The organism is Streptomyces sp. enrichment culture (genome assembly GCF_964273255.1).
Classification (GTDB): Bacteria; Actinomycetota; Actinomycetes; order Streptomycetales; family Streptomycetaceae; genus Streptomyces.
Genome location: NZ_OZ186835.1, coordinates 1,944,069 through 2,059,411, shown reverse-complemented (window position 1 = coordinate 2,059,411; position 115,343 = coordinate 1,944,069). Strand labels below are relative to the sequence as shown.

The window sequence follows — 115,343 nt, the reverse complement described above, 5'->3', positions numbered from 1 at the left end:
TGATCGCCGGCCACGACCCGAGGGACTCCACGTCCATCGACGCGCCGGTCCCGCCGGTCGTGGAGGCCGCCCGCAACGGCAGCGTCCAGGGCATGCGCGTGGGTGTCGTCAAGCAGTTCCGCGGCGAGGGCTACCAGGCCGGTGTCGTCCAGCGGTTCGACGAGGCCGTGGACCTGCTCAAGGACCTCGGCGCCGAGATCGTCGAGCTGGACTGCCCGTCCTTCGACCTCGCGCTGTCGGCGTACTACCTGATCGCGCCCTCGGAGTGCTCCTCCAACCTCGCCCGCTTCGACGGCCTGCGCTACGGCCTGCGGACCGGCGACGACGGCACGCACTCCGCCGAGGAGGTCACCTCGCTGACCCGCGAGGCGGGCTTCGGCGACGAGGTCAAGCGCCGCATCATGCTCGGCACCTACGCGCTCAGCTCCGGCTACTACGACGCGTACTACGGCAGCGCCCAGAAGGTCCGCACGCTCATCAAGCGGGACTTCGACCAGGCCTTCGAGCAGGTCGACGTGATCGTCTCCCCGACGACCCCGACCACCGCCTTCCCGATCGGCGAGCGCGCCGACGACCCGATGGCGATGTACCTCGCCGACCTGTGCACCATCCCGACCAACCTGGCGGGCAACGCGGCCATGTCGCTGCCCTGCGGCCTCGCACCCGAGGACAACCTGCCGGTCGGACTGCAGATCATCGCCCCGGTCATGAAGGACGACCGCCTCTACAAGGTGGGTGCCGCCGTCGAGGCCGCCTTCGTGGAAAAGTGGGGCCACCCGCTGCTCGAGGAGGCTCCGTCGCTGTGAGTGCACTGACCAAGGCCAAGGGCTTCAAGAAGTCCCGGTCCGGTACGTACCTGTCCATGGCCGCCACCGCGTTCGGCGCGGTCGGCGTCGCCAAGCGCGTCAAGAAGGCCCGGCTGGAGAAGGACACCCTGGTCCTGATCGACGCCACCGTGTCCGCCGCCGCCATCGTCACCGGCCTCGCCATCCTCTACCGCGAGCTGAAGCGGCTGGGCGACGACGACGTCCTGCTGGGCTGAGAGGGAAGTTTCACCGTGACCACCACGACCGACCTGGTGTCGTACGAGGACGCGCTGGCGTCGTACGACCCCGTCATGGGCCTCGAGGTCCATGTCGAACTCGGCACCCGCACCAAGATGTTCTGCGGCTGCGCGACCGCGCTGGGCGCCGAGCCGAACACCCAGACCTGCCCGGTCTGCCTCGGCATGCCCGGCGCGCTCCCGGTCGTCAACGCGACCGGCGTCGAGTCGGCGATCCGGATCGGCCTCGCGCTGCACTGCGAGATCGCCGAATGGTGCCGCTTCGCCCGGAAGAACTACTTCTATCCGGACATGCCGAAGAACTTCCAGACCTCCCAGTACGACGAGCCGATCGCCTTCGACGGCTACCTCGACGTGCAGCTGGAGGACGGGGAGACCTTCCGCGTGGAGATCGAGCGCGCCCACATGGAGGAGGACACCGGCAAGTCGACCCACGTCGGCGGCGCCACCGGCCGCATCCACGGCGCGTCCCACTCCCTGCTCGACTACAACCGGGCCGGCATCCCGCTCATCGAGATCGTCACCAAGCCCATCACCGGCGCCGGTGAGCGCGCCCCCGAGGTCGCGCGGGCCTACGTCCGTGAGCTGCGCGAACTCATCAGGGCGCTCGGCGTGTCCGACGCCCGCATGGAGATGGGCCAGATGCGCTGCGACGTCAACCTGTCGCTGATGCCGAAGGGCGCCGAGACGTTCGGCACCCGCAGCGAGACCAAGAACGTCAACTCGCTGCGCTCCGTCGAGCGGGCCGCCCGCTTCGAGATCCAGCGCCACGCGGCCGTGCTGAACTCGGGCGGCACCATCGTCCAGGAGACCCGCCACTTCCACGAGGACACGGGGTCCACGACCTCCGGCCGCGTGAAGGAGGAGGCCGAGGACTACCGGTACTTCCCGGAGCCAGACCTGGTCCCCGTCGCCCCGTCCCGCGAGTGGGTCGAGAAGCTGCGCGCCGAGCTGCCCGAGCTGCCGCTGGTGCGCCGCAACCGGCTCCGCGAGGAGTGGGGGATCTCCGGCACCGACATGCAGGCGATCCTCAACGCCGGCGCGCTGGACCCGATCGTCGCCACCATCGACGCCGGGGCCGACGCGGCCTCCGCCCGCAAGTGGTGGATGGGCGAGCTGGCCCGCGCGGCCAACGAGTCGCAGAAGGCGCTGGACGAACTGGCGATCACCCCGGCGCAGGTGGCCCGCGTCACCGAGCTGGTGGCCAAGGGCGACCTGAACGACAAGCTGGCCCGCCAGGTCATCGAGGGCGTCCTGGCCGGTGAGGGCACGCCGGACGAGGTCGTGGAGAAGCGAGGCCTGAAGGTCGTCTCCGACGAGGGCGCGCTCACCACGGCCGTCGAGGAGGCCATCGCCGGCAACCAGGCCATCGCCGACAAGATCCGCGGCGGCAAGGTGGCCGCCGTCGGCGCGCTGGTCGGCGCCGTCATGAAGGCCACGCGCGGCCAGGCCGACGCGGCCAGGGTCAAGGAACTGATCCTGGAGAAGCTGGGCGTCTGAGCAGGCTGATCCGCGGGCGGTCCACAGACGGCCGTCGCGGCGGCCGCAGCAGGAGGACGAGGGGTGCACCGGTCGGGCCGGTGCACCCCTCGCTCGCTCCCTGGTGAACGCGGTGACCACAGCGCCCCGCGGCCGCCGGTCGCACGGGCTCGCCGCCGGCCGGCCGACGGCCCCGCCGGACCCCGCGGCCGGTGCCCCGACGTCGGCCGCTACGCTCCCTGGCCATGAGTGGACGCGCCGATTCCGACACGCACTCGGACACCCGTCCGGAGCCGGCCGAGACCCACCCGGCTGCCGTGATCCCGGACGACGACTCCTCCCTCGCCCCGGACGCCGACGGGGACGTCCCCGCGGACGCCGAGGCGGGTGATGAGGAGCACGAGGCGGACGACGACCCCGACCCGGACGACGATCCCGACCCCGACCCCGACCCCGACCCCGACCCGGACGGGTCGCGGGCACGCCGGGCCCGCTTCGTCGCGGCCGGCACCGGCGCCGTGCTGTCCATGGCGGGACTGGCCGCCGCGCTGCTCCGCCTCAACGGCCCCGCGCCCGCGCCGGTCCCGGGCGCGTACGCCGGCGGTGCGGTGATCTGCGTCGCCGCCGCCGTGCTGGGCTCCCGCGGCCGCACCCGGCGGGCGCTGTGGCTGCTGATCGCCGGGCTGATGGTGATGGCGCTGGGCGACCAGTTCGACTGACGCCCGGTGCCTGCCCGGGGGCCCGCGCCGTGGAGCCGTCGCGCCGGCCCGGGTTCCGTGCGGGCCGTTGCGCAGGGGGAGGCGGACGCACGCCTGTGAGCCGGCCCCCGGCAGGACGAGACGAGGCGGACCGCGTACGAGCCGGCCCCCGGCAGGACGAGGCGGCGTCCCCGGGCGAGCCGGCCCGGCAGGGCGGGCGGGGCGTCGTGGGCCGGCCCGGCAGGACGGGCGAGGCGCCGGGGGCCGTCCCGGCGCGGGGCGGGTGGCGTGTGAGGTGCCCCGCATCGCTGTGAAGAAGCCCACGAACACGACAAACGATCATTCGCAGGTGCAAGAGTGGCAGGGCATCGCTCATGCGTTCTTTGCGGGCAGTTCCTTCCATGAACGGCTGTTCCCGGTCAAAGATCCACACTCAGTCCCTCCGGGAGCACATTCGTGGCAGCCCTCGCACGCTGGTGTGTCCAACGACGTCTGGTCGTCGTCCTGCTGTGGCTCCTCGCCCTCGGCGGGGTCGCCGCGGGTGCCGCCGTCGCGGGTTCCACCTACTCCAACGACTACGACGTCCCCGGCACCGAGTCGGGCCGGGCCGTGGAACTGCTGCACGAGGGCTTCCCCCAGCTCGGCGGTGACAGCGACACCGTCGTCTGGCACACCGCCTCCGGCAGCGTCCGGGACACCGCGGTCGAACAGGCCATGACCCGCACCCTCGAACGCGTCGCCGAACTGCCCGGCGTCGCCGACGTCCGGGGGCCCTACGACGACACCGGCGGCGCCGGCCGGATCAGCGAGGACGGCCGCACCGCCTACGCCACGGTGTCCTTCGCCGACCAGGCCAAGGACATCGACGCCGGAGAGGCGGCGGCCGTCGTCGAGACGGCGAAGCAGGCCGAGACGGACGGGCTGCGGGTGGAACTGAGCGGGAGCGCCGTCGGCCTGACCCAGGCGCCGGAGGGGCACCTCGCGGAAGCGGTCGGCGTGCTCGTGGCCGCCGTCGTGCTGTTCCTCGCCTTCGGCTCCCTCGCCGCCTCCCTGCTGCCCATCGCCACCGCGCTGGTCGGGGTCGGCACCGCCTACGTGGGCATCTCCCTGCTCGGGCACGTGATGACGGTCGCGGACTTCGCGCCGATGCTCGGGCTGCTGATCGGGCTCGGCGTCGGCATCGACTACGCGCTGTTCATCGTGACCAGACACCGCCGCGGACTCAAACGGGGACTGACCGTCCCCGAGGCCGCCGCCGAGGCCGTCGCCACCACCGGCCGCGCGGTGGTCTTCGCGGGGGCCACCGTGTGCATCGCCCTGCTGGGCATGCTGATCCTCCGCCTCAACTTCCTCAACGGCGTCGCCGTCGCGGCCTCCCTCACCGTGGTGCTGACCGTCGCCGCCTCCGTCACCCTGCTGCCCGCCCTGCTGTCGCTCATCGGCATGCGGGCGCTCAGCCGCCGCGAACGCCGCGGGCTCGCCGAGCACGGACCCCAGCCCGAACTGCCGACCGGGTGGGCCGCGCGCTGGTCGGCGTTCGTGGAGCGTCACCCCAAGCTGCTCGGCGTGGTCGCGCTGGCCGTGATGGCGGTCCTCGCGCTGCCCACCCTCTCGCTGCACCTGGGCACCTCCGACCAGGGCAACCACCCCAGCACGTCCACCACGCGCCAGGCCTACGACCTCCTCGCCGACAGCTTCGGGCCCGGCGTGAACGGCCCCCTCACCGTCGTCACCGAGGTCGACGGGGCCGAGGACCGGCTGGCCCTCGGCGACCTCGACGCCACCCTGCGCGACACCGAGGGCGTCGCCTCCGTCTCACCGGTCACCTACGGCCCGTCCGGGGACACCGCGTTCCTCACCGTGGTGCCCGAGTCCTCCCCGCAGGACCAGGCCACCAGCGACCTCGTCGACCGGCTGCGCCACGACGTGCTGCCGCGCGCCGAGGCGGGCACCTCCCTCGACCTGCTGGTCGGCGGCACCACGGCCGGGTACGACGACTTCGCCGACGTCATCGTCGGCAAGCTGCCCGTCTTCGTCGGGGTCGTCGTCGGCCTGGGCTGCCTGCTGCTCCTGCTCGCGTTCCGCTCCATCGGCATCCCGGTCAAGGCCGCCGCGATGAACGTGGCCGCCGTCGCCGGCGCCTTCGGCGTCGTCGTGGCGATCTTCCAGTGGGGGTGGGGCAGCGAACTGCTCGGCCTGGGGCGGGCGGGGCCGATCGAACCCTTCCTCCCCGTGATCATGGTGTCCGTCCTCTTCGGCCTGTCCATGGACTACCAGGTCTTCCTGCTCAGCCGGATGTACGAGGAGTGGCTGGAGACCGGCGACAACCGGCGTGCCGTCCGGGTCGGCCTCGCCGAGACCAGCCGGGTGATCAACTCCGCCGCCGTCATCATGATCGCGGTGTTCCTCGCCTTCGTCCTCAGCGGGGACCGGGTGATCGCCATGTTCGGCATCGCGCTCGCCGCCGCCGTCGCCCTGGACGCCTTCGTACTGCGCACCCTCCTCGTCCCGGCCCTCATGCACCTGCTCGGGGGCGCCAACTGGTGGCTGCCGCGCGTGCTCGACCGGATCCTGCCGCGCATCAGCATCGAACCCCCCGAGGCCCGCCTCGCCCACGCCCGCCTGGCCGAGGCCACGGACGCCGAGGCGGCCCGGGTCCTCACCGGGGACGCGCGGCGGGCCGACGCCGGCGACGCGGCCGGGTGACCCCGCGCGGGGTGCGGGGGCGCGGGAACGGCCGGCCGTAGGCACCTTACGGACGTCCCGAGGCACCCCGTCCCCGTCTAAGGCCCCCGGTGCCGCCGAAGATGCGGCAGTCTCCCGATGTGCCGGACCCCCCTGGGGGACGAAGGTGGAGGCATCGCAGAGAGCGACGCCACACCGCATCGTCCCAGGGGGACCGTCATGCTCGAGTACGAGATCCACAAGCTCCGCCAGCAGGAACTCATCGACTCCGCCGAGGAGCAGCGCCGCGTCCGGGAGGCCGTCCGCGGGCGCCGCGCCGCCCGCCATGCCGACGCACGGGACGCCGAGCACGAGAGCCATACCCGCCGCCTCCGCCGGCCCCGGTTCGCCCGAGCGGCATGAACCCGGAGCCGGGGGCCGGCGACCGCACGGGGGTCGGCCGCCGTCCACCGCGCCCGGCCTCCGCGGACGCCCCGGCCCCCGGGCCGGACCCGCGCGCCGAGCCCGGCCACCCCGGCGGTCCCCGGAGCCCCGCCGCAGCCGCCCGCACCGCCCCGCCGACGACGGGCGCCCCGCCCGGCGGGCCGGTGCGGGCGGCTTCCGCCGTGGGGAAAACCGGTGCCGCGCCGTCGGTGACGCGTGCCATGCTCGGGGCCGTGGAGACCAGGTCCGTCAGTCCCGTGTTCGTCGGCCGCACGGAAGAACTGGGCGCCTTGCACGAGGCGTTCGGCAGTGCCGCCGCGGGCGAACCGCAGGCCCTGCTCATCGCCGGCGAGGCGGGCGTGGGCAAGACCCGCCTCGTCGAGGAGTTCACCACCGCCGCCCGGGAACGGGGGGCCGTCGTCGCGCTCGGCGGCTGCGTCGAGATAGGCGCCGACGGACTGCCCTTCGCCCCCTTCTCCACCGCGCTGCGCGGGCTCCGCCGCGAGCTGCCGGCCGAACTCGCCGAGGCCGCCGACGGCCAGGAGGAGGAACTGGCCCGGCTGCTGCCCGAACTCGGCACCGAGGCCGCCCGCGAGGCCCGCCGCGACGAACACGGCATGGCCCGCCTCTTCGAACTCACCGCCCGCCTGCTGGAGCGCGTCGCCGCCGAGCACACCGTGGTCCTCGCCCTGGAGGACCTGCACTGGGCCGACGCCTCCACCCGGCACCTGCTCGCCTACCTGCTGCGCACCCTGCGCACCGGACGCCTGGTCGTGCTGGCCACCTACCGCTCCGACGACATCCACCGCCGTCACCCGCTGCGCCCCCTCCTCGCCGAACTCGACCGGCTCCGTACCGTCCGGCGCCTCGAACTCGGCCGCTTCAGCCGCGAGGAGGTCGGCTGCCAGATGGCGGGCATCCTGGCCCGGGAACCCGAACCCGCCCAGGTGGACGAGGTCTTCGCACGCTCCGACGGCAACGCCTTCTTCGTCGAGGAACTCGCCGTCGCCGGTCCCGCCGGCCGCTGCACCGGGCTCACCGACTCGCTCCGCGACCTCCTGCTGGTGCGGGTGGAAGGACTGCCGGAGAGCGCCCAGCGGGTCGCCCGGATCGTCGCCGAGGGCGGGTCCACCGTCGAGTACCGGCTGCTGGCCGCCGTCGCCCGGCTCGCCGAGGACGACCTGCTGGCGGCCCTGCGCGCCGCGGTGCACAGCAGCATCCTCCTCCCCGCCCCCGACCGCGACGGCTACCGCTTCCGCCACTCCCTGGTCCGCGAGGCGGTCAGCGACGACCTGCTGCCGGGTGAACGCTCCCGCCTCAACCGGCAGTACGCCGAGGCACTGGAGCACGACCCCACGCTGGTGCCCGCCGACGAGCGGGTCACCCGGCTGGCCAGCTACTGGTACCAGGCACGGGACGCCGCCAAGGCCCTCCCCGCCGTGCTCGACGCCTCCGTCGAGGCCCGCCGCCGGCACGCCCACTCCGAACAACTGCGGCTTTTGGAACGGGCGATGGAACTGTGGGACTCCGCCCCCGCCGCCGTCCGCGCCACCCTGCGCCCCGCCGACTACACCGAGGTCTACCCGCCCTGCGGCTGCGACCCGGAGACGACGCCCCTGCGCTACCTCGACCTGATGGCCGAGGCCGCCGTCGCCGGCCGGCTCTGCAGCGAACGCGAGCGGGCCCTGAAGATCACCAAGCGCGCCCTGCGCCTGCTGGACGAGGACCCGGACCCGCTGCGCGCCGCCTGGTTCTGGGTCCAGCGCTCGCGCCTCACCCAGTCCCTCGCCCGCGGCGACGGCTGGAGCGAACTCGGCACCGCCCAGGAACTGGTACGCGGCCTGCCGCCGTCCGAGGTGCACGCCGAAGTGCTCGCCTCCGCCGCCGCCTGGTCGATGCTGCACCGCCCCGGCCCGGACGCCATGGCCGCCGCCGAGCGGGCCGTGGAGTACGCGCGCATGGTCGGCGCCCAGGACATCGAGCTGAACGCCCGGCTCACCCTCGGCGGCCTCATGGTCGACGCGGGCGACGTCGAGGCCGGCCTCGCGACGATGCACGAGGTCAAGGACCGGGCCGTCGCCCTGGGGGTGACCTCGGTGGTGGGGCGCAGCCACATCAACCTGCCGTCGGCCCTGGAGGGCGTCGGCCGCTCAGAGGAGGCGGTGGACCTCCTGCGCGACGGCGTGCGCGTCACCCGGGAACTCGGACTGCTGGAATCGGGGGACTGGGTGTGGGGCAACCTGGCCGAGTCCCTGCACTCCCTCGGGCGCTGGGACGAGGCCGCCGATGCGGCGGGCAACGCCCTGCGCGTGGAACGCGGCGCCAGACCCCGGGCCGGAGCCCTGATGCGCCTCGCCCACCTCGCACTGGACCGGGGCGACCTCGCCGAGGCGTCCCAGCACCTGACGGACGCCCGCACCTCCCTCGGCACCCACGACCCGATGCCCCAGTACGCCCTGCCGCTGCACCGCATCGCCCTGGGCATCGCCGCCGGGGAGGGCCGCCTGGCCGACGCCCGCTCCGAATTGCTCGACGCCCTCGACGGGGGTTTCCCGCCCGGCACCCAGCGCTACGGCTGGCCCCTGCTGCTCGCCGCCGCCACCGCCGAGGCCGACGCCCACGGATCACCCGCGACGGAGCCCGGACGCCCCGGCGTCCTGGACCGCCTGCGCGCTGCCGCCAGGACCCTCGCCACCGGCGCGCCCGTGTGGCAGGCGCACGACGCCTGGCTGCGCGCCGAGCTGCGGCGGGCCGAGGGCCGTGCGGCACCGGAGGACTGGAGCCCGGTCGTCGCCGCGCTGGAACACCTCCAGCGGCCCCACGACCTGGCCCGCGTCCGCTTCCGGCTCGCCGAGGCCCTGCTCGCCTCGGGCGCGGACGACGACGGGCGGGAACGGGCCACGGAGCTGCTCCGGCTCGCCGCCACCGTGGCCGAGCACCTCGGTGCCCGCCCCCTGGAGCGGTCCGTCACCCTGCTGGCCCAGCGCGCCCGCCTCGCGCTGCACCCCGTCCCCCGGCAACGCGGTGCCGTGCCCACCGGTCCCGCCGATCCCGCCGACGCCCTCGGCCTCACCGGCCGGGAGCGGGACGTGCTGCGGCTGGTGGCCGCCGGGCACACCAACCGCCGCATCGCCGAGGCCCTGTTCATCTCGCCCAAGACGGCGAGCGTGCACGTCTCCAACATCCTCGCCAAGCTGGGCGTCTCCGGCCGGGGCGAGGCCGCCGCGGTGGCCCACCGCCTGGGTCTGTTCCCGGTGGAGGCCGAGGCGGGATAATGGCGTCACGCCCACGCGGCCCTGGAAAGGGGAGCGATGTTCAACGCCCTCGAGGAACTGTTCGCCCCCGGCCGCAAGCACACCCGCGATGAACAGAAACGGCTGGAGCTCAGCCGGGTGGACGTCGGCGACGCCGATCCCGGACGCGGCCCGATAGACCTCGCCTCCGGCAAGGTCGTGGTGCGCCCGCCCGCCCAGGACGGCGGCCCGGACGCCCCTCCCGCACCCGGCCACGGCCCTCACGCCGACCGGAGCGCCGAGGACGCCGGGGACCCCCAGGGCGACACCGGGAGCGACGCCGGGGACGCCCCGAACGCCCCGGGCGCCCCCGCCCCGGACACCTCCGCGAGCGCCTGACCGGCCCGGCCCGCCGGCCGCTCGGCTCACGGGAGCGCAGACTCTCCCAGGTCCTGTCGTCACCTTCCCGTCTTCCGTGCGCCGCCATGCACGCACTCTCGCCGCACCGGGCCCTGACGCGAGTACATCCAGTACCAGGGCCAGGGCCCGGCACGCCGAGAGCACGCACCTGACGCCGCACGGCCGCCGTGCGGGCGGACGACGGGAAGGTGACGACAGGGCCTAACTCACCTCCAGCTCCAGGATCCGGTCGTCACCGTCCTTGGGCTGGATCCGCCCGTCGGTGTTGCTGGTGACCAGCCACAGCCGGTTCCCGCCCGCCGGCGCGACCGTGCGCAGCCGGCCGTACTCCTCCTCCAGGAAGGCCTGCGGCTCGGCCGACGTCCCGGTGCCGTCCAACGGGATGCGCCACAGCCGCTGACCGCGCAGGCCCGCCATCCAGACCGAGCCCTCCGCGTGGGCGATGCCGCTGGGGGACGCCTCGGCGGTGCCCCACTGGTGGACCGGGTCGTGGAAGTCCCCGCCGGACTCGCCCTCCGCCTCCGGCCAGCCGTAGTTGTCGCCCGGCTCGATGGCGTTGAGCTCGTCCCAGGTGTTCTGGCCGAACTCCGAGGCGAACAGGCGTTGTTTCCGGTCCCACGCCAGCCCCTGCACGTTGCGGTGGCCGTAGGAGTACACCGGGGAGTCCGGGAAGGGGTTGCCCGGTGCCGGTTCGCCCTCCGGGGTGACCCGCAGGATCTTGCCGCCCAGGGACTCCTTGTCCTGGGACAGACCGGTCTCGCCCCGTTCGCCCGTGCCCACGTACAGCATCCGGTCCGGGCCGAAGGCGATCCGGCCCCCGTTGTGCACCACGCCCTTGGGGATGCCGCGCAGGACCGTGTCGGGGGCGCCCAGCTGCTGACCGGCCGGCTTCTTCTCCTCGTACCGCAGGCGGACCACGCGGTTGTCGGACGCCGAGGTGAAGTAGGCGTAGATCATGCGGTCCGCGGCGAACTCGGGGGAGAGCGCGATGCCGAGCAGGCCGCCCTCGCCGGACGGGACCACCCCCGGCACCTCGCCCAGCCCGGTCTTCTTCCCCGAGTCCGCGTCGACCCGCGTGATCGTCGCCTCGTCCCGGGACGAGACCAGCAGGTCGCCGTCGTCGAGCGGGGCGAGCCCCCAGGGGGTGCTCAGTCCCGTGGTCACGGTGCGCAGCACCTTCACCGAGCCCTTCGCCGGCGGGGTCGAAGCGCCGGTGCCCTGCGCGGGGGGCGACTGCCCCGCCGTACGGCTCGGGGAGGCGCTGGTGCCGCCGTCCCCGTCGGGGGACCCTCCGCCGTCGGATGAGCAGCCGGCCGTCAGCAGGAGCGCGGCGGCGGCCAGTACGGCCGTCACGGCTCGTCGTTGCACGATCTCGTCCCTTCGACGCGGGCAGTTCCTAGTTGTCATACACCGCTCGCGCCTCCCAGGTTCCCGGTCCCACCGACACGAACCGCCGGACGGCCCCGCTTCCCGGCCGTCCGGCGGTACGGGCCGGCCGCGGAGGCGTCCCGCGGGTCAGTCCCAGGACCCCTGCGCCGCGGGCAGCCGTGCGATCTCCGCCAGGTCCCGTCCGGTCAGCCGCAGCCCGGCCGCCGCCGCGTTCTCGGTCACCCAGCGCTCCCGCTTGGTGCCCGGCACCGGGATCACCTGCCGTCCCCGCGACAGCACCCAGGCCAGCGCCACCTGGGCCGGGGTGACGTCCTCCCCGTGCCGCCGCGCGACGCGGCGCAGACCGGCCACGATCGGCTGGTTCGCGGCCATCATCTCGGCGGTGAACCGGGGGTGCCGGGCCCGCAGGTCGTCCGCCTCGAACCCGCCGCCCGGCGTCAGCGTGCCGGTGAGGAAGCCGTTGCCCAGCGGCATCGCGGCCAGGAAGCCCACCCCGCGCGTCTCGCACCACGGCAGCAGCGCGTGCAGCGCCTCCGTCGACCACACCGACAGCTCCGCCTGCACCGCGCTCACCGGGAACACCTGCTGCACCCGCTCCAACTGGCGGATCGTGCCGTCGTGCAGCCGGGCCCCCGGCCGCCGCCCGGAGCGCGCGCCCACCGCGCACAGCCCCAACGCCCGTACCTTCCCGGCCCGGACCAGCTCCGCCATCGCGCCCCAGGTCTCCTCCACCGGGACCTCCGGGTCCGCCCGGTGCAGCTGGTACAGGTCGATGACATCGGTCTGCAACCGCCGCAGCGACGCGTCGCAGGCACGTTTCACGTACCCGGGGCGGCCGTTGGCGACGATGTGCTGGTCGCCCACCAGCAGGCCCACCTTCGTCGACACGAACGCGTCGGCCCGCCGCTCCTTCAGCACCCGGCCCAGCAACAGCTCGTTGGTGAACGGGCCGTACATGTCCGCGGTGTCGAGCAGGGTGGCGCCGAGGTCGAGCGCCCGGTGCACCGCCCTGAGCGACTCCTGACCGTGCTGCCGCGACGTGCTGTAGGCCCAGCTCATCGGCATGCACCCGAGTCCGACGGCCCCCACCGCGAGCGCCCCCGCGCCGATCGTCCTGCGCTCCACCTGGTCGTGACCCTCCCTCTGCGAGCCACCAACCTAACCTCTGCCGGTCCGCCGCCCTGACATAGCCTCCGGGGCATGACTGCTGACGTGTGGCTCCCCCTTCCCCCGCAGGAGATCGACGGCCTTCCCGAGGGGCCGGACTACCACTTCTGGAACGGCGCCGAGGAGTTCCCCGCCGACCCGGCCGACTGCGCCTTCTACGTCGTGCCCTACCTGAAGCCCGCCGGTGTCGGCGTGCGGCCGATGCCGCTGATGCGCTCCGTCCAGGTCGTGCAGACGCTGTCCGCCGGCACCGACCACATCGAGCCGGGACTGAAGCACCTCGGGCCGGGGGTCCGTCTGTGCAACGCCCGCGGGGTGCACGAGGCCAGCACCGCGGAACTCGCCCTCGCCCTGATCCTCGCCTCGCTGCGCGGACTGCCCGACTACGTGCGGGCCCAGGACAAGGGGGAGTGGCTGGCCGGTTTCCGCCCCGCGCTCGCCGACCGGACGGTCCTCGTCGTGGGGTACGGCTCGATCGGCTCCGCCATCGAGGACCGGCTCGTTCCGTTCGAGGTCGCGCGGGTGGCGCGCGTCGCGCGCTCCGCACGCACCACGGCGCGCGGTCCGGTGCACCCGCTCACCGAACTGCCCTCCCTGCTCCCGGAGGCGGACGTCGTGGTCCTGTCCACACCGCTGACCGCCGGCACCCGTCACCTCGTGGACGCGGACTTCCTGGCCCGGATGAAGGACGGCGCCCTGCTCGTGAACATGGCCCGCGGCCCGGTCGTGCACACCGAGGCCCTGCTCAACGAGCTGCGGACGGGCCGGATCCGCGCCGCGCTCGACGTCACCGACCCCGAACCGCTGCCCGCCGGACACCCCTTGTGGCAGGCCCCGGGCGTGCTGATCAGCCCGCACGCCGGCGGGCCGACGTCCGCCTTCCGGCCGCGGGCGGAGCGGTTGCTCGTGGACCAGTTGCACCGTTTCCTGAACCGGGAGGAGTTGCGGAACGTGATCCTGGAGACAGGGGCGGAAACCGCGTAATCCGCTTCGGGTACCGTCCGCTTCCTCCCGGAAGCGCTGGGTACTCATACATCAGGTGATCGTCACGCAGAGTAGAGAAGCTATGTCCCTGAGTGACGAGACTGGTGTATCGTCCCGACAGGGGCTGCGCCACTGACCATCGGCGCGGGGGAACGGACTTGCAGACTGTGAGGGGGGCGACGGGCGATGCACGGCCTATGGACGAGCGATCCGACGCGGCGGAGCCGCCGACGGCGACCCTGGCGCGCGACCGCGCGCGACCGCTGTCAGCACAGCGGTCCCCCTCTCCCACCGGACCACCCGCCGGGGCGCCGGGAGCGCCGTCCGCGCGTCCCGCGCCGAGTCGGGAGCGGGTGGCGCACACCCCCGGTGCTCCGGGACCCGCGGGGTCCCGGAGCGGGGCGCACCGGGAGGGAGCGGTGAGCGCGCCGGCCGCCACCTCGACGCCGGAGGCGGCGGAGCGGCAGCAACCCGCCCCCGGGGTGCCGCCGCCGCGCCCCCCGGCCGCCGGGCAGCGGCCCGGCCTCGTCCCCCAGCTCGTCCTCGCCCTCGTGTGCGCGGCCTACGCCGTCGGTGCCGCGCTCGGCTGGGGATCGGACGAACTGGCACTGATCATGGGCGACTTCGGACTCAGCGCCGCTGCCGGAGCGGCGGCCGTGTCCTGCTTCGTGTACGCCCGGGGGCGGAACACCCGTTTCCGGCCCGCCTGGCTGCTGTTCGGGCTGTCGTCCACCATGGCCGCCCTGGGCAACTTCGTCTGGGGGTGGTACGAGGTGATCCTCGACCGGCCCGTGCCCAGCCCCAGTTACGCGGACCTGTTCTTCCTCTGCTTCGCCCCGCCCGCCATCGTGGGCCTGCTGGTGCTCGCCAAGCGGCCCGTGACCAAGGCCGGGTGGATCTGCCTCGCCCTGGACGCCTTCCTCATCGGGGGCTCCCTGCTCACCCTGGCATGGAGCCTGGCCCTCGCCCAGACCGCCCAGGCCGAGGGCGAGAGCGTGGCGCACACCGCGCTGTCCCTGGCGTACCCGCTGCTGGACATCGCCCTCGTCAGCATGGTGCTCGCGCTGCACTTCCGGCGCTCGGCGGTGAACCGCTCCGCCGTCAACACCGCGATCGGTGCGCTCGCCCTCACCGTGATGTGCGACGCCCTGTTCACCTCGCCGCTGCTGCACAACGACTACCGCTCGGGCCAGCTGCTCGACGCGGGCTGGTTCGCCGGGTCGCTGCTCCTCGTCTACGCCCCCTGGGCCGCGCGCCGCGGCGGGCGGCCCGAGGACGCCGGGCAGACGCGCGTGATCCGCGGACACCTGCCCGGACAGCGCGGGCCGGCCCCGCAGCCCGCCCCCGCGAGCGACGCCGGCCTGTTCCCGGCGGCCCGGCCCATCGCCGGTTCCCTCGCCGCCCTCACGCCCTACCTCGCCGCGGCCGTGTGCACCCTGGGCATCCTGTACCACGTGCTCAACGGGCGCAGCGTCGACCGCGTGGTGCTCTTCACCGGCGGCACCGTGGTGCTCGCGCTCGTGGTGCGCCAGGGCATCATGCTGCTCGACAACATCACCCTCACCCAGGAACTCGCGCAGGCCGAGAACCACTTCCGCTCCCTGGTGCAGGGCTCCAGCGACGTCATCATGATCGCCGCGCCGAGCGGCATCCTCCGCTACGTCTCCCCGGCCGCCGCAGGCGTCTACGGCCGCCCCGCGGAGGATCTGGTGGGCACCGAACTGGCCCACCTCATCCACCCCGAGGACCTGGGCTGCGTGGTGCACGAGATCCGCCGGTTCCTCGCCGCCGACCCCGCCGAGGAGCCCACCACCCGCATCGAGTGCCGGTTCCGCTCCGGCGGCGCGGGAGGCTGGCTCAACGTGGAGTCGACCGTCAACCGTCATCACGGCGGCCTCATCTTCAACAGCCGCGACGTGACCGAACGGGTACGGCTGCAGGCCCAGCTCCAGCACAACGCCGAGCACGACCCGCTCACCGACCTGCCCAACCGGGCGCTGTTCACCCGGCGCGTCCAGCAGGCGCTGTCCGGCCGCCGGGCCGCGGACCGGGACGCCGCCCTGCGCGGCACCGCCGTCCTGTTCATCGACCTGGACGGTTTCAAGGGCGTCAACGACACCATCGGCCACCAGGCCGGCGACGAACTGCTGGTCCAGGCCGCCAAGAGGCTCCACGACGCCGTCCGCAAGGGCGACACCGCGGCCCGGCTCGGCGGCGACGAGTTCGCGGCCCTCATCGTCGGGGACGGCGCCCGCGACCACCAGGCCCGCGAACGCCACCTCCTGGAGCTCGCCGACCGCCTCAGAAGCACCCTGTCGCAGCCCTACCTCATCGACGGCAACGATGTCCGGGTCAACGCCTCCATCGGCGTCGCCTTCGCCGAACCCGGCCTCGGAGCGGGCGAGCTGCTGCGCAACGCCGACCTGGCCATGTACCGGGCCAAGGCGGGGGGCAAGGGCCGCGTCGAGCTGTACCGGCCCCAGATGCAGCAGGACGTCGTGCGCCGCGCGGAACTGGCCGGGCGGCTGCGCGCCGCCCTCCACGACGGCGAGTTCTCGCTGCTGCACCAGCCGGTGGTGAGCCTGGAGGACGGCCGGATCACCGCCGTCTGCGCCCAGGCGCGCTGGCGTTCCTCGCAGGGCGTGCTCTTCACACCCGCGGAGTTCCTGCGGGTCGCCGAGGACGGCGAGAAGACCGCCGAGCTGGGCCGCTGGGTGCTCCAGGAGGCCATCGAGCGGGCCTCCGAGCGGCAGACCACCGGCCTCCGGGTGCCCGTCGCGGTCCGGCTGGGCGCCCACCGCCTGGTGGACCGCTCGGCGCCGCTCGGCCGGATCGAGACCCTGCTCACCCGGTACGGGCTGCCGTCCGGCTCGCTGATCGTCGAAGTGGCCGACACCGACCCCCGGGTGTGCCTGGACGAACTGGAGCGGCGGCTGACCGCGCTGAAGCGGGCCGGTGTCCGCATCGCCCTGGACGGCCTCGGCAGCGGCCAGGCCGCGATCGCCGCCCTCAGACGTCTCCCGGTCGACATACTCAGGCTCGACCGCACCCTGGTCGAGGGCGTCGTGGAGTCGGCGCGGCTGCACAAGATCACCAGCGGGCTGCTGCGCATCGCCGGGGACCTCGGCGTCGAGTCCGTGGCCGAGGGGGTGGACCGGCCCGAGCAGGTCACCGCCCTGCGCGCGATGGGCTGCACCCACGGACAGGGCATGGCCTTCGCCGGACCGCTGGACGAGTACCGGCTGCGCCGGGCGCTGACCGCCGGCCGCTGCCCGGTGCCGGGCGAGTCGGCCGAACCCGTGTTCGCCGGCGGCTCGAGTGGCGTGTTTCCGACGGGGATGGCCACCGTTCTCCGTGGTGGGACAGCCCTCCGCTCACATGATGAGACCCCGGTCCCACCCACTTGACAGTAGGCGCGTGCCGGGGGGAGGGTCAGTTCCATGCGCACCCGAATTCTCGTACTTGGACAGCGCGTCGGCTGACGCTGGGCCCTGAAGGCCCAGCTACCCGCACCGGCGCGCTCCCCTCGCTTGCCTTTTGGCACGAGGGGTTTTTTGTTGCACCAGAGTCGTCGCACAACCCGCGTACACCGCGCAAACCTCGCAAAAACCCTCAGCATCGAGAAGAGAATGCCGATGACCGAGCAGGCCACCGGGGCCCACCCGCAGCCGCGGCCCCGATCCGGACAGCCGTCCGCCCCCGAGCAGGTGACGGGCGCGCAGTCCCTCATCCGCTCTCTCGAGGAGGTCGGCGCCGACACGGTATTCGGCATTCCCGGCGGTGCGATCCTTCCGGCCTACGACCCGCTGATGGACTCGACCCGGGTGCGCCACGTCCTGGTCCGGCACGAGCAGGGCGCCGGCCACGCGGCCACCGGCTACGCGCAGGCCACCGGAAAGGTCGGCGTCTGCATGGCCACGTCCGGGCCCGGCGCCACCAACCTGGTCACCCCGATCGCCGACGCGCACATGGACTCGGTGCCCATGGTCGCGATCACCGGCCAGGTCGCCTCCAAGGCCATCGGCACGGACGCCTTCCAGGAGGCGGACATCGTCGGCATCACCATGCCGATCACCAAGCACAACTTCCTGGTCACCAAGGCCGAGGACATCCCGCGGGTCATCGCGCAGGCGTTCCACATCGCCGCCACCGGCCGTCCCGGCCCGGTGCTGGTCGACATCGCCAAGGACGCCCTCCAGGCCCGCACCACCTTCTCCTGGCCGCCCACCATGGACCTGCCCGGCTACCGGCCCGTCACCAAGCCGCACGCCAAGCAGATCCGGGAGGCCGCCAAGCTGATCACCTCCGCGAAGCGGCCGGTGCTCTACGTCGGCGGCGGGGTCATCAAGGCCCGTGCCACCGCCGAGCTGAAGGTCCTCGCGGAACTCACCGGAGCTCCCGTCACCACCACCCTGATGGGACTCGGCGCATTCCCCGACAGCCACGAGCTGCACGTGGGGATGCCGGGCATGCACGGTGCGGTCACCGCCGTCACCGCGCTGCAGAAGGCCGACCTGATCGTCGCCCTCGGAGCCCGCTTCGACGACCGTGTCACCGGCAAGCTGGACAGCTTCGCCCCGTACGCGAAGATCGTCCACGCCGACATCGACCCGGCGGAGATCGGCAAGAACCGCGCCGCCGACGTGCCGATCGTCGGTGACGCCCGCGAGGTCATCGCCGACCTCGTGCAGGCCGTCCAGAAGGAGCACGCCGACGGCCACCGGGGCGACTACACCGCCTGGTGGAACGACCTGAACCGCTGGCGCGACACCTACCCCCTCGGCTACGACCTGCCCGAGGACGGCTCGCTGTCCCCGCAGCAGGTCATCCAGCGCATCGGGCAGCTGGCCCCGGAGGGCACGGTGTTCGCGGCGGGCGTCGGCCAGCACCAGATGTGGGCCGCGCACTTCATCGAGTACGAGAAGCCCGCCACCTGGCTGAACTCCGGCGGCGCCGGGACCATGGGCTACGCGGTGCCGGCCGCCATGGGAGCCAAGGCCGGCGTCCCCGACCGCACGGTCTGGGCGATCGACGGCGACGGCTGCTTCCAGATGACCAACCAGGAGCTCACCACCTGCGCCCTGAACAACATCCCGATCAAGGTCGCCGTCATCAACAACGGCGCCCTCGGGATGGTCCGCCAGTGGCAGACCCTGTTCTACAACCAGCGGTACTCCAACACGGTGCTGCACTCCGGTCCCGACGACGTCAACCCCGAGGCCCGCGGGACCCGCGTCCCCGACTTCGTGAAGCTGTCGGAGGCCATGGGCTGCTACGCCATCCGCTGTGAGGACCCGGCCGACCTGGACAAGGTCATCGAGGAGGCCAACTCGATCAACGACCGCCCGGTCGTCGTGGACTTCGTGGTCCACGAGGACGCGATGGTGTGGCCGATGGTCGCCGCCGGCACCTCCAACGACGAGATCATGGCCGCCCGGGACGTCCGCCCCGACTTCGGTGACAACGAGGACGACTGAGAGCCGTCGGGACTCACAAGCAGAGGAAGCAGATCATGTCCAAGCACACGCTCTCCGTCCTGGTGGAGAACACCCCCGGCGTCCTGGCGCGGATCACCGCCCTGTTCTCCCGCCGCGGCTTCAACATCGACTCGCTCGCCGTCGGTGTCACCGAGCATCCCGACATCTCGCGCATCACCATCGTGGTGAGCGTCGAGGACTTCCCGCTGGAGCAGGTGACCAAGCAGCTCAACAAGCTGGTCAACGTGCTGAAGATCGTCGAGCTGGAGCCCGGCCAGGCCGTCCAGCGCGAACTCGTCCTGGTGAAGGTGCGCGCCGACAACGAGACGCGCTCCCAGATCGTCGAGATCGTCCAGCTGTTCCGCGCCAAGACCGTCGACGTCTCCCCGGACGCCGTCACCATCGAGGCCACCGGCAGCAGCGACAAGCTGTCCGCGATGCTGAAGATGCTGGAGCCCTTCGGCATCAAGGAACTCGTGCAGTCCGGCACGATCGCGATCGGGCGCGGTGCCCGTTCGATCACGGACCGGTCGCTGCGCGCTCTCGACCGGTCGGCCTGAGACCGGGAACGGGCGGCCGCCCGCGACACGGCCGCCCGTATTCCGAGACTCCGAACCGCCCCTTCCCCCCGCCGTCATACGGTGGGAGCAACACCTGCACTCAAGGAGAGAACCCAAAGTGGCCGAGCTGTTCTACGACGCCGACGCCGACCTGTCCATCATCCAGGGCCGCAAGGTCGCGGTCATCGGTTACGGCAGCCAGGGCCACGCCCACGCCCTGTCGCTGCGCGACTCCGGCGTCGACGTGCGCGTCGGTCTGCACGAGGGCTCCAAGTCCAAGGCCAAGGCCGAGGAGCAGGGCCTGCGCGTGGTGACGCCCTCCGAGGCCGCCGCCGAGGCCGACGTCATCATGATCCTCGTCCCGGACCCGATCCAGGCCAAGGTCTACGAGGAGACCATCGCCCCCAACCTGAAGGACGGCGACGCGCTGTTCTTCGGCCACGGCTTCAACATCCGCTTCGGCTTCATCAAGCCCCCGGCGGGCGTCGACGTCTGCATGGTCGCCCCCAAGGGCCCCGGCCACCTGGTGCGCCGCCAGTACGAGGAGGGCCGCGGCGTCCCGTGCATCGCGGCCGTCGAGCAGGACGCCTCGGGCAACGCCTTCCAGCTGGCCCTGTCCTACGCCAAGGGCATCGGCGGCACCCGCGCGGGCGTCATCAAGACGACCTTCACCGAGGAGACCGAGACCGACCTGTTCGGTGAGCAGGCCGTCCTGTGCGGTGGCACGGCCGCGCTGGTCAAGGCGGGCTTCGAGACCCTGACCGAGGCCGGCTACCAGCCGGAGATCGCCTACTTCGAGTGCCTGCACGAGCTGAAGCTGATCGTGGACCTCATGTACGAGGGCGGCCTGGAGAAGATGCGCTGGTCGATCTCCGAGACCGCCGAGTGGGGCGACTACGTCACCGGCCCGCGGATCATCACCGACGCCACCAAGGCCGAGATGAAGAAGGTCCTCGCCGAGATCCAGGACGGCACCTTCGCACAGCAGTGGATGGACGAGTACCACGGCGGTCTGAAGAAGTACAACGAGTACAAGGACCAGGACTCCGAGCACCTGCTGGAGACCACCGGCAAGGAGCTGCGCAAGCTCATGAGCTGGGTCGACGAGGAGGCGTGAGGCGCCCTGCCGGGACCGGGGCGCACCGCTCCGGTCCCGGCCGGCCGAACCCGGGGTAACGTCGGTGTACGGCGTTGTCCGTCCCGTCCTGCCACGGACGGGTGATCCTTCCGAAGCGGCGTAGGACGCGCCCTCGGCGCCACTACACTGCTGCATTAATACGCGTCAGGCCCACAGCGTCGTGCGTCTTCCACGCGGCTAGCACTTCTTCACCGCCTGCGGCCGTCGGGACGGCCGTCCGCACTGGGACTTGTGAGGACTCACGTGAGCTCGAAACCCGTCGTACTCATCGCTGAAGAGCTGTCGCCCGCCACCGTCGACGCCCTCGGTCCGGACTTCGAGATCCGGCACTGCAACGGCGCCGACCGCGCCGAGCTGCTGCCCGCCATCGCCGAGGTCGACGCGATCCTGATCCGCTCGGCCACCAAGGTCGACGCCGAGGCGATCGCCGCCGCGAACCGCCTCAAGGTCGTGGCCCGCGCCGGGGTCGGCCTGGACAACGTCGACGTCTCCGCCGCCACCAAGGCCGGCGTGATGGTCGTCAACGCCCCCACGTCGAACATCGTGACGGCCGCCGAGCTCGCCTGCGGTCTGATCGTCGCCACGGCGCGCAACATCCCGCAGGCCAACGCCGCCCTGAAGAACGGCGAGTGGAAGCGCAGCAAGTACACGGGCGTCGAACTCGCCGAGAAGACCCTCGGCGTCGTCGGTCTCGGCCGCATCGGCGCCCTCGTCGCGCAGCGGATGTCCGCCTTCGGCATGAAGGTCGTCGCCTACGACCCCTACGTGCAGCCGGCACGGGCCGCCCAGATGGGCGTCAAGGTACTGTCGCTGGACGAGCTGCTGGAGGTCTCCGACTTCATCACCGTCCACCTGCCGAAGACCCCCGAGACCCTCGGCCTGATCGGCGACGAGGCGCTGCGCAAGGTCAAGCCGAGCGTGCGCGTCATCAACGCCGCCCGCGGCGGCATCGTCGACGAGGAGGCGCTGTACTCGGCGCTCAAGGAGGGCCGGGTCGCCGGCGCGGGCCTGGACGTGTACGCGAAGGAGCCGTGCACGGACTCCCCGCTGTTCGAGTTCGACCAGGTCGTCTGCACCCCGCACCTCGGTGCCTCCACGGACGAGGCCCAGGAGAAGGCCGGCATCGCCGTGGCCCGCTCGGTGCGCCTCGCCCTCGCCGGTGAGCTGGTCCCGGACGCGGTGAACGTGCAGGGCGGGGTCATCGCCGAGGACGTCAAGCCGGGCCTGCCGCTCGCCGAGCGCCTCGGCCGCATCTTCACCGCGCTCGCCGGTGAGGTCGCCGTCCGCCTCGACGTCGAGGTGTACGGGGAGATCACCCAGCACGACGTGAAGGTGCTGGAGCTGTCGGCCCTCAAGGGCGTCTTCGAGGACGTGGTCGACGAGACGGTGTCCTACGTCAACGCGCCGCTGTTCGCCCAGGAGCGCGGGGTCGAGGTCCGCCTGACCACCAGCTCCGAGTCGGCCGACCACCGCAACGTGGTGACCGTGCGCGGCACCCTCGCCGACGGCGAGGAGGTGTCGGTCTCCGGCACCCTGGCCGGTCCCAAGCACGTCCAGAAGATCGTGGCCGTCGGCGAGTACGACGTCGACCTCGCGCTCGCCGACCACATGCTGGTGCTGCGCTACGAGGACCGTCCGGGGGTCGTCGGCACCGTCGGCCGCATCCTCGGCGAGGCAGGCCTGAACATCGCCGGCATGCAGGTCGCCCGTGCCACGGTCGGCGGCGAGGCCCTGGCCGTGCTGACGGTCGACGACACGGTCCCGGCCGGGGTGCTGGCCGAGGCCGCGGCCGAGATCGGTGCCACGTCGGCCCGTTCGGTCAACCTCGTCTGATCCCGCGGTGACGCGGGCGCGGACTTCGCGCCCGCGCCGTCCCGTTCCTCCCCGCGAGCGCCGGGCGGGCCGACCGAGTCGGCCCGCCCGGCGCTCGGCGTGTCCGGACATCCGGGCGCAGGCACGGGCATTCCCGGCCCACCGGCGCCGGTTCCCTCCGCCGGAGGCGCGGCGTCCGTGATGAGAGCCTCGCCACGTCACTCCGTTCGCACGTTCGTCCAACTTGTATGGTCAGTATGTTGGTAATTTCGTGTGCACTGTGATGTTCATGAAACGGGGGGAAGCGGGGGATGCGGCCGACGCCGCGGCTGTGATCCCCGGTTCTCGTATCTTCGTGCGGTTGCTGAGCCGTCCGCGCGATGTGCGGAGGGAGGGACGGGCATGGCCCGGGTCGGTCGGGGGGACGGACGGCAGGACGGGGAGCGGGGTGACGGCGAGTCGCTGCCGCCCCCGCCCGATGCCACGGTGCAGCTACGAGTCGACCAACTCCGTGCCGCCGCCGACGAGACCATGCAGCTGCGGGTGCCCGAGGGAGGCATACCCGAGGGCGGGATACCCGAACGGGTCCCGTCCGAGCCCCGTTCCTCGCGCCGGGCGGCCCGCAAGTCCGCTGCCTCCCGCGCGGGGGGTCTGCGTTCCGCCCTCCGTCCCGTCGCGGCCCGGCTGGAGCCGGTCCTCGCACCGGTGGTGGCCCTGCTCGGCCCCCACCTCCGCCGGCTGCGCCCGCACTACCCCCGGCCGGGGCGCACGGGGTGGCGCCGCTGGATCCCCTCCCGGCGGCAGTCCCTCGTGGGCTTCCTCGCCTCCTTCGGCCTGAGCACCCTGTTCATGGTGGTCGCCTACGCGGCCACCGACATCCCGGAGGACCTCAACACCCACGCCACCCAGCAGGACAACGTCTACTTCTGGTCCGACGGCACCCCGCTGGCCCGGACCGGGTGGGTGCAGCGGCAGGCCATGCCGCTGGAGGAGATCCCCGAGGACGTCCGCTGGGCCGTGCTCGCCGCGGAGAACGACAGCTTCTACAGCGACCCCGGCATCTCGGTGAAGGGCATCTCGCGTGCCTTCCTGCGCACCTTCGGGCAGGGCGACACCGAGGGCGGGTCCACCATCACCCAGCAGTACGTGAAGAACGTCTACCTCAACCAGGACCGCACCCTCGGACGCAAGTTCAAGGAGGCGATGATCGCGCTCAAGCTCGACAACGAGATGAGCAAGGACGAGATCCTGGAGGGGTATCTCAACACCAGCTGGTACGGCCGCGGCACCTACGGCATCCAGCGCGCCGCACAGGCCTACTACGGCAAGGAGGTCCAGGACCTCAACGCCAGCGAGGCCGCGCTCCTGGCCTCGCTGCTCAAGGGCGCGGGCCTGTACGACCCGACCCTCAGCTCGGCCAACCGCGACCGGGCGGTGGAACGCTGGACGTGGATCCTCGACCGGATGGTGACGATCGGCAAGCTGTCGCCCGAGGAACGCGACAAGTACCGCAAGTTCCCCGAACCGCTGAAGCGCAATCCGCTGTACGCGACCGGTGAGCAGAGCGACTACCTCGTCGAACTCGCCTCCCAGTACGTGAAGAAGACCGCCGGCATCTCCGAGCGGGACTTCGACCTCGGCGGCTACCAGATCTACACGACGTTCGACAAGAAGCGCGAGGACCAGCTCACCGACGCGGTGGTCGAGGCACGGAAGAAGGGCCGCAAGGACCACCCCAAGCCGGCCGCCGACGCCCACTACGGAGCCGCCACGGTGGCCGCCGACGGCAGGATCCTCGCCGTCCACGGTGGCCCGGACCACCGCAAGCAGGGCTACAACGAGTCCAACGCGACCACCGTGCCCGCGGGGTCGGCGTTCCACCCGTTCGTGTACGCGGCCGGCCTGGAACACGGGGTGCGCACCAGCCGGGACGGGGAGCCCACGCCGGTGAGCGGGGAGACGCTCTACAACGGCGACGACCGTGTCCCCGTCACCACGCCCGAGGGCCCGTACTGGGACCGCAGCGGCCGCAAGGTGGCCGCGCGCAACGACGGCGGCAAGTCCTACGGCCGGATCTCGCTGCACAAGGCCCTGGCGCTGTCGGTCAACACCCCGTTCATGCAACTGGGCATGGACACCGGGCTGGCGAAGGTGCGGTCCACCGCCGTGGCGGCGGGACTGCTGCCCTCCAGCATGGGCGCCCAGGTGCCCGCACTCGCGAACGGCAGCGCCACGCCCAGCGCCATCCGCATGGCCAGCGGCTACGCCACGTTCGTCGCCGACGGGGTGCACACCGAGCCGTACTCGGTGCGGAAGGTCACCCGCGGGGGCCACACCATCGGCCTCTCCCGGCCCGCCGTCCGCCGCGCGGTGAGCGCCGACACGGCACGTCAGGTCCAGGCGGCCCTGGCCGAGGGCCATCGCGTCGCGCACCCGGGCGGCCCCGCCGAGGCCGCCGGGAAGGTGGGGACGACCGAGGACGACACCGCCGCCTGGTACGTGGGCAACCTGGGCAAGGAGACGACCGCCGTCGTCGTGTACCGCATCGACCTGGCCGAGAGCCTCGAACCGCTGCCGCTCAAGGGGCTCGGGGGCAAGCCGTCCGGCAGCGTCCCGTACGGCATCTGGTCCAAGGCCCTCGGGATCGGTGACTGAGTCACCGGTGCGGCAGCACCGCACCCAGCCCTCCTGTCCGCCAGCCACCCGCCCTTCCGTCTCACAGAGGTCGTGCCACTGATGAAGCAGCCGTCGGGCCGCCGCCGCAAGGCCAGAGAACCCCGCCGCCCCGCCCGCCGACACCTTCTCGGGCTGACGGCGTTCCTCGTCGTCGCCTCCCTCGTGGTCGCCTATCTGACGCTCTCCGGCAACGACAGCACCGCCCCGACCGGGTCCGCCAAGGCCAAGGAACCGAGGAAGTCGGGCCAGGGTGCTCCCGAGGAGCCGGAGTGGGACGGCGAGGTCAAGGTGATCGGTGACGGGTCCACCTCCTACACGGGCCCGCAGAAGAACCACTTCAAGCCGAAACGGCTCAAGCCGGGCCAGAAACCGCCCCAGTTCGTGGTCTTCTCCTGGGACGGCGCGCTCCAGGGGGACGACGGCCTCTTCTCGCACTTCCGCAAGACGGCCAAGCAGTACGACGCGCGCATGACCTTCTTCCTCACGGGCATCTACCTCGTGCCCAAGAACAAGCGGCACCTGTACGACCCGCCGCAGCACCCGGCCGGCAGCGCCGCGATCAGCTTCCCCACCGACGAGCACATCCGCACCACCCTGCAGGAGCTCTCCGCCGCCTGGAAGGAGGGCCACGAGATAGGCACCCACTTCAACGGCCACTTCTGCGGGACCAAGGGCGGCGGCGACTGGAGCGTCGACGAGTGGCGCAGCGAGATCGACCAGTTCTTCGACTTCGTGAAGAAGTGGAAGACCAACACCGGCTTCACCGACCTCGATCCCCTGCCCTTCGACATCGAAAAGGAGGTCACCGGCGGCCGTGCCCCGTGCCTGGAGGGCCAGGCCAACCTGATGAAGGCGTCCAAGGACTACGGGTGGCGCTACGACGCCAGCTCCGCCGGTGACTTCCAGATCTGGCCGGTGAAGAAGGACGGCATCTGGGACTTCCCGCTGCAGATGCTCCCGTACGAGGGCGGCAAGTACCAGGGCCTGTCCATGGACTTCAACTTCCTCTACAACCAGTCCGACGGGGAGACCGACGGCGACCCGGCCATGTACCCGAAGTGGCAGCAGGAGACCGTCCAGACGTACATGGCGGGCTTCAACCGGGTCTACTTCGGCAGCCGCGCGCCGCTGTTCATCGGCAACCACTTCGAGGAGTGGAACGGCGGTATCTACATGAAGGCCGTCGAAGAGGTGATCAAGAACGTCTGCCCCAAGAAGGACGTCGAGTGCGTCACGTTCAAGGAGCTGGCGGACTGGATGGACATGCAGGATCCGGCCACCCTGCAGCGGCTGCGGAACCTGGATCCGGCGCAGTCCCCGGACTGGTCCACGGTCGTCAAGTGACCGGGGCGGACGGCGCCCGCGGCCGGAGGTGACGGTCGGGTAACTCCCGTACGGGCAAAGGCGCCACCCCCTTCACAGCAGCCACACATGACATGCGAGACTCCGCTTCACACCGGCATCTTCCGCCGGGAAGAGGGGAGTTTCAGTGAAGTCAAGAAAGCTGCGCCGCACGCGGCGTCGCGCGACCGTGATCACAGCGGCCGCCGTCTCGGCCGTCGCGGGAGCGGCGATGCTTCCCGTCTGGAGCGCCGGCGCCTCCACCCAGGCCGCCGAACCCGAGGTGGACGCCCGGACCAAGGCCACGTTCCAGCGGCTGGCGGACGCGGTCTTCACCGACCGCACCAACGCCCTGGTCGACCGGCCGGGCAAGAGGAAGAAGCAGATATCCGACGGCTTCTCCGGCCGGGTCGCGCTGTCCTCCGGGACGGCCCGGGCCGAGGGCAAGGCGCTGGACCGGCTCACCGACCGCCGCGCACGGCTCGCGCGGCACGGCGAGAAGTACAGCAAGGCCGACACCAAGGTCACCCTCGACCGCACCCGGGTGAACGGCCGCAAGGCCGTCGTCGCCGTCACCGAGACGACGACGCTGACGTACAAGAAGGTCCGGGGGGACGAGCCGAGGACCACCGGCTTCCAGTCCCAGCACGAGCTGACCTTCCAGGCCGACCGGCGGGGCCAGTGGCGCCTGACCGGCATCCATGAGGCGGCGGACGACCAGCTCGCCGTCAACCAGCCGGACGCACCGACGGTCGAGACCACGCCGAGCCCCACGCCGTCCACCAAGGCGGCCGCCAACACCACGCCGTCGTCGCCGCGCGCCGAGATCACCCGGCCCGCCCCGGCCGCCCCGAAGAACCTGACGGGCGGTGAGTACGACTACAAGGCCATGGCCGCCTACGCGGAGAAGCACTGGCGGGACTACAACCCGGACTACCCCAGCTTCGACGGACGGGGCGCGGGCGGCGACTGCACCAACTTCGTCAGCCAGGCCCTGAAGGCGGGCGGCTGGAAGCACGTGCCGGGCTATGTGTACGACTACACCCGCTGGTTCGGCAACAACGAGATCCAGTCACACTCGTTCGTGGGGGTCAACGAGTGGTCGTGGTTCGCCCTGAACTCCGAACGCGCCACCAGCCTCGCGAACGTGTACCAGATGGACGTCGGTGACGTGCTCCAGGTCGACTTCGACCGCGACGGGTCCAAGGACCACACGATGATCGTGACGCACCGCAGCGCCCAGGGCGTGCCGTACCTGACGTACCACTCGACCAACACGCTGCGCCGGTCGGTCGCGAGCATCATCGCCTCGTACCCGAACGCCGCGTACTACGCCTACCGCACCTGAGCGCGGCCGGCGGACACGTACGGAAGGAGGGTCACAGGCGGGCGGACTTGAGGACCATGTGCAGCAGCAGACGGTCCTCGCCGTCGTCCAGGTCCAGGCCGGTGAGGTGTTCCACGCGGGACAGCCGGTAGTACAGGGTCTGGCGGTGGATGCCCAGCTCGGCGGCGGTCCGCCCGGCCTGGCCCGCGAGGTCGAGGTAGGTCTCGGCGGTGCGGGCCAGCTCCCGGTGGGCGGGGGACAGCAGCCGTCCGGCCACCGGGTCGTGGGCCGCCCGCGCGGGCAGCGCGGTCAGGAGGCGGTACGGGCCGATCGCGTCCCACCGGGCGACCGGGCCGAGCCGGGGTTCGGCCAGCGCCGCCCGGGCCGCGGCCGAGGCCTCCCGCCAGGCCGTGCCCAGCTCCGCCAGGCCGGTGCGCGGACCGGCGATCCCGGCGGCCGCCGTTCCCCGGCCGCCGGGACCGGCCTCGCGGGCCCGCTCCAGCAGCCGGCCCGCGGCGGTCGCCGCCGGGGTCAGCGCGTCCGTGGCGCGCAGCCGCAGCAGCACGGCGAGGGCCAGGTCCCCGGTGCCCCGGGGCAGCGTGCACAGCGCCGTCGCCCCCGGCACGGTGCGCACCGACGGCGCGTCCTCGGCGGCGGCCGACGGCCAGGGCGCCACACAGACCAGGGTGTGCGGCCCGTCCGCCCGGGGCCCCAGGGCGGTGCGCAGTTCCGCGACGGCCATGTCGTGCTGCCAGTCGCGTTCCGCGGTGAGCACCGCCCGCAGTTCGCGGGTGAGGTCCGCGCCGTGCTGCGCCTCGTCGGCGAGCAGCGCCCCGATGCGCGCGGTCACCCGCATGGCCGCGTCCAGCTGACGGTCCGAGGGGCCCGGGTCGTCCTCCAGCAGCCACACGTACCCCAGGACCGCACCCCGATGGCGTACCGGCAGGCAGATGCGCCCGCGGTGCACCCCCGCCTCCGGGGTGCGCGGGATGCGGACCGGGCCGGTGGCGCGGGTGATGCCGAAGCCCTCGAACCAGGCGCGGACGGCGGCCGTGGAACGGCGGGTGAGGATCGAACGGGTGCGCACCGGGTCCAGCGCGGACGGATCGAGGTCGCCCTCGCTGTCGTACACGCCGAAGGCGATCAGCTCGAAGTCCCTGCTCTCCAGGGTCGCCGGGGCGCCGAGCAGCTCGGAGATCTCGTCCACGAGCTCCTGGTAGTCACCCCTGTGTCCCGACGTCGTCACCCGGGCATTGTCCCGCACCCCGGCCCGTCCTTCATACAGATGTCTGAGATCCCCGGCACGGATGCGTGACAGCTGTCGATGGCCGACGATCGGGGGACTCCATAGGTTTCACGGTGGTTCTCCGTGCCGTACCCGAAGGAACGGGTGACGGCCGTCAGGTGCAGGTGCTTGGAGGTGCCCCGTGCTGGGTCCCGTGATTCTCGCCGCGTCGCGCAGCGACCGGATGCGTCGGCTGATCTCGGCGGCGCCGGTGACCAAGCAGGTCGTCGACCGGTTCATCCCGGGGGAGACCGTCGACGCGGTCCTGCCCGTCGTGGAGGAGCTCACCGGCCGGGGCCTGGAACTCACCATGGACGTGGTCGGCGAGGACATCACCCGGCCCGAGCAGGCCGAGGCGGCCCGCGACGCCTACCTCGAACTGATCCGGAGACTGGCCCCGCTGGAGCTCGGCCCCCGCGCCGAGATGTCCGTCAAGCTGTCCATGTTCGGCCAGGCCCTCCCCGGCGGCCACGACCTGGCGCTGGCCAACGTCCGCCCGGTCGTCGAGGCCGCCGCCGCCATCGGCACCACCGTCACCCTGGACGCCGAGGACCACACCACCCTCGACTCGATGTTCGCCATCCACGAGGAGCTGCGCCGGGACGTCCCGCAGACCGGCTGCGTGATCCAGGCCTACCTCTTCCGCACCGAGGAGGACGCGCGCAGGCTCGCCGCGAACGGCAGTCGCGTACGGTTGGTGAAGGGCGCCTACAAGGAGCCCGCCGGGGTCGCCCTCCAGCGGAAGCACGAGATCGACAAGGCGTACGTGCGCATCCTGCGCACCCTGATGAACGGCGACGGGTATCCGATGATCGGGTCCCACGACCCGCGTCTGATCTCCATCGCCCAGGAGCTGGCCCGCGTCGCCGGGCGCAAGCCGGACGAGTACGAGTTCCAGATGCTGTACGGCATCCGCAGCGACGAGCACCTGCGGCTGGCCGCCGAGGGCCACCGCATGCGCGTCTACACCGCCTACGGCACCGACTGGTACGGCTACTTCATGAGGCGGCTCGCGGAGAAGCCCGCCAACCTGCGGTTCTTCGCACGCAGCATGATCACCAAGGGCTGACACACACCGCTCAAGTCAAGGAGTTACGGACACCATGGACGCTGTGACCCAGGTCCCCACCCCCGTCAACGAGCCGGTGCACGGCTACGCCCCCGGTTCTCCCGAGCGGGCCCGGCTGGAGGCGAAGCTGCGGGAGCTGGCGGACAACCCGGTCGACCTGCCCTGCACCATCGGCGGCGAGAAGCGCATGGGCGGCGGCGACCGGTTCGACGTCGTGCAGCCCCACAACCACAAGGCGCGCCTGGGCACCGCCGCCAACGCCACCCGGCAGGACGCCCAGGACGCCATCGACGCGGCCCTCGCCGCCGCGCCCGCCTGGCGCGCGATGTCCTTCGACGACCGCGCGGCGATCATCCTGCGCGCCGCCGAACTGCTCGCCGGCCCCTGGCGCGAGACCATCGCCGCCTCCACCATGCTGGGCCAGTCCAAGACCGCCCAGCAGGCCGAGATCGACAGCCCCTGCGAGCTGGTCGACTTCTGGCGCTTCAACGTCCACTACGCGCGCGGCATCCTCGCCGAGCAGCCGCCGGCGAACTCGCCGGGCGTGTGGAACCGCCTGGACCACCGCCCGCTGGAGGGCTTCGTCTACGCGATCACGCCGTTCAACTTCAGCGCCATCGCCGCCAACCTGCCCACCGCGCCCGCCCTGATGGGCAACGTCGTGGTCTGGAAGCCGTCCCCGACGCAGACGCACGCCGCCGTGCTGCTGATGCAGCTGCTGGAGGAGGCCGGTCTGCCCAAGGGCGTCATCAACCTCCTCACCGGTGACGGGCTGGAGGTCTCCGAGGTCGCCCTGGAGCACCGGGACCTGGCCGGCATCCACTTCACCGGCTCGACCAAGACGTTCCAGCACCTGTGGAAGACGGTCGGCAACAACATCGAGAAGTACCGCACCTACCCGCGCCTGGTCGGCGAGACCGGCGGCAAGGACTTCGTCGTCGCCCACCCGAGCGCCGACCCGGCGATCCTCAAGACCGCGCTGACCCGCGGCGCCTTCGAGTACCAGGGCCAGAAGTGCTCCGCGACCTCCCGCGCCTACGTTCCGGCGTCGATCTGGAACTCCGGCTTCAAGGAGGAGTTCGCGGCCGAGGTCGACGGCATCCGGATGGGTGACGTCACCGACCTGTCGAACTTCATCGGCGCCGTCATCGACGAGCGGTCCTTCGCCAAGAACAAGGCCGCCATCGACCGTGCCAAGGAGGACCCCTCCTGCACGATCGTCGCCGGCGGCTCCTACGACGACTCGGTCGGCTACTTCGTCCGCCCGACCGTCATCGAGTGCACCGACCCGGAGAACGAGGTGTTCCGCACCGAGTACTTCGGCCCGATCCTCGCCGTGCACGTCTACGACGACAGCACGCCCGAGAAGTACGACGCGATGCTGACCCAGATGGAGTCGGTGTCGGACTACGCCCTGACCGGCTCGGTCATCGCGAACGACCGCGCGGCGGCGGCGTACACGATGGAGAAGCTGCGCTACGCGGCCGGCAACTTCTACATCAACGACAAGTCGACCGGCGCCGTCGTCGGCCAGCAGCCCTTCGGCGGCGGCCGTGCCTCCGGCACCAACGACAAGGCCGGCGCGCCGCAGAACCTGATGCGCTGGACCCTGACCCGCGCCATCAAGGAGACGCTGGTCCCGCCGACCGACTACACGTACCCGCACATGGGCTGACGCCCCCTCCGATCGCGAACGGGCCAGGTCACCCCCCGACCTGGCCGTTCGTGTGCCCGCGGGCGGGACGGCCCGGCCGGTGGGCCGGCGGCGCGGTGCTCCCGGGGCCCCGCGGCCGGCGGCTCCGGTGCGGGGCGCGCGGCCCGCGGCCCGTGGGGACGGCCCGGCGGCGGCCCGGCGGCGGCCCGTGGGGACGGCCCGGCGGCGGACGGTGGCGTCCTCCACGTTCGCCCGCCGACCTCCAAGAACCGGTAAAAGCCCAGGTCAGTGCGGTGTGACGCAGTCCACCGTCTCAGATAGTAGGAAGCCCAAGTAATTGTGCAGACAGACGCGCGGCGCGCCCTTACTTTTGTAGGAGCCGAACGTCTCGCTCGATCCAGCGAACGGCGGTCGTGAGCCGGACCCTCGTGCAGGTCACCCCCTGCGGTCCCGGGCTCCCCGCCCCTTCCGGCGTCCCGTGACCCTCCGCGCGCTCCGGCGCGCGTTCCGAAGGAGCCGATGACCCATGCCCGAGACGACCGCCCGCCGCCGCGTCCGCCACACCTCCCGCACCGCCGAGTCCGACCGCAAGAACGCGGCCGCCGCCCTGCAGCGCGCCCTCGACCGCCGGGACAACGGCGGCTCGACCGGTCACTGAGCGGGGCCCGTCCGCCATGCGGGTGTCCGCATCCCGGACAGCTCATGTCAGTGCATGGGACGAGGAGTAGGGTGCCCGCATGTCTCGCAGCATCAATCTCGCAGTGATCCCCGGTGACGGCATCGGCCAGGAGGTCGTGACCGAAGGGCTCAAGGTCCTCTCGGCCGTCCTTCCGCAGGATGTGAAGCTGGAGACCAGGGAGTTCGACTTCGGCGCCCGGCGCTACCACGCCACCGGTGAGACCCTCACCGACGCCGATCTGGCCGAACTCCGCAAGCACGACGCCATCCTGCTGGGCGCCATCGGCGACCCCGGCGTCCCCTCCGGGGTCCTGGAGCGGGGCTTCCTGCTCAAGCTGCGCTTCGCCTTCGACCACCACGTCAACCTGCGGCCGAGCAAGCTCCTGCCCGGCGTGGCCACCCCGCTCGCGGGCCAGCCGGAGATCGACTTCGTCGTCGTCCGCGAGGGCACCGAGGGCCCCTACACGGGCAACGGCGGCTCCATCCGCACCGGCACGCCCCACGAGGTCGCCACCGAGGTCTCCGTCAACACGGCCTACGGCGTCGAGCGCGTGGTCCGCGACGCCTTCGCCCGCGCCCAGGCCCGCCCCCGCAAGAAGCTGACGCTGGTCCACAAGAACAACGTGCTGACCTTCGCCGGCCACCTGTGGACCAACATCTTCCACAAGGTGGCCGAGGAGTACCCCGAGGTCACCACCGAGTACATCCACGTCGACGCCGCGACGATCTACCTCGTCACCGACCCGGCCCGCTTCGACGTCATCGTCACCGACAACCTCTTCGGCGACATCATCACCGACCTCGCCGCGGCCGTCTCCGGCGGCATCGGCGTCGCCGCGAGCGGCAACATCAACCCTTCGGGTGAGTTCCCCTCCATGTTCGAGCCCGTGCACGGCTCGGCCCCCGACATCGCCGGCCAGGGCAAGGCCGACCCGACGGCCACCGTCCTGTCCGTCGCCCTCCTGCTGCGCCACCTCGGCCACGAGTCCGAGGCCGCCCGCATCGAGGACGCCGTCTCCGCCGACCTCGCTGAACGCGGTGACCTGCCCGCACGCAGCACGTCCGAGATCGGCGACGCGCTCGCCGTACGGGTAGCCGGCTGACCGGGCGCGCTCTCGACCACACACGAAGCCGCCGGGTCCCTTCCGCGCCCGGCGGCTTCCGCATGTCCCCGCCGGGTGCCACCATCGACCAACGGGCCGCATTCACCCCGTTTCTTCCGCAGCCGCCCCCGGGCGATAATCGAACGCGGAGCCGCGGAATGAGGGAATGCTCGGACGTCCTAGTAACGGCCACCGGCCGTACGGGAGTGTGCGCGGCTCGTCACTACAACCGGTGAAGGACAGACCACTCATGACGACGCCCACGATCGAGCTCAAGCCCTCCGCCCATCCGCTCTCGGACGCAGAGCGCGAGGCGATCCTGGCCAACCCCGGATTCGGCCGCCACTTCACCGATCACATGGTGACGATCAAGTGGACGGAAGGCCGCGGCTGGCACGACGGCCAGCTCGTCCCGTACGCGCCGATCCCGCTCGACCCCGCCACCACCGTCCTGCACTACGCGCAGGAGATCTTCGAGGGACTGAAGGCCTACCGGCACCCCGACGGCTCCGTCGCCACCTTCCGGCCGGAGAAGAACGCCGAGCGCTTCCGGCGTTCCGCCCGCCGCCTGGCCATGCCGGAGCTGCCCGTCGAGACGTTCCTCGAGGCGTGCGACGCGCTGGTCCGCCAGGACAAGGCGTGGGTCCCGGCGCACGGCGGCGAGGAGTCGCTCTACCTGCGCCCGTTCATGATCGCCACGGAGGTCGGGCTGGGGGTCAAGCCCGCCAACGAGTACCTGTTCCTGGTCATCGCCTCCCCGGCCGGCGCCTACTTCCCGGGCGGCGTGAAGCCGGTCTCCATCTGGGTCTCCGAGGACCGCGTCCGCGCCGTCCCCGGCGGCATGGGCGACGCCAAGACCGGCGGCAACTACGCCGCCTCCCTGCTCGCCCAGGCCGAGGCCGCCGCCGAGGGCTGCGACCAGGTCTGCTACCTCGACGCCACGGAGCACACCTGGGTCGAGGAACTGGGCGGCATGAACCTCTACTTCGTGTACGGCGACCGGATCGTCACGCCCACCCTCACCGGTTCCATCCTGGAGGGCGTCACCCGCGACTCCCTGCTGACCGTCGCCCGCGACCTGGGGTACGAGGCCGTGGAGGAGCGCGTCTCCGTCGACCAGTGGCAGCGCGACTCCGAGAACGGCACCCTCACCGAGGTCTTCGCCTGCGGCACCGCCGCCGTCATCACCCCGGTCGGCACCGTCAAGCGGGCCGGCGCCGAGTGGCAGCAGAGCGGCGGCGAGCCCGGCGAGGTCACGCAGCGGCTGCGCCAGGCCCTGCTCGACATCCAGCGCGGCACCGCCGAGGACAAGCACGGCTGGATGCACCGGCTGGGCTGACCGGCCGGGCTGACCGGCCGGGCCAGAGGCGTCATGGGCCGGCCGGTCCGCGTCGCTCGCGGACCGGCCGGGCGACCGGTTCCGGCCGGTGCGACGCCACCGGACACCGGGGGCCGTCTCGGGACATCACGTTCCGGGGCGGCCCCCGAGCCGTGCCCCGCGGCAGCGGGCGGTCCCGTCAGCTCCACGGAGGGGGCGGGGGAGCGTCAGGGGGGCGGGGAGTTCGTCCCTGGGCCCATGGCCGGGACGCCTCCGCCCGCATCCTGAGACGGCCGCCGGACGCGGGGGCGGAATGTGCCAGACTGCCCCCGTGCTCTCGTTCGCCACGATTATTGGCAGCAGGCGCGCCGGTCCGCAGTGACCGCACGTACGACACGGTACGGGCGGACACCGTCGTCCTCGACCCGCGCGCAGACCTCTCGCACCCGCGAGGGGTTTTTCTGTTTCCTGGCCCATCCGCAGCCGGGGGACGGGCGCGAGGGACCATGGAGAGACGGTGGAACCGGTCATTCCGGTAGACCGAGATCAATATCAGGAGCCTTCAGACCATGACCGCAACCAGCGAGCCCGACGACTCGTTCCACGTCTTCGACACCACCCTGCGCGACGGCGCCCAGCGCGAGGGCATCAACCTCACGGTCGCCGACAAGCTGGCCATCGCACGGCACCTGGACGAGTTCGGCGTGGGCTTCATCGAGGGCGGCTGGCCCGGCGCCAACCCGCGTGACACCGAGTTCTTCGCCCGCGCGCGGCAGGAGATCGACTTCACCCACGCCCAGCTGGTCGCCTTCGGCTCCACCCGGCGCGCCGGTACCACCGCGGACAAGGACCCCCAGGTCAGGGCGCTCCTGGAGTCCGGCGCACCCGTGATCACCCTGGTCGCCAAGTCCCACGACCGCCACGTCGAACTCGCCCTGCGCACCACGCTCGACGAGAACGTGGAGATGGTCCGCGACACCGTCGCCCACCTGAAGGCCCAGGGCCGCCGCGTCTTCGTCGACTGCGAGCACTTCTTCGACGGCTACCGCGCCAACCCCGGCTACGCCAAGGCCGTGGTCCGCGCCGCCTCCGAGGCCGGTGCCGACGTCGTCGTCCTGTGCGACACCAACGGCGGCATGCTCCCCGCGCAGATCCAGGCCGTGGTCGCCACCGTGCTCGCCGACACCGGGGCCCGGCTCGGCATCCACGCCCAGGACGACACCGGCTGCGCGGTCGCCAACACCCTCGCCGCCGTCGACGCGGGCGCGACCCACGTGCAGTGCACGGCCAACGGGTACGGCGAGCGGGTCGGCAACGCCAACCTCTTCCCGGTCGTGGCGGCGCTGGAGCTGAAGTACGGCAAGAAGGTGCTGCCCGAGGGGCGGCTGCGCGAGATGACCCGCATCTCGCACGCCATCGCCGAGGTCGTCAACCTCACGCCGTCCACCCACCAGCCCTACGTCGGCGTCTCGGCCTTCGCGCACAAGGCGGGCCTGCACGCCTCCGCCATCAAGGTCGACCCGGACCTGTACCAGCACATCGACCCCGAGCAGGTCGGCAACACCATGCGGATGCTGGTGTCCGACATGGCCGGCCGCGCCTCCATCGAGCTCAAGGGCAAGGAACTCGGCATCGACCTCGGCGACGACCGCGACCTGGTCGCCCGGGTCGTGGAGCGGGTCAAGGAGCGCGAACTGGCGGGCTACACCTACGAGGCGGCCGACGCCAGCTTCGAACTCCTGCTGCGGGCGGAGACCGAGGGCCGCCCGGTGAAGTACTTCGCCGTCGAGTCCTGGCGCGCGATCGTCGAGAACCGTCCCGACGGCAGCCACGCCAACGAGGCCACCGTCAAACTCTGGGCCAAGAGCGAGCGGATCGTCGCCACGGCGGAGGGCAACGGCCCGGTCAACGCCCTGGACCGGGCGCTGCGCGTAGCCCTGGAGAGGATCTACCCCCAGCTCGCCAAGCTGGAGCTGGTCGACTACAAGGTCCGCATCCTGGAGGGCAAGCACGGCACCCAGTCCACGACCCGGGTGCTCATCTCCACGTCCGACGGTGCGGCGGAGTGGTCCACGGTCGGCGTCGCGGACAACGTCATCGCCGCGTCCTGGCAGGCACTGGAGGACGCGTACGCGTACGGACTGCTGCGCGCGGGCGTCGAACCGGTCGCGTAGGACCGGGGCCGGGCGGCCGGGCCGGGCGCGTCCGGGCCGGCCGCCCGGCGTCCAACCCGGCCGCCCGGCGGGCCTGACCGTGGCGTGGCTAGTGGCCAGTGGCTCGTGGCTGGGGTCGTGGCGCGGGCGGGAGTGTTTCCGATTGCGGCCGTCTTCGCATTCTTCCGCGCACCCGATGTCCGTTTTCTGTTCGATTCGGGTAGCTTCGGGAGTATGAAGGTCGCGCTGTCGCGTACATCGATACGCCTGCTGATCGTCCCGGTGGCCGCCGCACTGGCGGTGCTGCTGGGCACGGCGCCCGGCGCGCAGGCGGCCACCGACCTCTCGGAGGTCGGCCGGGCCCTGCGCGAGAGCCCCGTGTACGTCGCTCCCGAAGCCGAGGACATCCTGTCGGAGTCGGATGCCGAGGCCCTGGCCGACCGGATCGAGGACGCGGACAAACCCGTCTTCGTCGCCGTTCTCCCGGCCGACCAGCCGACCGAGAACCTCTTCCGCAACCTGCGCACCGAGACCGGCGTGACCGGCCTCTACGGCGTCCGGCTGGGCGACCGGTTCGACGCGCGCGCCGACAGCACCGTGGTCAGTCCCCGGGGCGTGCGCAACCTGGTCGCGGCCGCACAGGGTGCCGGGGACGCCAAGGCCCAGCTGAACGACTTCGTCGACGACGCGCTGCGCACCATGGAGGGCTCGGCGCCCGGCAGCTGGAACGAGGGCGGCGGTGAGGTGCCGGTCGGCGGGCTGATCACGGTCGGCGCCGTGCTGGCGGCGGGCGGCGCAGGCGTGTACACCCTGTCCCGCCGCAACCGGCGCCGTCACGAGGAGGAGCAGCGGGCCGCTCTGGAGAAGCTGCGGGTGGTGGTCGACGAGGACATCACCGCGTTCGGCGAGGAACTCGACCGGCTCGACTTCCACCCGGCGGAGGCCGGTGCCGACGACGCGATGCGCACCGACTACGAGCACGCTCTGGACGCCTACGAGCAGGCGAAACGGCTGATGGCGGCGGCCCGCAAACCCGAGGACGTCAAGGCGGTCACCCAGGCCGTGGAGGACGGCCGGTTCTCCCTGGCCGTGCTCGCCGCCCGCCGTGAGGGCAGGGAACTGCCCGCGCGGCGCCCGCCGTGCTTCTTCGACCCGCGGCACGGCCCCTCGGTCGCCGACGTCCGCTGGACACCCCCGGGCGGGGCGGCGCGGGACGTGCCGGTGTGCGCGGCCGACAAGACCCGTCTCGACGACGGGCTCGACCCGGCGGTGCGCGAGGTCGACACGGCCGACGGGCGCCGCCCCTACTGGGAGGCCGGTCCTGCCTACGGTCCCTGGGCCGGCGGCTACTTCGGCGGCGGTCTGCTGCCCGGTCTCCTCGTCGGCACCATGCTCGGCGGCATGATGGCCGGACCCGCCTACGCGGCCGACTACGGCGCGGGGTACGGCGATTTCGGCGGCTACGAGGGCGGCGACCTGTCCGGTGCCGACTTCGACCCCGGCGACTTCGGCGGGGGGTTCGGCGGCGGCGACTTCGGCGGTGGCGGTTTCGGCGGCGGGGACTTCGGCGGCGGCTTCTGACTTCTGCCGCCGACCGGGGCGAGCGGCTTGCGCCCGCCACCCGTCGCCCTGTGCCTGCGCCCTCCGCCGACGCCGGATCGAGCACGCGACCCCGGCCTCGCCCCGGACTCAGACCCCGACCCCGACCCTGGCTCAGACCCGACCCCGACCCCGACTCCGATCCCGGAACGGAGCCTCCTGCCGCCGCCCAGCCGGGCTAGTGACCGGAGCCTCACGACGCCTTCGCCGGCGAAGAACCGGCGCCCCGCCCCCGGTCAAGCCCGGGGGACAGGAGCGCGCCCCCGGCGCGCTCCCTGTCCAGGTGCCGCACGCGCCGGGTGGCAAACCCCGCCGCACTCCCTGCACGCCCGCACCTCACACGCCCCCCGGCGCGGAGGGCTGCGGCGCCCGCCTCGCTCCCGAGGTCGTCCGCACCACCCACCGCCGTGCCGGGCCAACCGTGCCCAGCCAACCGTGCCGGGCCGACCACGCCCCGGCCGCCGTGCCCGACCGACGCTCCCCGCACCCGCCGCTCGCCGCTCGCCGCTCGTCGTAGGGGCCGGACATGCCGAGCGCCCGCCTTCCGGCACCAGGTGCCGTCGGACGGGCGCGCTCAGAGGGTGGCGCGGCGGGGCCGCGCCGCCGGGGGTCAGGCGTTGCGGATCGCCGAGATGTCGAAGTTCAGCTTGATCTTGTCGGAGACGAGGAAGCCACCGGTCTCCAGCGCGGCGTTCCAGGTCAGGCCCCAGTCCGCGCGGGAGATCTCGGCCTTGCCCTCGAAGCCGACGCGCTGGTTGCCGAACGGGTCGGTGGCGGCGCCGTTGTACTCGACGTCGATGGTCAGCGGCCGGGTGGTGCCCAGGATCGTGAGGTCACCCGTGACGCGGTACTCGCCGTCGCCGGCCGCCTCGATCCCGGTGGAGCGGAAGGTCATCGCCGGGAACTCGTCCGTCTTGAAGAAGTCGGCGCTCTTGAGGTGGCCGTCACGGTCGGCGTTGCCGGTGTCGATGCTGTCCATCACCACGTCGATGGAAGCCGTGGACTTCGACGGGTCGGAGCCGTCCAGGTGCAGCGCGCCGGTGAACTCCTTGAAGCTGCCCTTGACGTTGGTGACCATGGCGTGCCGGGCGACGAAGCCGATGGTGGTGTGCGAGGGGTCGATCGTGTAGTCACCGGTGAGAGCGGACAGGTCCGGCCCCGCGGCGGTCGCGGTGGCGGTGGCGGTCGCGGTGTCGTCGCTCTTGCGGTTGAAGATACCCACGGTCTTTCTCCTTCTGGGGACGGGGTGAACGGGGGATCCCGTTCAATGTTCAACTAACTCAACAAGACCCACCGTAGACCCATTCCCTTCAAAGTTCAACATCTTTTGGGAAGTGGCGAAAAGAATCAGCCGGGCATCGACGCCGCCGGTCCGCCCGAACGCCGAACCCCCCGCCGGCACACCCTCTGGCTGGACCACGGCACCGACCCCGCCGACGCCCGTTACGTCTACGTCCTGCTGCCCGGTGCCTCCCGGCGACGCGTCGCCCGCCGGGCCGCCGACCGCGGCCGGCTGCGGATCCTGGCCGGCGACGGCAGCCGGCAGGCGGTCGCCCTGCCCCGCCTCGGCCTCCCCGCCGCCGGCTTCTGGCACCCGGGCACCGCGGGACCGCTCACCGCCTCGTCCCCGGCGGGCGTGCTGGTCCGCCGCACGGAGGGGACCGCTACCCTCTGCGTGAGCGATCCGACCCGAACGGGCGAACCGCTGCAGATGATCTGGGATCACCCGGTCCGGGGGCCCGTACGGGCCGGCCGGACCGTGGAAATCCTCGCCCTCCGGCCCCGGCCGCGGCTGCGCGTCACTCCGGGGGAGGCAGGTGCCACGCACCGGTGTGAGCCGACCCTCACCCGAACGGCTTTGTGCCACCCCTACAAGCGGCACGCCCTCTGAGCAGTCGGAAAGCCTGCACACCGCCGTGGTTCTGTTCAGTGGTACCAGGAAATCGCCGTCGAGACTGTGAGGAGTCGACGGCTCGCAATCACCCGTCGACTTCGTAAGGTCACTACATGACCGTTTTGGACGAGGCGCCGGGTGAGCCGACCGACCTGCCGGAGGAACCGGCCGACGCGCGCGGCCGCGTGGCCGAACTGCACGAGATCCGTGCGCAGGCGCTGGCCGGCCCGAGCGAGAAGGCGACCCAGGCCCAGCACGCCAAGGGCAAGCTGACCGCACGGGAGCGCATCGAGCTCCTGCTGGACCCGGGGTCCTTCCGCGAGGTCGAGCAGCTGCGCCGGCACCGGGCCACCGGGTTCGGTCTGGAGGCCAAGAAGCCCTACAGCGACGGTGTGATCACCGGCTGGGGCACCGTGGAGGGCCGCACGGTCTTCGTCTACGCCCACGACTTCCGGATCTTCGGCGGCGCCCTCGGCGAGGCCCACGCCACCAAGATCCACAAGATCATGGACATGGCCATCGCGGCCGGTGCCCCGCTGGTCTCCCTCAACGACGGCGCCGGCGCCCGGATCCAGGAGGGCGTCTCCGCCCTCGCCGGCTACGGCGGCATCTTCCAGCGCAACACCAAGGCCTCCGGCGTCATCCCGCAGATCAGCGTGATGCTCGGCCCGTGCGCGGGCGGCGCGGCCTACAGCCCCGCCCTGACGGACTTCGTGTTCATGGTCCGCGACACCTCGCAGATGTTCATCACCGGCCCCGACGTCGTCAAGGCCGTCACCGGCGAGGAGATCACCCAGAACGGCCTGGGCGGCGCCGACGTGCACGCCGAGACCTCCGGGGTCTGCCACTTCGCGTACGACGACGAGGAGACCTGCATCGCGGAGGTGCGCTACCTCCTCTCGCTCCTCCCGCAGAACAACCGCGAGAACCCGCCGCGCGCCGAGAGCTCCGACGCCGCGGACCGCCGCGGCGACGTCCTGCTCGACCTGGTCCCGGCCGACGGCAACCGGCCGTACGACATGGCCAAGGTCATCGAGGAGATCGTCGACGACGGCGAGTACCTGGAGGTCCACGAGCGCTGGGCGCGCAACATCATCTGCGCGCTGGCCCGGATGGACGGCCAGGTCGTCGGCATCGTCGCCAACCAGCCGCAGACGCTGGCCGGCGTGCTCGACATCGAGGCGTCCGAGAAGGCCGCCCGCTTCGTGCAGATGTGCGACGCCTTCAACATCCCGATCCTCACCTTCCTGGACGTCCCCGGCTTCCTCCCGGGCGTCGACCAGGAGCACGGCGGCATCATCCGGCACGGCGCCAAGCTGCTCTACGCCTACTGCAACGCCACGGTGCCGCGCATCTCGCTGATCCTGCGCAAGGCGTACGGCGGCGCCTACATCGTCATGGACTCCCAGTCCATCGGCGCGGACCTCACCTACGCCTGGCCCACGAACGAGATCGCCGTGATGGGCGCCGAGGGCGCGGCCAACGTCATCTTCCGCCGTCAGATCGCCGACGCCGAGGACCCCGACGCCATGCGCGCCCGCATGGTCAAGGAGTACAAGTCGGAGCTGATGCACCCCTACTACGCGGCCGAGCGGGGCCTGGTCGACGACGTCATCGACCCCGCCGAGACCCGCGAGGTCCTCATCAGGTCCCTGGCGATGCTGCAGTCCAAGCACGCCGACCTGCCGTCCCGCAAGCACGGCAACCCGCCCCAGTAACCGGACGGACCCGCCGCGGCAACCCCGCGGACCCCTCTCCCAGGGAGACTGAGCCCCATGAGCACACCCGACATCCGCGTCGAGAAGGGCCACGCCGAGCCCGAGGAGGTCGCCGCCATCACGGCGATCCTGCTGGCCCGTGCGGCGGCCCGCCCCGCCGACACCGCCCCGGCCCACCGCGGCCGCGCGAAGGCGGGCTGGCGCCGCCTGGAGCGCGAGGGCGGCTTCCGCGCCCCGCACAGCTGGCGCTGAGCCCGCGCGGACCCCGGTCCGCACCGGACGCGTCCGACGCCACCGGCCCCGAGAGGTCCCTCCCGCAGCTTGGGAGGGGCCTCTCGGCGTCGTGGTGTGCGGTGCCGTACGCGCGGGCGGGCGGCCGTGGTGTGGGACCGGCCGTCGCGGGGGACCAGCCGCCGTGTGGGGCCGGCCGTCGCGGGGGACCGGCCGTCGCCGGACCGCGGAAGGGGCGGCAGGCCGTCGTGGGACGGCATACAACAGCCCCCGGCAGCCCGATGGCCGCGGGGGCGTTGCTCCGTCCGGCGCCGCCGGGGCGCCGGGTTCCGCCGGGGAGGCGGCCGGTTACCGCAGACGCGCCATCAGCGCGTGCTCCACGAGCGTGATGAGCGTCGACTTGGCGTCCGAGCGGTGGCGGGCGTCGGTGGTGATGATCGGGGTGTCGGGCCCGATCTGCAGCGCCTCGCGCACCTCGTCCGGCTGGTAGGGCTGCTGTCCGTCGAAGCCGTTGAGGGCGATGACGAACGGCAGTCCGCTGTTCTCGAAGTAGTCGACGGCGGGGAAGCAGTCGGCGAGCCGCCTCGTGTCGACGAGGACGACCGCGCCGATGGCGCCGCGCACCAGGTCGTCCCACATGAACCAGAACCGGTCCTGGCCGGGCGTGCCGAACAGGTACAGGATCAGGTCCTGGTCGAGCGTGATACGGCCGAAGTCCATGGCCACCGTGGTGGTGGTCTTGTCCCCGGTGTGGGTGAGGTCGTCGATGCCTGCGGACGCAGACGTCATGACGGCCTCTGTGCGCAGCGGGTTGATCTCCGAGACGGCGCCGACGAACGTGGTCTTGCCCACGCCGAAGCCGCCCGCCACCACGATCTTCGCGGAGGTGGTGGAGCGGGAAGGACCGCCGCTAGAGCTTGCGAAGTCCACTGAGCACCCTTTCGAGCAGTGTCACGTCTGGCTGGCCGCCGGCGTTCTCGTCGCCGCCGGGCTGATGGATGGCGACCAGTCCCGCCTCCGCCAAGTCGGCGACGAGGATCCTGGCCACGCCGAGAGGGATGGTCAGCAGGGCCGAGATCTCGGCCACCGACTTGATCTCCCGGCAGAGGTTGCAGATCCGCTGATGCTCGGGCAGCTGGCCCTGCATCTGGTGCGGCTGCGCGGTGGTGTGCACCAGTGCCTCGATGGCGAGCTGGTACCGCGGCCTGGTGCGGCCGCCCGTCATGGCGTACGGGCGCACCAGGGGACTGTTCGACGCCCCGGCGGGCGTCGGCTCGGGGGCGCGACGCTGTGGCTGCACGGGCTGGATGCGCGGCGCGTGCGGCTGGTCGTACGGCGAGGGACCGGGGTCCTGCGGCGCGTACGGCTGCCGGTGGTCGGGGGCGGAGGGGTAGCCGTACCCGCTCTGGGCACCGTCGTTCGGGCCCTGTGCAGGGCCGTACGACCAGTTGCCCGACGACGAACCGCCTGGGGGTGTTGCCACTTTCTCCTCCTCCGACTGTGCCTGGCATCCATCATGCTGGAGCCGCGTCCCGAAACCTTACGGCCCCGGGACGACAAAGCGCACCGTCCGTCTGTTAGTTGAGAAGGCTCCCTTGGAGCTCCGCACGAAGATCCGGGGTGAGAACGGTACCGGCCCGGTCCACCAGGAGGGCCATCTCGTACCCGATGAGGCCGATGTCCGCCTCCGGGTGTGCCAGGACGGCGAGCGACGAACCGTCGGAGATGGACATGATGAACAGGAATCCCCGCTCCATCTCCACAACCGTCTGGTTCACGCTGCCGCCCTCGAAGATCCGGGAGGCGCCTGCCGTCAGAGACGTCAGACCGGAGGCGACGGCCGCGAGCTGGTCGGCGCGGTCGCGGGGGAAGCCTTCGGACATCGCCAGAAGGAGTCCGTCGGCGGAGACCACCACCGTGTGGGACACCCCCGGGGTGTTGTCCACGAAGTTGGTGATCAACCAGTTCAGGTTCTGTGCCGCCTGGCTCATCGGGCTCACACTAACGCTCCTGGTTGTAGGTGCTGTCAGGACCGAAGCCCTGGCCGTTCGTTTCACTGCCTGCGTTGCGGCCCCGTTGGACACCGCGCCGCAGGTTGCTCAGCCTGCCCCGGACGTCCTCCGGGGCGCGGGAGACCTGGGGGCCTCCCTGAGGAGTGGTTTCGGCGGAACCCTGGACCAGGTTGGCCTTGGGCACCCGCCGCGGCAGACCCGAGGAGGTCACTCCGCCCGCCTTGGGCTTCCGGAGCTGCGAGGCCTGCTGCCAGCGTTCGTCGTTCGCCGAACGCCAGCCGCTGCCGTCGCCGTTGGTCTCCGGAGTGGAGGCCGGCGTCTCCTGGCCCGCGTGCCGCGCGCCGCCCGTGGCGCCGCTCGCGGTCGATCCGCGGCGGGGCAGCCCGGCGTCGGTCAGCTCGTGGGCGTCGGAGGGGGCCGGTCCCGGACGGTCGAAGCCTACGCCGTCCCGCTCACCTGCGTCAGCGGCCTGCGTCGATTCCGACTCCTGGGCACCCGCAGGGTACTGGGCAGGGTAGCCGTTGCGGTAGCCGTCGGCCTGCGGCCAGTCGTCCTCGCGGCGCCGGTCGGCGAAACCGGGGAACGACTCCGGGGAGGCACCCGCCGGTCCGCCGGCCGGGGACTGCTCCGGGTACCCGGGGTCCGCGTAGGCGCCGTTCGCCGCGTAGGCGTCGTTCTGCTGGGCGTCGCCGCCGGGCGCGTAGTAGCCGTTGTCGTAGGACTGCTGCTGCGTGTTGCCGTAGGCCTGCTGGTCGCCGCCGTCGTACGCCTGCTGGTCGTACCCGGCCTGCTGCTGCCCGCCGTACGCCGGGGCCTGCTGCTGGTCCCGGTAGCCGTCGTCGAAGCCCTGGGCGGCTTGGACGCCCGCGTCGTAACCCGGGCCCCGGTCGTAGTCCTGGGGGGCGGCGAACTCGCCGGTGGCCCCGGCCTCGTCCGCGGCGGGAGCCTCGGACGGCTGCTGGGCCTCCAGGGCCGCGCGGCGGCCCTCGCGCATCAGCGAACGGCCCACCGGGTCCAGGTCGCGCAGGTCGTCCGGGACCTCGTAGCGGCTGTCGTCGAACCCGAGCTCCGCGGCGGTGCGCAGCGGCTGCTGGTTGAAGTCCTCGCCCTGGAAGTTCTGCTCCGGGATGATCTGCGAGACCGTGAACTCGTCGTGGCCCGGCTGCTCGCCGCCGCCACCGTGGGTGATCGCGTCCGGCAGCATGACCAGCGAGGTGGTGCCCGCCTGCTCGCCCGACGGGCGCAGCTGGACGCGGATGCCGTGCCGGTCGGACAGCCGGCCGACCACGAACAGGCCCATGCGCTGCGAGATCGCGGCGTCCACGGTCGGCGGGTTGGCCAGCTTGTGGTTGATGTCCGCGAAGTCCTCGGCGGTCAGGCCGATGCCCTTGTCGTGGATCTCGATCATCACGCGGCCGTCGGGGAGACGGGTCGCGGTGACCCGGACCTTCGTCTGCGGCGAGGAGAACGTGGTGGCGTTCTCCAGGAGCTCGGCCAGCAGGTGCACGAGGTCGGTCACGGCGCGGCCGTGGATCTCCGCCTCCGGCACGCCGGACAGCTCGATGCGCTCGTACTGCTCCACCTCGGAGGAGGCGGCGCGGATCACGTCGACCAGCGGGACCGGCTGGTCCCAGCGGCGGCCGGGCTCCTCGCCGGCGAGGACGAGGAGGTTCTCGCCGTTGCGGCGCATACGGGTGGCCAGGTGGTCCAGGCGGAAGAGGTTCTCCAGCTGGTCCGGGTCGGCCTCGTTGTTCTCCAGGTCGGTGAGCAGGGTCAGCTGGCCCTCGATCAGCGACTGGTTGCGGCGCGAGAGGTTGGTGAAGATCGCGTTGATGTTGCCCCGCAGCAGGGCCTGCTCGGAGGCGAGCCGCACCGCCTCGCGGTGGACCTGGTCGAAGGCGCGGGCGACCTCGCCGATCTCGTCCGTGGAGGTGATCGGGATCGGTGCGACCCGGGTGTCGACCCGGCCGGGCTCGGTCCGGGAGAGCTGGTCGACCAGCATCGGCAGGCGCTGCTCGGCGATGCCGAACGCGGCGTTGCGCAGCTGGCGCATGGAGCGGCTCATCTGGCGGGCCACCATGCCGGCCAGGATGAACGCGGCGAGCAGGGCGATCACCACGACGGCGCCGGTGATCAGCGCGTCCCGCTTGGCGTCGTCGGCGATGGTCTGGGCCTCGTCCACGGCCTTGTCGACGAGTTCGGACTCGACCTCGCTGTACCCGGCGAACTTGGCGGTGTAGGCACCCATCCAGTTCTTCAGGGTGATGCCGTTCTCCTTGAGCTGCGCCTCGGACAGCGCGCCGGACGCCACGCCCTGGAGCATGTTGTCGGCGGCGGGCATGGCCGTGTAGGCGCCGCCCTGCGTCGAGGAGGACTCGCCGGCGCCGATCGCGGGGCCCTTGTCACCGATGGTCTCGCGCTGCTGGGCCATGATCGCGTCGAGCCGCTCGACGTCGCCCTGCGTGCCGGAGGAGACGAACTCGTTGATCGCGATGCCCTCGAGGTAGCGGTACGACGCGAGGGAGACGCGCTGCTGCTGGGCCACCTCGGGCTTCTGGCTCGGGCGCACCAGCAGGTGCACGCCGATGGAGCGCTGGAGGGAGGCGGCGGCCTTGGCCAGGGAGACCGCGTAGACGGTGCGGCCGTAGCTGGTGACGTTGCCGGTGCCGAGACCGAGTTCGTTGGCGAACTCCATCAGGGAGTGCTGGACGGAGACGTAGCCCTCTTCGGTCTTCACCGGGTCCATGGAGGCGGTGTACGCCTTCTCGCGCAGGGCGGCCAGACCGGTCTCGTTGGAGCGGAAGAGCTTCATCCGCCGGTCCAGCGCCGCGGTGCTCGGCAGGTTCTCGGCGACCTGGTCGAACTCTTCCTTGGCGGCGTCGGTGGCCGCCCGGAGCTTCTTGACCTGCTCCGTCTCGCCCTTGCCCGACAGCAGGTCGGGGGCGGTGAGGTCACGTTCGTTGAGCAGTGCCTGACCGTAGTCGTCGGCGGCGCGCACCAGGAGCGCGACCTTCTCGGCGTCCTCGGCCTCCTGCCAGGTCTCGATCGAGCTGCTCACCTGGAAGCCGCCCATGACGAGGCCGACCAGCACGGGTATGAGCAGGATCGCGTTCAGCCTGGTGGTCACCCGCCAGTTGCGCGGGGAGAAACGGCCACTGCTCGGCGGGGGTGCGGCCGCCGCCTCGGGTTCGGGTACGTGGGCGGGCGCCGCTGTGCGCGGCGGCGGGGTGAAGTTGCCCCGGGCCGACGGCTCGGGACCGTTCGTGCTTCGCCTCACTCGACCAACAACCTCTCGGCGGTCGGCACCTCAGTCGTGCCGCTGTGTCTCAGAACCCTGCTCGTCATCGACTACTGGGTACGTCTTTGACTACTGGGCAGTTCAGGCATTCCAGCATGCCGACCTGCGCTCTTCCAAACAGTCGGCCGCAGGGAAACGGAGTGATGTAAACCCCAGATAAAACGGTCATAGAGAGCGAGCCCCGTCAAAAGGAAGGGCGTTCGTGCGCACAGTGGTACCGGCCGAACGCGTCGCGTATCGACCTCCCCCGATTCCTCTGCCGAAACGTTATGAACACCGGGGCCGGCGGTGTCGAAGGACACGGCCGGCTCCGGTGCTGATACGGCAACTGCCGTATGGATCTTGCTGTTTGATCTACCTCAGGCGGGCCATCAGGGCGTGTTCCACCAGAGTGATCAAGGCGCTCTTGGCGTCCGAGCGGTGGCGGGCGTCGGTGGTGATGATCGGGGTGTCGGGCCCGATCTGCAGCGCCTCGCGCACCTCCTCCGGCTGGTAGGGCTGCTGCCCGTCGAAGCCGTTGAGGGCGACGACGAACGGCAGTCCGCTGTTCTCGAAGTAGTCGACGGCGGGGAAGCAGTCGGCGAGCCGCCTCGTGTCGACGAGGACGACCGCGCCGATGGCGCCGCGCACCAGGTCGTCCCACATGAACCAGAACCGGTCCTGGCCGGGCGTGCCGAACAGGTACAGGATCAGGTCCTGGTCGAGCGTGATACGGCCGAAGTCCATGGCCACCGTGGTGGTGGTCTTGTCCCCGGTGTGGGTCAGGTCGTCGATGCCCGCCGAGGCGGACGTCATGACGGCCTCCGTGCGCAGCGGATTGATCTCCGAGACGGCGCCGACGAACGTGGTCTTGCCCACGCCGAAGCCACCCGCCACCACGATCTTCGCGGAGGTCGTGGAACGGCTCTCGGAGACCGCCCCGCCACTAGAGCTTGCGAAGTCCACTGAGCACCCTTTCGAGCAGTGTCACGTCCGGGGCGCCGGTCGTCTCGTCGCCGCCCGGCTGGTGGATGGCGACCAGCCCCGCCTCCGCGAGGTCCGCCACCAGGATCCGGGCGACCCCCAACGGCATGTTCAGCAGCGCCGACACCTCGGCGACGGACTTCACCTCTCGGCACAGGTGGCAGATCCGCTGGTGCTCCGGAAGGAGTCCCATGAGCGCTGCCGGGTCGGCCGTCGTACTGATCAGTGCCTCGATGGCCAGCTGATAGCGCGGCCTGGTCCGGCCGCCGGTCATCGCATACGGACGTACCAGCGGCTGGTCGCCCTCGTCCTCGTACGGCTCCGCGTACGGATCATGAGAGGCGGTGGGCGGGGTCATGAATCCTCCGGGCGGGACAGCAAGTCGGTCGGTCAAGCCGTCTGAACAGGGCCGGTGGGGGGAATGTGGCGGCCGGACGGTGATTTGGTGAGACGGGTGGTGCCGGGGCCGATCAGTGGAGCAGACTTCCCTGTAGTTCGGCGCGCAGGTCCGGGGTCAGAACCGCACCCGCGCGGTCGACCAGCAGCGCCATTTCGTAGCCGACGAGGCCGATGTCGCACTCGGGGTGCGCCAGGACGGCCAGGGACGAGCCGTCCGAGACGGACATGAGGAAGAGGAATCCTCGCTCCATCTCGACGACCGTCTGGGCCACGTTGCCGCCTTCGAAGATCCGGGAGGCACCGGCCGTCAGGGAGGTCAGTCCCGAGGCGACGGCCGCGAGCTGGTCCGCGCGGTCGCGCGGAAAGCCCTCGGAGAGTGCCAGCAGGAGTCCGTCGGCGGACACGACGACGGTGTGGGACACCCCGGGGGTGTTGTCCACGAAGTTGGTGATCAACCAGTTGAGGTTCTGTGCCGCCTGGCTCATCTGGCTCAACTAACGCTCCTGCTGGTGAGTGGGCCGCGGGAAGCTGCCGGTCTGGGTGGACCCGGCCTGACGTCCCTGCGCGATACCCCGACGAAGATTGGTCAGCCGGCCGCGCACGTCGTCCGGTGCGCGGGAGACCTGCGGACCGCTCTGGTGCGACTGCTGCTGAGCCGTGCCCGGGACGAGGTTCGCCCGGGGTACCCGGCGCGGCAGGCCGGAGGTGGTGACGCCCCCCGCGGCCGGCTGCCGGACCCGCTCCGCCTGCCGGACCAGCTCGTCGTTGGGCGAGCTGCGCCAGGAGGCCGTGTCGGACCGCTGGGGGCCGGTGGGCCCCTGCGGCTGCTGCTGCGCGGCGGCCGGAGCCGGGCCCGCGCCCTGCTCCGACTGCTGCCGGCCGCCACCGCGGAACCAGTTGGTCTCCAGGGTGTCGTACAGCGGGGTGCGTCCGTCACCGGGACCGGTCGCCGGGGGCAGCGCCTCCGGCTCGCGGACCGGCCGCTGCTGCGGCGCCGGCGGACGCGGGGCGTCGAAGCCGGCTCCGTGCGTGCCGTTCATCTGCGGACGCTCGAACTGGCCGGTGGCCGCCGGGTCCGCGGCACCCGGCCGCCCCGGCAGCGCGTGCCGTCCGGTGTCGCCGCCGCCCTGGCCGGGCGCCGGGAACTGACCGGCCGGGGCGTTGCCGTAGCCCTGCGGGGCCGGGAACTGCCCCGTCTGCGCCGGGTCCTGCAGGTGCTGCTGCTGGTCGGCCGGGGCACCGAAGACGTCACCGCGGACGTACGGGTCGCCGCTCTGGCCGCGGTCCGCGCCGGGCTGGTCGAACGGGTCGGCGGGCCGGCCGCCGTTGCTGCCGGGCCGGGCGAACTGGCCGGTCTGCTGCGGGTCCGTGCCGGGGGCGTCGATGCGCGGCATGGCGGCCGTGCGCGTGACGTCCGGCTCGTCGTGACCGCGCGGCGCGTCGTGCGCCGGACGCGGGGGCACCGGCGGCTGGGCGTTCTCGTCGCTCCAGCTCGGCACCCGCTGCTGCTGCGGCTCGCCGCCCGGCAGCTCGGCCCGCGCGCCACCGCGCGGCGGCAGCTGCGGACGACGGCCCCGGTCGGCGTTGTCCTTGCCGCGCTGCGGCGGAACCGGCGCCCGGCCGCCGAAGGCGTCCTGGCCCTGGGCCCCGCCCGGGCCCGCGGCCTGCAGCCCCTGCGGGGCGCCCGGAGCCTGGCCGCCGAAGCCGGCGCCCGCCGGCGCGGGACGGCCCTGCGAAGCGGAGGGCGCACCGCCCTGCTCGAACAGCGACGGTCCGGAGGAGGCCGGCTGGCCCTGGGGTCCGCGCGGGGCGCCCGGAGCACCGGGCCGTCCGCCGCCGTCCCGTGGGGGCAGCGCGGCCCGCGGAGCCTGGCCGGCGCCGAGCCGGCCGCCACCGGGCGCACCGGCACCGAGCGCGGGGCCACCGCCCTGGCCGGCCCCGGCGGAGCGCCGGGCGGCGGCGGCACCGGCCGCGGCCTGTGCGGCGGCGGGACCGCCCTGACCCGGCTGGCCCGGCTTGCCCTGCGGCTTCCTGCCGCCCTGGGCGACGTCGACGGGCAGCATGACCAGCGCGGTCGTACCGCCGGAGTCGGACGGGCGGAGCTGGATGCGGATGCCGTGCCGCTGGGACAGGCGGCCGACCACGAACAGACCCATGCGGCGGGAGACGGAGACGTCCACGGTGGGCGGCGAGGCGAGCCGCTCGTTGATCGCCGCCAGGTCCTCGGGGGACAGGCCGATACCGGTGTCGTGGATCTCGATCAGCACGCGGCCGTCGGGCAGCGCGTGACCGGTGACCTTGACCTTGGTCTGCGGGGAGGAGAACGAGGTCGCGTTCTCCAGCAGCTCGGCGAGCAGGTGCACGAGGTCGTTGACGACCCGGCCGGCCACCTCGGTGGTCGGCACCGAGGACAGTTCGATGCGCTCGTACTGCTCCACCTCGGAGGCGGCGGCACGGAGCACGTCGACCAGCGGGACGGGGCGCGTCCACCGGCGGCCCGGCTCCTCACCCGCGAGCACCAGGAGGTTCTCACCGTTCCGGCGCATGCGGGTGGCGAGGTGGTCCAGCTTGAACAGCGAGGACAGCTGGTCCGGGTCGGCCTCGCGGGACTCCAGCTCGGAGATCAGCGACAGCTGGCGCTGGATCAGACCCTGGGAGCGGCGCGAGAGGTTGGTGAACATCGCGTTGACGTTGCCCCGCAGCAGGGCCTGCTCGGCGGCGAGGCGGACCGCCTCGCGGTGCACGTCGTCGAAGGCCGCGGCCACGCGGCCGATCTCGTCCCGGGAGTGCACGCCGACCGACTCCACGGACGTGTCGACGTCCTGCGGGTCGGACTCGGACAGCTGCTTGACCAGCTCGGGCAGGCGTTCCTGGGCGACCTTGGTCGCGGTGTCCTCCAGGCGCCGCAGCGAGCGGATCATGGAGCGGGCCACGACGAAGGCGCCGACCAGGGAGACGCCGAGCACCAGCAGGATCAGCAGACCGGAGATGATCGCGTCGCGCTCGGTGGCGCTGCGCAGCTCGCGGGCCTTCTGCTCCATCTCCTCGAGCAGCGTGTGCTCGATGTTCTTCATCTGCTGGAGCTTGGTGCCGCTGTCGTCGAGCCAGTCCCGGTAGGACCGCTTGTTCATCGACTTCAGGCCGTCGCGGCTGCTGAGGGCGCGGGTGGCGTACTTGTCGGTGGCCTGGATGGTGCTGTTGCCCTCGGTGATGGGCAGGAGCAGCTCCACCGCGTCGGCCTCGCCGTAGACCGCCTTGAAGGAGTCGAGCTCGATCCCCTCGCTCTCCTGCGCCGACTCGCCGTAGAGCCGGTCGTTCTCGGAGAGATCACCGAAGGTGGTGTTGCTGGCCGGCAGCGCCGCCGCGAGGATCGCGCGCTGGACCGAGGCGTACTCCTTGGCCGCGGAGAAGGACGCGAGCGCGCGGGTGCGCTGGATCATCTCCGGGTTGCTGGTCGCCTCCGCCATGTCCTGGGAGAGGTCGACCAGGTTCTCGATCAGACGGTGGTACGCCTCGACGGTCTGGGTGGCGTTGCGCTCCTGGGAGTAGGCCGAGCTGCGCGTCTTGTTGAGGTTGCCGAGCTGGGCGACGATCTGCACCAGGCTCTCGCGGACGCCGCTGAGGTTGCCGTCCTCGGTGGTGTCGATCCGCTCGGAACTGTCCAGGAAGTTCCGCATGGCCCGGTCGGTCTTCTCCCGGGTGCCCTTCACGGTGAAGTCGGAGGGCTTGGCGCCGTGCGCCAGCGGGCCGGCGGACTGGTCGCGCTCGTCCTGGAGCTGGGCGGCCAGCTCGGTGGCCTGCTTGGTCATGTCCGTCAGCAGCTTCATGTTGTCGAGCTGCTGGATGTCGTCCATGGACTGGTCGATACGCAGGGCGCCCAGCGAGGTGGCCGCGACCACCGGGAGCGCGAGCAGCGACACCAGTCGGGTGGAGATGCGCCAGTTGCGCAGGGCTATTCGCGGCCCGGGACCCGTGGGACCCTTCGGCGGCCGTGCCGGGGGCGGGCCCGCCGGTCCGTCGGACCCGGACGTGCCGGGGCGGTCGCCGCCGTCGCCGGCCACGGGCCGGCCCGGAATCTGGGCGTGCTGGGGCGAGGAGCTGCCTGGCATGGGGCCAGTCCCGCCGTGCGGCTCCGGCTCCGCCGAAGCGCTGCCATCCCTCTTGAAACGTCCCTGCACTAGCGTCGCAACCTCTGGACCAGGCACCCCTCCGCGTGAACGGCTGGGCACGGTGTCGGCGTCATAGGGGCGCCCTGAATACGCCCCCGTGGTGGTCGTGAGTGACCGGCGCGGGTTCCCCCATCTCGCCGCCACTCGGCGCGTCGGTGCGCCCCCTGTGCGCCGGCTCGATCCTGCGGCGGTCCGAGGAATTCCAGCACAGTGCAGGATCTCCAACAAGGCCCGTGGACCGAGCCGTGACATACGTGACACCCCGTGAGGGTGGTATCACCAGTCGTGGACCAGCATTCGGGACGGAACGGACGAAGTCCCGCGAGTCGTACGGGAGGGCCGGGTGTCCCAGTCGCCATGATCGGGAGCGGAATGGTCGCTTCAGGTGCCGATTGTCCGTTTCGGCGGCGGAAACCGGCGGTCCGGATTGGCTGGAATGTCCCTCTGGTCGTGAGGAAACTCACACATGGATCATCCCCTCCCGGCGGCATCGGCGGGGAATCGAATGTTTAGCCTGACGCTTTACAGGGATGGCAAAACCGTCAACCCGCGCCCGAACCGGGACCCTTCGGACCCGGCGGACGCCCTCGAGCAGAACAGGGTCCAGTAAACAGTGAAGACGACGACGATGTTCCACAAGATCGCCAACCCGCGACGCACGACGCTGGCCCACCTCGACGGCGCCGACGACCTGCAGACGCCGGCCCAGCAGGAACACGCCGTCGAACTCCCGGCCCGGACTGCCAACCCCAAGCGCACCGTCCTCATGGAGATCCCGGTCGCGGCCGCCGCCGCGCACTGACACCGACACCGGTCAGTACGCGCGCCGGGTGCCCCCCGTTCAGCGGGGCGCCCGGCGCTCGTGCGTCCGGCCCCGGCACCCCGCCGCGTTAGCCTGGAGCGTCAGACTCCAGCCGGCTCAGTCAAGGGGACAGGCATCCCGTGCGCATCGCCAGATTTTCCATCGACGGGAACGTCGCCTTCGGTGCGGTCGAGGGCGACCAGCAGGACGAACTCGTCCTGAACATCATCAAGGGCATCCCGTTCGCGGACTTCGAGCTCTCCGGCACCAGGGTCCCGCTGAGCAAGGTCAGGCTGCTCCCCCCGGTGCTGCCCAACAAGGTCGTGGCCTTCGGCCGCAACTACGCCGAGCACGCGAAAGAGATGGGCAACGAGGTCCCCGACGCCCCCTTCGCCTTCTTCAAGCCCGCGACCTCGGTGATCGGCTCGGGCGACGAGATCCAGTACCCCTCCTTCTCCCAGGAACTGCACCACGAGGCCGAGCTGGCCGTGGTGATCGGGCGCATGTGCCGCGAGGTCCCGCGCGAACGCGTCAAGGACGTCGTCTTCGGCTTCACCTGCGCCAACGACGTCACCGCCCGCGACGTGCAGCGGCGCGAGAAGCAGTGGGCCCGCGCCAAGGGCTTCGACACCTCCTGCCCGCTGGGCCCCTGGGTGGAGACCGGCCTGGACCTCGCCGCCGCGGGCGACCTGACCATCCAGCTGACCGTCGACGGCGCCCAGCGCCAGCTCGGCCGCACCAGCGAGATGATCCACTCCATCGAGGACCTGGTCGTCAACATCTCCGAGGCCATGACCCTGCTGCCGGGTGACGTGATCCTCACGGGCACCCCGGCCGGCGTCGGCCCCCTCAACGTCGGCGACGAAGTCGCCGTCACCATCGAAGGCATCGGCACTCTCACCAACAAGGTTGTCAAGCGTGGCTAGCGCACCCGCCTCACCCGTCCGCGTCCGTTTCTGTCCGTCGCCCACCGGCAACCCCCACGTGGGCCTGGTCCGCACCGCCCTGTTCAACTGGGCGTTCGCCAAGCACCACGGCGGCACCCTGGTCTTCCGCATCGAGGACACCGACGCGGCCCGCGACTCCGAGGAGTCCTACGCCCAGCTGCTCGACGCGATGCGCTGGCTGGGCTTCGACTGGGACGAGGGCCCCGAGGTCGGCGGCCCGCACGCCCCGTACCGCCAGTCCGAGCGCATGGACGTCTACCGGGACGTCGCCGCGAAGCTGCTGGACGCCGGGCACGCCTACCACTGCTACTGCTCCCAGCAGGAGCTGGACACCCGCCGCGAGGCCGCCCGCGCCGCCGGCAAGCCCTCCGGCTACGACGGCCACTGCCGCGAGCTGACCGGCGCGCAGGTCGAGGAGTACCGGGCCCAGGGCCGCGAGCCGATCGTCCGCTTCCGGATGCCGGACGAGGCGATCACCTTCACCGACCTGGTCCGCGGCGAGATCACCTACCTCCCGGAGAACGTCCCGGACTACGGCATCGTGCGCGCCAACGGCGCCCCGCTGTACACCCTGGTCAACCCGGTCGACGACGCCCTGATGGAGATCACCCACGTCCTGCGCGGCGAGGACCTGCTCTCCTCCACCCCCCGCCAGATCGCCCTCTACAAGGCGCTGACGGAACTGGGCATCGCCAAGGAGACCCCGGCCTTCGGCCACCTGCCGTACGTGATGGGCGAGGGCAACAAGAAGCTCTCCAAGCGCGACCCGCAGTCCTCGCTCAACCTCTACCGCGAGCGCGGCTTCCTCCCCGAGGGCCTGCTCAACTACCTCTCCCTGCTCGGCTGGTCGCTCTCCGCCGACCGGGACGTCTTCTCGGTCGAGGAGATGGTCGCGGCCTTCGACGTCACCGACGTGCAGCCCAACCCGGCCCGCTTCGACCTCAAGAAGTGCGAGGCGATCAACGCCGACCACATCCGGATGCTCGACGTGAAGGACTTCGCCGAGCGCTGCCGCCCGTGGCTGAAGGCCCCGCACGCCCCCTGGGCCCCCGAGGACTTCGACGAGGCCAAGTGGCAGGCCGTCGCCCCGCACGCGCAGACCCGCCTGAAGGTGCTCTCCGAGATCACCGACAACGTCGACTTCCTGTTCCTGCCGGAGCCGGTCTTCGACGAGGCGTCCTGGAACAAGGCGATGAAGGAGGGCTCCGACGCCCTGCTGCGCACCGCCCGGGAGAAGCTGGAGGCGGCCGACTGGTCCTCCGCGGAGTCCCTGAAGGAGGCCGTCCTGGCCGCCGGCGAGGCCCACGGCCTCAAGCTCGGCAAGGCGCAGGCCCCGGTCCGCGTCGCGGTCACCGGCCGCACGGTCGGCCTGCCGCTCTTCGAGTCCCTGGAGGTCCTGGGCCGGGAGACGGCCCTGGCCAGGATCGACGCGGCGCTGGCGAAGCTCGCCGCGTAACCCTTCCGCAAGCGCACCGACCGGGGGCGGCGGCCGTGACGGCCGCCGCCCCCGTGCCGTCCCCGCACGCGCCCCCCGTCCCCGCACGCGCCCCTAGGCTGGTGGCATGGGGATCCGGGCCGTCGTCTGGGACGTGGACGACACACTCTTCGACTACACCACCGCCGACCGTGAGGGCATGCGCGTCCACCTGGCGGCCGAAGGGCTGCTGGCCGGGTACGGGTCGGCCGAGGCGGCCCTCGTGCGCTGGCGGGAGATCACCGAGGCCCAGTGGGCGCGCTTCGCCGCCGGCGAGGTGGATTTCGTCACACAGCGGCGCGACCGCACCCGGGTGTTCCTGGGGGAGGACCTGACCGACGACGAGGCCGACGCCTGGTTCCAGCGCTACGTGGGCCACTACGAATCCGCCTGGAGCCTCTTTCCGGACGTGCTGCCCGTCCTGGACGCCCTGGCCGACAGCCACCGTCACGCGGTGCTCTCCAACTCCAGCCTCCACGTCCAGGACCGCAAGCTGCGCGTGCTGGGCGTGCACGACCGCTTCGAGGCGATCCTGTGCGCCGCCGAGCTGGGTGTCTCCAAGCCCGAGCCCGGCGCCTTCCTGGCGGCGTGCGAGGCGCTGGAGCTGCCCCCGCGGCAGGTGGCGTACGTCGGCGACCACCCGGAGATCGACGGACGCGGGGCCGCGGACGCCGGACTGCTGTCGGTGTGGATCGACCGCTCCGGTACCCGGGCGAGCGTGGAACCGCCCGCAGGCCCGCGCCGCATCGCCTCCCTGGCCGAACTCCCCGCCGTCCTCGGCGGCGCGGATACTCGTTTTGGAGCCCCGTCCTCCTTCGGGTAATGTTCTTCCTGCGCCGAGGGGCGCCGGTCACCGAGCCGGAACCCCGGGCGCACAGCTAGAACAAGATCCCCTCCGGGGCTTGCGTTCCAGTGGCCTATGGTGTAATTGGCAGCACGACTGATTCTGGTTCAGTTAGTCTTGGTTCGAGTCCAGGTAGGCCAGCTCGCAGAGCTCATCTGCACCGCGGATCACATCCGCAAGCCCCCGTTGTGTAGCGGCCTAGCACGCTGCCCTCTCAAGGCAGTAGCGCCGGTTCGAATCCGGTCGGGGGTACAGATCCATCCCGCGAAGGCAGTCAGGGTCGCTCCCGCTGTCGTCACGGTGACAACACCCGGCTGCCGCCGGGTGAGGATCGCCAAGGCCCCCGTTGTGTAGCGGCCTAGCACGCCGCCCTCTCAAGGCGGTAGCGCCGGTTCGAATCCGGTCGGGGGTACTGACTGGTCTAAACCATCATTGGTCTATGGTGTAATTGGCAGCACGACTGATTCTGGTTCAGTTAGTCTTGGTTCGAGTCCAGGTAGACCAGCAGGATCCGCGGCAACGCGTGATCCACGCCCCCGTTGTGTAGCGGCCTAGCACGCCGCCCTCTCAAGGCGGTAGCGCCGGTTCGAATCCGGTCGGGGGTACGCGAGACGAAAGCCCTCCACCTCGGTGGGGGGCTTTCGCGTGTTCCGGCTCACTCGATCCCGTACCGCCGGGCCGACTCCTCCTCCTGGGCCAGCCGGTGCAGCGCCCGCAGCACCGGTTCGAAGAGCATCGCGGACGCCACCGCCAGCTCCACCTGCTCCGTCCGGGAGGCGAGCGTCTCCATGTGGTCGAGCTGCCTGCGGGCCACCTGATGCATCAACTCCCCGTACGGCCGCATCAGTTCGGCGTCGAAGGAGTGGCCGAGCCGGTGCAGCGCCGCCACCGCGGCCACCAGCGAACGGTGCACCGGCGACAGCGCAGCCGGCTCCCGCGCCGTCTCCCAGCCGAGCGAGGACAGCAGCCGGTCCACCTCCGCGCGCGCCGAGACCACGCTCGGATCGTCCTCGTCCGGCCCGGGATCCTGCGGCAGCGCCCACAGGGCCGCGCCCAGGCGGACGGTCCGGCCCAGGGAGTCGTCGTCGACGTGCCCCAGCACCTCGCGCGCCGTCGCCACCGGGACGCCACCGACCTGGATCAGGGCCCGCACCAGCCGCAGCCGACGCAGGTGCTCCTCGTCGTACTCGGCCGTGGTCGCGGTGACCCGGTGACCCGGTGACCCGGGGGCAGCAGCCCTTCCCGCAGGTAGTACTTGATCGTCGCGGTGGACACCCCGCTGCGTTCGCTCAGTTCGGCCAGCCGCACGTTGTGCGCCCTCCTTGGGACAGCGGAACTATCCAAGGGTGGGCAGCGCCGCCCACCCAGCCTAGGGACCGGGGGGACGCACCGTGGCGCGCAGGCACGCCGTCGCCGGACGCACCACCGCGGCGGCCGAGGGGGAGGTCGTCGTCCTCCTGATCGGCATGCGGATCAACCGCTTCCGGGCGGTGCACCACTGGCTGCCGGTGCTCCTCGCCATGCCCTGCATGCTGCGGGAGCCGGGCCGGCAGCCGGAGCGCGGACTCCTCGGCCACGTGCTGCTCACCGCCTCGCCGCGGACGTACTACGTCGTCCAGTACCGGGAGTCCCGGGAGAAGCTCTACGCCTACGCGCACGCCCCGGGCACGGCCCACCACACGGCGTAGATGCTCATCAACCGCACGGGACGGGCGGGGAAGGTGCGCGGACTCGTGGGGCTGTGGCACGAGACGTACGTGGTGCCCGAGGGGTCCTACGAGTCGGTCTGCGCCGACATGCCGGCCTTCGGACGCGCCGCCGCGCACGGGCAGGTGCCGCTGGAACGGCGCGGCCGGCGGGCGAAGGACCGGTTCGCGTACCGGTCCGGAGCGACGGACGCGGGGCATCCCGGAGGGACAGGGGGACAGGGGGACAGGGGGACAGAGGGGGGACAGGGGGAGCGGGGCGAAAGGAGCGCGCCGCCGGCTGCGGCCGGCGGCGCGTGACGCCGGGGGAGGGCCCGCCGCGGCGTTGAGGCGGGCCCGTCCCGACGGTCGGAGGAACGGGTCGGGAAGGGTCAGGAGCGGCGCAGCGCCTCGGAGAGGCGGCCGGCGGCGTCGATCACGGCCTGCGCGTGCATGCGCCCCGGGTGCCGGGTCAGGCGCTCGATCGGGCCGGAGACGGAGACCGCGGCGACCACGCGGTTGGACGGCCCCCGCACCGGGGCGGAGACGGACGCAACACCGGGCTCCCGCTCGCCGATCGACTGGGCCCAGCCGCGGCGCCGCACGCCCGACAGGGCCGTCGCCGTGAAGCGGGCGCCCTGCAGGCCGCGGTGCAGCCGCTCCGGCTCCTCCCAGGCGAGCAGGATCTGCGCCGAGGAACCGGCCTTCATCGTCAGCGTGGAACCCACCGGCACCGTGTCCCTGAGCCCGGACAGGCGCTCCGCCGCGGCGACGCAGATGCGCATGTCGCCCTGGCGGCGGTAGAGCTGGGCGCTCTCGCCGGTGACGTCCCGCAGGTGGGTGAGCACCGGGCCCGCCGTGGCGAGCAGGCGGTCCTCACCGGCCGCCGCGGCCAGTTCGGCCAGGCGCGGGCCGAGGATGAACCGGCCCTGCATGTCGCGCGCCACCAGACGGTGGTGCTCCAGCGCCACGGCCAGGCGGTGGGCCGTGGGTCGTGCCAGTCCGGTCGCCCCGACCAGTCCCGCGAGGGTGGCCGGGCCGGACTCCAGGGCGCTCAGGACCAGGGCTGCCTTGTCCAGAACGCCGACGCCGCTACTGTTGTCCATGAAACGATACTTGCGTCTCACTCTGTGAAACGCAAGTTCAATTTTCCGTGGAACCCGCCACTCTTGAAACACGGAAGCAACGCGGCCCGTGCACCCGAGCGTGGACACCAGGGCCTGGTGGCGGACGCCCGGGTGCCAGGGGACACGGGCGCCCCGCCTCCGCACAGATCTCTAGTTGGGCCGGCGCCGTGTGCGTGCCGGCCGGAGGGAAAGCGATGGGTAGGACACTCGCGGAGAAGGTCTGGGACGACCACGTCGTCCGGCGCGCCGAGGGCGAGCCCGACCTCCTCTTCATCGATCTGCACCTGCTGCACGAGGTGACCAGCCCGCAGGCCTTCGACGGTCTCCGCAAGAGCGGCCGCCGGGTGCGCCGCACCGACCTCACCATCGCCACCGAGGACCACAACACCCCCACCCTGGACATCGACAAGCCGATCGCCGACCCGGTCTCCCGGGTCCAGCTCGAGACGCTGCGCAGGAACTGCGCCGACTTCGGCGTCCGGCTGCACCCGCTGGGCGACGTCGAGCAGGGCGTGGTGCACGTGGTCGGCCCGCAGCTGGGGCTGACCCAGCCCGGCATGACCGTCGTCTGCGGCGACTCGCACACCTCCACCCACGGCGCCTTCGGCGGCCTGGCCTTCGGCATCGGCACCTCCCAGGTCGAGCACGTGCTGGCCACCCAGACGCTGCCGATGGCCCGCCCCAAGACCATGGCGATCACCGTCAACGGCGAACTGCCCGACGGCGTCACCGCCAAGGACCTGATCCTGGCGATCATCGCGAAGATCGGCACGGGCGGCGGCCAGGGGTACGTCCTTGAGTACCGCGGCGAGGCCATCGAGAAGCTGTCGATGGAAGCCCGGATGACCATCTGCAACATGTCGATCGAGGCCGGCGCCCGGGCCGGCATGATCGCCCCCGACGAGACCACCTTCGCCTACCTGGAGGGCCGTCCGCACGCCCCCGAGGGCGAGGACTGGGACGCGGCCGTCGCGTACTGGAAGACGCTGAGGTCCGACGACGACGCCGAGTTCGACGCCGAGGTCGTCATCGAGGCCGCCGAGCTGTCCCCGTTCGTCACCTGGGGCACCAACCCGGGCCAGGGCGCGCCGCTTTCGGCGTCGGTCCCCGACCCGGCATCGTACGAGGACGCCTCGGAGCGGCTCGCCGCCGAGAAGGCCCTGGAGTACATGGGGTTGGAGGCCGGGCAGCCGCTGCGCTCCATCGGTGTGGACACCGTCTTCGTAGGTTCCTGCACCAACGGCCGCATCGAGGACCTGCGCGCCGCCGCCGAGATCGTCAAGGGCCGCAAAGTCGCCGACGGCGTCCGCATGCTGGTCGTCCCCGGCTCGGCGCGGGTCGGTCTGCAGGCCGTCTCCGAGGGCCTGGACGTGGTCTTCAAGGAGGCCGGGGCCGAGTGGCGGCACGCGGGCTGTTCCATGTGCCTGGGCATGAACCCCGACCAGCTCGCCCCCGGTGAGCGCTCCGCCTCCACCTCCAACCGCAACTTCGAGGGCCGGCAGGGCAAGGGGGGCCGCACCCACCTGGTGTCCCCGCAGGTCGCCGCGGCCACCGCGGTCCTCGGCCACCTGGCCTCCCCGGCCGACCTCGCCGACGCCGACGCCCGTACGCCCGCTGGAGTCTGATCAGTCATGGAAGCATTCACCACCCACACCGGCCGGGCCGTCCCGCTGCGCCGCAGCAACGTCGACACCGACCAGATCATCCCCGCCCACTGGCTCAAGAAGGTGACCCGGGACGGGTTCGAGGACGGGCTGTTCGAGGCCTGGCGCAAGGACCCGGAGTTCGTGCTCAACCGCCCCGAGCGGCAGGGCGCCACGGTGCTCGTCGCGGGCCCCGACTTCGGCACCGGCTCCTCGCGCGAGCACGCCGTCTGGGCGCTGCAGAACTACGGCTTCAAGGCCGTGATCTCCTCCCGCTTCGCCGACATCTTCCGCGGCAACTCGCTGAAGAACGGCCTGCTCACCGTGGTCCTCGACCAGAAGACCGTGGACGCGCTGTGGGAGCTGACGGAGGCCGACCCGACCGCGGAGATCACCGTCGACCTGGAGTCCCGCGAGGTGCGGGCCGAGGGCATCACCGCCGCCTTCGAGCTCGACGAGAACTCCCGCTGGCGGCTGCTGAACGGCCTGGACGACATCTCCATCACGCTGCGGAACGAGGCGGACATCGCCGCGTACGAGCAGCGGCGCCCCTCGTTCAAGCCGCGGACGCTCACGGCCTGACCGCCGGGCCGCGAAGTCCTCGCGGCAGGTCGACTTTCGGCCACCGAAACGCCCGTCCGTACCCCCGATCCCACCGATCGGGGGTACGGCCGTTTCTGCCCCCATCCGGGGCCGGGCGCGACCGAGGGGGCTCACAACTTCCCACGTTATGGCGGTTGTTGCCTGGGTACACGTGTCATGTGCCCGTGACCTCCGCCCGCGCCCGCACGGCCGTCAGAGGCGGCAGTTGCCCCCTGCGGGGGCGACAACTCGCCCCAGATGGCACAATCTGTGCATGGAACACGACGGCCAACTCGAGCTCTACGCGGCGGTCGCGGTCCGGCTCAAGGAAGCGCATGCAGGGGTGCGCGCACTGCAAGTCCCGGAGGGCGTACGGATGGCGCTGACCCGGAAGCTGCTGGTCATTACGGCCGTGGCCAAGCACGATCTCGCCACTGCGGCAAGGCGTCTGGAGCGGTTCATCGAGGACCTCGACGAGGGGCGATTCCCCGAAGAGGAACGCTGAGCCAGCCGAGACAACCGAGTTCGTTGCGGCACAAGGGTGATAAGCCCGTTTCGTGTTTGATTTGCGGTATATATCTGCCTAACGTGCGAAAACGCTTGAACAGATTCGTTCCGGCGATGTCTCCGAAGGGGAAGACGTGAACAAGGCGCAGCTCGTAGAAGCGATTGCCGACAAGATGGGCGGCCGGCAGCAGGCCGCCGACGCTGTCGACGCGGTACTGGACGCCATCGTCCGCGCCGTGGTGGCGGGAGACCGGGTCTCGGTCACCGGCTTCGGCTCGTTCGAGAAGGTCGACCGTCCGGCCCGCTACGCCCGCAACCCCCAGACGGGCGAGCGGGTTCGGGTCAAGAAGACCTCCGTTCCGCGTTTCCGGGCGGGCCAGGGTTTCAAGGACCTGGTCAGCGGGTCCAAGAAGCTCCCGAAGAACGACATCGCCGTCAAGAAGGCCCCCAAGGGCAGCCTGTCCGGTCCGCCCCCCACGATCTCCAAGGCCGCGGGCAAGAAGGCCGCCGCCAAGAAGGCCACGGGCGCCGCGAAGACCACCACGGCCCGCAAGACGGCGGCGAAGAAGTCCACCGCCACCAAGACCGCCGCCGCGAAGAAGACCACGGCGAAGAAGGCACCCGCCAAGAAGACGGCGACCACCGCCAAGACCACCGCGGCGAAGAAGACGGCCGCCCAGAAGGCCCCGGCGAAGAAGGCCACGGCCAAGAAGGCACCCGCCAAGAAGTCGACCGCGCGCAAGACCACCGCCAAGAAGACCACCGCCCGCAAGAAGTAGCCCCGGGCGGGCGGCACTCACGCGCCGGGCCGGACTCCGATCGGGGAGTCCGGCCCGCGGCGTGTCCGGGCACCGCCGAAGGGCTCCCGGGGGCCGGTGATCAGAAGGTGTACAGGGTCACCAGCGTGATCCGCCGGGCCTCGCCCTCGCCCTCCGTCTCGATGCGCACCCGCTGCCCGGGCCGCAGCAGCCGCAGACCCCCCGCGTCGAACGCCGGGGCGTCGAAGGGCACCGGTGTGCCGTCGTCCAGCAGCACCTGGCCGCTGCGGCTCTCCGGGTCGTAGGTGTACGCCGTCGCCTGCATGCCGGGCAGCCTACTGCCCGGACATCGACAGGCGCGCGGCGGCCGCGGCCGTGCGGGGCCCCACCCCGAGCGCCAGGGCGGCCCGCAGATCCGCGCCGGTGTCCACGTCCTGCCGCACGGAATCCACCCCGCCGGGCCGGAGTTCCACCGCCCCCGACGCCCGGTGCCGGGCCCGGGAGCCGATACCGAAGCAGGGCAGCAGTTCCTGCCCGGGGGCGGCCGACAGCAGGGTGGTGCCACGGCCCGCCGCATCGCTGAGGAAGGCCCGCGGAAAGGCGGAGGCGGCATCGAGGACCCGGGACAGCTCCTGCGGGCGCAGGGCCGGCAGGTCGGCGTTGAGCGCGGCCACCGCGGCGGCGGGCCGGCGGGCCCGGACCACGTCCGCGCCGTGCGCCAGGGCCGCGTTCAGGCCGTCGCGCGGCTCGTCGGGGACGACCCCCGCGCCCAGCGCGGCCAGGGCGCGTCCCGCCGGACCGTCGTCCGTGACGACCACCACACCCCGCACCGCCGGGCACGCCAGCGCGGCCGCCACCGTGTCCTGGGCGAAGGCGAGGGCGAGATGGGGGCGCAGCCCGTCGTCCGCGGCGTCCGAGAGCCTGCTCTTGGCCTGCGCCAGCGGCTTCAGGGGTACCACCAAGGTCCACTGCACGAGTGTTACGTCCCTCTCTTGTCCCGCTCATTGTCCCCCGGCACACCCGGCACCGGGCCCGCCGGGGCGTACCGTGTTCTCGACAGACCGGCGGCCCGGGGCGACACTTGTGCGGCCCGCCTGGCCCCCGGACCAGGCCCTAGAGGAAGGTGTCCTTGTGCCGCGCCGCAGAATCGGCTTCTGGTACCGCTTCGCCGCGGTGATCTGCAAACCGCCGCTGGTGGTACTGATCAAGCGCGACTGGCGCGGAATGGAGAACATTCCGGCCGAGGGTGGATTTATCACCGCGGTGAACCACAATTCGCACATCGATCCCTTCGCCTACGCGCATTTCCAGTACAACACCGGACGCGTTCCGCGATTCCTCGCGAAGAGCGGGCTTTTCAAGAAGGGATTCGTCGGCGCCGCGATGCGCGGTACCGGGCAGATCCCGGTGTACCGCGAGAGCACGGACGCCCTCAGCGCCTTCCGGGCCGCCATCGACGCCGTGGAACGGGGCGAGTGCGTCGCCTTCTACCCCGAGGGCACCCTCACCCGTGACCCCGACGGCTGGCCGATGACCGGCAAGACCGGTGCCGCCCGCGTGGCCCTGCAGACCAAGTGCCCGGTCATCCCGGTCGCCCAGTGGGGAGCCAACGAGATCCTGCCGCCGTACTCCAGGAAGCCCCGGCTGCTGCCCCGCAAGACCCACCGCGTCCTGGCCGGTCCGCCGGTGGACCTGGACCGCTTCTACGACCGGGAGATGACCCCGGAGCTGCTCAAGGAGGCGACCGAGGCGATCATGGCCGCCATCACCCGCCAGTTGGAGGAGATCCGGGGCGAGAAGGCCCCCGGGACCCCCTACGACCCGCGCCGCGAACGCGTCGAACAGCGCCGCAGGACCCGGGCGCAGAGGCAGACGCAGACCAAGGGGCGCCCGACGGGACGGGACCGGACGACCGGGGAGCCGGCGGACGGGGAGCCGGCGGCGGCCGAACCGACCGCGCCGGACGGCGGCGCCGCCGCGCGCGAGGAAGGGCTGGGCTCGTGAGCAAGCCGGTCAAGGCCGCGGTGTTCGGCACCGGATCCTGGGGCACCGCGTTCGGCATGGTCCTCGCCGACGCGGGCTGCGACGTCGTGCTGTGGGGCCGGCGCCCCGAACTCGCGGAGGCGGTCAACTCAACCCGTACCAACCCCGACTACCTGCCGGGCGTGGAACTCCCGCGGAACCTGCGGGCCACCACGGACGCCGCCGAGGCCGCCAAGGACGCCGACTTCACCGTCCTCGCGGTCCCGTCGCAGACCCTGCGCGGCAACCTCGCCGACTGGACGCCGCTGCTCGCGGCCGACACGGTCCTGGTGTCGCTGATGAAGGGTGTCGAACTCGGCTCCGCCATGCGGATGAGCGAGGTCATCGAGGACGTCGCCCGGGTCGGCGCCGACCGCGTCGCCGTCGTCACCGGGCCCAACCTGGCCCGCGAGATCGCCGCCCGCATGCCCGCCGCGGCCGTCGTCGCCTGCGCCGACGAGCACGTCGCGCGACGGCTCCAGACCGCGTGCCACACCCCGTACTTCCGCCCGTACACCAACACCGACGTCATCGGCTGCGAGCTGGGCGGCGCGGTGAAGAACGTGATCGGGCTGGCCGTCGGCATCGCGGACGGCATGGGGCTCGGCGACAACGCCAAGGGCTCGCTCATCACCCGCGGGCTCGCCGAGACCACCCGGCTCGGCGTCGCCCTGGGCGCCGACCCGCTGACCTTCTCCGGGCTGGCGGGCCTGGGCGACCTGGTGGCGACCTGCTCCTCCCCGCTGTCGCGCAACCACACCTTCGGCACCAACCTCGGCAAGGGCATGACCCTGCAGGAGACCATCGCGGTCACCAAGCAGACCGCCGAGGGCGTCAAGTCCTGCGAGTCGGTGCTGGATCTGGCCCGCCGCCACGACGTCGACATGCCGCTCACCGAGACGGTCGTCGGCATCGTGCACGAGGGCAAGCCGCCGGTGGTGGCCCTCAAGGAGCTGATGTCGCGCAGCGCGAAGCCCGAACGACGCTGAGCGACGGCCGGCCCGGCGGCCGGGGGAACCGCCGTTTCCGCGGCGTTGCGGGCGCTGTGTCGGGGCACCGGCAACGGGTAGTCTCGTCGCGATATGAGCACCGAGAACCTCCCCCAGAGCCCCGAGCAGCCGCCGCGCAAGCCGCGCGTGGCCGTCGTGTTCGGCGGGCGCAGCTCCGAACACGGGATCTCCGTGGTCACCGCGGGCGCCGTCCTCAAGGCCATCGACCGGACCAAGTACGACGTCCTGCCGATCGGCATCACCCGGGACGGCCGCTGGGCCCTCACCGCCGACGAGCCCGAACGCATGGCCATCGTGGACCGCAGGCAGCCCAGCGTGGACCAGCTCGCGGAGTCCGCCGACGGCGGTGTGGTGCTCCCCGTCGACCCGGCGAACCGCGAAGTCGTCTACAGCGAACCCGGGTCGGTGCCCAAGGCCCTCGGTGAGGTCGACGTGGTCTTCCCGGTGCTCCACGGCCCCTACGGGGAGGACGGCACCCTGCAGGGCCTCCTGGAGCTCTCCGGCGTCCCCTACGTGGGCTCCGGGGTGCTCGCCTCGGCCGTCGGCCAGGACAAGGAGTACATGAAGCGGGTGTTCGCCTCGTTCGGCCTCAAGGTCGGCCCGTACGTGGTGATCCGGCCGCGCGAGTGGGAACGCGACGAACCGGCCGCCCGCCGGAAGATCGTCGACTTCGCCGCCGAGCACGGCTGGCCGGTGTTCGTGAAGCCCGCCCGCGCGGGCTCGTCCATCGGCATCACCAAGGTCGACGGCCTCGCCGGTCTGGACGAGGCGATCGCCGAGGCGCAGCTGCACGACCCGAAGATCCTCGTGGAGGCCGCGCTGCACGGCCGCGAGATCGAGTGCGGCGTGCTGGAGTTCGAGGACGGCCCGCGTGCCTCGGTGCCCGCCGAGATCCCGCCGCCCGACGCGCACGCCTACTACGACTTCGAGGCCAAGTACATCGACTCCACGCCCGGCCTCGTGCCCGCCCCGCTGACCGACGAGCAGACCGCCGAGGTGCGCCGGCTCGCCGTCGAGGCGTTCGACGCGGCCTCCTGCGAGGGGCTGGTGCGCGCGGACTTCTTCCTCACCGAGGACGGCGAGTTCGTGATCAACGAGATCAACACCATGCCCGGCTTCACGCCCATCTCCATGTACCCGCAGATGTGGCAGGCCACCGGCGTCGGTTACGCGGAGCTGGTGGACCGCCTGGTGCAGGCCGCGCTGCGCCGCTCGACCGGCCTGCGCTGACCCGCGCGCGGCGGGCCGCCCGGCCCGCGGCGACCGCCGGTGCCCGGCCCGGTGTTCAGGGGGCGATCCCTTCGGGGATCGCCTTCTTCACGGCCGGGGCCAGGTCGACCAGCACGCCCGTGCCGTCCCGCCCCTCGCTCACCCGCACCTCCACGTACGCCTCGCGGAGGGCGGTCGTGAACCGGTGCGTGTCCCCGTCCTCCCGCTCCATCAGCCAGTCGACGCCCTCCACCCCGCCCGCGACCGCGTCCGGGTCGTGACCGCTCGCCACCCTGGGGTCGCTCATCTTCGGCGGCCGGGGCACACCGCACCGCAGTATGATCGCCACGCCGCCCCAGCCCGCGGTCAGTTCGGACGCGGGTTCGGGATCGTCGCGCTTCTCGCCGTCCACCACGTCCGGCAGGGCGTCGTCCAGGTTCCGGCAGTGTTCGGCGACCTTCGCGTCCGGGCTGGGAACCGCGACCACGGCGTCGTCGCCCGCCGGGGAGCAGCCCGCGACGGAGAGCAGCGCGGCGAACGCGGGCAGCACGGCGAGCCGGTGACGGAAAGAGTTCACCGGCCCAGGGTAGACGGGGGCTACAGATGGACGACCGGGCAGGTCAGGGTGCGGGTGATGCCGTCCACCTGCTGAACCTTGGCGACCACCATGCGGCCCAGGTCGTCGACGGTGTCCGCCTGGGCGCGCACGATCACGTCGTACGGTCCGGTCACGTCCTCGGCCTGGATGACCCCGGAAATCCTGCCGATCAGATCGGCGACGGTCGACGCCTTGCCGACCTCCGTCTGGATCAGGATGTACGCCTGTACCACGGAACCTCCACAGCGGCCACGAGGATCATGTGGGGAAAAGGAACGCCACGGTATCGCGTCGCCGCTCGCCGCGGGGAGATCTGCGGGGACCGGGCCTTGCGCGCCGGGGGTCCGGCAGGAGAGAAGTTGACGGTCACCTCGACCGTAGCGAGCGCACAGAGGACTCGCGACCGGGAACGGACAGGGACAGAAGGGGAGCAAGGGCAATGAAGGGCACTGTTGGTGAGCTCGGGGAGTTCGGGCTCATCAGGGAGCTCACCTCCCGTCTCACCACCACCCCGGCGGTCCGGGTCGGCCCCGGCGATGACGCCGCCGTGGTCGCCGCACCCGACCGCAGGGTCGTGGCCAGCACCGACATCCTGCTGGAGGGCCGCCACTTCCGCCGGGACTGGTCCACCGCCTACGACGTCGGCCGCAAGGCCGCGGCCCAGAACCTCGCGGACATCGCCGCCATGGGTGCCGTGCCGACCGCGCTGCTGCTCGGCCTCGTCGTCCCGTCGGAACTGCCGGTCACCTGGCCCAGCGAGCTGATGGACGGCCTGCGCGACGAGTGCCAGGTCGCGGGGGCCGCCGTGGTCGGCGGCGACGTCGTGCGCGGCGACCAGATCATGGTGTCGATCACCGCACTCGGCGACCTGCGCAACCAGGAGCCGGTGACCCGGGGCGGGGCCCAGCCCGGTGACCTCGTCGCGGTGACCGGCTGGCTCGGCTGGTCCGCCGCCGGACACGCGGTGCTGTCCCGCGGCTTCCGCTCCCCGCGCGCCTTCGTGGAGGCGCACCGCCGGCCCGAACCGCCCTACCACGCGGGCCCGGCGGCGGCCGGCCTGGGCGCCACCGCGATGTGCGACGTGAGCGACGGCCTGATCGCCGACCTCGGGCACATCGCCGAGGCCAGCAAGGTGCGCATCGACATCCGCTCCGGCGCCGTCGACATCCCCTCCCAGATGAACGACATCGGCCAGGCCGTCGGCGTCGACCCGATGCAGTGGGTGCTGACCGGGGGAGAGGACCATGCCATCGTGGCGACCTTCCCGCCGGACGTGAAGCTGCCCGCCCGCTGGAAGGTGATCGGCGAGGTGCTCAACCCCTCGGCGCTGCCCCAGGTGACCGTCGACGGGGCGCCCTGGACCAGCAAGGGCGGCTGGGACCACTTCGGGGACATCGAGTCATGAGCGCGGCGGCCGCACCGCCCCGGGTGCTCACCGTGGCCGGGTCCGACTCCGGCGGCGGGGCGGGCATCCAGGCGGACCTGAAGACGATGCTGGCGCTGGGCGTGCACGGCATGAGCGTGCTCACCGCGGTGACCGCGCAGAACTCCCTCGGCGTGCAGGGCGCCTGGGAGCTGCCGGTGGAGGCGGTGCGGGCCCAGTACCGCAGCGTGGTGGACGACATCGGCGTGCAGGCGGTCAAGACCGGCATGCTCGCCTCGGCGGACCTCGTGGAGACGGTGGCGGACCTGATCGCCGGCACCGGCGTGCCCGCGGTCGTGGACCCGGTGGGGGTCTCCAAGCACGGGGACGCGCTGCTGGCCGCCTCCGCGCTGGACTCGGTGCGCACCAAGCTGCTGCCCGCCGCGACCGTCGCCACTCCCAACCTCGACGAGGTGGAGCAGCTCACCGGAGTCCGCGTCCGCGCGGAGGAGGAGATGCGGCGGGCGGCCGACGCGGTGCTGGAGTTCGGCCCGCGCTGGGTCGTGATCAAGGGCGGCCACCTCGCGGGCGAGGCCGTCGACCTGCTGACCGACGGCTCCGAGGAGCACTGGCTGCGCGCCCCGCGCCACGACAACCGGCACACCCACGGCACCGGGTGCACCCTGGCCTCGGCCATCGCGTCGGAGCTGGCCAAGGGCCGGACGGTGCCGGAGGCGGTGGCCGCCGCGAAGGCGTACGTCACCGGGGCGCTCGCCGCCGGGTTCGCCCTGGGCGGCGGCATCGGTCCCGTGGACCACGCCTGGGGCTTCCGGCAGCGGGGCCGCTGAACACCGGCGGCACCGGAAGGGAGCGACGGGCGGGCCGGACGGTGGCCGTGACGCTCACCGTCCGGTGGCCCCGCGCGGCCCCCCGTGACGGCACGGCAAAAAGCCGGCCCACCTGTCGGTGGACCGGCTCAGTGCGGCGAAACCGGGTGTGGCCACGCGCTCAGCGGAAGCGTCAGCGCGAGACCTTGCCGGCCTTGATGCACGAGGTGCAGGCGTTCACGCGCTTCGGCGTCCCGCCGACCACGGTACGCACACGCTGGATGTTCGGGTTCCAGCGACGGGACGTACGGCGGTGCGAGTGCGAGATGTTGTTGCCGAAGCCCGGCCCCTTGCCGCAGACGTCGCAGTTGGCAGCCACGGGTCACTCCAAAGACTTCAGATGCACTTACGGTTGATCCCGGCATGCCGGGATCACGATCCGGGAACTCCGGGGAGTCCGTCGGATCCGAGTGGCGGTGCCAGGGGAAGGCCCGATCGGATCGGGCAACCGGAGCAGCATACAACGGCTGCACCCGTAGAACGAAACTACCATGGCGGCCCCCGCCCCCCGCCCGGCCCTCCTGGGGCGGGCCCGCCCCCAAGGTCTACGCTGCGTGCCACGGCCAGCAGCTCAGGGAGGCGCGGTGGCGCAGGTGCCGCAGACATTCTTCGATGCTCTCGCGGTGCGTGCGTGGTGCGGCCTCGCGCTGGAGGCACTGGGACGGGCGCGCGAGGAGATCGACGCCATCAACGTCTACCCGGTCGCCGACGGGGACACCGGCACGAACCTGTACCTCACCGTCGAGTCCGCCGCCGCGGCCGTCGAGGCCGTGTTCGAGGGCCACGAGGCGGGGGGCGCGGCCGGCGCGGGATCCCGGCCGACCCTGGCCGACGCCGCGCGGGCGATGGCGCACGGCGCCCTGATCGGAGCCCGCGGGAACTCCGGCACCATCCTGGCCCAGCTGCTGCGCGGCATGGCCCAGGTGCTGGCGGGGGACGAGGCCGCGACCCACGCCGACGGGCAGGGCCTGCGGCGGGCGCTGCGGCACGCGGCCGACTCGGCCCGCCGGGCGGTGGCCCACCCCGTCGAGGGCACGGTCCTCACCGTCGCCGCCGCGGCGGCGGAAGCGGCCGCCGGTGCCGAGGGCGACTGCGGCGCGGTGGCCCGGGCCGCCCACGAGGGGGCCCGCACCGCCCTGGCCGCCACACCGGGCCAGCTGGCCGTGCTGCGGCGCGCGGGCGTGGTGGACGCGGGCGGCAGGGGTCTGGTCGCGGTCCTCGCCGCCCTGGTCCAGACGTTCACCGGTGAGACACCGGGCGGGACCGGCAGCGGGGGCCGGGTCCCCCGGGCCGCCGCCGAACCCGCCCCCGCGCCCGGCTGCGGAGCGGGGGAGTGCGCCGACCCCGCGACGGACCCCGGGCAGGCGACGACCGCCGGGCCCGCGTTCGAGGTGATCTACCTCCTGGAGGCGGACGACGAGGCCGTCGCCCGGCTGCGCCGGCGGCTCGACGGCCTCGGGGACTCGCTCGTCGTGGTCGGCGGCGACGGGCTGTGGAACGTCCACGTGCACGTCGACGACGCCGGGGCCGCCGTCGAGGCCGGGGTCGAGGCGGGCCGGCCGTACCGCATCCGGATCACCCACTTCGGCGCCGCCGACGTCCACACCGCCGGCGCCGGACGCCCGCCGGTCCCGGACCGCCCCCTCCGCGCCGTCGTCGCCGTGGTCCCCGGGGAGGGCCTGGCCGGGCTGTACGCCGAGGCGGGCGCGACCACCGTGCTGGCCCGGCCCGGGGAGCCGCCCGCGAGCGGGGAACTGGTCCAGGCGGTGCGCCGCTCCCAGGCCCGCGAGGTCGTCCTGCTGCCCAACGACGCCGACCTGCGTCACACCGCCGCCGCGGCGGCCGACCAGGCCCGCGCCGAGGGCCTCAGGGTCGCCCTCATCCCGACCCGTTCCGCGGTGCAGGGCATCGCCGCGCTCGCCGTGCACGAGCCGGAACGCCGGTTCGACGAGGACGTGGTGTCGATGACCTCGGCGGCGGGCGCCACCCGCTACGCCGAGGTCACGGTCGCCGAGCGCCAGTCCTGGACCATGGCGGGCATCTGCCAGGCCGGGGACGTCCTGGGCCTCATCGACGGCGACGTGGCCGTCATCGGCCAGGAGGTCGCCGCCACGGCGACGGCCGTCCTGGACCGCATGCTCGCGGCCGGCGGCGAGATGGTCACCCTGGTCGTCGGCGACGACGCCCCGGACACCGTCGCCGCGCATCTGGAGACCCGGGTCCGGGAGGGCTACCTGGCCGTCGACACGGTCGTCTACCGCGGCGGCCGGCAGGGCGCGCTGCTCCTCATCGGCGTGGAGTGAACGATCCGCCGCCGGGACCCGGCCCGGCCCGGCGCGGCGCACGGTTCCCGCATTGTCGGTGCCGTGGTGTGCAATGGATCTCGTGCCCGCACTGGAAGAACCACTGAAGAAGGTGCTCGGCCCCGCCACCGCGAAGGTGATGGCCGAGCACCTCGGCCTGCACACCGTCGGCGACCTGCTGCACCACTACCCGCGCCGGTACGAGGAGCGCGGCCAGCTCACGCACCTGGCCGACCTCCCCATGGACGAGCACGTCACCGTGGTCGCCCAGGTCGCCGACGCCCGCCTGCACTCCTTCGCCTCGTCCAGAGCCCCGCGCGGCCGGGGACAGCGCCTGGAGGTGACCATCACGGACGGCCAGGGACGCCTCCAGCTGGTCTTCTTCGGCAACGGCGTCCACAAGCCCCACAAGGAACTCCTCCCGGGCACCCGCGCGATGTTCGCGGGCAAGGTCTCCGTCTTCAACCGGCGCCTCCAACTGGCGCACCCCGCCTACGAGTTGCTGCGCGGCGACTCCGACGAGACGGTGGAGACCTGGGCCGGCGCGCTCATCCCCATCTACCCCGCCACCGCCAAGCTGGAGTCCTGGAAGATCGGCAAGGCGCTCCAGACGGTGCTGCCCAGCGCCCAGGAGGCCGTGGACCCGCTCCCCGCCTCCCTGCGGGAGGGCCGCGGGCTGCTCCCGCTCCCCGAGGCCCTGCTGAAGATCCACCGCCCGCACACCCCGGCCGACATCGAGGACGCCCGCTCCCGCCTCAAGTGGGACGAGGCCTTCGTCCTCCAGGTCGCCCTCGCCCGGCGCCGCCACGCCGACGCCCAGCTCCCCGCCGTCGCCCGCCGGGCGAAGCCCGACGGCCTGCTCGCCGCCTTCGACGAACGCCTCCCCTTCACCCTCACCGAGGGCCAGCAGAAGGTGTCCGGCGAGATCTTCCGCGACCTGGCCACCGAACACCCGATGCACCGGCTCCTCCAGGGCGAGGTCGGCAGCGGCAAGACGATGGTGGCCCTGCGGGCCATGCTCGCCGTCGTCGACGCGGGTGGCCAGGCGGCGATGCTCGCGCCCACCGAGGTGCTCGCCCAGCAGCATCACCGCTCCATCACGGAGATGATGGGCGAGCTGGCCAGTTGGGGGCTGTGGCGCGAAGCGCCTCCTCAGAAGGGCGGTGGCGGGCGACGGGAGGGCGGCATGCTGGGCGGCGCGGAGGACGCCACGAAGGTGGTGCTGCTGACCGGGTCCATGGGAGCCGCGGCCCGCCGCCAGGCTCTGCTCGACCTGGTCACCGGCGAGGCGGGCATCGTCATCGGCACGCACGCGCTCATCGAGGACAAGGTCCAGTTCCACGACCTGGGCCTGGTCGTCGTCGACGAACAGCACCGCTTCGGTGTCGAACAGCGCGACGCCCTGCGCGGCAAGGGCAAGCAGCCCCCGCACCTGCTCGTGATGACCGCCACGCCCATCCCGCGCACGGTCGCCATGACCGTCTTCGGCGACCTGGAGACGTCCGTCCTGGACCAGCTCCCGGCCGGGCGTTCCCCCATCGCCAGCCACGTCGTCCCGGCCGCCGACAAGCCCCACTTCCTGGCCCGCGCCTGGGAACGCGTCCGCGAGGAGGTCGAGAAGGGCCACCAGGCGTACGTGGTCTGCCCCCGCATCGGCGACGAGGACGACGAGCCGAAGGCGGCGAAGAAGAAGGCGTCCGGGGCCGGCGCGCGCGACGGATCCGGCGGGGAGGACGCCGACCGGCGCCCGCCGCTGGCCGTCCTGGAGGTCGCCGACCAGCTCGCCGCGGGCCCCCTGAAGGGCCTGCGCGTGGAGGTCCTGCACGGCAGGATGCAGCCCGACGACAAGGACGCCGTGATGCGCCGCTTCGCCGCGGGCGACACCGACGTGCTGGTCGCCACGACCGTCATCGAGGTCGGCGTCAACGTGCCCAACGCCACGGCGATGGTGATCATGGACGCCGACCGCTTCGGCGTCTCCCAGCTCCACCAGCTGCGCGGACGCGTCGGCCGCGGCTCCGCCCCCGGCCTGTGCCTGCTGGTCACCGACATGCCCGAGGCGAGCCCCGCCCGGCAGCGGCTCGCCGCCGTCGCCTCCACCCTCGACGGCTTCGAGCTCTCCCGCATCGACCTCGAACAGCGCCGCGAGGGCGACGTCCTCGGCCAGGCCCAGTCCGGCACCCGCTCCAGCCTGCGCATGCTCGCCGTCATCGACGACGAGGAGGTCATCGCCGCCGCCCGCGAGGAGGCCGCGGCCGTCGTCGCCGCCGACCCCGACCTGACGGAGCTGCCCGCCCTGCGCACCGCCCTGGACGCCCTGCTGGACGCGGAGCGGGAGCAGTACCTGGAGAAGGGCTGACAGACTGGGAGCGCCACCCACCGCGCCCACCGACCTCCGCACCGCCCACCGCACACACACCCGAGGACCGAGGACATGACCCGCGTGATCGCCGGCGCGGCCGGCGGACGCCGCCTGGCCGTACCGCCGGGGCAGGGAACCCGCCCCACCTCCGACCGTGCACGCGAGGGCCTGTTCTCCACCTGGCAGGCCCTGCTCGGCGGCCCCCTGGACGGCGAACGCGTCCTCGACCTCTACGCCGGCTCCGGCGCGGTCGGCCTGGAGGCCCTGTCCCGCGGAGCCGGTCACACCCTCCTCGTGGAGGCCGACCCCAGGGCGGTGCGCACCGTCCGGGACAACGTGCGCTCCCTCGGCCTGCCCGGCGCCGAGGTCAGACCGGGCAAAGCAGAACAGATCGTCCGCGCCGCCCCCGCCGGGGAGCCGTACGACCTGGCCTTCCTGGACCCCCCGTACGCCGTCTCCGACGACGATCTTCGCGAGATCCTCCTCACACTCCGTTCGCAGGGGTGGCTCGCCGAGGACGCCCTCGTCACCGTGGAGCGCAGCACCAGAGGCGGGGAATTCGGGTGGCCGCCCGGCTTCGAACCGATCCGGGCCCGCCGCTACGGCGAGGGAACGTTTTGGTACGGTCGCGCCGCCTCTACGTGCGAAGACGCACGATGACCGGACCGGAGAGCGAGGGATCACAAGTGCGCCGCGCCGTATGCCCCGGGTCGTTCGACCCGATCACCAACGGACATCTCGACATCATTTCCCGCGCCTCCAGGCTCTACGACGAGGTCTACGTCGCGGTGATGATCAACCAGTCCAAGCGAGGACTGTTCGAGATCGAGGAGCGGATCGACCTGATCCGCCGCGTCACCGCCGAGTACGGCAACGTCCGCGTCGAGGCCTTCCACGGCCTCCTCGTCGACTTCTGCAAGCAGCGGGACATCCCCGCCATCGTCAAGGGCCTGCGCGCCGTCAGCGACTTCGACTACGAGCTGCAGATGGCCCAGATGAACAACGGTCTCTCCGGCGTGGAGACCCTCTTCATCCCCACCAACCCCACCTACAGCTTCCTGTCGTCCTCCCTGGTCAAGGAGGTCGCCACCTGGGGCGGCGACGTCTCCCACCTGGTCCCGGAAGAGGTCCTGACGGCGCTGGCCGCACGCCTGCGCCAGGACTGACACCGCGGGCGGACACCGTCCCCACGCGGGCCCGGGCGCCCCGGACACCGACGCTCCGCCGGTCGGTGTCCCCCGCCCGTGCCGGGGCCGTACAGTCGTCCCGTCCGTCTCCAACACAGCTGTAGAGAGTGGCGAGCACACGGTGGACGTGCAGAAGAAGCTCGACGAGATCGTCGCCGCGGTCTCCAGTGCCCGGTCGATGCCCATGTCGGCGTCGTGCGTGGTGAACCGCGCCGAACTGCTCGAGATGCTCGACGAGGTGCGCGCGGCGCTCCCCGACTCCCTCGCCCAGGCACAGGAGTTGATCGGCGGCCGGGAGCAGATGGTCGAACAGGCCCGCCAGGAGGCCGAGCGCATCATCGAGAGCGCGCACGCCGAGCGCGGCTCCCTCGTCTCCGGCACCGAGGTCGCCCGCCGCTCCCAGGCCGAGGCCGACCGGATCCTCTCCGAGGCCCGCAAGGAGGCCGAGGAGATCCGCGCCGAGGCCGACGACTACGTCGACTCCAAGCTGGCCAACTTCGAGGTGGTGCTCACCAAGACCCTCGGCTCGGTCGGCCGCGGACGCGAGAAGCTCCTCGGCACCGGCCCCGGACTCGACGAGCAGGGCTACGAGGACGAGGACGCCCCCGAGCGCAGCCACGACCCGGAGACCCTGCGCCGCAACGCCGACGCCTACGTCGATGTCAAGCTGGGCGCCTTCGAGGCGGTCCTCGCCAAGACCCTGGAGGCCGTCGGCCGGGGCCGGCAGAAGCTGCACGGCAGGATCGCCACCGACGACCTCGGCGCCCTCTCCGACGACCCCACCACCGTCCAGCACTCCAGCGACGCCGACTACCTCGCCGACCTCGCGGCGCTCTCCGACGCCCCCGCCCGCCCGGACCGGCAGCCGGCCCAGCCGGACTACGCCCCGCAGCAGCCCGAGCCCCAGCCGGCCTACGCCCAGCAGGACCCGCAGGCCCAGCAGCCCGCGTACGCCCAGCAGGACCAGCAGAACCAGGCAGCCGCCTACGCCCCGCAGGACCGGCAGCCGGACTACGGCTACCCGCAGCAGCCCGACCCCTACGGCGGCTACCAGCAGCAGTACCCCGGACAGCAGGACCCCTACGGCTACCCGCAGCAGGCCGACCCGTACGCGGCCGCCTACCAGGGCTACGACGGCGGGCAGGACGGCTACGGCGCCGGGCAGGCCCAGCAGGGGTACGTCCCGCAGCAGCCGCCGTCCCTGGACGAGACCAGCCTGTTCGACACCAGCATGATCAGCGCGGACCAGCTGCGTGCCTACGAGGAGGGCCGCGGCAACGGCTGACGCGGCCCCGGCCCGGGCGCCCCGGACGACCGGCCCGGGCGCCCCGGACGACCGGCCCGGGCGCCCCGGACGACCGGCCCGGGCGCCCCGGACGACCGAATTGGGCCGAGAGCCGATGGTCCAGTATCCTGGCTCATCGGTCGCGTGCGCGCTCTGCTGACTTCGTGGACGTCCGCGATCAGCGCTGCCCGGAACACCGCGCGGCAGCGTCCCCCCAGAGCTCGAAGACCGAAAGCAGGAATGGCCCTGAACGCCCGCCTCGACCACCGCAACCCCCTCGTGTTCGACACGCACGAGCTGGGACGGCGTCCTGGTGCGCTGCAGCGCCTGAACCGCACGGTGGACGCCCCCAAGGACCTCGGTATCAAGGGAGTCGTCGGAGTGCCGGAAGGCGCCCCGGTGGAGCTCGACCTCCGGCTCGAGTCGGTCATGGAAGGTGTGCTCGTCACCGGCACCGCCCGTGCGACGGCCGAGGGGGAGTGCGTAAGGTGTCTGGAGCCGCTCGGGCTGGAGCTCGCAGCGGACTTCCAGGAGATGTTCTCGTACCCTGACGCCGACGACCGGGGCCGCGTCACCGCGGAGCCCGGCGACGACGCCGAGGACGACGAGGACAGGCTCTTCCTCGAGGACGGCTTGTTCGACCTCGAGCCTGTGCTGCGTGATGCGGTGGTGCTCGCACTGCCGATGCAGCCGGTGTGCCAGGAAGACTGCCCGGGTCTGTGCTCCGAGTGCGGAGCGCGTCTCGCGGACGACCCGGAACACCACCACAACGCCGTCGACATCCGTTGGGCGGCACTGCAGGGACTCGCCGACACCATGAAGGACGGCGAGAAGGACGAGATGAGCGGCGCCGAACCTGGCGTCGACGAGAAGCAGGAGAAGTAGCCGTGGCTGTTCCGAAGCGGAAGATGTCGCGCAGCAACACGCGCCACCGCCGGTCGCAGTGGAAGGCTGCGGTCCCCACCCTGGTTGCGTGCGAGCGCTGCCACGAGCCCAAGCAGCAGCACATCGCGTGCCCGTCGTGCGGCACCTACAACAAGCGCCAGGTCCTCGAGGTCTGAGCGGCTGGTGAGAGGCACTGTGTCCACGCCGAAGAAGAACTCTGCGGACCACCAGGCCTCGTCCCACACGCTTCTGGAAGGGCGGCTCGGCTATCGGCTCGAGTCCGCCCTTCTGGTGCGAGCGCTGACGCACCGCTCCTACGCGTACGAGAACGGCGGTCTGCCGACGAACGAACGGCTGGAGTTCCTCGGGGACTCCGTGCTCGGCCTCGTCGTCACGGACACGCTGTACCGCACCCACCCCGACCTGCCCGAGGGCCAGCTGGCCAAGCTGCGGGCCGCGGTGGTCAACTCGCGTGCGCTGGCGGAGGTGGGCCGCGGGCTCGACCTGGGTTCCTTCATCCGGCTCGGCCGCGGTGAAGAGGGCACGGGAGGCCGGGACAAGGCATCCATCCTCGCCGACACCCTCGAAGCGGTGATCGGCGCCGTCTACCTCGACCAGGGTCTCGACGCGGCCTCCGAACTGGTGCACCGCCTGTTCGACCCGCTGATCGAGAAGTCGTCGAACCTCGGAGCCGGCCTGGACTGGAAGACCAGTCTCCAGGAGCTCACCGCGACCGAAGGGCTCGGAGTGCCCGAGTACCTGGTCACGGAGACCGGCCCCGACCATGAGAAGACCTTCACTGCTGCCGCCCGCGTCGGAGGCGTCTCGTACGGCACCGGCACCGGCCGCAGCAAGAAGGAGGCGGAGCAGCAGGCAGCGGAATCCGCATGGCGTTCCATCCGGGCCGCCGCGGACGAACGCGCCAAGGCGGCGGCCGAGGCCGAGCAGGTCGTCGAGGCCGCCGAGGCCGAAGCCTCCGCCGGGGCAGCCGAGGCCCCAGCCTCCGCCGAGGGGGCCGACGCCCCGTCGACCCCCGCCTGAGGCCGTCGCGCACCCCGGCCGGGGGACGCGAGGAGCACGACAGCAGCGCGACACGAGCGCCCGTCCCTTCCGGGGCGGGCGCTCGCGTCGACACCGGTCCGGAAAGGGGCCCGAGGGAACACCATGCCCGAACTGCCCGAGGTCGAGGTCGTCCGCCGCGGACTTGAGCGGTGGGTCGCCCACCGGACCGTCGCCGACGCCGAGGTCCTCCACCCGCGTGCGGTGCGCCGCCACCTCGCCGGACCCGACGACTTCGCACACCGCCTGCGCGGCCACCGCATGGGCACCCCCAGCCGGCGCGGCAAGTACCTGTGGCTGCCCCTGGAGGACACCGGCCAGGCCGTCCTCGCCCACCTCGGCATGAGCGGCCAGCTGCTGGTGCAGCCGCACAGCGCCCCCGACGAGAAGCACCTGCGCGTCCGGGTCCGCTTCACCGAGGGCCCGGCCGGCGACACCGAACTCCGCTTCGTGGACCAGCGCACCTTCGGCGGCCTCTCCCTGCACGACACCACCCCCGACGGCCTGCCCGACGTCATCGCCCACATCGCCCGCGACCCGCTCGACCCCCTCTTCGACGAGGACGCCTTCCACCGGGCCCTGCGCCGCAGGCGCACCACCGTCAAACGGGCCCTGCTCGACCAGTCCCTGATCAGCGGCGTCGGCAACATCTACGCGGACGAGGCGCTGTGGCGGGCGCGCCTGCACTACGAACGCCCCACCGCGACCCTCACCCGCCCGCGCACCCGGCTCCTCCTCGGGCACGTCCGGGACGTGATGAACGCCGCCCTCGCCGTCGGCGGCACCAGCTTCGACAGCCTGTACGTCAACGTCAACGGGGAGTCCGGCTACTTCGACCGCTCCCTGGACGCCTACGGCCGCGAGGGGCTGCCCTGCCGCCGCTGCGGCACACCGATCCGCCGCCGGCCCTGGATGAACCGCTCCAGCTACTACTGTCCCCGGTGTCAGCGGGCCCCGCGGGTCCCGTCGTAGCGCTCCCGGGCCTGAAGCACGGCGTCCATGCCGCCCTCCACGCACCGGATGAGGGCGAGCAGCCGCTCCGCGACCTCACGGCCCAGCGGGGTCAGTTCGTAGTCCACGCGCGGCGGATTCGTCGGCTGTGCCTCGCGGTGCACCAGACCGTCGCGCTCCAGCGCCTGCAGCGTCTGGGACAGCATCTTCTCGCTCACCCCGTCGACCCGCCGCCGCAGGGCGTTGAACCGCAGCGAGCCCTCGTACAGCGCCCCCAGCGTCAGTGAGCCCCAGCGCCCGGTCACGTGCTCCAGCGTGCTCCGGGACGGACAGGCCCGGGCGAACACGTCGTACGGCGGAGCGTCCTCCGCCGGTCCCCGCTGCACGGTCGTCATGTCACCGAGATTACGTCAGTGGCCCCTGACCGGCATCAGCCGCTGCGGCGGGCGTCAGCCGGACCGTACGGCGGCCGGCCCCGCGGCGGGGTCCCACACGCCGAACCACTGCTCGGCACCCCACTCCTCGAACCGCGCCACCTCGGTGAACCCGAGCCGTGCCGCGAGCCGCACCGAGCGGAGGTTGGCCGTCTGCGTGCACAGCACCACCGGCTCGCCGGGCACCACCCCGGCCACCCAGCCGAGGACCGCCCGGCACGCCTCGGCGGCATACCCGTGCCCCCACGCCTCCGGGAGCAGCAGGTACCCGAGCTCGATCTCCCCGCCCCCGGGACGGACGTGCCCCGGCCGCTCCGGCCCGCGCCGCTTCAGCTCGACGGTGCCGATCAGCTCCCCGTCCAGCTCGATCACGAACACCCCCGCCCGCCGCCCGGGCACCCGGGGCACGATCCGTTCGAGCTCCTCCCGCGGCCGGGGGCCACCGAGATGGGCGTAGACGTCCGCCGAGGAGAACAGCGCGATGAACCCGTCCCGGTCCCGCGCCTCGGCCTGCCGCAGGACGAGCCGGGCGGTCCGCAGGGGCGCGGGCGGGGTGGCGAGGGGGCCGGGAGGCGGGCCGGGGGCGGGGGTGGTCATGACGCTCGCACCGGCCGGCTCAGGGACGGTGAGGGCGGGACGTGTGGTGAGCGCGGTCGCGCACCACCCCGGAGCCGTAGATCACCCGGTCGTTCTGCGCCTGCACCAGCCGCGCCCGCTCGATGCGGAGCCCGTCGGCGTTCTCCGTACGGCCGTTCTGCCGCCGCAGGAGCACGACGACCAGCCCCAACGCCGCCACCCCCAGCAGTCCGAACAGGATGCCCAGCTCCACCATGCGTGTCCCCCCGTGCGCGCGCTGCCGGTACGAACTGCTCAGGGTAGCGCCGGAGTTGCCGCGACGCGCGGGTGCAGGGTGCGGTCCCGCCCGGGCCGTCAGGCGGACGGCCCGATGCGATGCGTGCCGGCTGCGGGGGCAGACCGTTCCGTCCAGCCGGTGCGGCGGCAGCACAGGGCCGCTGCACCGCCGCCGTCCACGGGCCAGGGGGCGGCCCGCGTCCCGTACCATGATCCGGCTTCTGACCTGAGGGGGACATGCGTGCGAACGACACCGGCCACCGTGACAGCCATCCTGGCCTGCCTGGTCCTGGGAGGAACCGCGACCGGCTGTGCCGACGACGACGGAGCCCAGTCCCCCTCCGCCGGCCACATGCTCGACGAGGCCAACGCCACGATGCGCGCCCTGACCTCGGTCACCGTCGAGACGGTCACCGAGGTCACCGACGGCGACGACCGCTCCAGCCGTCTGACGACCGACCTGGAGGGCACCTGCGCGTTCACGACGATCTCCGCCTCGGGTGCCCGCCTCGAACAGATCCGGATCGACGGGACGGACTACGTCAAGCCGAACCGGGCCTACCTGGAGGAGTCGGGCTACCCCGGCTCCGGAAAGGGCAAGCAGAACCGCTGGGCCAAGGTGCCGGCCGACAGGTCGCAACCGGGCAACGGACTCTCCTCGTGCACGCACGAGTTCGCCTCGTTCGGCCGGCCGGAGAAGGGCGAACCGACCGAGATCGACGGAACCGCGGCGATACCGTTGAAGGTGGCCGAGAAGGACGGCACCTACACCTTCTACGTCGCCACCGAGGGCAAGCCGTACCTCCTGAAGGTCGTCTACCGGGACGACGTTTTCCACACCACCACGTCGTTCAGCGCCTTCGACGAGCCGCTGGACGTCCGGCCCCCGGACGAGGCCGACGTCCTGGACATGAGCGGTATCGGCTGACGGGATGAGTCGAGGGGGCTTGCAGTGCAGACCGGAGACAGCCTGATGAGCCGGCTCGCTCGGTGGTGAGGGGAGCAAGTGTCCACTCTGATCAACGCGGTGGATGTCCGTCCGCGCGTGTACTACAGGACCATCCAGATCGGCCCCATCCTCTTCGGACAAGCGCCGACGGAGGACGAGATCGTCCAGATCCCCGGGGAGGGCTGGAGCCTCACCTCCAGCGACAACGATTTCTACCCTCTGGTGCGGTTGGAGGTGTGGGACGGTCCCGCGTCTCACCCATCAGGCTCATGGGAGTACGAACGGACTTTCCGTTCTTCGATGGCAGATCACCTCGCGGTGCTCGACCTGGGGGGCGTCTGCTACGGCGAACTTCCGCTGCGGCCGGGGCACTACCACCTGCGTTTGCTCTGCCGAGGGCGAGATCATGTCGAGGCTCTGCTCGCGCTCGATCCCTTCCCTCCCGAAGGGCCGCACGAGGATCCCCTCGAGGTGTGGGTCGTCCAGCTCTGGCCTGCCTGAGAAGCCGCATCCCCACCGGTCCCGGACCGCGGGGATCACACGGAGTTCCTGGCCGGGCGGTCTTCCGGCGGTACGCGCACGACCGCAGCACCACCCGGTAGCCCGGGGGTGCGATCCCACTCCACCTGCTTCCCGGACCCCTGTCGTCCTTGTCCGGCTCTGATCGCAGCGCCGTAAGGCCCGGGACCGGACTCGGGGTTGCCGTCGCGGACAAGGTGCCCCCTCGTCGCCTTTCGGGGGCACCAACCGCCGGCGGTTGCGGATCAGGTCGCTCCCGATGAGGTGACTGCCCTCCGGACACAGCCCACGAGGGGCCTGGCCGCGACCCGCGGTTGTCTCAGTACCCGAAGTTCTGCGTCCACCAAGGCCCGCCCGGGCCCATGTGGACGCCGACGCCCAGGGTCTTGAAGTCGCAGTTCAGGATGTTCGCCCGGTGGCCGGGGCTGTTCATCCAGGCTTCCATCACGGCCGCCGCGTCCGACTGGCCGCGGGCTATGTTCTCGCCGCCGAGGTCGGCTATGCCGGCCTTCTTGGCGCGGTCCCAGGGGGTGGCGCCGTCGGGGTCCGTGTGGTCGAAGAAACCGCGCTCGGCCATGTCGTCGCTGAACGCCTTGGCCAGGCCGGTCAGGGCGCTGCTCGCGGCGACGGGACGGCAGCCGACCTTGGCCCGTTCCTGGTTGACCAGCGCGAGCACCTGGGCGCCGGCGGCCTGCTCGGCCGACTGGGAGCCGGGGCTGCTCGGCTTCTTGGGGGCGGGTTCGGCCTTGCGAGGCGGGGTCGTCCGCTCCTGCGGGGTCTCCTCGCTCGGCGTGGCGGAGGGAGCCTTCTGCTTCTCCTCGCCCTGGTCCTTGCCCTTGTCCTTCTCCGGGGTCTCGGACGGAGTGGCCGTGGACGCCCCCGACGGGGACGCCTCCGGCGAGGTGGCGCGGTCGCCGTCACGGCTGGCCGGGGCGCCGGCCTCGCGGCCCGGGCTCTCCAGGCTGCCGGAGGCGCCGCCCTGACCGGCGGGGGAGTTGGTCGGTGCGCCGCCGGCCTCGACGGTCTCCCCGGGGGAGCTGTCGCCGCCCAGCTTGTAGTTCTCCAGGCCCGGAACCGCGCCCGTGGCCACCGCGACGGTGCCGATGGCGACCGCGGCGGAGACGCCGAGCAGCCCGCTGCGGACCGGGGTGCCGGCCTTCTTCTTGCGGCGCCGGTGTCCGCCGGGGCGGCGGGCCCCGGTGCCGGGCGGGAAGCCCTCGTCGGGGTGATGGGCGTCGGCGGCGGGGCCGTCGGCCCGGCGGGCCGCCGGGGGGCGGGGCACGGACCGGTGGTCGTCGATGAAGGTGTCGCCGGCGAAGCCGTGTTCGGTGCCGGGGTCTGCGGCGGCCGGGGCCTCGGGGAACGGGCCGTCCGGGACGTCGGGGCCGAAGGGGTCGGCGACGAAGCGGTTGCCGGGCAGCCGGTCGTCGGTGAACGCGTCGTGCGGGTGGGCCGCGTCCGCGTGCCCGGGGTCGAGCGGGTGCCCGTGGCCGTACGCCTGCCCGTGGTCGTGCGGGTGCCCGGGGCCGTACGGGTGTTCGTGATCGTGCGGGTGCCCGTGGCCGTACGGGTGTCCGTGATCGTGCGGGTGTGCGCCGTACTGGTGTCCGTCCGGCACGCCGGTGCCCGGGAAGGCCGGGCCGGTGACGTCCTCGGCGGGGAAGGAAGGGGCGGCCGGGAACACGGCGGTCTCGGCGGTGCCGATGACGCCGGACGCGGCCGGCGGGACGGGCGCTTCCACCGGCACGGCAGCGGATCCGGCCGCCGCACCGTAGGGGTCGGCGGGGGCGTCGAATGCGGCGGTGCCTGCGTCCGGGACGGGGCCGGCGGACTCGCCGGTGTCGAACTCGCCCGTGTCGAAGAGGTAGGCCTCGCTCTTCGCGTAGGTCTCGGCGTAGGCCTGCGGGTTCAGGTACGGGGCGATGCCCATGGTGGGCCGCTCGGCGGCGTGGGCGTCCAGCGGGACGGCGTGGACGTCCGGCAGGCCGTCGCGCCCCGCGTCCAGGGAGCCGTCGTGGTGAGTGACCCCCGTGGCGCGGCCCGTGGCGGCGCGGCCGGCGGCGGAGCGTCGGTGGCGTCCCATGTTCTGGCCTTCCTCGTCCTTGCGGTCGACTCGTCCTCGCGATCACCACGAAACTCACACCATCGAGTGAGTTTCATGTGAGATTCACTGGGTCGGGACGGTACCGCATGCCCCCAGGGGACCGTGTGCCCGGTGTGACATTGTCCGGTTAGGTTGCAGTCATGAGCGAGGATGTGCGACTGGTCGCCTGGGTCCGTGGGCGGGTACAAGGGGTGGGTTTCCGCTGGTTCACCCGGGCCAAGGCGCTGGAGCTGGGCGCCCTGAGTGGCTTTGCTCTCAATCTCGGCGACGGACGGGTGCAGGTGGTCGCCGAGGGCCCCCGGGCGCGCTGCGAGGCGCTCCTGGACTGGCTCCGGGACGGCGACACGCCCGGGCGCGTGGACGGAGTCACCGAGATCTGGGACACACCGCGCGGCGGCTACGACGGCTTCGCCATCCGCTGACCGGGCGGCTTCACGGCGCCCGGTGCGGGGCCGCCGCTCCACGGCCCGCCGGCCCCGCAGCGGAGAACGTCCTGGTGATTGCGGAAAGGCGCTTGTGGTCGAGCGCTCCGACCGCCAGGATGGCGGCCACGTCCCGAGGACCCGTGAAGATCGCGAGGCCGCCTGCGCGCGGCCGTACGCACCCGGTTGTCCGCCGATACGGGGCGTGATCGTGTTGACCGTCAAACTTTTTGGTGAGACGCTGAAAGCCCCGCGCACCTTAGCTGTTTGGCATGGCTGAACGGCAGCACAACTGCAAGCCTGCCAAGCACCGGCGGTGCGAATCCCTCACGACCCACACCGCATCGGTCGGTCACTCATTGTGGAGGACCATCCATCATGGCAAAGGCGCTTCTCGGTTACGTCGGCGGCTCCGACCCGCGACTCCTCGCCGAGATGCGACGGCTCCAGCAGCGTGTCCAGGACCTGGAATCGGAGCTCGTCCGGATCCAGGCCGAGAAGGACGCGCTGGCGGCTGCCGCTTCTCACGACAGGATCATGGAGAGCGTTGACGCACACCAGGCGGAGCCTGCGCTGACCTGATCACTGCACCGCTCCACGAACAGCACCGCAGTGGTCGGGCCGCTCATCACACCCGCCGCGTTGATTGAAGTGCAAGGGACGCCTCGGCGTCCCTTCTTTCTTTCCGCTCCCGCCTTCGTGCCCCGCCTCACCGGCCCCGCCCCGGGGAACGCGGCGCCCGCCCCTCGGGTCCTTGTCCCGCGCATCCTTTCACCCTCTTCAACGTCTGGTCTGCCCTTCCCGTTCACCGGCGAAACCGCGCGTTCATGGAGTGACACCTTCCCCGGCCGGTAAAGTCCGGCGGCGTGCACCTCAAGGCCCTGACCCTCCGCGGCTTCAAGTCGTTCGCCTCCGCGACCACGCTCCGGTTCGAACCGGGCATCACGTGTGTCGTCGGTCCGAACGGCTCGGGCAAGTCCAACGTGGTGGACGCGCTCAGCTGGGTCATGGGTGAACAGGGCGCCAAGTCGCTGCGCGGCGGCAAGATGGAGGACGTCATCTTCGCGGGCACCACCGGCCGCCCGCCGCTCGGCCGGGCCGAGGTGTCGCTGACCATCGACAACTCCGACGGCGCGCTGCCCATCGAGTACGCCGAGGTCACCATCACGCGGATCATGTTCCGCAACGGCGGCAGTGAGTACCAGATCAACGGCGACACCTGCCGGCTGCTCGACATCCAGGAACTGCTCTCCGACTCCGGCATCGGCCGCGAGATGCACGTCATCGTCGGCCAGGGCCAGCTCGACTCCGTGCTGCACGCCGACCCGATGGGCCGCCGCGCCTTCATCGAGGAGGCCGCGGGCGTCCTGAAGCACCGCAAGCGCAAGGAGAAGGCCCTGCGCAAGCTGGACGCGATGCAGGCCAACCTCGCGCGCGTGCAGGACCTCACCGACGAGCTGCGCCGCCAGCTCAAGCCGCTCGGCCGGCAGGCCGCCGTCGCCCGGCGGGCCGCCGTCATCCAGGCCGACCTGCGCGACGCCCGTCTGCGCCTGCTCGCCGACGACCTGGTGCGGCTGCGGGAGGCGCTGGAGGCCGAGATCGCCGACGAGGCCGCCCTCAAGGAACGCAAGGAGGCCGCCGAGCAGGCCCTGGGGAAGGCCCTGCGGCGGGAGGCGCAGCTGGAGGAGGAGGTGCGCCGCCTCACCCCGCGCCTGCAGAACGCCCAGCAGACCTGGTACGAGCTCTCGCGGCTCGCCGAGCGGGTGCGCGGCACCGTCTCGCTCGCCGACGCGCGGGTGCAGAGCGCCACCTCCGCCCCGCCGGAGGAACGCCGGGGCCGGGACCCGGAGGACCTGGAACGCGAGGCCGCCCGGGTCCGCGAACAGGAGGCCGAGCTGGAAGCCGCCCGGGAGGCGGCGGAGCGCGCGCTGGAGGACACCGTCGCCCACCGCGCCGAACTGGAGCGCGAACTGGCGCAGGAGGAGCGGCGCCTGAAGGACGTCGCCCGGGCCATCGCCGACCGCCGCGAGGGCCTGGCCCGGCTCAGGGGACAGGTCGGCGCCGCCCGGTCCCGCGCCACCGCGGCCCAGGCCGAGATCGAACGGCTGGCGGCCGCCCGCGACGAGGCCCAGGAACGGGCCGTCGCCGCCCAGGAGGAGTACGAGGCGCTGAAGGCCGAGGTGGACGGCCTCGACGAGGACGACGCCGAACTGGCCGAGCGGCACGAGACGGCCCGGCAGCACCTCGCGGAGGCCGAGGCCGCCCTCACCGCCGCCCGCGAGGCCGCCACCGCCGCCGAACGCGCGCGGGCCGCCACCCGGGCCCGGCACGACGCCCTCGCCCTCGGCCTGCGCCGCAAGGACGGCACCGGTGCCCTGCTCGCCGCGCGGGACCGCCTCACCGGGCTCCTCGGCCCCGCCGCCGAACTCCTCACCGTGACCCCCGGTCACGAGACCGCCCTGGCCGCGGCGTTCGGTGCCGCCGCCGACGCCGTCGCCGTCAGCACCCCCACCGCCGCGGCCGACGCCCTGCGTCTGCTGCGCAAGCAGGACGCGGGCCGGGCCGCGCTGCTGCTCGCCGGGGCCGCCGACGAGGCGCCCGGCGAACCGCGCACCGACGGGCCGCCGTACGCGGCCGACCTGGTGCGCGGACCCGAGGAGCTGATGCCGGCCGTGCGCAGGCTGCTGCGCGGGATCGTCGTCGTCGGCACCCTTCAGGACGCCGAGGAACTCGTCTACGCGCGGCCCGGCCTGACCGCCGTGACCGCCGAGGGCGACCTGCTCGGCGCCCACTTCGCGCAGGGCGGGTCGGCCGGCGCGCCCAGCCTGCTGGAGGTCCAGGCGTCCGTGGACGAGGCCGCCGCGGAACTCGCGGAACTGGCCGTGCGCTGCGAGGAACTGGCCGGCGCCCAGACGGCGGCCGAGGCGCGGCGCCGGGAGTGCGCGGCCCTCGTCGAGGAGCTGGGGGAGCGGCGGCGGGCCGCCGACCGGGAGAAGTCCGCGGTCGCCCAGCGCCTCGGCCGGCTCGCCGGGCAGGCGCGCGGCGCCGCCGGGGAGGCCGAGCGGGCCGCGGCGGCGGCGGCCCGGGCGCAGGAGGCCCACGAGAGCGCGCTCGCCGAGGTCGAGGAACTCGCCGAACGGCTCGCCGTCGCCGAGGAGATGCCCTTCGAGGAAGAGCCCGACACCGCCGTGCGGGACCGGCTCGCCGCCGACGGGGCCAACGCCCGGCAGACCGAGATGGAGGCCCGCCTCCAGGTCCGCACCCACGAGGAGCGGGTCAAGGGGCTGGCCGGCCGGGCCGACTCGCTGGACCGCGCGGCCCGCGCCGAGCGCGAGGCCCGCGCGCGGGCCGAGCAGCGCCGTGCCCGGCTGCGCCACGAGGCCGCCGTCGCCGGGGCCGTCGCGGCGGGTGCCCGGCAACTGCTCGCCCACGTCGAGGTGTCGGTGGCGCGGGCGGACGCCGAGCGTGCCACCGCCGAGGCGGCCAAGGCCCACCGCGAGCAGGAGCTGGCCCGGGCGCGCACCGAGGGACGCGATCTCAAGGCGGAACTCGACAAGTTGACGGATTCGGTTCACCGGGGCGAGGTACTCGGCGCCGAGAAGCGGCTGCGCGTGGAGCAGTTGGAGACCAAGGCGCTGGAGGAACTGGGTGTCGAACCGGCCGGACTGGTGGCGGAGTACGGTCCGCACCAGCTCGTGCCGCCCGCGCCCCCCGCCGACGGCGAGCAGCTGCCGGAGGACCCGGAGCACCCGCGCAACAGGCCCCGTCCCTTCGCCCGGGCCGAGCAGGAGAAGCGTCTGAAGGCCGCCGAGCGCGCCTATCAGCAGCTCGGGAAGGTGAACCCGCTCGCCCTGGAGGAGTTCGCGGCGCTGGAGGAACGCCACCAGTTCCTCAGCGAGCAGCTGGCGGACCTCAAGAAGACGCGCGCGGACCTGCTGCAGGTCGTCAAGGAGGTCGACGAACGCGTCGAGCAGGTCTTCACCGAGGCCTACCGGGACACCGCCAGGGAGTTCGAGGGCGTCTTCGCCCGCCTGTTCCCGGGCGGCGAGGGACGCCTGGTGCTGACCGACCCCGACAACATGCTCACGACGGGCGTGGACGTCGAGGCGCGTCCGCCCGGCAAGAAGGTCAAGCGGCTGTCGCTGCTCTCGGGCGGTGAGCGGTCCCTGACCGCCGTGGCGCTGCTCGTGTCGATCTTCAAGGCGCGGCCCAGCCCGTTCTACGTGATGGACGAGGTCGAGGCCGCGCTCGACGACACCAACCTCCAGCGGCTGATCCGGATCATGCAGGAGCTGCAGGAGGCCTCGCAGCTGATCGTGATCACGCACCAGAAGCGGACCATGGAGGTCGCCGACGCGCTCTACGGCGTGTCCATGCAGGGCGACGGCGTGTCCAAGGTCATCAGTCAGCGTCTGCGCTGAACGGTCACATCAGCTTCAAACATTGAACGCATCGGCGTCCTCCTTGGCTCCTGTGGTCTCAAAAATCACATGACATCGACTATTGACTTCAAGACTTGAAGGCATAGTCTCTGCGAAGTTGTTCTTACCTTCAGGTGCCTTCCGGTGAACCTCGAAGGGCTGACCCCCCGTCCGGCGATGCTGCCGGCGGCCCGAGGAGTACACGTGACCAGCTCGACGCAGGCACAGACATCAGGAGCCGCAACGGCTCATCCCGACCATCTCGGGCACGTCATCTTCATCGCGGCTTCGGCCGCCATGGGCGGTTTCCTCTTCGGTTACGACAGCTCCGTCATCAACGGCGCCGTCGAGGCCATCCGGGACCGTTACGACATCGGTTCCGCCGCCCTCGCACAGGTCATCGCCGTGGCCCTGATCGGCTGCGCCATCGGCGCGGCGACCGCGGGCCGCATAGCCGACCGCATCGGCCGCATCCGGTGCATGCAGATCGCCGCGGTCCTCTTCACCGTCAGCGCCATCGGCTCGGCGCTGCCCTTCTCGCTGTACGACCTCGCCTTCTGGCGCGTCGTCGGCGGCATCGCCATCGGCATGGCCTCCGTCATCGGCCCCGCCTACATCGCCGAGGTGGCCCCGCCCGCCTACCGCGGCCGGCTCGGCTCCTTCCAGCAGGCCGCGATCGTCGTCGGCATCGCCGTGTCCCAGCTGGTCAACTGGGGCATCCTCAACGCCGCCGGCGGCGACCAGCGCGGGAAGCTGCTCGGGCTGGAGGCCTGGCAGCTGATGCTCGGCGTCATGGTCGTCCCGGCCGTCCTCTACGGCCTGCTCTCCTTCGCGATCCCCGAGTCCCCCCGCTACCTGATCTCCGTCGGCAAGCACGAGCGGGCCCGGAGCATCCTCGAAGAGGTCGAGGGCAAGGGCGTCGACCTGGACGCCCGCGTCGACGAGATCCGGCAGGCCATGCACCGGGAGGAGAAGTCCAGCTTCAAGGACCTCCTGGGCGGCAGCTTCTTCTTCAAGCCGATCGTCTGGATCGGCATCGGCCTGTCGGTCTTCCAGCAGTTCGTCGGCATCAACGTCGCCTTCTACTACTCGGCCACCCTGTGGCAGTCGGTCGGCGTCGACCCGACGGACTCGTTCTTCTACTCCTTCACCACGTCGATCATCAACATCGTCGGCACCGTGATCGCGATGATCTTCGTGGACCGCATCGGCCGCCGGCCGCTGGCCATCATCGGGTCCGTCGGCATGGTGATCGGCCTGGCGCTGGAGGCCTGGGCCTTCTCCTTCGACCTGGTCGACGGCAAGCTGCCCGCCACGCAGGGCTGGGTCGCCCTGATCGCCGCCCACGTCTTCGTCCTCTTCTTCGCCCTGTCCTGGGGTGTCGTCGTGTGGGTGATGCTCGGCGAGATGTTCCCCAACCGGCTCCGTGCCGCCGCCCTGGGCGTGGCCGCGGCCGCGCAGTGGATCGCCAACTGGGCCATCACCGCCAGCTTCCCCTCGCTCGCCGACTGGAACCTGTCGACGACCTACGTGATCTACACCTTCTTCGCCGCCCTCTCCATCCCCTTCGTCCTGAAGTTCGTCAAGGAGACGAAGGGCAAGGCCCTGGAGGAGATGGGCTGACCCCCGGCGCCGTCCCCCACGGCCGGCGCCCCACGATCGGGGGAAGGGTTCCAGTCCCCGCTGCCCCTCTCCCGAACCCCCCACCGCCGCCCCCGGCCCGGACCCCCGGACCGGGGGCGGCGCCCTGTCCGGCGCCGCCCGGAGCGCGGCCGGGCGGTTCTCCGCCCGGACGGCCCGGCGGGACGCGGCGGGCTGCCCGGACCCAAGGCCCGGCTCAGCCCGCCAGCCGGGGCAGGACCCGCTCCGCGAACAGCTGCAGACTGCGCCACCCCTCGTCCACCGGCATCCCGCCCACCAGGGGGTGCAGCACGTAGGAGTCCCGCCCCAGGGCCGCGCCCGCCTCCGGCGTGAGGACGCGGTACACGCCCTCGGCACGCAACTCCTCCACCGTGCCGGCCGCCGACCGCACCGCCGAGCGGGCCCCGGGCGGCTGCCAGGAGGCGTAGGTCCGCGCCTCGTGCAGGAAGTGGTCGCCGTACAGCGCCCAGCACCGGTCCGGGTCCTCCGCCACGTGCAGCAGCGCGCCGTCGGCGGCCGGCATCGCGGCCCAGCCCCGCGTGCCGTACGCGGCGAGCCGCTCCTCGTGGTACGCCACCAGCTCCGGCAGGTGCGCGCCGGGCAGGAACGGCAGCCCCAGCCGGGCGGCCCGGCGGGCGGCGGCGCGGGACGACCCGCCCACCAGGAGCGGCGGATGCGGCTCGGTCGCCGGACGCGGGGTGACCCGCACCCTCCGGGCCCTGGTGGGTGAACTCCTCACCGGTCCACGCCGACAGCAGGGTCGACAGCGGCTCGTCCTGGAGCTCACCGCGCCGGGCGAAGTCCACGCCGAACAGGTCGTACTCCTCCGGCCGGTAGCCGAGGCCGGCGACCGTGACCAGCCTGCCGCCGCTCAGCAGGTCCGGCACCGCGATCTCCTCGGCCAGCCGCAGCGGGTGGTACAGCGGACCGATCATGGCCGCGGCGGTGACCGTGATCCGCCGGGTGGCGTCGAGTACCGCCCCCGCGACGGTGAACGGCGCGGGCAGCCAGTTGTCACCGGATCCGTGGTGCTCCTCCGTCTGCACGGTGGTCACCCCGCGGTCGTCCGCGCAGGCGGCCATCTCCAGGGCCGCCCGGTAGCGCGCGCCGAGCTCGGACGGGGAGGCGCCGGGAGCGACCAGGTTGAGGCGTACGACCGTGACGGGCATGGCTGGGATCCCTTCGCCGAGTCCACCGTCCGCCGGGCTGTTCCGGTCGGACGGTGGCTGACGATACGTCAGTCGGCCAGGGTGCCCGGGCCCCCGGCACGGACGTTCCACGGCGGGTCGGCGTCGGGGCGTGCGGGGGTGCCATGGCCGATACTGGACGGGTTATGGACATCGTCATCCTTGCTGTAGTCATCGCCGTGGTCGTGCTCGGCGCGATCGGCGGGCTCATCGTCGGCAGCCGCCGCAAGAAGCCGCTGCCCCCGCCGCCGCCCGCCGCGCCCGACATCACCGCCCCTCCGGCCGAGCCGCACGTCGGCGACGAGGCCGAGACGCCGCGGGAGGAACCGCGGCGCACCATCGAGGAGGTTGATCTTCCCGACGGCTCCGCCGTCGTCATCGAGGAGCCGCCCGCCGCGGAGGCTCCCGCCATCGAGATCCCGGCCCCCACCGAGGGCCGCCTGATCCGCCTGCGGGCCCGTCTCTCCCGCTCGCAGAACGCCCTCGGCAAGGGCCTGCTCTCCCTGCTGTCCCGCGAGCACCTCGACGAGGACACCTGGGAGGAGATCGAGGACACCCTGCTCACCGCCGACGTCGGCGTCCAGCCCACCCAGGAGCTCGTCGAGCGGCTGCGGGAGCGCGTCAAGGTCCTCGGCACCCGTACCCCCGAGGAACTGCGCGGACTGCTCCGCGAGGAGCTGGTCACCCTGGTCGGCCCCGACATGGACCGCACCGTGCACACCGGCAACGAGACCGGCGGCCCCGGCGTCGTCATGGTCGTCGGGGTCAACGGCACCGGCAAGACCACCACCACCGGCAAGCTGGCCCGCGTGCTGGTCGCCGACGGTAACACCGTCGTGCTGGGCGCGGCCGACACCTTCCGCGCGGCCGCCGCCGACCAGCTCCAGACCTGGGGCGAGCGGGTCGGGGCCCACATCGTGCGCGGCCCCGAGGGCGGCGACCCGGCCTCCGTCGCGTTCGACGCGGTCAAGGAGGGCAAGGAGATGGCCGCCGACGCGGTGCTCATCGACACCGCCGGCCGCCTGCACACCAAGACCGGCCTCATGGACGAGCTCGGCAAGGTCAAGCGGGTCGTGGAGAAGCAGGCCCCGCTGGACGAGGTGCTGCTCGTGCTGGACGCCACCACCGGCCAGAACGGCCTGGTCCAGGCGCGGGTGTTCGCCGAGGTCGTCGACATCACCGGCATCGTCCTCACCAAGCTGGACGGCACCGCCAAGGGCGGCATCGTCGTCGCGGTCCAGCGCGAGCTGGGCGTCCCGGTCAAGCTGATCGGGCTCGGCGAGGGCGCGGACGACCTGGCCCCGTTCGAACCGGCGGCATTCGTGGACGCTCTCCTCGGGGAGTGACCCCCGGCCGCCGCCCGCACGCGAGGAAGCGCCCGCCTCCCGGTCCGCCCGGGGACGGGCGCTTCGCCGTTCCTCCCGCCGGGGAAGGCGCCCCGGAGGACGCCGAGCGCGGGCAGCCGGAGTCTCGCGGGCCGTGCTCACGGGCACGGGCGAGGGGCGGGGCCGGCCGCCGCGGGGGTGGACGGGCACCCGGGGCAGGGCGCCGAGCCGTGGCCGCCGGCCGGAGGGGGAGGACCGCGCGCCCGTGCCTCACGGGCCCGGGGGCGCTGATCCCCGCACGCTGCGACGCCCCCGGCGAGGGCCGGACGGTCCCCGTCGCCCGCGCCGGCCCGCGCGGAGCGGTCCGGGCCCGACGGGCGAGGCGGGCGGGCCCGCCTCGCGGGACCAGGCGGACGCCCTCACGCGCGGCCGGGGCCCGTGCTCCCGGCGCCCCGCTCACCGCGCCATGGCCGGAGCGCCCCGGCCGTGCGGGCGCGCGAGCGGTGGGCCACGTACGCCAGGGTGCCCAGGAGCAGGCGCGCCTGAGGGGGGCGGGTGGCGGAGTCCAGGGCGGGGGAGCGCAGCCAGCGGACCGGGCCCAGGCCCGCACGGTCGAACGGCGGGGCCGTGACGTGCGTACCGGGGCCGAGGGCGCGCAGGTCCAGGGCGGCCGGGTCGTCCCAGCCCATGCGGTACAGCAGCCGGGGCAGGGCGGCGGCCGCCCCCGGCGCGACGAAGAACTGGGCGCGCCCGTCCGGGGTGGCGCTGACCGGGCCGACGGGCAGGCCCATGCGCTCCAGGCGGGCCAGGGCGTGGAGACCGGCGGGCTCGGCCACCTCCAGCACGTCGAAGGCGTGTCCCACCGGGAGCATCGCGGAGGCTCCGGGGAACCCGGCCCAGGTCCGGGTGACCTCGTCCAGCGGAGCCCCGGCGGGGATCCGCGGCGCGAAGTCCAGGGGGTGTGCGCCCGGCGCCGGGCAGTCCGGCCGTCCGCAGGAACAGGAGCCGGCGGCGGCCCGGGCGCCCGGGAGGACGTCCCAGCCCCACAGGCCGGTGTACTCCGCCACGGTGGTGGCGTCCGACGCGCGGCCGCGGCGGCGCGAGCCGGACCGGATGTCGCGGATGCCCCGGCTGATACCGATCGTGAAGCCCATGCCCCCTCCAACGGGTCCGGCGAACCGGTGGTTACGCAGCGGACGCGGAATGTGACGCTCTGTTTGCGGCTTCCCCGTGCCGGCCGGCCCAAGCGGCGTCCGGAAGCTCCAGGGGTGGTGCGCCTGGCGGTGTGCGCCCCTGTCTGCGTCACCGCGTCCACTCTTGGCTGTCCAGTGTCAAGTGAACCCCGGGACGGCAACCGTGAGTTCATTCGAAGGGGTGGCGAATGGTGGCGATTGTGCATCCGCCATGGCTGGACGGGTGATCGTGGGACTACGGTGTGTGCACGGCTTCTTGGGGCACATGCTCTTGTGGGTATGCCGGAGGCAACTCGGCTTTCCGTTCGAAGGGTGGCAAGCGCCGGACGGGCGGCCCCGACAACCGGCATTCTGATAAGGCTTGGCGCACTCAGCGACAAGTGGTCTTCAGGGATGGGGGCGTTCCAGTGAGCGGCAACGGCGGTGGCGGGACGAGTACGGCGAGTCCGGAGAAACGTCCGAACGAGCTGCTCGCCTCGTGGTTCGTCCGCAGCGGCTGGTCCAAGGGCGAACTGGCCCGTCAGGTCAACCGCAGGGCACGCCAGTTGGGCGCCAACCACATCTCCACCGACACCTCGCGCGTGCGCCGCTGGCTGGACGGCGAGAACCCCCGCGAACCCATCCCCAGGATCCTCTCCGAACTGTTCTCCGAGCGCTTCGGCGTCGTCGTCTCCGTCGAGGATCTGGGCCTGCGCACGACCCGCCCGGCACCCTCCGCCACCGGCGTCGACCTGCCGTGGACGGGCCCGCAGACCGTGGCCCTGCTCAGCGAGTTCTCGCGCAGCGACCTGATGCTGGCGAGGCGCGGCTTCCTCGGGAGCTCGCTGGCCCTCTCCGCGGGCCCGTCCCTGATCGAGCCCATGCAGCGCTGGCTCGTCCCCACCCCGTCCGCCCCGCAGACGCACCCGGCGGCGGACCCCTCCGCCCCGGGGCGCGGCCGGGGCCGGCTGTCCAAGCCGGAGCTGGACCTGCTGGAGACCACCACCGTCATGTTCCGGCAGTGGGACGCCCAGTGCGGCGGCGGCCTGCGCCGGAAGGCCGTCGTCGGGCAGCTGCACGAGGTCACCGACCTCCTGCAGGAGCCCCAGCCCGAGGCCACCACCCGCCGCCTGTTCAAGGTGGCCGCCGAACTCGCCGAACTCGCGGGCTGGATGTCCTACGACGTGGGACTGCAGCCCACCGCCCAGAAGTACTTCGTCCTCGCGCTGCACGCCGCCAAGGAGGCCGGCGACCGCCCCCTCGGCTCGTACATCCTCTCCAACATGAGCCGCCAGATGATCCACCTCGGCCGCCCGGACGACGCCCTGGAACTCATCCACCTCGCCCAGTACGGCAGCCGCGACTGCGCCGGCCCGCGCACCCAGGCGATGCTGTACGCGATGGAGGCCCGCGCCTACGCCAACATGGGCCAGCCCGGTCGGTGCAAGCGGGCGGTCCGCATGGCCGAGGACACCTTCGCCGAAGCCGCCGAGTGGGACGAGCCCGACCCCGGCTGGATCAGCTTCTTCACCGAGGCCGAGCTGTACGGCGAGAACTCCCACTCCTTCCGCGACCTGGCCTACGTCGCCGGCCGCAGCCCCACCTACGCCTCCCTCGCCGAACCGCTGATGCAGCGCGCCGTGGAACTCTTCGCCCGGGAGCGCAGCGAGCACCAGCGCTCCTACGCCCTCAACCTGATCGGCATGGCCACCGTCCACCTCCTCCAGCGCGAACCCGAACAGGGCGCGGCCCTCGCCACCGACGCCATCCGCGCGGCCAAGAAGGTCCGTTCGGAACGCGTGAACACCCGTATCCGAAAGACGGTGGACACCGCCGTCCGCGACTTCGGCGACCTCGCCGTCGTCGTCGACCTCACCGAGCGGCTCGCCGCCGAGCTGCCGGAGACCGCCGAAGCGGTCTGACCGCGGCGGAACCCGCAGACCCCGGCCGCGGCCGGCCCTCCCGAACTGCCCGACTCGGCTCCCCCATGCCAGTCATTTCGGAGGCCGGCCGCGGCCGGTCCCGTTCCCGGACCCGCGGCACCGGCCGTCCGCGGCGACCGGCCCCGCGGTTCACCGACGCGTAACACGCCACGGCTCTTCGTCACGGCGGCGAAACAACGAGGGGCGCCCGCCGAAACCGCGCCGCGCGAATCTCATGGCGCACGACCGGCCCACCCCTCCATCCGCTCGAGGCTTCGCCCGCACGGGCCGTACACAAGACGAGGAGACGCCGATGGCACCAGCCGTCGCCCTGGCCGCGGACGCGCCCACGCTGTCCGCCGCCAACACAGGGTTCATGCTCATCTGTTCCGCCCTGGTGATGCTCATGACGCCGGGTCTGGCCTTCTTCTACGGAGGCATGGTCCGCGTCAAGAGCACCCTGAACATGCTGATGATGAGTTTCATCAGCCTGGGCATCGTCACCGTCCTCTGGGTGCTGTACGGCTTCTCCATGGCGTTCGGCACCGACTCCGGCAGCCTCATCGGCTGGAACTCCGACTGGGTGGGCCTCAGCGACATCGGCCTCACCGAACTGTGGGACGGCACCACCATCCCGCTCTTCGTGTTCCTGGTCTTCCAGATGATGTTCGCCGTCCTCACCCCCGCGCTGATCAGCGGCGCCCTCGCCGACCGCGTGAAGTTCACCGCCTGGGCGCTGTTCGTCGCCCTGTGGGTCACCGTCGTCTACTTCCCGGTCGCCCACTGGGTCTGGGGCTCCGGCGGCTGGGCCTTCGAACTCGGCGTCATCGACTTCGCCGGCGGAACGGCCGTCCACATCAACGCGGGCGCCGCCGCGCTCGGCGTGATCCTCGTCATCGGCCGGCGCATCGGCTTCAAGAAGGACCCGATGCGCCCGCACAGCCTCCCGCTGGTCATGCTCGGCGCCGCCCTGCTGTGGTTCGGCTGGTTCGGCTTCAACTCCGGCTCCTGGCTCGGCAACGACGACGGCGTGGGCGCCCTGATGTTCGTCAACACCCAGGTCGCCACCGGCGCCGCGGTGCTCGGCTGGCTCGCCTACGAGAAGATCCGCCACGGCGCCTTCACCACGCTGGGCGCCGCCTCCGGAGCCGTCTCCGGCCTCGTCGCCATCACCCCCGCCGGCGGCGCGGTCTCCCCGCTCGGCGCCATCGCGGTCGGCCTGATCGCCGGTGTCCTGTGCGCCATGGCCGTCGGCCTGAAGTACCGGTTCAACTACGACGACTCCCTCGACGTCGTCGGCGTCCACCTCGTCGGCGGCATCATCGGCTCCCTGCTCGTCGGCTTCTTCGCCACCGGCAAGGGCCAGTCCGACGTGGCCGGCCTCTTCTACGGCGGCGGCCTCGACCAGTTCTGGAAGCAGTGCGCCGGCGTCTTCGGCGTCCTCGCCTACTCCCTGATCGCCTCCGCGGTCCTCGCCCTCCTCCTCGACAGGACCATCGGCATGCGCGTCTTGGAGGACGACGAGGTCGCCGGCATCGACCAGGCCGAACACGCCGAGACCGCCTACGACTTCAGCGGCACCGGCGGCGGATCCCGCACCACCGCCGCCCCCGCTCCCGCCGCCCCGGCCGAAAGCAAGAAGGTGGACGCATGAAGCTCATCATCGCCGTCGTGAAGCCGCACCGGCTCGACGAGATCAAGGAGGCCCTGCAGGCCTTCGGCGTGCACGGCCTGACCGTCACCGAGGCCAGCGGCTACGGCCGCCAGCGCGGCCACACCGAGGTCTACCGGGGCGCCGAGTACACCGTCGACCTCGTCCCCAAGATCCGCATCGAGGTGCTGGTCGAGGACGACGACGCCGAACAGCTCATCGACGTGATCGTCAAGGCGGCCCGCACCGGCAAGATCGGTGACGGGAAGGTCTGGTCCCTCCCGGTCGAGACGGCCGTACGGGTCCGCACCGGCGAACGCGGCCCCGACGCCCTCTGACGGCACCGCCGCACCGCACAGCACAGCGCTGCACGGCACAGCGCTGCACGGCACTGCACAGCACCGAACAAGGAGCCGCCGGGTGACGGGTACGGACACGCACCACACGGACGCGACGGAGCCCGGCGGCTACGCGGCGGCCCGGCTGCGCCTCCTCACCGAGGACGCGCGGCCCGGGCCGCACCGGCGCACCGCCCTCGCGGACCTGACCGATGCCTGGCTCGCCGCCCTGTTCACCGCGGCCCGCCCGGCGCCCCGGGGCGTCAGCCTGATCGCCGTCGGAGGGTACGGGCGCGGCGAACTCTCCCCGCGCAGCGACCTCGACCTGCTCCTCCTGCACGACGACGGCGACAGCGAGGCCGTCGCCGCCCTGGCCGACCGCCTCTGGTACCCCGTCTGGGACCTCGGCCTGGCCCTCGACCACTCGGTACGCACCCCCGCCGAGGCCCGCCGCACCGCCGCCGACGACCTCAAGGTCCAGCTGGGCCTGCTCGACGCCCGGCACCTCGCCGGAGACCTCGGCCTCACCACCGCGCTGCGCACCACCGTGCTCGCCGACTGGCGCAACCTCGCCCCCCGGCGCCTGCCGGAGCTGCGGGACCTGTGCGCCGAGCGCGCCGCACGCCAGGGGGAACTGCGCTACCTGCTGGAACCCGACCTCAAGGAGGCCCGCGGCGGCCTCAGGGACGCCACCGCCCTCCGCGCCGTGGCCGCCTCCTGGCTCGCCGACGCCCCCCGCGAGGGCCTCGCCGACGCCCGCCGTCACCTCCTCGACGTGCGCGACGCCCTGCACCTGGCCACCGGCCGCGCGACCGACCGGCTCGCCCTCCAGGAACAGGACCAGGTCGCCGGCCGGCTCGGACTCCTCGACGCCGACGCCCTGCTGCGCCAGGTCTACGAGGCCGCCGGCGTCATCACCTACGCGAGCGACGTCACCTGGCGCGAGGTGGGACGCGTCCTGCGCTCCCGCGCCGCCCGGCCCACCCTGCGCACCCTCCTCGGCGGCCGGCGGACCGCCGAGCGGACCCCCCTCGCCGAGGGAGTCGTCGAACAGGACGGCGAAGCGGTCCTCGCCCGCACCGCCCGCTCGGAACGCGACCCCGTGCTCCCGCTGCGCGCCGCGGCCGCCGCCGCCCAGGCCGGACTCCCGCTCTCCCGCCACGCCGTACGGCACCTGGCCGCCACCGCGCCCCCGCTGCCCGCCCCCTGGCCCGCGGAGGCCCGCGAGCAGCTCGTCACCCTGCTCGGATCCGGACCTCCGGCCGTCGACGTGTGGGAGGCCCTGGACGCCGAGGGCCTGATCAGCCGGCTGCTGCCCGACTGGGAACGTGTGCGCTGCCGCCCGCAGCGCAACGCCGTCCACGTCTGGACCGTCGACCGGCACCTCGTCGAGACCGCCGTGCGCGCCTCCGCGCTCACCCGCCGCGTCCACCGCCCCGACCTGCTCCTGGTCGCCGCCCTGCTGCACGACATCGGCAAGGGCTGGCCCGGCGACCACTCGGTGGCCGGCGAGGTCATCGCCAAGGACATGGCCGCCCGCCTCGGCTTCGACGGCCCCGACGTCACCGTGATCTCCACCCTCGTGCGCCACCACCTGCTCCTCGTCGAGACCGCCACCCGGCGCGACCTGGACGACCCGGCGACGGTGCGCGCGGTCGCCGAGGCCGTCGGATCGCCCGGCACCCTGGAACTGCTGCACGCCCTCACCGAGGCCGACGCCCTCGCCACCGGGCCCGCCGCCTGGTCCGCCTGGCGCGCCCGGCTGGTCACCGACCTGGTGCACCGCGTCTCGGCGGTCCTCGCCGGTGATCCGCCCGCCGGCCCGGCGGAGGCGGCGCCCACCGCCGAACAGGAGCGGCTCGCCGTCGAGGCCGCCGCCACCGGCGGGCCGGTGCTCGCCCTGCGCACCCGGCCCGAGCCGCCCGGACCGGGGGAGACCTCCGCCGGCCCCGAGCCGCTCGGCGTCGAACTCCTCGTCGCCGTGCCCGACCAGCCGGGCGTGCTGCCCGCGGTCGCCGGGGTGCTCGCCCTGCACCGGCTCACCGTCCGCACCGCCGGGCTGCGCGCGGTGGGCCTCCCCGACGGCGTGGACGGCACCGTGCTGCTCCTGGACTGGCGGGTCGCCGCCGAGTACGGCTCCCTCCCGCAGGCCGCCCGGCTGCGCGCGGACCTGGTGCGCGCCCTGGACGGCGGCCTGCGCGTCGCCGGCCGCCTCGCCGAGCGGGACGCCGCCCACCCGCGCCGCCTCGGCCGCGCGGCCCCGCCGCCCCGGGTGACCGTCGCCCCCGCCGCCTCGCGGCACGCCACGGTGATCGAGGTGCGGGCCCAGGACGCCCCCGGCCTGCTGTTCCGGATCGGCCGGGCCCTGGAGGACGCCGGGATCCGGGTGCGCAGCGCGCACGTCAGCACCCTCGGCGCCAACGCCGTCGACGCGTTCTACGTCACGCGCGACGACGGAGTGCCGCTGCCCCACGACGAGGCCCGGGCCGTGACCCGCACCCTGGAGAACGCCCTGCGGGAATGATCCGGCGCCCCGCATCCGCGTCCGGCCCTCCCGCCCGGTCCGGCGGACCCCCGAGTACGGCAGGCGGGGAGGAATTGCTCGCGGAGCCGGATACCCTGGAGGGCAGTCCAGAACGCCCCCGATCCCGAGGACCGACGCCGCCGTGTTCGACACCCTCTCCGACCGCCTCAGCGCGACCTTCAAAAACCTCCGCGGAAAAGGCCGGCTGAGCGAAGCGGACATCGACGCCACGGCGCGCGAGATCCGTATCGCCCTCCTCGAGGCCGACGTCGCCCTGCCGGTGGTGCGCGCGTTCATCAAGAACGTCAAGGAACGCGCGCTCGGCGCCGAGGTCTCCAAGGCGCTCAATCCCGCCCAGCAGATCATCAAGATCGTCAACGACGAGCTGGTCCAGGTGCTCGGCGGCGAAACCCGTCGCCTCCGCTTCGCCAAGCAGCCGCCCACCGTGATCATGCTCGCGGGTCTGCAGGGTGCCGGTAAGACCACCCTCGCGGGCAAGCTCGGCAAGTGGCTCAAGGACCAGGGGCACTCCCCGGTGCTGGTCGCGGCCGACCTCCAGCGCCCGAACGCCGTCAACCAGCTGAGCGTGGTCGCCGAGCGCGCCGGCGTGGCCGTCTACGCCCCGGAGCCCGGCAACGGTGTCGGCGACCCGGTGAAGGTCGCCAAGGACTCCATCGAGTTCGCCCGGACCAAGGTCCACGACATCGTGATCGTGGACACCGCCGGCCGCCTGGGCATCGACCAGGAGATGATGCGGCAGGCCGCGGACATCCGCGACGCGGTCTCGCCCGACGAGATCCTGTTCGTCGTCGACGCGATGATCGGCCAGGACGCCGTCAACACCGCCGAGGCCTTCCGCGACGGCGTCGGCTTCGACGGCGTGGTGCTCTCCAAGCTGGACGGCGACGCCCGCGGTGGTGCGGCCCTGTCGATCCGCCAGGTCACCGGCAAGCCGATCATGTTCGCCTCCAACGGCGAGAAGCTGGACGACTTCGACGCCTTCCACCCGGACCGGATGGCCTCCCGCATCCTCGACATGGGTGACCTGCTCACCCTGATCGAGCAGGCGGAGAAGACGTTCAGCCAGGAAGAGGCCGAGAAGATGGCCTCCAAGCTGGCGTCCAAGAAGGGCCAGGACTTCACCCTGGACGACTTCCTGGCCCAGATGGAGCAGGTCCGCAAGATGGGCTCCATCTCCAAGCTGCTCGGCATGCTCCCGGGCATGGGCCAGATGAAGGACCAGATCAACAACCTCGACGAGCGCGACGTCGACCGCACCGCCGCCATCATCAAGTCGATGACCCCGGCCGAGCGCCAGGAACCGACGATCATCAACGGCTCCCGCCGCGCCCGGATCGCCAAGGGCTCCGGTGTCGAGGTCAGCGCCGTGAAGAACCTGGTCGAGCGGTTCTTCGAGGCCCGCAAGATGATGTCCCGCATGGCGCAGGGCGGGGGCATGCCGGGGATGCCCGGGATGCCGGGCATGGGCGGCGGCCCCGGCCGGCAGAAGAAGAAGCAGAAGCAGGCCAAGGGCAAGCAGCGCTCCGGCAACCCGATGAAGCGCAAGCAGCAGGAGCAGGAGGAGGCCGCGCGCCGCGCGGCGGCGGCCGAGGGCGGCAACGCCTTCGGACTGCCGCAGCAGGGCGGCAAGGACTTCGAACTGCCCGAGGAGTTCAAGAAGTTCATGGGCTGACGGGCGGCCGGCCCGCCACGCCCCACGTCCGCCGAGGGCGCCCCTCCCGTGGGAGGGGCGCCCTCCGGGCGTTTCAGGGGGTGCGGGCGATCAGGTACCGGAAGACGTTCGGCATCCACACCGTGCCGTCCGGGCGCTGGTACGGGTGCAGCGCCTCGGCCAGTTCCTTGGCGACCTGCACCTGGTCCGTGGCCGCGATCGCCGGGTCGAACAGACCGGTCGACAGCAGGCCCCGCAGCGCGCTGTCCGGGTCGGCGTAGCCGAACGGGCAGGCCACCCGCCCCGAGCCGTCCGGCCGCAGGCCCGCCCGGGCGGCGACCTCCTCCAGGTCGTCGCGGTGCGCGGGACGCCAGGTGCCGGTGCCGCGCGCCGGCTGCGCCGCGTCGGTGGCGGTGCGCAGCACCGAGAGCGTGGCGCACCGCTCCGGCGGACCCCACCCGGTCAGCACCACGGCGGCGCCGCGTCCGGCGAGCGGCACGGCCTCGGCGAGCAGCCCGGCCAGGGCGTCCGCGTCCCCGGCCAGGCAGCCGATCGGCTCGAAGGCGGTGACGACGGTGTACGGGGGCTGCGGACCGGGAGCGGCGTCGCCCGGTTCGCCGCGCACGATGCGGGTGTCCGGGCGCCCGTGGGGCTCCCGGTCCTCCGGCAGCAGCCGCTCGCGGGCGAGGCGCAGCCGGTCGGTGCCGGTGTCGACCCCGGTGACGGCGGCGCCGCGCGAGGCGGCCATCAGCAGCGCGAGTCCGGAGCCGCAGCCGAGGCCGAGGAGCCGGGTCGTCGGCCCCACGTCGAGCCGTTCGTGGACGGCCTCGTAGAGCGGGACGAGCATCCGTTCCTGGATCTCGGACCAGTCACGCGCGCGTGCCCGCAGGTCCACGCGGGGGGCGGCCCCCGCCTGAGGCGGGTGCTGCCGCACGAGCGTAGGTGTCATAGGTAAGAGCCCCAATCAGCCGAGAATTGCCGCTGTGCCCGATTCCTTGGCCCCCGTGCAGTGCGCTCGCACTCCCCCCGTATGCCAGGTAACTCCGCCCTCGACCCGGCGTCCAGTGGAAGGAGGCGGCGGCTTGGGAGTTGCTCGTGCCAGTGGCAAGAATTCACCCGGCGGCAACACGGGACGCCCCGGTGCGACGCCGCCGGCGAGCGGGGCGGCGCGGCGGCCGTGCCCGGGGCCCGGTAACGTCACCGTCGTACCGTCCGTCCGTCCGTCCGGTCGTACCGTCCGTCCGGTCGTACCGTCTGCCTGTCGGACCGGGGCCCCGGACGTGTGCCGCGGGAGACGGCCGAAACGCCTCTTGCGTTTCCGCCGCCCCTGGCATGATCGGCGTACCCTCCGGGGCTACACACCGGGCCGTACGTCGGCCTACGTACCGCCTTGCGGTGAGCTGCGAGGCTTCTCCGCAGATCGGCGCACGCGCCCTCGTCGCGACGCATCAGTGAGAACTGACGGGTACGTGCAAAATATTTGGGATGGCCCGGAATCGGAACACACAGCCACCCCGGCTCGTTGTCATTACGTGAGCACGACACAGACACCACCTGTACTCGCCGCAGAACTGGCGCAGGCGTGGGCCGACATCCAGCGGCACCACCCCGAACTGCCGGATCTTGCCGCGCCCGAGTCCCTGATCGGGGAGTCGTCGTCCGCGTGCGGTCACGAGCTCTCCTTCGAGCGACTGCTGCACGAGGCAGTCCATGGCGTCGCCGCCGCGCGCGGCGTACGCGACACGTCCCGAGCGGGCCGCTACCACAACCGCCGGTTCCTCGCGATCGCCGAGGAGCTGGGCCTGGACCACCCCGAGGAGCCGCACCCGAGCAGCGGTTTCTCGCTGGTCACGCTCACTCCCGAGGCGAAGCGCCGGTACCGCCCGACCATCGAGCGCCTCCAGCGCGCGCTGAAGGCCCACTCCGCCGCCACCGCCGGCGACACCGCGCGCAGCTTCCGCGGTCCCGCCGCACGGCACGGATCCTCCGGAGGAGGTGTACGCGTCAAGGCAGTGTGCGACTGCGGGCGCAACGTCCGCGTCGTCCCGTCTGTCCTGGCCCAGGCCCCCATCGTCTGCGGCGGCTGCGGCAAGCCGTTCCGCATTCCGGAGGTCGTGGCAGCGGCAGGCTGACCCCGCCCGGCATCTCGTGGGTGCCGGAGGGTCAGGTGCCGGTGTGCCCGAGGCGCTCCGCACACCCGCGGAGCGCCTCGGCGTCGTGCCCGCCCGCACCCGTGGTCGGCGGCCTCCCGCGCGTGTGGCAGAATGGCCTGCTGTACTCGACAGCCGCACAGGACCCCTCTCTCCTCCGGCTGACGCGTCCGTCGGGCACTCGGGTACCGCAACCCCACGCGGCCTTCCCGCCGTGCCCAACCACGTCAAAACCAGGAGATTCCACTCCCGTGGCAGTCAAGATCAAGCTGAAGCGTCTGGGCAAGATCCGTTCGCCCCACTACCGCATCATCGTCGCCGACGCCCGTACCCGCCGTGACGGCCGGGCGATCGAGGAGATCGGCAAGTACCACCCGACGTACAACCCGTCGGTGATGGAGGTCGACAGCGAGCGCGTGGCGTACTGGCTCGGCGTCGGCGCCCAGCCGACGGAGGCCGTCCGCGCCATCCTGCAGAAGACCGGCGACTGGCAGAAGTTCAAGGGCGAGCCCGCCCCGGCGCCGCTGCTGCAGCCCGAGGAGAAGGCGGCCCGTCCCTCCTTCGAGGCGATCGGCGGCGACGACGACGCCAAGGGTGAGGCCATCACCCAGAAGAAGAAGGCGGACAAGAAGGACGAGGCCGCGGCCGACTCCTCCGCGTCCGAGCCGACCGAGGCCTGAGCATGCTCGAGGAGGCTCTCGAGCACCTCGTGAAGGGCATCGTCGACAACCCTGACGATGTGCAGGTCGCCTCGCGCAACCTGCGCCGCGGACGCGTGCTCGAGGTCCGGGTCCACCCGGACGACCTCGGCAAGGTGATCGGCCGCAACGGCCGCACCGCACGCGCCCTGCGCACCGTCGTGGGCGCCATCGGCGGCCGTGGTGTCCGGGTCGACCTCGTCGACGTGGACCACGTCCGCTGACGCTTATCGCAAACCGGCTCGGGCCGGGGAGGGCCACCGGCCGTCCCCGGCCCGAAGTCGTCCCGACAGGAGATACCGCACCGTGCAGCTGGTAGTCGCACGCATCGGCCGCGCCCACGGCATCAAGGGCGAGGTCACCGTCGAGGTCCGCACCGACGAGCCCGAGCTGCGGCTCGGCCCCGGTGCCGTCCTGGCCACCGACCCCCCCTCGGCCGGACCGCTCACCATCGAGACCGGCCGGGTCCACAGCGGGCGCCTCCTGCTGCGCTTCGAGGGCGTGCGCGACCGCACCGCCGCCGAGGCGCTGCGCAACACCCTCCTCATCGCCGACGTCGACCCCGACGAGCGGCCCGAGGACGAGGACGAGTACTACGACCACCAGCTGATCGACCTCGACGTGGTGACCGTGGACGGCACCGAGGTCGGCCGGATCACCGAGATCTCCCACCTGCCCGCCCAGGACCTGTTCGTGGTGGAGCGCCCCGACGGCAGCGAGGTCTACGTGCCGTTCGTCGAGGAGATCGTCACCGACATCGACCTGGAGGAACAGCGCGCGGTCATCGACCCGCCGCCCGGACTGATCGACGACCGCGCCGAGATCGCCTCCGCGCGCGACGACGCCGCCGGGGCCCGCGACGCCGCCGCCGGGACCCGCGACGACGCCGGGGACGACGCCTGATGCGGCTCGACGTCGTCACGATCTTCCCCGAGTACCTCGAACCGCTGAACGTCTCGCTGGTCGGCAAGGCCCGCGCCCGCGGGCAGCTCGACGTGCGCGTCCACGACCTGCGCGCCTGGACCCACGACCGGCACCACACCGTCGACGACACCCCCTACGGGGGCGGCCCCGGCATGGTGATGAAGCCCGAGCCGTGGGGCGAGGCCCTCGACACGGTCCTCGCGGACGGCTACGAGACGGGGACCGGCGCACCGGCGCTGATCGTGCCCGCCCCCAGCGGGCGCCCCTTCACCCAGGACCTCGCCGTCGAACTGTCCGAGCGTCCCTGGCTGATCTTCGCCCCGGCCCGCTACGAGGGCATCGACCGCCGGGTCGTCGACGAGTACGCGACCCGGATGCCCGTGTACGAGGTGTCCATCGGGGACTACGTCCTGGCCGGCGGCGAGGCGGCCGTGCTCGTCGTCACCGAGGCCGTGGCCCGCCTGCTGCCCGGCGTGCTGGGCAACGCCGAGTCCCACCGCGACGACTCCTTCGCCCCCGGCGCCATGGCCAACCTCCTGGAGGGCCCCGTGCACACCAAGCCGCCGCTGTGGCGGGGGCGGGGCATCCCGGACGTGCTGCTCAGCGGCCACCACGGCAGGATCGCCCGCTGGCGCCGCGACGAGGCGCTGAAGCGCACCACCGCTCACCGCCCCGACCTCATCGCGCGCTGCGAGCCTGGCGCGTTCGACCGCAAGGACCGCGAGATGCTGTCCGTCCTGGGCTGGGAACCGGACCCCGAGGGCGAGCCGTACGGCCGATTTTGGCGCAGGACCGACGACGTGGAAGAATAGGCCGCTGTTGTGCGTCGTTCCGGCGTGCGCCCCTGCCGCAGGGGGACACGACGCCCGCCCGTACCGCACATCCCCGAACCGAACCTCCTTGCCGTTGATGACCTGCGGCATCAGCGAAGAAAGCAGACGAAATGTCTCACCTGCTCGACTCCGTCGACTCCGCGTCGCTGCGCAGCGACGTCCCGGCCTTCCGCCCCGGCGACACCGTCAACGTCCACGTGCGCGTCATCGAGGGCAGCCGCTCCCGTGTGCAGCAGTTCAAGGGCGTGGTGATCCGCCGCCAGGGTGCCGGCGTCCGCGAGACCTTCACGGTCCGCAAGGTCTCCTTCTCCGTCGGCGTCGAGCGCACCTTCCCGGTGCACACCCCGATCGTGGAGAAGATCGAGCTCGTCACCAAGGGTGACGTCCGCCGCGCCAAGCTGTACTACCTGCGCGACCTCCGCGGCAAGGCTGCGAAGATCAAGGAGAAGCGCGAGAGCTGAGCGCTTTTCCGGGGTCGAGCCGGGGCCGGATACCATCTGGCCCCGATGGACACCGAAGCACAGCAGACGGAGCGCGACCGCTCCTCCCGCCCGGACACGACCGAGGACACCTCGGGGACACCGGGCCCGGAGGGCCGGTCGCGTTCCGCGTTGGGGCGGCGCATGGCGTGGCTCCCCGGCGGGTGGATCACCCTGACCCTGACGCTCTGCCTGGCCTTTCTGCTGGCGCTCAGCACGTTCGTGGTGCGGCCCTTCCAGATCCCCAGCGGCTCCATGGAGCCCGGATTGAGGATCGGGGACCGCGTTCTCGTAAACAAGTTGGCATACCGTTTCGGAGCCGCGCCGCAGCGCGGTGACGTGGTGGTGTTCGACGGAGGCGGGTACTTCGGCGACGGCGACTTCATCAAGCGCGTCGTCGGGGTCGGCGGTGACCGCGTGGTCTGCTGCGACGAGGAGGGGAGGATCCGGGTGAACGGCCGGTCGGTCGACGAGTCGGGCTTCCTGTTCCCCGGCGACGACGCGTCCACGGTCCCCTTCGACGTCGTGGTGCCCGACGGGCGCCTGTTCCTCCTCGGTGACCACCGCAGCGCCTCCAGCGACTCGCGCGACCGCCTCGGCTCGCCCGGCGGCGGCATGGTCCCGGCCGACGACCTGATCGGCCGCGCCGACGGGATCGCCTGGCCGTTCGACCGGGCCCGCCGGCTGCACCGGCCCGACGCCTACGCGCGCGTCCCGTCCCCGGCGGCCGGCCCGCACACCACGGGGGGTGCCCATGGGTAACCGCGGCAAGCCCCGGGGCGCACCGGCGAGCGCCGTGGAGAACCTGCTGCCCACCGGCTCCCGCCGGGCCGCCAAGGGCGACTCCCGCGGCCGGGCCGAGCGGCGCAGACTCCAGCGCAAGGTCAAGCGGCGCCGCCGCCGCAGTGCCGTCAAGGAGATCCCGCTGCTCGTCGGGGTCGCCGTCCTGATAGCGCTGGTCCTCAAGACCTTCCTGGTGCAGGCCTTCGTCATCCCGTCCGGCTCCATGGAGCAGACGATCCAGATCGGCGACCGGGTCCTCGTCGACAAGCTCACCCCGTGGTTCGGCTCCAAGCCGCAGCGCGGGGACGTCGTGGTGTTCAAGGACCCCGGCGGCTGGCTCCAGGACGAGCAGCCCGCGCCGAAGACGGACGACCCGATCGGCATCAAGCAGATCAAGGACGGGCTCACCTTCATCGGACTGCTGCCCTCCGACAACGAGCAGGACCTGATCAAACGGGTGGTCGGCGTCGGAGGCGACCGGGTCCAGTGCTGCGACCGCGAGGGCCGCGTCAGCGTCAACGGCGTCCCCCTGGACGAGAACGACTACCTGTACCCCGGCAACCGCCCGTCGACGATCCCCTTCGACGTCACCGTCCCCGAGGGACGGCTGTGGGTGATGGGCGACCACCGGTCCAACTCCGCCGACTCCCGCTCGCACCAGGACACCGACTACGGCGGCACCGTCTCCGAGGACGAGGTCGTCGGACGGGCGATGGTGATCGCCTGGCCGCTCGGTCACTGGAGCACGCTGGACGAACCGAGAACCTACGCGTCCGTGTCGGACTCGGCGCCCGTCACGACAGCGGGCCCCCCTCCGTCGCATAGGGTTGCCCCCGACGATCCGAACACGATGATGCAGCTCCCGATCCCTGCGGAACTCCCGCTCGTTATGGGAGTGGTGGGCCTGCTCCGTCCGAGGGGCGGGCGGCGGCAGAGAGTAAGGAGTTGGCGTGGGGGATGCGGCGCTTGGCGCACGGTCCGGGCACGAGGGCGAGGAGTACCGAGGACGTTCCGTCGGAGCGGCCCGTCCGTCGGCGGAGGACTCCGTGACCTCCGGGGAGCACTCCCCGGCGGGTGGCGGAGACGGACCCGGGGACCAGCCCCCCACGGCACGCGGCGGGGCGGACGGCAGCGCGCCCCGGGCGAAGAAGCCGCGCTCGTTCTGGAAGGAACTGCCGATCCTGATCGGCATCGCGCTGGTCCTGGCCCTGCTGATCAAGACGTTCCTGGTGCAGGCGTTCTCGATCCCGTCCGACTCGATGCAGAACACCCTCCAGCAGGGTGACCGGGTCCTGGTCGACAAGCTCACCCCGTGGTTCGGTTCCGAGCCCGAGCGCGGTGAGGTGGTCGTCTTCCACGACCCCGACAACTGGCTGGCGGGTGAGCCCACGCCCCAGCCCAACGCCCTGCAGCAGATGCTCAGCTGGATCGGCCTGATGCCGTCCGCCGAGGAGAAGGACCTCATCAAGCGGGTCGTCGGCGTCGGCGGCGACACCGTCGAGTGCAAGGGCACCGGCCCGCTGACAGTCAACGGCAAGGCGCTGAACGAGCCGTACGTGTACCCGGGCAACACCCCGTGCAGCCAGGACGACCAGGGCGGCCAGTTCAAGGTGAAGGTGCCCGAGGGCCACATCTGGGTCATGGGCGACCACCGGCAGAACTCCCGCGACTCGCGGTACAACCGGGCCGACAAGAACAACGGCATGGTGCCCGTGAAGGAGGTCGTCGGCCGGGCCGTCGTCATCGCCTGGCCGGTCAACCGCTGGGACAACCTCCCGGTCCCGGACACCTACGACCAGCCCGCACTGGACGCGGCCTCGGCGGCCGGCGCCGCCCTGACCCTCGCCCCGCAGGGCCTGGCACTCGTCGGCGCGGTGCCGCTGGTGCTGTGGCGCCGCCGGCGCGCGGACGTCGGCGGGGGCCGCTGAGAAGGGGCTGACCCGCCGAGGTACCGCCGGGTAGGGTGCCGCCCATGAGTGGTCAGAGCACGACACGCACGGCCTCCGGCAACGGCGGCCCGGGCCGGGGCCCCGCGCCGGGCCGGACCGGACGGCGTCTGTCCGGGCTGGCCGTGGCCCTGGGCATGGTGCTGTTCCTCGGCGGCTTCGTCTGGGGAGCGGTCGTGTACCGCCCGTACACCGTGCCGACCACCTCCATGGCCCCCACGATCGGCGCCGGAGACCGCGTCCTGGCCCAGCGCATCGACGACGCCGACGTGCGCCGCGGCGACGTCGTCGTCTTCCGTGACGAGAACTGGGCCGACGTGCCGGTCCTCAAGCGCGTGGTCGCAATCGGCGGCGACACCGTGTCCTGCTGCGAGAACGGCAGGCTGAAGGTCAACGGCAAGGAGATCGACGAACCGTATCTGCCGCGCGACGACCTCCTCGCCGGTCTCCAGACCTTCCCGGAGGTGACCGTGCCCGAGGGGCGGCTGTTCCTCCTCGGCGACGAGCGGTCCGGCTCGGTGGACTCCACCGCCCACCTCACCGACGCCGCCAACGGCACCGTCGCGCGCGGCGCGGTCCAGGCCCGGGTCGACGCCGTGGTGTGGCCGATGAACGGCATGCTGGAGGCCCCCGCCGGCTTCCGCGCGCTGGGCCCTCTGTCCTCGCCGGGCCCGCTGCCGGTGATGCTGGCCGTGATCGCCACGGGCGCGGTGCTGGTGCTCGGCGGCGCCGCCTACACCCCGCTCGCCCAGCGTGCGGCGGCCTCGCGCGCCCGGGCCGGCGGGGCTTCCGGCCCTTCTGGCTCCCCGGGGCCCTCCGGGACCGGAGCGGGGGCATCCGGTGGCCGCTGAGACCGCTCCGGTGCCCGGCGAGCAGCAGGCCGGACCGCGCCGGGTGGCCCGCGTGGTGTTGCTGGACCCGCAGGACCGCATCCTGCTGCTGCACGGTCACGAACCGGACGACCCCTCGGACGACTGGTGGTTCACCCCCGGGGGCGGCGTGGAGGGCGCGGAGACCCGCGAGGAGGCCGCGCTGCGGGAACTCGCCGAGGAGACCGGCATCACGGACGTGGAGCTCGGCCCGGTGCTGTGGCGGCGCAGGTGCTCCTTCCCCTTCGCCGGCCGCCGCTGGGACCAGGACGAGTGGTACTTCCTGGCGCGGACCGAACAGACCGCCACCGCCGCGACGGCACTGACCGATCTGGAACGCCGCAGTGTGGTGGGTGCACGGTGGTGGACGTGCCCGGAACTGGCTCGGGCGCATGAGACGGTGTATCCGACCAGACTCGCCGAGCTGCTGCGGAGGCTGCTCGACGAAGGTCCCCCCGCCGGGCCCGAGACCCTGGACACCGAAATCGTCTGAGGGCTTCCGGGACTGGCGCACAATGGGGGGATCGCACGCTGAAGGGGAACATGCCATGAGCGCCGAGGACCTCGAGAAGTACGAGACCGAGATGGAGCTCAAGCTCTACCGGGAGTACCGCGACGTCGTCGGTCTGTTCAAATACGTGATCGAGACCGAGCGCCGCTTCTACCTGACCAACGACTACGAGATGCAGGTGCACTCGGTCCAGGGAGAGGTGTTCTTCGAGGTGTCGATGGCGGACGCCTGGGTGTGGGACATGTACCGGCCCGCCCGCTTCGTCAAGCAGGTGCGCGTGCTGACGTTCAAGGACGTGAACATCGAGGAGCTCAACAAGAGCGACCTGGAGCTCCCGAGCGGGTGACGGAGTTTTCCACAACCGGCCGGTAGTCCACCAAGATCCACTTCGGGGTGCGGGCTGCGTGACGGTGGGTGCCGAAAGGCGGTGCCGACATGAAACCGAACGCAGACTCCGGACACGGCAGGTCCCCCGGGCGCGGTGCGCGCTCCGAACCCGGTGCACACCGCGAGCACGGTGCGCGGTCCGAACGCCCTGCGCGCATCGAGCACGGTGTGGGGTCCGCATCCGGTGAACACTTCGTGCACGGTGTGGGGTCCGAACCCGGTGAACACTTCGTGCACGGCGCGCGGTCCGGGCGCGTTACGCCGTCCGGGCGAGACGCGCACGTGCCGTCCGGGCGAGACGGGCGCGTGCCCTCCGCGCAGAGGCCGGAGGGCGTACCCGACCCGCAGAGCGCGCGGAGCCGGCCGTCGTCCGTGGTCCACGACGCACAGGCCGTGCGCGGCCGGGAGCCGGTAGCCAGGGCAGAAGGCGTGCGGTGCCGAAAGCCCGTACCCGGCACGCAGACCCCGTGGGGCGGGACGCCCGTATCCGGCCCCCGGGCCATGGAGGACGCGCCGGACGTCCCGGCGTCCCCGCGTCCCGGACGGCGGCTCCCCGCCCGCCCGGCGACCCGCGCGGCCGAGGGCGCCCGGGTCCGGGCCCGCGGCGCGGCGCGCCCGCAGGGCGCCCACCGGGCCCGCAGCGCACTGGGCCGGTACGGCGAGGCACTGGCCGCGCGGCGGCTGGCCGAGGCCGGCATGACCGTCCTGGAGCGCAACTGGCGCTGCGGCCGGGCCGGCGAGATCGACATCGTGGCCCGGGACGGGGACGTCCTCGTGGTCTGCGAGGTGAAGACGCGCCGGGCGGGGACGTTCCAGCACCCCATGGCAGCGGTCACGGCGGCCAAGGCGAACCGCCTGCGCGACCTGGCCGAACGCTGGCTGCGCGAGCACGGGGGAGCGCCACCCGGGGGCGTCCGTATCGACCTGGTCGGCGTCCTGCTGCCCACCCGCGGGGCTCCCCGGGTCGAGCACGCGCGGGGGGTGGCCTGAGATGGGTTTCGCCCGTACGTGCGCGGTCGCGCTGGTCGGCGTGGAGGGCGTGGTCGTGGAGGTGCAGGCCGACCTCGAACCGGGAGTCGCGGCGTTCACCCTGGTGGGCCTGCCGGACAAGAGCCTGACGGAGAGCCGGGACCGGGTCCGCGCGGCCGTGGTCAACTCCGGTGCCGAGTGGCCCCAGAAGAAGCTCACCGTGGGACTCAGTCCCGCGTCCGTGCCCAAGGCCGGCAGCGGTTTCGACCTCGCCGTCGCGTGCGCCGTGCTGGGCGCTGCGGAACGGCTCGACCCCCGGGTGCTGGCCGACATCGTGATGATCGGCGAGCTGGGCCTGGACGGCCGGGTCCGCCCCGTCCGCGGCACGCTGCCGGCCGTGCTGGCCGCGGCCGACGCCGGGTACGAGCAGGTCGTCGTACCGGAGTGCGCCGCCGCCGAGGCGTCCCTGGTGCCGGGGGTGTCCGTGCTGGGCATCCGCAGCCTGCGCCAGCTGATCGCGGTGCTCACCGACGAGCCCGTCCCCGAGGAGGAACCCGTGGAGCCCGGGCGCCCCGATCCGCTGCTGGCGGGCCTTCGGGTACCCGGCGCCGGTGCGGCCACCGGCATGCACGGGGCGTCCGCGGCCACCTGGGACCAGGGGCAGGGCCACGACCTCGCCGACATCGTCGGCCAAACCTCGGCACGGACCGCCGTCGAGGTGGCCGCGGCCGGCGGCCACCACCTGTTCCTGGAAGG

Annotated in this window: 97 protein-coding genes, 5 tRNA genes and 5 pseudogenes (2 of these 107 cut by a window edge); 81 read left to right on the top strand and 26 right to left on the bottom strand. The window is 72.5% G+C overall.

Going from position 1 to position 115,343, the window contains the following annotated elements:
• The 8 genes from gatA to ACSU53_RS08680 all read left to right on the top strand — a co-directional run.
• Positions 1-806 carry the 3' portion of an Asp-tRNA(Asn)/Glu-tRNA(Gln) amidotransferase subunit GatA gene (gene gatA / locus ACSU53_RS08715; protein ID WP_437026142.1) on the top strand. It extends 691 nt beyond the left edge of the window, so only the last 806 of its 1,497 coding nucleotides appear in the window; its start codon lies beyond the left edge, outside the window; it ends in the stop codon at positions 804-806.
• A complete protein-coding gene (locus tag ACSU53_RS08710) occupies positions 803-1,042 on the top strand; it encodes a hypothetical protein (protein ID WP_164334242.1) in 240 nt (79 codons plus the stop codon). The genes gatA and ACSU53_RS08710 overlap by 4 nt, the downstream gene beginning before the upstream one ends.
• Before the next feature lie 15 nt (positions 1,043-1,057).
• On the top strand, positions 1,058-2,563 hold the full coding sequence (gatB, locus tag ACSU53_RS08705; RefSeq protein WP_437026140.1) for an Asp-tRNA(Asn)/Glu-tRNA(Gln) amidotransferase subunit GatB: 1,506 nt from the start codon (positions 1,058-1,060) through the stop codon (positions 2,561-2,563).
• A gap of 224 nt (positions 2,564-2,787) precedes the next feature.
• The gene (locus tag ACSU53_RS08700) at positions 2,788-3,261 is read left to right on the top strand and encodes a hypothetical protein (RefSeq protein ID WP_437026138.1); all 474 of its coding nucleotides are present in this window, start codon (positions 2,788-2,790) and stop codon (positions 3,259-3,261) included.
• A gap of 435 nt (positions 3,262-3,696) precedes the next feature.
• Entirely contained in the window at positions 3,697-5,946 is a 2,250-nt protein-coding gene (locus ACSU53_RS08695) for an MMPL family transporter (protein WP_437026136.1), read from the top strand.
• Positions 5,947-6,144: 198 nt separating this feature from the next.
• Positions 6,145-6,327, top strand: coding sequence for a hypothetical protein (locus ACSU53_RS08690; protein ID WP_437026134.1), 183 nt, complete (start codon positions 6,145-6,147; stop codon positions 6,325-6,327).
• Between the two features lie 242 nt (positions 6,328-6,569).
• Complete coding sequence (locus ACSU53_RS08685) at positions 6,570-9,623, top strand: helix-turn-helix transcriptional regulator (RefSeq protein ID WP_437033084.1); 3,054 nt, start codon at positions 6,570-6,572, stop codon at positions 9,621-9,623.
• A 36-nt stretch (positions 9,624-9,659) separates the two neighbouring features.
• Positions 9,660-9,980 carry a DUF6191 domain-containing protein gene (locus tag ACSU53_RS08680; RefSeq protein WP_437026133.1) on the top strand — a complete coding sequence of 107 codons (321 nt, stop codon included), beginning with the start codon at positions 9,660-9,662 and terminating at the stop codon, positions 9,978-9,980.
• Between the two features lie 222 nt (positions 9,981-10,202).
• On the opposite strand, the gene ACSU53_RS08675 is transcribed toward ACSU53_RS08680, so the two are convergent.
• Positions 10,203-11,408: a PQQ-dependent sugar dehydrogenase gene (locus ACSU53_RS08675; RefSeq protein WP_437026131.1), complete on the bottom strand. Its 1,206-nt coding sequence runs from the start codon at positions 11,406-11,408 to the stop codon at positions 10,203-10,205.
• Positions 11,409-11,516: 108 nt separating this feature from the next.
• Entirely contained in the window at positions 11,517-12,515 is a 999-nt protein-coding gene (locus ACSU53_RS08670) for an aldo/keto reductase (protein WP_437026129.1), read from the bottom strand.
• A 75-nt stretch (positions 12,516-12,590) separates the two neighbouring features.
• Here ACSU53_RS08670 and ACSU53_RS08665 point away from each other — a divergent pair, with 75 nt between their 5' ends.
• The 9 genes from ACSU53_RS08665 to ACSU53_RS08625 all read left to right on the top strand — a co-directional run bounded on the left by ACSU53_RS08665 (position 12,591) and on the right by ACSU53_RS08625 (position 27,893).
• Entirely contained in the window at positions 12,591-13,541 is a 951-nt protein-coding gene (locus ACSU53_RS08665; protein WP_437026127.1) for a 2-hydroxyacid dehydrogenase, read from the top strand.
• Between the two features lie 419 nt (positions 13,542-13,960).
• Entirely contained in the window at positions 13,961-16,948 is a 2,988-nt protein-coding gene (locus ACSU53_RS08660; RefSeq protein ID WP_437026125.1) for a putative bifunctional diguanylate cyclase/phosphodiesterase, read from the top strand.
• 222 nt (positions 16,949-17,170) lie between these two features.
• On the top strand, positions 17,171-19,018 hold the full coding sequence (locus ACSU53_RS08655; protein ID WP_437026123.1) for an acetolactate synthase large subunit: 1,848 nt from the start codon (positions 17,171-17,173) through the stop codon (positions 19,016-19,018).
• A 35-nt stretch (positions 19,019-19,053) separates the two neighbouring features.
• Positions 19,054-19,578 (top strand): acetolactate synthase small subunit, encoded by a 525-nt coding sequence (gene ilvN, locus ACSU53_RS08650; RefSeq protein ID WP_437026121.1) that lies wholly within the window; start codon positions 19,054-19,056, stop codon positions 19,576-19,578.
• Between the two features lie 118 nt (positions 19,579-19,696).
• Complete coding sequence (gene ilvC / locus ACSU53_RS08645; protein ID WP_437026119.1) at positions 19,697-20,695, top strand: ketol-acid reductoisomerase; 999 nt, start codon at positions 19,697-19,699, stop codon at positions 20,693-20,695.
• Between the two features lie 264 nt (positions 20,696-20,959).
• Positions 20,960-22,549: a phosphoglycerate dehydrogenase gene (gene serA / locus ACSU53_RS08640; protein WP_164337519.1), complete on the top strand. Its 1,590-nt coding sequence runs from the start codon at positions 20,960-20,962 to the stop codon at positions 22,547-22,549.
• Between the two features lie 381 nt (positions 22,550-22,930).
• On the top strand, positions 22,931-25,183 hold the full coding sequence (locus ACSU53_RS08635; protein ID WP_437026117.1) for a transglycosylase domain-containing protein: 2,253 nt from the start codon (positions 22,931-22,933) through the stop codon (positions 25,181-25,183).
• A gap of 81 nt (positions 25,184-25,264) precedes the next feature.
• Positions 25,265-26,548 carry a hypothetical protein gene (locus ACSU53_RS08630; RefSeq protein ID WP_437026115.1) on the top strand — a complete coding sequence of 428 codons (1,284 nt, stop codon included), beginning with the start codon at positions 25,265-25,267 and terminating at the stop codon, positions 26,546-26,548.
• Positions 26,549-26,693: 145 nt separating this feature from the next.
• Positions 26,694-27,893, top strand: coding sequence for an amidase domain-containing protein (locus ACSU53_RS08625; RefSeq protein ID WP_437026113.1), 1,200 nt, complete (start codon positions 26,694-26,696; stop codon positions 27,891-27,893).
• A 31-nt stretch (positions 27,894-27,924) separates the two neighbouring features.
• Here ACSU53_RS08625 and ACSU53_RS08620 read toward each other — a convergent pair whose 3' ends face one another.
• The gene (locus ACSU53_RS08620) at positions 27,925-29,136 is read right to left on the bottom strand and encodes a PucR family transcriptional regulator (RefSeq protein WP_437026112.1); all 1,212 of its coding nucleotides are present in this window, start codon (positions 29,134-29,136) and stop codon (positions 27,925-27,927) included.
• A gap of 163 nt (positions 29,137-29,299) precedes the next feature.
• Here ACSU53_RS08620 and ACSU53_RS08615 point away from each other — a divergent pair, with 163 nt between their 5' ends.
• The 7 genes from ACSU53_RS08615 to ACSU53_RS08585 all read left to right on the top strand — a co-directional run bounded on the left by ACSU53_RS08615 (position 29,300) and on the right by ACSU53_RS08585 (position 38,713).
• On the top strand, positions 29,300-30,226 hold the full coding sequence (locus tag ACSU53_RS08615; RefSeq protein ID WP_437026110.1) for a proline dehydrogenase family protein: 927 nt from the start codon (positions 29,300-29,302) through the stop codon (positions 30,224-30,226).
• A gap of 34 nt (positions 30,227-30,260) precedes the next feature.
• Complete coding sequence (pruA, locus tag ACSU53_RS08610) at positions 30,261-31,901, top strand: L-glutamate gamma-semialdehyde dehydrogenase (RefSeq protein WP_437026108.1); 1,641 nt, start codon at positions 30,261-30,263, stop codon at positions 31,899-31,901.
• A gap of 505 nt (positions 31,902-32,406) precedes the next feature.
• Entirely contained in the window at positions 32,407-32,538 is a 132-nt protein-coding gene (locus tag ACSU53_RS08605; RefSeq protein WP_437026106.1) for a hypothetical protein, read from the top strand.
• Positions 32,539-32,617: 79 nt separating this feature from the next.
• Positions 32,618-33,661, top strand: a complete 1,044-nt coding sequence (locus tag ACSU53_RS08600; RefSeq protein ID WP_437026105.1) for a 3-isopropylmalate dehydrogenase — start codon at positions 32,618-32,620, stop codon at positions 33,659-33,661.
• Positions 33,662-33,911: 250 nt separating this feature from the next.
• Positions 33,912-35,000 carry a branched-chain amino acid aminotransferase gene (locus tag ACSU53_RS08595; RefSeq protein WP_437026103.1) on the top strand — a complete coding sequence of 363 codons (1,089 nt, stop codon included), beginning with the start codon at positions 33,912-33,914 and terminating at the stop codon, positions 34,998-35,000.
• Positions 35,001-35,548: 548 nt separating this feature from the next.
• Positions 35,549-37,153 carry a citramalate synthase gene (gene cimA / locus ACSU53_RS08590; RefSeq protein ID WP_437026100.1) on the top strand — a complete coding sequence of 535 codons (1,605 nt, stop codon included), beginning with the start codon at positions 35,549-35,551 and terminating at the stop codon, positions 37,151-37,153.
• 213 nt (positions 37,154-37,366) lie between these two features.
• Positions 37,367-38,713 carry a hypothetical protein gene (locus ACSU53_RS08585; protein ID WP_437026098.1) on the top strand — a complete coding sequence of 449 codons (1,347 nt, stop codon included), beginning with the start codon at positions 37,367-37,369 and terminating at the stop codon, positions 38,711-38,713.
• A gap of 628 nt (positions 38,714-39,341) precedes the next feature.
• Here ACSU53_RS08585 and ACSU53_RS08580 read toward each other — a convergent pair.
• The gene (locus ACSU53_RS08580) at positions 39,342-39,953 is read right to left on the bottom strand and encodes a YceI family protein (RefSeq protein ID WP_437026097.1); all 612 of its coding nucleotides are present in this window, start codon (positions 39,951-39,953) and stop codon (positions 39,342-39,344) included.
• A gap of 153 nt (positions 39,954-40,106) precedes the next feature.
• Here ACSU53_RS08580 and ACSU53_RS08575 point away from each other — a divergent pair.
• The 3 genes and pseudogenes from ACSU53_RS08575 to ACSU53_RS08565 form a co-directional block, all read left to right on the top strand.
• Positions 40,107-40,622: pseudogene (locus tag ACSU53_RS08575) on the top strand (polysaccharide lyase beta-sandwich domain-containing protein); the annotation flags it as partial.
• A gap of 116 nt (positions 40,623-40,738) precedes the next feature.
• Positions 40,739-42,343: an acyl-CoA carboxylase subunit beta gene (locus tag ACSU53_RS08570; RefSeq protein WP_437026095.1), complete on the top strand. Its 1,605-nt coding sequence runs from the start codon at positions 40,739-40,741 to the stop codon at positions 42,341-42,343.
• Between the two features lie 57 nt (positions 42,344-42,400).
• Positions 42,401-42,595: an acyl-CoA carboxylase subunit epsilon gene (locus tag ACSU53_RS08565; RefSeq protein WP_403642149.1), complete on the top strand. Its 195-nt coding sequence runs from the start codon at positions 42,401-42,403 to the stop codon at positions 42,593-42,595.
• A gap of 327 nt (positions 42,596-42,922) precedes the next feature.
• On the opposite strand, the gene ACSU53_RS08560 is transcribed toward ACSU53_RS08565, so the two are convergent.
• The 8 genes from ACSU53_RS08560 to ACSU53_RS08525 all read right to left on the bottom strand — a co-directional run bounded on the left by ACSU53_RS08560 (position 42,923) and on the right by ACSU53_RS08525 (position 53,424).
• Positions 42,923-43,504: a GTP-binding protein gene (locus ACSU53_RS08560; RefSeq protein ID WP_164334568.1), complete on the bottom strand. Its 582-nt coding sequence runs from the start codon at positions 43,502-43,504 to the stop codon at positions 42,923-42,925.
• The gene (locus ACSU53_RS08555; protein ID WP_437026093.1) at positions 43,485-44,057 is read right to left on the bottom strand and encodes a DUF742 domain-containing protein; all 573 of its coding nucleotides are present in this window, start codon (positions 44,055-44,057) and stop codon (positions 43,485-43,487) included. Before ACSU53_RS08555 ends, ACSU53_RS08560 begins: the two co-directional genes overlap by 20 nt.
• 94 nt (positions 44,058-44,151) lie before the next feature.
• Entirely contained in the window at positions 44,152-44,565 is a 414-nt protein-coding gene (locus ACSU53_RS08550; RefSeq protein WP_004983065.1) for a roadblock/LC7 domain-containing protein, read from the bottom strand.
• A gap of 10 nt (positions 44,566-44,575) precedes the next feature.
• Entirely contained in the window at positions 44,576-47,863 is a 3,288-nt protein-coding gene (locus ACSU53_RS08545; RefSeq protein WP_437026091.1) for a nitrate- and nitrite sensing domain-containing protein, read from the bottom strand.
• Between the two features lie 375 nt (positions 47,864-48,238).
• Positions 48,239-48,829: a GTP-binding protein gene (locus ACSU53_RS08540; RefSeq protein WP_362092176.1), complete on the bottom strand. Its 591-nt coding sequence runs from the start codon at positions 48,827-48,829 to the stop codon at positions 48,239-48,241.
• A complete protein-coding gene (locus ACSU53_RS08535; protein WP_159535968.1) occupies positions 48,810-49,205 on the bottom strand; it encodes a DUF742 domain-containing protein in 396 nt (131 codons plus the stop codon). The genes ACSU53_RS08540 and ACSU53_RS08535 overlap by 20 nt, the downstream gene beginning before the upstream one ends.
• Before the next feature lie 112 nt (positions 49,206-49,317).
• Complete coding sequence (locus ACSU53_RS08530) at positions 49,318-49,731, bottom strand: roadblock/LC7 domain-containing protein (RefSeq protein WP_004983056.1); 414 nt, start codon at positions 49,729-49,731, stop codon at positions 49,318-49,320.
• 9 nt (positions 49,732-49,740) lie between these two features.
• Positions 49,741-53,424, bottom strand: a complete 3,684-nt coding sequence (locus ACSU53_RS08525; RefSeq protein ID WP_437026089.1) for a nitrate- and nitrite sensing domain-containing protein — start codon at positions 53,422-53,424, stop codon at positions 49,741-49,743.
• Between the two features lie 604 nt (positions 53,425-54,028).
• Between ACSU53_RS08525 and ACSU53_RS08520 the strand changes: the two genes are divergently transcribed.
• The 9 genes from ACSU53_RS08520 to ACSU53_RS08480 all read left to right on the top strand — a co-directional run bounded on the left by ACSU53_RS08520 (position 54,029) and on the right by ACSU53_RS08480 (position 58,087).
• Entirely contained in the window at positions 54,029-54,217 is a 189-nt protein-coding gene (locus ACSU53_RS08520) for a hypothetical protein (protein ID WP_362092608.1), read from the top strand.
• Positions 54,218-54,357: 140 nt separating this feature from the next.
• The gene (locus ACSU53_RS08515; RefSeq protein WP_437026087.1) at positions 54,358-55,143 is read left to right on the top strand and encodes a fumarylacetoacetate hydrolase family protein; all 786 of its coding nucleotides are present in this window, start codon (positions 54,358-54,360) and stop codon (positions 55,141-55,143) included.
• Positions 55,136-56,620 (top strand): glutamate--tRNA ligase, encoded by a 1,485-nt coding sequence (gltX, locus tag ACSU53_RS08510; protein ID WP_437026084.1) that lies wholly within the window; start codon positions 55,136-55,138, stop codon positions 56,618-56,620. The genes ACSU53_RS08515 and gltX overlap by 8 nt, the downstream gene beginning before the upstream one ends.
• Positions 56,621-56,726: 106 nt before the next feature.
• The gene (locus tag ACSU53_RS08505) at positions 56,727-57,461 is read left to right on the top strand and encodes an HAD family hydrolase (protein WP_437026082.1); all 735 of its coding nucleotides are present in this window, start codon (positions 56,727-56,729) and stop codon (positions 57,459-57,461) included.
• Between the two features lie 90 nt (positions 57,462-57,551).
• Positions 57,552-57,623 (top strand) — tRNA-Gln (locus ACSU53_RS08500).
• A 38-nt stretch (positions 57,624-57,661) separates the two neighbouring features.
• Positions 57,662-57,734: transfer RNA gene (locus tag ACSU53_RS08495), tRNA-Glu, on the top strand.
• Positions 57,735-57,821: 87 nt separating this feature from the next.
• Positions 57,822-57,894 (top strand) — tRNA-Glu (locus tag ACSU53_RS08490).
• Between the two features lie 21 nt (positions 57,895-57,915).
• Positions 57,916-57,987, top strand: a tRNA-Gln gene (locus tag ACSU53_RS08485).
• Between the two features lie 27 nt (positions 57,988-58,014).
• Positions 58,015-58,087: transfer RNA gene (locus ACSU53_RS08480), tRNA-Glu, on the top strand.
• 50 nt (positions 58,088-58,137) lie between these two features.
• Here ACSU53_RS08480 and ACSU53_RS08475 read toward each other — a convergent pair.
• Positions 58,138-58,790: pseudogene (locus ACSU53_RS08475) on the bottom strand (MerR family transcriptional regulator).
• An 83-nt stretch (positions 58,791-58,873) separates the two neighbouring features.
• On the opposite strand from ACSU53_RS08475, the pseudogene ACSU53_RS08470 reads away from it, so the two are divergent.
• A pseudogene (locus ACSU53_RS08470) lies at positions 58,874-59,488 on the top strand (DUF4188 domain-containing protein).
• A 71-nt stretch (positions 59,489-59,559) separates the two neighbouring features.
• Here the strand turns inward: ACSU53_RS08470 and ndgR are convergent.
• On the bottom strand, positions 59,560-60,273 hold the full coding sequence (ndgR, locus tag ACSU53_RS08465; RefSeq protein ID WP_362092190.1) for an IclR family transcriptional regulator NdgR: 714 nt from the start codon (positions 60,271-60,273) through the stop codon (positions 59,560-59,562).
• 215 nt (positions 60,274-60,488) lie between these two features.
• Here ndgR and leuC point away from each other — a divergent pair, with 215 nt between their 5' ends.
• The 4 genes from leuC (at position 60,489) to ACSU53_RS08445 (ending at position 63,805) form a co-directional block, all read left to right on the top strand.
• On the top strand, positions 60,489-61,919 hold the full coding sequence (gene leuC, locus ACSU53_RS08460) for a 3-isopropylmalate dehydratase large subunit (RefSeq protein WP_437026080.1): 1,431 nt from the start codon (positions 60,489-60,491) through the stop codon (positions 61,917-61,919).
• Between the two features lie 6 nt (positions 61,920-61,925).
• Complete coding sequence (gene leuD / locus ACSU53_RS08455) at positions 61,926-62,519, top strand: 3-isopropylmalate dehydratase small subunit (RefSeq protein ID WP_437026078.1); 594 nt, start codon at positions 61,926-61,928, stop codon at positions 62,517-62,519.
• A gap of 274 nt (positions 62,520-62,793) precedes the next feature.
• The gene (locus ACSU53_RS08450) at positions 62,794-63,024 is read left to right on the top strand and encodes a hypothetical protein (RefSeq protein WP_437026077.1); all 231 of its coding nucleotides are present in this window, start codon (positions 62,794-62,796) and stop codon (positions 63,022-63,024) included.
• Between the two features lie 136 nt (positions 63,025-63,160).
• The gene (locus ACSU53_RS08445) at positions 63,161-63,805 is read left to right on the top strand and encodes an HU family DNA-binding protein (RefSeq protein WP_437026074.1); all 645 of its coding nucleotides are present in this window, start codon (positions 63,161-63,163) and stop codon (positions 63,803-63,805) included.
• Between the two features lie 100 nt (positions 63,806-63,905).
• Here the strand turns inward: ACSU53_RS08445 and ACSU53_RS08440 are convergent, their stop codons facing one another.
• Positions 63,906-64,109: a hypothetical protein gene (locus ACSU53_RS08440; protein ID WP_437026072.1), complete on the bottom strand. Its 204-nt coding sequence runs from the start codon at positions 64,107-64,109 to the stop codon at positions 63,906-63,908.
• Between the two features lie 10 nt (positions 64,110-64,119).
• Positions 64,120-64,758: a 2-phospho-L-lactate guanylyltransferase gene (gene cofC, locus ACSU53_RS08435; RefSeq protein ID WP_437026071.1), complete on the bottom strand. Its 639-nt coding sequence runs from the start codon at positions 64,756-64,758 to the stop codon at positions 64,120-64,122.
• Positions 64,759-64,915: 157 nt separating this feature from the next.
• Here cofC and ACSU53_RS08430 point away from each other — a divergent pair, with 157 nt between their 5' ends.
• The 3 genes from ACSU53_RS08430 to ACSU53_RS08420 all read left to right on the top strand — a co-directional run bounded on the left by ACSU53_RS08430 (position 64,916) and on the right by ACSU53_RS08420 (position 68,046).
• Positions 64,916-65,788 carry a lysophospholipid acyltransferase family protein gene (locus ACSU53_RS08430; protein ID WP_437026068.1) on the top strand — a complete coding sequence of 291 codons (873 nt, stop codon included), beginning with the start codon at positions 64,916-64,918 and terminating at the stop codon, positions 65,786-65,788.
• A complete protein-coding gene (locus ACSU53_RS08425) occupies positions 65,785-66,795 on the top strand; it encodes an NAD(P)H-dependent glycerol-3-phosphate dehydrogenase (protein ID WP_437026065.1) in 1,011 nt (336 codons plus the stop codon). The genes ACSU53_RS08430 and ACSU53_RS08425 overlap by 4 nt, the downstream gene beginning before the upstream one ends.
• 93 nt (positions 66,796-66,888) lie before the next feature.
• Complete coding sequence (locus ACSU53_RS08420) at positions 66,889-68,046, top strand: D-alanine--D-alanine ligase family protein (RefSeq protein ID WP_437026064.1); 1,158 nt, start codon at positions 66,889-66,891, stop codon at positions 68,044-68,046.
• A 55-nt stretch (positions 68,047-68,101) separates the two neighbouring features.
• Here ACSU53_RS08420 and ACSU53_RS08415 read toward each other — a convergent pair whose 3' ends face one another.
• Both ACSU53_RS08415 and ACSU53_RS08410 read right to left on the bottom strand, forming a co-directional pair.
• Complete coding sequence (locus ACSU53_RS08415) at positions 68,102-68,602, bottom strand: DUF3515 domain-containing protein (protein WP_437026061.1); 501 nt, start codon at positions 68,600-68,602, stop codon at positions 68,102-68,104.
• A 20-nt stretch (positions 68,603-68,622) separates the two neighbouring features.
• Positions 68,623-68,856, bottom strand: coding sequence for an Lrp/AsnC ligand binding domain-containing protein (locus tag ACSU53_RS08410; RefSeq protein ID WP_437026059.1), 234 nt, complete (start codon positions 68,854-68,856; stop codon positions 68,623-68,625).
• Positions 68,857-69,062: 206 nt separating this feature from the next.
• On the opposite strand from ACSU53_RS08410, the gene ACSU53_RS08405 reads away from it, so the two are divergent.
• Both ACSU53_RS08405 and thiD read left to right on the top strand, forming a co-directional pair.
• Positions 69,063-70,028, top strand: coding sequence for a thiamine-phosphate kinase (locus ACSU53_RS08405; protein ID WP_362092224.1), 966 nt, complete (start codon positions 69,063-69,065; stop codon positions 70,026-70,028).
• A complete protein-coding gene (gene thiD / locus ACSU53_RS08400) occupies positions 70,025-70,834 on the top strand; it encodes a bifunctional hydroxymethylpyrimidine kinase/phosphomethylpyrimidine kinase (RefSeq protein WP_437026057.1) in 810 nt (269 codons plus the stop codon). Before ACSU53_RS08405 ends, thiD begins: the two co-directional genes overlap by 4 nt.
• Before the next feature lie 172 nt (positions 70,835-71,006).
• On the opposite strand, the gene rpmB is transcribed toward thiD, so the two are convergent.
• Positions 71,007-71,192: a 50S ribosomal protein L28 gene (gene rpmB / locus ACSU53_RS08395; protein WP_003993230.1), complete on the bottom strand. Its 186-nt coding sequence runs from the start codon at positions 71,190-71,192 to the stop codon at positions 71,007-71,009.
• Positions 71,193-71,457: 265 nt separating this feature from the next.
• Here rpmB and ACSU53_RS08390 point away from each other — a divergent pair, with 265 nt between their 5' ends.
• The 9 genes from ACSU53_RS08390 (at position 71,458) to mutM (ending at position 80,926) form a co-directional block, all read left to right on the top strand.
• Positions 71,458-73,176, top strand: a complete 1,719-nt coding sequence (locus tag ACSU53_RS08390) for a DAK2 domain-containing protein (RefSeq protein WP_437026055.1) — start codon at positions 71,458-71,460, stop codon at positions 73,174-73,176.
• Positions 73,177-73,249: 73 nt separating this feature from the next.
• Positions 73,250-75,535, top strand: a complete 2,286-nt coding sequence (gene recG / locus ACSU53_RS08385) for an ATP-dependent DNA helicase RecG (protein WP_437026052.1) — start codon at positions 73,250-73,252, stop codon at positions 75,533-75,535.
• A 75-nt stretch (positions 75,536-75,610) separates the two neighbouring features.
• Positions 75,611-76,198, top strand: coding sequence for a 16S rRNA (guanine(966)-N(2))-methyltransferase RsmD (gene rsmD, locus ACSU53_RS08380; RefSeq protein WP_437026049.1), 588 nt, complete (start codon positions 75,611-75,613; stop codon positions 76,196-76,198).
• 26 nt (positions 76,199-76,224) lie between these two features.
• Positions 76,225-76,704 (top strand): pantetheine-phosphate adenylyltransferase, encoded by a 480-nt coding sequence (coaD, locus tag ACSU53_RS08375; RefSeq protein WP_437026048.1) that lies wholly within the window; start codon positions 76,225-76,227, stop codon positions 76,702-76,704.
• Positions 76,705-76,846: 142 nt separating this feature from the next.
• Positions 76,847-78,010, top strand: coding sequence for a cell division initiation protein (locus ACSU53_RS08370; RefSeq protein ID WP_437026046.1), 1,164 nt, complete (start codon positions 76,847-76,849; stop codon positions 78,008-78,010).
• Positions 78,011-78,250: 240 nt separating this feature from the next.
• Positions 78,251-78,895 carry a YceD family protein gene (locus ACSU53_RS08365; protein WP_164336363.1) on the top strand — a complete coding sequence of 215 codons (645 nt, stop codon included), beginning with the start codon at positions 78,251-78,253 and terminating at the stop codon, positions 78,893-78,895.
• A 2-nt stretch (positions 78,896-78,897) separates the two neighbouring features.
• Positions 78,898-79,071: a 50S ribosomal protein L32 gene (rpmF, locus tag ACSU53_RS08360; protein ID WP_003951102.1), complete on the top strand. Its 174-nt coding sequence runs from the start codon at positions 78,898-78,900 to the stop codon at positions 79,069-79,071.
• A gap of 7 nt (positions 79,072-79,078) precedes the next feature.
• Positions 79,079-79,936 (top strand): ribonuclease III, encoded by an 858-nt coding sequence (rnc, locus tag ACSU53_RS08355; RefSeq protein WP_437026044.1) that lies wholly within the window; start codon positions 79,079-79,081, stop codon positions 79,934-79,936.
• Between the two features lie 123 nt (positions 79,937-80,059).
• Entirely contained in the window at positions 80,060-80,926 is an 867-nt protein-coding gene (gene mutM, locus ACSU53_RS08350) for a bifunctional DNA-formamidopyrimidine glycosylase/DNA-(apurinic or apyrimidinic site) lyase (RefSeq protein WP_362092247.1), read from the top strand.
• On the opposite strand, the gene ACSU53_RS08345 is transcribed toward mutM, so the two are convergent.
• The 3 genes from ACSU53_RS08345 to ACSU53_RS08335 are packed head-to-tail and all read right to left on the bottom strand — an operon-like array spanning position 80,899 to position 82,171.
• Entirely contained in the window at positions 80,899-81,300 is a 402-nt protein-coding gene (locus ACSU53_RS08345; protein ID WP_437026043.1) for a winged helix-turn-helix transcriptional regulator, read from the bottom strand. The two genes, mutM and ACSU53_RS08345, sit on opposite strands and share 28 nt — an antisense overlap.
• 54 nt (positions 81,301-81,354) lie before the next feature.
• Complete coding sequence (locus tag ACSU53_RS08340; protein ID WP_437026041.1) at positions 81,355-81,936, bottom strand: GNAT family N-acetyltransferase; 582 nt, start codon at positions 81,934-81,936, stop codon at positions 81,355-81,357.
• Positions 81,937-81,955: 19 nt separating this feature from the next.
• On the bottom strand, positions 81,956-82,171 hold the full coding sequence (locus ACSU53_RS08335) for a hypothetical protein (protein WP_437026038.1): 216 nt from the start codon (positions 82,169-82,171) through the stop codon (positions 81,956-81,958).
• 282 nt (positions 82,172-82,453) lie between these two features.
• Here ACSU53_RS08335 and ACSU53_RS08330 point away from each other — a divergent pair, with 282 nt between their 5' ends.
• Together ACSU53_RS08330 and ACSU53_RS08325 are read left to right on the top strand one after the other, a co-directional pair.
• Positions 82,454-83,119, top strand: coding sequence for a hypothetical protein (locus ACSU53_RS08330; protein ID WP_437026036.1), 666 nt, complete (start codon positions 82,454-82,456; stop codon positions 83,117-83,119).
• A 78-nt stretch (positions 83,120-83,197) separates the two neighbouring features.
• Positions 83,198-83,641, top strand: a complete 444-nt coding sequence (locus ACSU53_RS08325; RefSeq protein ID WP_437026035.1) for a hypothetical protein — start codon at positions 83,198-83,200, stop codon at positions 83,639-83,641.
• A 337-nt stretch (positions 83,642-83,978) separates the two neighbouring features.
• Here the strand turns inward: ACSU53_RS08325 and ACSU53_RS08320 are convergent, their stop codons facing one another.
• Entirely contained in the window at positions 83,979-85,079 is a 1,101-nt protein-coding gene (locus tag ACSU53_RS08320; protein ID WP_437033082.1) for a CAP domain-containing protein, read from the bottom strand.
• 824 nt (positions 85,080-85,903) lie between these two features.
• On the opposite strand from ACSU53_RS08320, the gene ACSU53_RS08315 reads away from it, so the two are divergent.
• The 4 genes from ACSU53_RS08315 to ACSU53_RS08300 all read left to right on the top strand — a co-directional run bounded on the left by ACSU53_RS08315 (position 85,904) and on the right by ACSU53_RS08300 (position 92,229).
• Positions 85,904-86,185 (top strand): acylphosphatase, encoded by a 282-nt coding sequence (locus ACSU53_RS08315; RefSeq protein ID WP_403648739.1) that lies wholly within the window; start codon positions 85,904-85,906, stop codon positions 86,183-86,185.
• A gap of 378 nt (positions 86,186-86,563) precedes the next feature.
• The gene (locus ACSU53_RS08310) at positions 86,564-86,767 is read left to right on the top strand and encodes a hypothetical protein (RefSeq protein ID WP_030824772.1); all 204 of its coding nucleotides are present in this window, start codon (positions 86,564-86,566) and stop codon (positions 86,765-86,767) included.
• A 284-nt stretch (positions 86,768-87,051) separates the two neighbouring features.
• Positions 87,052-90,606 carry a chromosome segregation protein SMC gene (gene smc / locus ACSU53_RS08305; protein ID WP_437026033.1) on the top strand — a complete coding sequence of 1,185 codons (3,555 nt, stop codon included), beginning with the start codon at positions 87,052-87,054 and terminating at the stop codon, positions 90,604-90,606.
• 204 nt (positions 90,607-90,810) lie between these two features.
• Positions 90,811-92,229 carry a sugar porter family MFS transporter gene (locus ACSU53_RS08300; protein WP_437026031.1) on the top strand — a complete coding sequence of 473 codons (1,419 nt, stop codon included), beginning with the start codon at positions 90,811-90,813 and terminating at the stop codon, positions 92,227-92,229.
• A 214-nt stretch (positions 92,230-92,443) separates the two neighbouring features.
• On the opposite strand, the pseudogene ACSU53_RS08295 reads toward ACSU53_RS08300, so the two are convergent.
• A pseudogene (locus tag ACSU53_RS08295) lies at positions 92,444-93,416 on the bottom strand (LLM class flavin-dependent oxidoreductase).
• A 164-nt stretch (positions 93,417-93,580) separates the two neighbouring features.
• Here ACSU53_RS08295 and ftsY point away from each other — a divergent pair.
• On the top strand, positions 93,581-94,780 hold the full coding sequence (ftsY, locus tag ACSU53_RS08290; RefSeq protein WP_437026028.1) for a signal recognition particle-docking protein FtsY: 1,200 nt from the start codon (positions 93,581-93,583) through the stop codon (positions 94,778-94,780).
• Positions 94,781-95,178: 398 nt separating this feature from the next.
• Here ftsY and ACSU53_RS08285 read toward each other — a convergent pair whose 3' ends face one another.
• Positions 95,179-95,913 carry a bifunctional DNA primase/polymerase gene (locus ACSU53_RS08285; RefSeq protein WP_437026027.1) on the bottom strand — a complete coding sequence of 245 codons (735 nt, stop codon included), beginning with the start codon at positions 95,911-95,913 and terminating at the stop codon, positions 95,179-95,181.
• 446 nt (positions 95,914-96,359) lie between these two features.
• Here ACSU53_RS08285 and nsdA point away from each other — a divergent pair, with 446 nt between their 5' ends.
• From nsdA to ffh, 5 genes are all read left to right on the top strand, one after another.
• Positions 96,360-97,853: a transcriptional repressor NsdA gene (gene nsdA, locus ACSU53_RS08280; RefSeq protein ID WP_437026025.1), complete on the top strand. Its 1,494-nt coding sequence runs from the start codon at positions 96,360-96,362 to the stop codon at positions 97,851-97,853.
• Positions 97,854-98,166: 313 nt separating this feature from the next.
• Positions 98,167-99,507: an ammonium transporter gene (locus ACSU53_RS08275; protein WP_437026024.1), complete on the top strand. Its 1,341-nt coding sequence runs from the start codon at positions 98,167-98,169 to the stop codon at positions 99,505-99,507.
• Positions 99,504-99,842, top strand: coding sequence for a P-II family nitrogen regulator (locus ACSU53_RS08270; RefSeq protein WP_362092285.1), 339 nt, complete (start codon positions 99,504-99,506; stop codon positions 99,840-99,842). Before ACSU53_RS08275 ends, ACSU53_RS08270 begins: the two co-directional genes overlap by 4 nt.
• An 82-nt stretch (positions 99,843-99,924) precedes the next feature.
• Positions 99,925-102,366 carry a [protein-PII] uridylyltransferase gene (locus tag ACSU53_RS08265; protein ID WP_437026021.1) on the top strand — a complete coding sequence of 814 codons (2,442 nt, stop codon included), beginning with the start codon at positions 99,925-99,927 and terminating at the stop codon, positions 102,364-102,366.
• 142 nt (positions 102,367-102,508) lie between these two features.
• Complete coding sequence (gene ffh / locus ACSU53_RS08260; protein WP_437026019.1) at positions 102,509-104,059, top strand: signal recognition particle protein; 1,551 nt, start codon at positions 102,509-102,511, stop codon at positions 104,057-104,059.
• 73 nt (positions 104,060-104,132) lie between these two features.
• Here the strand turns inward: ffh and ACSU53_RS08255 are convergent, their stop codons facing one another.
• Positions 104,133-104,987 carry an SAM-dependent methyltransferase gene (locus ACSU53_RS08255; RefSeq protein ID WP_437026017.1) on the bottom strand — a complete coding sequence of 285 codons (855 nt, stop codon included), beginning with the start codon at positions 104,985-104,987 and terminating at the stop codon, positions 104,133-104,135.
• A 583-nt stretch (positions 104,988-105,570) separates the two neighbouring features.
• On the opposite strand from ACSU53_RS08255, the gene ACSU53_RS08250 reads away from it, so the two are divergent.
• The 14 genes and pseudogenes from ACSU53_RS08250 to ACSU53_RS08185 form a co-directional block, all read left to right on the top strand.
• Positions 105,571-106,170 carry a hypothetical protein gene (locus ACSU53_RS08250; RefSeq protein WP_362092297.1) on the top strand — a complete coding sequence of 200 codons (600 nt, stop codon included), beginning with the start codon at positions 105,571-105,573 and terminating at the stop codon, positions 106,168-106,170.
• Between the two features lie 269 nt (positions 106,171-106,439).
• Positions 106,440-106,868 (top strand): 30S ribosomal protein S16, encoded by a 429-nt coding sequence (gene rpsP, locus ACSU53_RS08245; protein WP_437026015.1) that lies wholly within the window; start codon positions 106,440-106,442, stop codon positions 106,866-106,868.
• Between the two features lie 2 nt (positions 106,869-106,870).
• On the top strand, positions 106,871-107,110 hold the full coding sequence (locus ACSU53_RS08240) for an RNA-binding protein (protein ID WP_003973401.1): 240 nt from the start codon (positions 106,871-106,873) through the stop codon (positions 107,108-107,110).
• Between the two features lie 82 nt (positions 107,111-107,192).
• Positions 107,193-107,789: a ribosome maturation factor RimM gene (rimM, locus tag ACSU53_RS08235; RefSeq protein ID WP_437026014.1), complete on the top strand. Its 597-nt coding sequence runs from the start codon at positions 107,193-107,195 to the stop codon at positions 107,787-107,789.
• The gene (gene trmD / locus ACSU53_RS08230; protein ID WP_437026012.1) at positions 107,789-108,622 is read left to right on the top strand and encodes a tRNA (guanosine(37)-N1)-methyltransferase TrmD; all 834 of its coding nucleotides are present in this window, start codon (positions 107,789-107,791) and stop codon (positions 108,620-108,622) included. The genes rimM and trmD overlap by 1 nt, the downstream gene beginning before the upstream one ends.
• Before the next feature lie 131 nt (positions 108,623-108,753).
• Positions 108,754-109,104 carry a 50S ribosomal protein L19 gene (gene rplS, locus ACSU53_RS08225; RefSeq protein WP_437026010.1) on the top strand — a complete coding sequence of 117 codons (351 nt, stop codon included), beginning with the start codon at positions 108,754-108,756 and terminating at the stop codon, positions 109,102-109,104.
• Between the two features lie 45 nt (positions 109,105-109,149).
• Positions 109,150-109,884, top strand: coding sequence for a signal peptidase I (gene lepB, locus ACSU53_RS08220; protein WP_437026008.1), 735 nt, complete (start codon positions 109,150-109,152; stop codon positions 109,882-109,884).
• A pseudogene (lepB, locus tag ACSU53_RS08215) lies at positions 109,877-110,962 on the top strand (signal peptidase I); the annotation flags it as partial. The gene lepB (ACSU53_RS08220) and the pseudogene lepB (ACSU53_RS08215), both read left to right, overlap by 8 nt.
• The gene (gene lepB, locus ACSU53_RS08210) at positions 110,856-111,833 is read left to right on the top strand and encodes a signal peptidase I (RefSeq protein ID WP_437026007.1); all 978 of its coding nucleotides are present in this window, start codon (positions 110,856-110,858) and stop codon (positions 111,831-111,833) included. The pseudogene lepB (ACSU53_RS08215) and the gene lepB (ACSU53_RS08210), both read left to right, overlap by 107 nt.
• A 44-nt stretch (positions 111,834-111,877) precedes the next feature.
• Positions 111,878-112,702: a signal peptidase I gene (gene lepB / locus ACSU53_RS08205; RefSeq protein WP_437026005.1), complete on the top strand. Its 825-nt coding sequence runs from the start codon at positions 111,878-111,880 to the stop codon at positions 112,700-112,702.
• On the top strand, positions 112,692-113,213 hold the full coding sequence (locus tag ACSU53_RS08200) for an NUDIX hydrolase (RefSeq protein WP_437026003.1): 522 nt from the start codon (positions 112,692-112,694) through the stop codon (positions 113,211-113,213). Before lepB (ACSU53_RS08205) ends, ACSU53_RS08200 begins: the two co-directional genes overlap by 11 nt.
• A gap of 55 nt (positions 113,214-113,268) precedes the next feature.
• Positions 113,269-113,577, top strand: coding sequence for a DUF2469 domain-containing protein (locus ACSU53_RS08195; protein ID WP_003993268.1), 309 nt, complete (start codon positions 113,269-113,271; stop codon positions 113,575-113,577).
• Between the two features lie 686 nt (positions 113,578-114,263).
• Complete coding sequence (locus ACSU53_RS08190) at positions 114,264-114,608, top strand: YraN family protein (protein ID WP_437033081.1); 345 nt, start codon at positions 114,264-114,266, stop codon at positions 114,606-114,608.
• Position 114,609: 1 nt separating this feature from the next.
• Positions 114,610-115,343: the start of a YifB family Mg chelatase-like AAA ATPase gene (locus tag ACSU53_RS08185; protein WP_437026002.1), read on the top strand. Its footprint extends 898 nt past the window's final position; 734 of the gene's 1,632 nt are visible here — the first part of the coding sequence; it begins with the start codon at positions 114,610-114,612; the stop codon falls past the right edge of the window.

Excerpts from the sequence above, each read along its gene's own strand:
- ACSU53_RS08700 (WP_437026138.1), top strand. The coding sequence starts at position 2,788 with ATGAGTGGACGCGCCGATTCCGACACGCACTCGGACACCCGTCCGGAG.
- ACSU53_RS08690 (WP_437026134.1), top strand. The coding sequence starts at position 6,145 with ATGCTCGAGTACGAGATCCACAAGCTCCGCCAGCAGGAACTCATCGAC.
- ACSU53_RS08685 (WP_437033084.1), top strand. The coding sequence starts at position 6,570 with ATGCTCGGGGCCGTGGAGACCAGGTCCGTCAGTCCCGTGTTCGTCGGC.
- ACSU53_RS08680 (WP_437026133.1), top strand. The coding sequence starts at position 9,660 with ATGTTCAACGCCCTCGAGGAACTGTTCGCCCCCGGCCGCAAGCACACC.
- ACSU53_RS08675 (WP_437026131.1), bottom strand. The coding sequence starts at position 11,408 with ATGACAACTAGGAACTGCCCGCGTCGAAGGGACGAGATCGTGCAACGA.
- ACSU53_RS08665 (WP_437026127.1), top strand. The coding sequence starts at position 12,591 with ATGACTGCTGACGTGTGGCTCCCCCTTCCCCCGCAGGAGATCGACGGC.
- ACSU53_RS08655 (WP_437026123.1), top strand. The coding sequence starts at position 17,171 with ATGCCGATGACCGAGCAGGCCACCGGGGCCCACCCGCAGCCGCGGCCC.
- ilvN (WP_437026121.1), top strand. The coding sequence starts at position 19,054 with ATGTCCAAGCACACGCTCTCCGTCCTGGTGGAGAACACCCCCGGCGTC.
- ACSU53_RS08635 (WP_437026117.1), top strand. The coding sequence starts at position 22,931 with ATGGCCCGGGTCGGTCGGGGGGACGGACGGCAGGACGGGGAGCGGGGT.
- ACSU53_RS08630 (WP_437026115.1), top strand. The coding sequence starts at position 25,265 with ATGAAGCAGCCGTCGGGCCGCCGCCGCAAGGCCAGAGAACCCCGCCGC.
- pruA (WP_437026108.1), top strand. The coding sequence starts at position 30,261 with ATGGACGCTGTGACCCAGGTCCCCACCCCCGTCAACGAGCCGGTGCAC.
- ACSU53_RS08605 (WP_437026106.1), top strand. The coding sequence starts at position 32,407 with ATGCCCGAGACGACCGCCCGCCGCCGCGTCCGCCACACCTCCCGCACC.
- ACSU53_RS08600 (WP_437026105.1), top strand. The coding sequence starts at position 32,618 with ATGTCTCGCAGCATCAATCTCGCAGTGATCCCCGGTGACGGCATCGGC.
- ACSU53_RS08595 (WP_437026103.1), top strand. The coding sequence starts at position 33,912 with ATGACGACGCCCACGATCGAGCTCAAGCCCTCCGCCCATCCGCTCTCG.
- cimA (WP_437026100.1), top strand. The coding sequence starts at position 35,549 with ATGACCGCAACCAGCGAGCCCGACGACTCGTTCCACGTCTTCGACACC.
- ACSU53_RS08585 (WP_437026098.1), top strand. The coding sequence starts at position 37,367 with ATGAAGGTCGCGCTGTCGCGTACATCGATACGCCTGCTGATCGTCCCG.
- ACSU53_RS08570 (WP_437026095.1), top strand. The coding sequence starts at position 40,739 with ATGACCGTTTTGGACGAGGCGCCGGGTGAGCCGACCGACCTGCCGGAG.
- ACSU53_RS08565 (WP_403642149.1), top strand. The coding sequence starts at position 42,401 with ATGAGCACACCCGACATCCGCGTCGAGAAGGGCCACGCCGAGCCCGAG.
- ACSU53_RS08550 (WP_004983065.1), bottom strand. The coding sequence starts at position 44,565 with ATGAGCCAGGCGGCACAGAACCTGAACTGGTTGATCACCAACTTCGTG.
- ACSU53_RS08535 (WP_159535968.1), bottom strand. The coding sequence starts at position 49,205 with ATGACCCCGCCCACCGCCTCTCATGATCCGTACGCGGAGCCGTACGAG.
- ACSU53_RS08530 (WP_004983056.1), bottom strand. The coding sequence starts at position 49,731 with ATGAGCCAGGCGGCACAGAACCTCAACTGGTTGATCACCAACTTCGTG.
- ACSU53_RS08505 (WP_437026082.1), top strand. The coding sequence starts at position 56,727 with ATGGGGATCCGGGCCGTCGTCTGGGACGTGGACGACACACTCTTCGAC.
- ndgR (WP_362092190.1), bottom strand. The coding sequence starts at position 60,273 with ATGGACAACAGTAGCGGCGTCGGCGTTCTGGACAAGGCAGCCCTGGTC.
- leuC (WP_437026080.1), top strand. The coding sequence starts at position 60,489 with ATGGGTAGGACACTCGCGGAGAAGGTCTGGGACGACCACGTCGTCCGG.
- leuD (WP_437026078.1), top strand. The coding sequence starts at position 61,926 with ATGGAAGCATTCACCACCCACACCGGCCGGGCCGTCCCGCTGCGCCGC.
- ACSU53_RS08450 (WP_437026077.1), top strand. The coding sequence starts at position 62,794 with ATGGAACACGACGGCCAACTCGAGCTCTACGCGGCGGTCGCGGTCCGG.
- ACSU53_RS08440 (WP_437026072.1), bottom strand. The coding sequence starts at position 64,109 with ATGCAGGCGACGGCGTACACCTACGACCCGGAGAGCCGCAGCGGCCAG.
- ACSU53_RS08420 (WP_437026064.1), top strand. The coding sequence starts at position 66,889 with ATGAGCACCGAGAACCTCCCCCAGAGCCCCGAGCAGCCGCCGCGCAAG.
- ACSU53_RS08405 (WP_362092224.1), top strand. The coding sequence starts at position 69,063 with ATGAAGGGCACTGTTGGTGAGCTCGGGGAGTTCGGGCTCATCAGGGAG.
- thiD (WP_437026057.1), top strand. The coding sequence starts at position 70,025 with ATGAGCGCGGCGGCCGCACCGCCCCGGGTGCTCACCGTGGCCGGGTCC.
- recG (WP_437026052.1), top strand. The coding sequence starts at position 73,250 with ATGGATCTCGTGCCCGCACTGGAAGAACCACTGAAGAAGGTGCTCGGC.
- rsmD (WP_437026049.1), top strand. The coding sequence starts at position 75,611 with ATGACCCGCGTGATCGCCGGCGCGGCCGGCGGACGCCGCCTGGCCGTA.
- ACSU53_RS08365 (WP_164336363.1), top strand. The coding sequence starts at position 78,251 with ATGGCCCTGAACGCCCGCCTCGACCACCGCAACCCCCTCGTGTTCGAC.
- mutM (WP_362092247.1), top strand. The coding sequence starts at position 80,060 with ATGCCCGAACTGCCCGAGGTCGAGGTCGTCCGCCGCGGACTTGAGCGG.
- ACSU53_RS08345 (WP_437026043.1), bottom strand. The coding sequence starts at position 81,300 with ATGACGACCGTGCAGCGGGGACCGGCGGAGGACGCTCCGCCGTACGAC.
- ACSU53_RS08340 (WP_437026041.1), bottom strand. The coding sequence starts at position 81,936 with ATGACCACCCCCGCCCCCGGCCCGCCTCCCGGCCCCCTCGCCACCCCG.
- ACSU53_RS08335 (WP_437026038.1), bottom strand. The coding sequence starts at position 82,171 with ATGGTGGAGCTGGGCATCCTGTTCGGACTGCTGGGGGTGGCGGCGTTG.
- ACSU53_RS08315 (WP_403648739.1), top strand. The coding sequence starts at position 85,904 with ATGAGCGAGGATGTGCGACTGGTCGCCTGGGTCCGTGGGCGGGTACAA.
- ACSU53_RS08310 (WP_030824772.1), top strand. The coding sequence starts at position 86,564 with ATGGCAAAGGCGCTTCTCGGTTACGTCGGCGGCTCCGACCCGCGACTC.
- ftsY (WP_437026028.1), top strand. The coding sequence starts at position 93,581 with ATGGACATCGTCATCCTTGCTGTAGTCATCGCCGTGGTCGTGCTCGGC.
- ACSU53_RS08285 (WP_437026027.1), bottom strand. The coding sequence starts at position 95,913 with ATGGGCTTCACGATCGGTATCAGCCGGGGCATCCGCGACATCCGGTCC.
- ACSU53_RS08275 (WP_437026024.1), top strand. The coding sequence starts at position 98,167 with ATGGCACCAGCCGTCGCCCTGGCCGCGGACGCGCCCACGCTGTCCGCC.
- ACSU53_RS08270 (WP_362092285.1), top strand. The coding sequence starts at position 99,504 with ATGAAGCTCATCATCGCCGTCGTGAAGCCGCACCGGCTCGACGAGATC.
- ACSU53_RS08255 (WP_437026017.1), bottom strand. The coding sequence starts at position 104,987 with ATGACACCTACGCTCGTGCGGCAGCACCCGCCTCAGGCGGGGGCCGCC.
- ACSU53_RS08240 (WP_003973401.1), top strand. The coding sequence starts at position 106,871 with ATGCTCGAGGAGGCTCTCGAGCACCTCGTGAAGGGCATCGTCGACAAC.
- trmD (WP_437026012.1), top strand. The coding sequence starts at position 107,789 with ATGCGGCTCGACGTCGTCACGATCTTCCCCGAGTACCTCGAACCGCTG.
- rplS (WP_437026010.1), top strand. The coding sequence starts at position 108,754 with ATGTCTCACCTGCTCGACTCCGTCGACTCCGCGTCGCTGCGCAGCGAC.
- lepB (WP_437026008.1), top strand. The coding sequence starts at position 109,150 with ATGGACACCGAAGCACAGCAGACGGAGCGCGACCGCTCCTCCCGCCCG.
- lepB (WP_437026005.1), top strand. The coding sequence starts at position 111,878 with ATGAGTGGTCAGAGCACGACACGCACGGCCTCCGGCAACGGCGGCCCG.
- ACSU53_RS08195 (WP_003993268.1), top strand. The coding sequence starts at position 113,269 with ATGAGCGCCGAGGACCTCGAGAAGTACGAGACCGAGATGGAGCTCAAG.